Annotated in this window: 86 protein-coding genes and 3 pseudogenes (1 of these 89 running past the window's edge); 50 read left to right on the forward strand and 39 right to left on the reverse strand. The window is 67.9% G+C overall.

Annotated elements, in window-relative coordinates:
- The first annotated feature begins 31 nt into the window (after positions 1 to 31).
- The gene (locus G6O54_RS01880; protein WP_165219580.1) at positions 32 to 5944 is read left to right on the forward strand and encodes an FG-GAP repeat domain-containing protein; all 5913 of its coding nucleotides are present in this window, start codon (positions 32 to 34) and stop codon (positions 5942 to 5944) included.
- A gap of 4 nt (positions 5945 to 5948) precedes the next feature.
- Positions 5949 to 6554, forward strand: a complete 606-nt coding sequence (locus G6O54_RS01885) for an RNA polymerase sigma factor (protein ID WP_165219582.1) — start codon at positions 5949 to 5951, stop codon at positions 6552 to 6554.
- A 257-nt stretch (positions 6555 to 6811) separates the two neighbouring features.
- Here the strand turns inward: G6O54_RS01885 and G6O54_RS37695 are convergent, their stop codons facing one another.
- The 4 genes from G6O54_RS37695 to G6O54_RS01905 form a co-directional block, all read right to left on the reverse strand.
- The gene (locus G6O54_RS37695) at positions 6812 to 10204 is read right to left on the reverse strand and encodes a hypothetical protein (RefSeq protein ID WP_250846672.1); all 3393 of its coding nucleotides are present in this window, start codon (positions 10202 to 10204) and stop codon (positions 6812 to 6814) included.
- Between the two features lie 85 nt (positions 10205 to 10289).
- On the reverse strand, positions 10290 to 11855 hold the full coding sequence (locus G6O54_RS01895; RefSeq protein WP_165219584.1) for a B12-binding domain-containing radical SAM protein: 1566 nt from the start codon (positions 11853 to 11855) through the stop codon (positions 10290 to 10292).
- A 94-nt stretch (positions 11856 to 11949) separates the two neighbouring features.
- Positions 11950 to 12393: a hypothetical protein gene (locus G6O54_RS01900; protein ID WP_165219586.1), complete on the reverse strand. Its 444-nt coding sequence runs from the start codon at positions 12391 to 12393 to the stop codon at positions 11950 to 11952.
- Positions 12394 to 12412: 19 nt separating this feature from the next.
- Positions 12413 to 13447: a DUF1559 domain-containing protein gene (locus G6O54_RS01905; protein WP_165219588.1), complete on the reverse strand. Its 1035-nt coding sequence runs from the start codon at positions 13445 to 13447 to the stop codon at positions 12413 to 12415.
- Between the two features lie 212 nt (positions 13448 to 13659).
- Between G6O54_RS01905 and G6O54_RS01910 the strand changes: the two genes are divergently transcribed.
- The 3 genes from G6O54_RS01910 to G6O54_RS01920 all read left to right on the forward strand — a co-directional run bounded on the left by G6O54_RS01910 (position 13660) and on the right by G6O54_RS01920 (position 18230).
- Entirely contained in the window at positions 13660 to 14721 is a 1062-nt protein-coding gene (locus G6O54_RS01910) for an XRE family transcriptional regulator (RefSeq protein WP_165219590.1), read from the forward strand.
- A 193-nt stretch (positions 14722 to 14914) separates the two neighbouring features.
- Positions 14915 to 15859 (forward strand): sugar phosphate isomerase/epimerase family protein, encoded by a 945-nt coding sequence (locus tag G6O54_RS01915; RefSeq protein ID WP_439650239.1) that lies wholly within the window; start codon positions 14915 to 14917, stop codon positions 15857 to 15859.
- A gap of 451 nt (positions 15860 to 16310) precedes the next feature.
- Positions 16311 to 18230 (forward strand): purple acid phosphatase family protein, encoded by a 1920-nt coding sequence (locus G6O54_RS01920; RefSeq protein ID WP_165219592.1) that lies wholly within the window; start codon positions 16311 to 16313, stop codon positions 18228 to 18230.
- 120 nt (positions 18231 to 18350) lie between these two features.
- Here G6O54_RS01920 and G6O54_RS01925 read toward each other — a convergent pair whose 3' ends face one another.
- From G6O54_RS01925 to argB, 6 genes are all read right to left on the reverse strand, one after another.
- Complete coding sequence (locus G6O54_RS01925; protein ID WP_165219594.1) at positions 18351 to 19136, reverse strand: SDR family NAD(P)-dependent oxidoreductase; 786 nt, start codon at positions 19134 to 19136, stop codon at positions 18351 to 18353.
- 130 nt (positions 19137 to 19266) lie between these two features.
- Entirely contained in the window at positions 19267 to 20055 is a 789-nt protein-coding gene (locus tag G6O54_RS01930; RefSeq protein WP_250846673.1) for a 3-keto-disaccharide hydrolase, read from the reverse strand.
- Between the two features lie 246 nt (positions 20056 to 20301).
- Positions 20302 to 21015 (reverse strand): ribonuclease PH, encoded by a 714-nt coding sequence (gene rph / locus G6O54_RS01935; protein ID WP_165219596.1) that lies wholly within the window; start codon positions 21013 to 21015, stop codon positions 20302 to 20304.
- A 25-nt stretch (positions 21016 to 21040) separates the two neighbouring features.
- The gene (gene argF, locus G6O54_RS01940) at positions 21041 to 22111 is read right to left on the reverse strand and encodes an ornithine carbamoyltransferase (RefSeq protein WP_165219598.1); all 1071 of its coding nucleotides are present in this window, start codon (positions 22109 to 22111) and stop codon (positions 21041 to 21043) included.
- Positions 22108 to 23322, reverse strand: a complete 1215-nt coding sequence (locus G6O54_RS01945; protein WP_250846674.1) for an aspartate aminotransferase family protein — start codon at positions 23320 to 23322, stop codon at positions 22108 to 22110. The genes argF and G6O54_RS01945 overlap by 4 nt, the downstream gene beginning before the upstream one ends.
- Before the next feature lie 93 nt (positions 23323 to 23415).
- Entirely contained in the window at positions 23416 to 24360 is a 945-nt protein-coding gene (gene argB / locus G6O54_RS01950; RefSeq protein ID WP_165219600.1) for an acetylglutamate kinase, read from the reverse strand.
- 225 nt (positions 24361 to 24585) lie between these two features.
- On the opposite strand from argB, the gene G6O54_RS01955 reads away from it, so the two are divergent.
- On the forward strand, positions 24586 to 25176 hold the full coding sequence (locus G6O54_RS01955) for an HNH endonuclease (protein WP_205678647.1): 591 nt from the start codon (positions 24586 to 24588) through the stop codon (positions 25174 to 25176).
- Between the two features lie 31 nt (positions 25177 to 25207).
- On the opposite strand, the gene G6O54_RS01960 is transcribed toward G6O54_RS01955, so the two are convergent.
- The 9 genes and pseudogenes from G6O54_RS01960 to G6O54_RS38685 all read right to left on the reverse strand — a co-directional run.
- Positions 25208 to 26059, reverse strand: a complete 852-nt coding sequence (locus tag G6O54_RS01960) for a hypothetical protein (RefSeq protein ID WP_165219602.1) — start codon at positions 26057 to 26059, stop codon at positions 25208 to 25210.
- Between the two features lie 212 nt (positions 26060 to 26271).
- Positions 26272 to 26871, reverse strand: a complete 600-nt coding sequence (locus G6O54_RS01965) for a PEP-CTERM sorting domain-containing protein (RefSeq protein WP_165219604.1) — start codon at positions 26869 to 26871, stop codon at positions 26272 to 26274.
- Positions 26872 to 27265: 394 nt separating this feature from the next.
- Positions 27266 to 28282: a DUF1559 domain-containing protein gene (locus tag G6O54_RS01970; protein ID WP_165219777.1), complete on the reverse strand. Its 1017-nt coding sequence runs from the start codon at positions 28280 to 28282 to the stop codon at positions 27266 to 27268.
- 183 nt (positions 28283 to 28465) lie between these two features.
- Positions 28466 to 31834, reverse strand: coding sequence for a bifunctional serine/threonine-protein kinase/formylglycine-generating enzyme family protein (locus tag G6O54_RS01975; RefSeq protein WP_165219606.1), 3369 nt, complete (start codon positions 31832 to 31834; stop codon positions 28466 to 28468).
- A gap of 5 nt (positions 31835 to 31839) precedes the next feature.
- The gene (locus tag G6O54_RS01980) at positions 31840 to 32454 is read right to left on the reverse strand and encodes an RNA polymerase sigma factor (protein ID WP_165219608.1); all 615 of its coding nucleotides are present in this window, start codon (positions 32452 to 32454) and stop codon (positions 31840 to 31842) included.
- A gap of 695 nt (positions 32455 to 33149) precedes the next feature.
- The gene (gene tnpC / locus G6O54_RS01985; protein ID WP_165219610.1) at positions 33150 to 34559 is read right to left on the reverse strand and encodes an IS66 family transposase; all 1410 of its coding nucleotides are present in this window, start codon (positions 34557 to 34559) and stop codon (positions 33150 to 33152) included.
- Positions 34560 to 34629: 70 nt separating this feature from the next.
- Positions 34630 to 35328, reverse strand: a complete 699-nt coding sequence (locus tag G6O54_RS01990) for a choice-of-anchor R domain-containing protein (RefSeq protein WP_165219612.1) — start codon at positions 35326 to 35328, stop codon at positions 34630 to 34632.
- A 411-nt stretch (positions 35329 to 35739) separates the two neighbouring features.
- Positions 35740 to 36375, reverse strand: a complete 636-nt coding sequence (locus tag G6O54_RS37700) for a putative collagen-binding domain-containing protein (RefSeq protein ID WP_165219614.1) — start codon at positions 36373 to 36375, stop codon at positions 35740 to 35742.
- Between the two features lie 92 nt (positions 36376 to 36467).
- Positions 36468 to 37172, reverse strand: a pseudogene (locus tag G6O54_RS38685) (apiosidase-like domain-containing protein); the annotation flags it as partial.
- A gap of 204 nt (positions 37173 to 37376) precedes the next feature.
- Between G6O54_RS38685 and G6O54_RS02005 the strand changes: the two are divergent.
- The 8 genes from G6O54_RS02005 to G6O54_RS02040 all read left to right on the forward strand — a co-directional run bounded on the left by G6O54_RS02005 (position 37377) and on the right by G6O54_RS02040 (position 45542).
- A complete protein-coding gene (locus tag G6O54_RS02005; protein WP_165219616.1) occupies positions 37377 to 37967 on the forward strand; it encodes a hypothetical protein in 591 nt (196 codons plus the stop codon).
- A 710-nt stretch (positions 37968 to 38677) separates the two neighbouring features.
- On the forward strand, positions 38678 to 39715 hold the full coding sequence (gene aroF / locus G6O54_RS02010) for a 3-deoxy-7-phosphoheptulonate synthase (protein WP_165219618.1): 1038 nt from the start codon (positions 38678 to 38680) through the stop codon (positions 39713 to 39715).
- The gene (tpiA, locus tag G6O54_RS02015) at positions 39715 to 40497 is read left to right on the forward strand and encodes a triose-phosphate isomerase (RefSeq protein WP_165219620.1); all 783 of its coding nucleotides are present in this window, start codon (positions 39715 to 39717) and stop codon (positions 40495 to 40497) included. The genes aroF and tpiA overlap by 1 nt, the downstream gene beginning before the upstream one ends.
- Positions 40498 to 40706: 209 nt before the next feature.
- Complete coding sequence (gene secG / locus G6O54_RS37255) at positions 40707 to 41162, forward strand: preprotein translocase subunit SecG (protein ID WP_205678648.1); 456 nt, start codon at positions 40707 to 40709, stop codon at positions 41160 to 41162.
- 113 nt (positions 41163 to 41275) lie between these two features.
- Positions 41276 to 42172, forward strand: coding sequence for a YicC/YloC family endoribonuclease (locus G6O54_RS02025; protein WP_165219622.1), 897 nt, complete (start codon positions 41276 to 41278; stop codon positions 42170 to 42172).
- A 3-nt stretch (positions 42173 to 42175) separates the two neighbouring features.
- Positions 42176 to 42799 (forward strand): guanylate kinase, encoded by a 624-nt coding sequence (gmk, locus tag G6O54_RS02030; protein WP_250846675.1) that lies wholly within the window; start codon positions 42176 to 42178, stop codon positions 42797 to 42799.
- Positions 42796 to 43068 (forward strand): DNA-directed RNA polymerase subunit omega, encoded by a 273-nt coding sequence (locus G6O54_RS02035; protein ID WP_165219624.1) that lies wholly within the window; start codon positions 42796 to 42798, stop codon positions 43066 to 43068. Before gmk ends, G6O54_RS02035 begins: the two co-directional genes overlap by 4 nt.
- A gap of 161 nt (positions 43069 to 43229) precedes the next feature.
- Positions 43230 to 45542: an FtsK/SpoIIIE family DNA translocase gene (locus G6O54_RS02040; protein ID WP_165219626.1), complete on the forward strand. Its 2313-nt coding sequence runs from the start codon at positions 43230 to 43232 to the stop codon at positions 45540 to 45542.
- A 201-nt stretch (positions 45543 to 45743) separates the two neighbouring features.
- Here the strand turns inward: G6O54_RS02040 and G6O54_RS39090 are convergent.
- The 3 genes and pseudogenes from G6O54_RS39090 to G6O54_RS02055 all read right to left on the reverse strand — a co-directional run.
- Positions 45744 to 45971: pseudogene (locus G6O54_RS39090) on the reverse strand (hypothetical protein); the annotation flags it as partial.
- Between the two features lie 731 nt (positions 45972 to 46702).
- The gene (locus G6O54_RS02050; protein WP_250846677.1) at positions 46703 to 47197 is read right to left on the reverse strand and encodes a carboxypeptidase regulatory-like domain-containing protein; all 495 of its coding nucleotides are present in this window, start codon (positions 47195 to 47197) and stop codon (positions 46703 to 46705) included.
- A 74-nt stretch (positions 47198 to 47271) separates the two neighbouring features.
- Complete coding sequence (locus tag G6O54_RS02055) at positions 47272 to 48327, reverse strand: DUF1559 domain-containing protein (RefSeq protein WP_165219628.1); 1056 nt, start codon at positions 48325 to 48327, stop codon at positions 47272 to 47274.
- 465 nt (positions 48328 to 48792) lie between these two features.
- Between G6O54_RS02055 and G6O54_RS02060 the strand changes: the two genes are divergently transcribed.
- The 11 genes from G6O54_RS02060 to G6O54_RS02110 are packed head-to-tail and all read left to right on the forward strand — an operon-like array spanning position 48793 to position 58846.
- A complete protein-coding gene (locus tag G6O54_RS02060; protein ID WP_165219630.1) occupies positions 48793 to 50085 on the forward strand; it encodes an ROK family protein in 1293 nt (430 codons plus the stop codon).
- A complete protein-coding gene (locus G6O54_RS02065; RefSeq protein WP_165219632.1) occupies positions 50082 to 51197 on the forward strand; it encodes a mandelate racemase/muconate lactonizing enzyme family protein in 1116 nt (371 codons plus the stop codon). Before G6O54_RS02060 ends, G6O54_RS02065 begins: the two co-directional genes overlap by 4 nt.
- A complete protein-coding gene (locus G6O54_RS02070; RefSeq protein ID WP_165219634.1) occupies positions 51190 to 51915 on the forward strand; it encodes an amidohydrolase family protein in 726 nt (241 codons plus the stop codon). Before G6O54_RS02065 ends, G6O54_RS02070 begins: the two co-directional genes overlap by 8 nt.
- Complete coding sequence (locus G6O54_RS02075) at positions 51912 to 52670, forward strand: amidohydrolase family protein (protein WP_165219636.1); 759 nt, start codon at positions 51912 to 51914, stop codon at positions 52668 to 52670. The genes G6O54_RS02070 and G6O54_RS02075 overlap by 4 nt, the downstream gene beginning before the upstream one ends.
- Positions 52628 to 53161, forward strand: a complete 534-nt coding sequence (locus G6O54_RS02080) for a hypothetical protein (protein WP_165219638.1) — start codon at positions 52628 to 52630, stop codon at positions 53159 to 53161. Before G6O54_RS02075 ends, G6O54_RS02080 begins: the two co-directional genes overlap by 43 nt.
- The gene (locus G6O54_RS02085; protein ID WP_165219640.1) at positions 53158 to 53964 is read left to right on the forward strand and encodes a creatininase family protein; all 807 of its coding nucleotides are present in this window, start codon (positions 53158 to 53160) and stop codon (positions 53962 to 53964) included. The genes G6O54_RS02080 and G6O54_RS02085 overlap by 4 nt, the downstream gene beginning before the upstream one ends.
- Entirely contained in the window at positions 53961 to 54836 is an 876-nt protein-coding gene (locus G6O54_RS02090; protein ID WP_165219642.1) for an amidohydrolase family protein, read from the forward strand. The genes G6O54_RS02085 and G6O54_RS02090 overlap by 4 nt, the downstream gene beginning before the upstream one ends.
- Complete coding sequence (locus tag G6O54_RS02095) at positions 54833 to 56740, forward strand: sodium:solute symporter family transporter (RefSeq protein ID WP_250846678.1); 1908 nt, start codon at positions 54833 to 54835, stop codon at positions 56738 to 56740. The genes G6O54_RS02090 and G6O54_RS02095 overlap by 4 nt, the downstream gene beginning before the upstream one ends.
- The gene (locus G6O54_RS02100) at positions 56737 to 57747 is read left to right on the forward strand and encodes a Gfo/Idh/MocA family protein (RefSeq protein ID WP_165219644.1); all 1011 of its coding nucleotides are present in this window, start codon (positions 56737 to 56739) and stop codon (positions 57745 to 57747) included. The genes G6O54_RS02095 and G6O54_RS02100 overlap by 4 nt, the downstream gene beginning before the upstream one ends.
- Before the next feature lie 47 nt (positions 57748 to 57794).
- On the forward strand, positions 57795 to 58157 hold the full coding sequence (locus tag G6O54_RS02105) for a RidA family protein (RefSeq protein ID WP_205678649.1): 363 nt from the start codon (positions 57795 to 57797) through the stop codon (positions 58155 to 58157).
- A 2-nt stretch (positions 58158 to 58159) separates the two neighbouring features.
- Positions 58160 to 58846 (forward strand): RraA family protein, encoded by a 687-nt coding sequence (locus G6O54_RS02110; RefSeq protein WP_165219648.1) that lies wholly within the window; start codon positions 58160 to 58162, stop codon positions 58844 to 58846.
- Between the two features lie 82 nt (positions 58847 to 58928).
- Here G6O54_RS02110 and G6O54_RS02115 read toward each other — a convergent pair whose 3' ends face one another.
- Both G6O54_RS02115 and G6O54_RS02120 read right to left on the reverse strand, forming a co-directional pair.
- A complete protein-coding gene (locus G6O54_RS02115) occupies positions 58929 to 61319 on the reverse strand; it encodes a hypothetical protein (RefSeq protein WP_165219650.1) in 2391 nt (796 codons plus the stop codon).
- 137 nt (positions 61320 to 61456) lie between these two features.
- On the reverse strand, positions 61457 to 62086 hold the full coding sequence (locus tag G6O54_RS02120) for a histidine phosphatase family protein (protein WP_165219652.1): 630 nt from the start codon (positions 62084 to 62086) through the stop codon (positions 61457 to 61459).
- Positions 62087 to 62167: 81 nt separating this feature from the next.
- On the opposite strand from G6O54_RS02120, the gene G6O54_RS02125 reads away from it, so the two are divergent.
- Positions 62168 to 62839: an adenylate kinase family protein gene (locus tag G6O54_RS02125; protein WP_165219654.1), complete on the forward strand. Its 672-nt coding sequence runs from the start codon at positions 62168 to 62170 to the stop codon at positions 62837 to 62839.
- Between the two features lie 170 nt (positions 62840 to 63009).
- A complete protein-coding gene (locus G6O54_RS02130) occupies positions 63010 to 65253 on the forward strand; it encodes an OPT family oligopeptide transporter (RefSeq protein WP_165219656.1) in 2244 nt (747 codons plus the stop codon).
- A 32-nt stretch (positions 65254 to 65285) separates the two neighbouring features.
- On the opposite strand, the gene G6O54_RS02135 is transcribed toward G6O54_RS02130, so the two are convergent.
- Entirely contained in the window at positions 65286 to 66131 is an 846-nt protein-coding gene (locus G6O54_RS02135) for a HEAT repeat domain-containing protein (RefSeq protein ID WP_165219658.1), read from the reverse strand.
- 176 nt (positions 66132 to 66307) lie between these two features.
- Here G6O54_RS02135 and G6O54_RS02140 point away from each other — a divergent pair, with 176 nt between their 5' ends.
- From G6O54_RS02140 to G6O54_RS02160, 5 genes and pseudogenes are all read left to right on the forward strand, one after another.
- On the forward strand, positions 66308 to 67261 hold the full coding sequence (locus G6O54_RS02140) for a hypothetical protein (protein ID WP_250846679.1): 954 nt from the start codon (positions 66308 to 66310) through the stop codon (positions 67259 to 67261).
- Between the two features lie 75 nt (positions 67262 to 67336).
- Positions 67337 to 68539 (forward strand): AI-2E family transporter, encoded by a 1203-nt coding sequence (locus G6O54_RS02145; protein WP_165219660.1) that lies wholly within the window; start codon positions 67337 to 67339, stop codon positions 68537 to 68539.
- Between the two features lie 119 nt (positions 68540 to 68658).
- Positions 68659 to 68853 (forward strand): annotated as a pseudogene (locus G6O54_RS02150) (Rdx family protein); the annotation flags it as partial.
- Between the two features lie 37 nt (positions 68854 to 68890).
- Positions 68891 to 69949 carry a selenide, water dikinase SelD gene (selD, locus tag G6O54_RS02155; protein WP_205678650.1) on the forward strand — a complete coding sequence of 353 codons (1059 nt, stop codon included), beginning with the start codon at positions 68891 to 68893 and terminating at the stop codon, positions 69947 to 69949.
- A 25-nt stretch (positions 69950 to 69974) separates the two neighbouring features.
- Positions 69975 to 70592, forward strand: coding sequence for a tetratricopeptide repeat protein (locus tag G6O54_RS02160; protein WP_165219664.1), 618 nt, complete (start codon positions 69975 to 69977; stop codon positions 70590 to 70592).
- Between the two features lie 12 nt (positions 70593 to 70604).
- On the opposite strand, the gene pheA is transcribed toward G6O54_RS02160, so the two are convergent.
- Positions 70605 to 71777 (reverse strand): prephenate dehydratase, encoded by a 1173-nt coding sequence (pheA, locus tag G6O54_RS02165; RefSeq protein ID WP_165219666.1) that lies wholly within the window; start codon positions 71775 to 71777, stop codon positions 70605 to 70607.
- A gap of 241 nt (positions 71778 to 72018) precedes the next feature.
- Here pheA and G6O54_RS02170 point away from each other — a divergent pair, with 241 nt between their 5' ends.
- The gene (locus G6O54_RS02170; protein ID WP_165219668.1) at positions 72019 to 73776 is read left to right on the forward strand and encodes an HAD-IIB family hydrolase; all 1758 of its coding nucleotides are present in this window, start codon (positions 72019 to 72021) and stop codon (positions 73774 to 73776) included.
- Between the two features lie 9 nt (positions 73777 to 73785).
- On the opposite strand, the gene G6O54_RS02175 is transcribed toward G6O54_RS02170, so the two are convergent.
- Together G6O54_RS02175 and G6O54_RS02180 are read right to left on the reverse strand one after the other, a co-directional pair.
- Positions 73786 to 74652 (reverse strand): tetratricopeptide repeat protein, encoded by an 867-nt coding sequence (locus G6O54_RS02175; protein ID WP_165219670.1) that lies wholly within the window; start codon positions 74650 to 74652, stop codon positions 73786 to 73788.
- Positions 74653 to 74880: 228 nt separating this feature from the next.
- The gene (locus G6O54_RS02180) at positions 74881 to 75627 is read right to left on the reverse strand and encodes a hypothetical protein (RefSeq protein ID WP_165219672.1); all 747 of its coding nucleotides are present in this window, start codon (positions 75625 to 75627) and stop codon (positions 74881 to 74883) included.
- A gap of 48 nt (positions 75628 to 75675) precedes the next feature.
- Between G6O54_RS02180 and G6O54_RS02185 the strand changes: the two genes are divergently transcribed.
- The 3 genes from G6O54_RS02185 (at position 75676) to G6O54_RS02195 (ending at position 78204) form a co-directional block, all read left to right on the forward strand.
- Positions 75676 to 75819, forward strand: coding sequence for a hypothetical protein (locus G6O54_RS02185; protein ID WP_165219674.1), 144 nt, complete (start codon positions 75676 to 75678; stop codon positions 75817 to 75819).
- 17 nt (positions 75820 to 75836) lie between these two features.
- Positions 75837 to 77573 carry a gamma-glutamyltransferase gene (gene ggt, locus G6O54_RS02190; protein WP_165219676.1) on the forward strand — a complete coding sequence of 579 codons (1737 nt, stop codon included), beginning with the start codon at positions 75837 to 75839 and terminating at the stop codon, positions 77571 to 77573.
- Positions 77574 to 77838: 265 nt separating this feature from the next.
- Complete coding sequence (locus G6O54_RS02195) at positions 77839 to 78204, forward strand: HU family DNA-binding protein (protein WP_165219678.1); 366 nt, start codon at positions 77839 to 77841, stop codon at positions 78202 to 78204.
- A gap of 125 nt (positions 78205 to 78329) precedes the next feature.
- Here the strand turns inward: G6O54_RS02195 and G6O54_RS02200 are convergent, their stop codons facing one another.
- From G6O54_RS02200 to G6O54_RS02215, 4 genes are all read right to left on the reverse strand, one after another.
- On the reverse strand, positions 78330 to 81230 hold the full coding sequence (locus G6O54_RS02200) for a glycoside hydrolase family 5 protein (protein WP_165219680.1): 2901 nt from the start codon (positions 81228 to 81230) through the stop codon (positions 78330 to 78332).
- A 101-nt stretch (positions 81231 to 81331) separates the two neighbouring features.
- Positions 81332 to 82102: a protein-L-isoaspartate(D-aspartate) O-methyltransferase gene (locus G6O54_RS02205; protein WP_250846680.1), complete on the reverse strand. Its 771-nt coding sequence runs from the start codon at positions 82100 to 82102 to the stop codon at positions 81332 to 81334.
- A gap of 130 nt (positions 82103 to 82232) precedes the next feature.
- Positions 82233 to 82631 carry an ankyrin repeat domain-containing protein gene (locus G6O54_RS02210; protein ID WP_165219682.1) on the reverse strand — a complete coding sequence of 133 codons (399 nt, stop codon included), beginning with the start codon at positions 82629 to 82631 and terminating at the stop codon, positions 82233 to 82235.
- Between the two features lie 94 nt (positions 82632 to 82725).
- Entirely contained in the window at positions 82726 to 83598 is an 873-nt protein-coding gene (locus G6O54_RS02215) for a c-type cytochrome (protein WP_165219684.1), read from the reverse strand.
- 331 nt (positions 83599 to 83929) lie between these two features.
- Between G6O54_RS02215 and cysD the strand changes: the two genes are divergently transcribed.
- The 6 genes from cysD to G6O54_RS02245 all read left to right on the forward strand — a co-directional run bounded on the left by cysD (position 83930) and on the right by G6O54_RS02245 (position 94289).
- Entirely contained in the window at positions 83930 to 84844 is a 915-nt protein-coding gene (gene cysD, locus G6O54_RS02220) for a sulfate adenylyltransferase subunit CysD (RefSeq protein WP_165219686.1), read from the forward strand.
- Position 84845: 1 nt separating this feature from the next.
- Positions 84846 to 86780, forward strand: a complete 1935-nt coding sequence (cysN, locus tag G6O54_RS02225; protein ID WP_165219688.1) for a sulfate adenylyltransferase subunit CysN — start codon at positions 84846 to 84848, stop codon at positions 86778 to 86780.
- A gap of 179 nt (positions 86781 to 86959) precedes the next feature.
- Positions 86960 to 89452, forward strand: coding sequence for a PSD1 and planctomycete cytochrome C domain-containing protein (locus tag G6O54_RS02230; protein ID WP_205678651.1), 2493 nt, complete (start codon positions 86960 to 86962; stop codon positions 89450 to 89452).
- Positions 89442 to 90920: a DUF1501 domain-containing protein gene (locus G6O54_RS02235; RefSeq protein WP_165219692.1), complete on the forward strand. Its 1479-nt coding sequence runs from the start codon at positions 89442 to 89444 to the stop codon at positions 90918 to 90920. The genes G6O54_RS02230 and G6O54_RS02235 overlap by 11 nt, the downstream gene beginning before the upstream one ends.
- A 56-nt stretch (positions 90921 to 90976) precedes the next feature.
- The gene (locus tag G6O54_RS02240) at positions 90977 to 91498 is read left to right on the forward strand and encodes an ankyrin repeat domain-containing protein (protein ID WP_165219694.1); all 522 of its coding nucleotides are present in this window, start codon (positions 90977 to 90979) and stop codon (positions 91496 to 91498) included.
- 136 nt (positions 91499 to 91634) lie between these two features.
- Positions 91635 to 94289, forward strand: coding sequence for an Ig-like domain-containing protein (locus tag G6O54_RS02245; RefSeq protein ID WP_165219696.1), 2655 nt, complete (start codon positions 91635 to 91637; stop codon positions 94287 to 94289).
- A 550-nt stretch (positions 94290 to 94839) separates the two neighbouring features.
- On the opposite strand, the gene G6O54_RS02250 is transcribed toward G6O54_RS02245, so the two are convergent.
- Complete coding sequence (locus tag G6O54_RS02250; protein ID WP_165219698.1) at positions 94840 to 97518, reverse strand: bifunctional YncE family protein/alkaline phosphatase family protein; 2679 nt, start codon at positions 97516 to 97518, stop codon at positions 94840 to 94842.
- A gap of 184 nt (positions 97519 to 97702) precedes the next feature.
- Here G6O54_RS02250 and G6O54_RS02255 point away from each other — a divergent pair, with 184 nt between their 5' ends.
- Together G6O54_RS02255 and G6O54_RS02260 are read left to right on the forward strand one after the other, a co-directional pair.
- Positions 97703 to 100387: a PSD1 and planctomycete cytochrome C domain-containing protein gene (locus tag G6O54_RS02255; protein WP_165219700.1), complete on the forward strand. Its 2685-nt coding sequence runs from the start codon at positions 97703 to 97705 to the stop codon at positions 100385 to 100387.
- 14 nt (positions 100388 to 100401) lie between these two features.
- Complete coding sequence (locus tag G6O54_RS02260) at positions 100402 to 101823, forward strand: DUF1501 domain-containing protein (RefSeq protein WP_165219702.1); 1422 nt, start codon at positions 100402 to 100404, stop codon at positions 101821 to 101823.
- Between the two features lie 20 nt (positions 101824 to 101843).
- Here the strand turns inward: G6O54_RS02260 and G6O54_RS02265 are convergent, their stop codons facing one another.
- On the reverse strand, positions 101844 to 102215 hold the full coding sequence (locus G6O54_RS02265; RefSeq protein ID WP_165219704.1) for a hypothetical protein: 372 nt from the start codon (positions 102213 to 102215) through the stop codon (positions 101844 to 101846).
- Positions 102216 to 102352: 137 nt separating this feature from the next.
- On the reverse strand, positions 102353 to 104560 hold the full coding sequence (locus tag G6O54_RS02270) for a KUP/HAK/KT family potassium transporter (RefSeq protein ID WP_250846681.1): 2208 nt from the start codon (positions 104558 to 104560) through the stop codon (positions 102353 to 102355).
- A gap of 276 nt (positions 104561 to 104836) precedes the next feature.
- On the opposite strand from G6O54_RS02270, the gene G6O54_RS02275 reads away from it, so the two are divergent.
- The 6 genes from G6O54_RS02275 to G6O54_RS02300 all read left to right on the forward strand — a co-directional run bounded on the left by G6O54_RS02275 (position 104837) and on the right by G6O54_RS02300 (position 111113).
- Positions 104837 to 106030, forward strand: coding sequence for a DmpA family aminopeptidase (locus G6O54_RS02275; protein WP_165219706.1), 1194 nt, complete (start codon positions 104837 to 104839; stop codon positions 106028 to 106030).
- Between the two features lie 437 nt (positions 106031 to 106467).
- Positions 106468 to 106722 (forward strand): hypothetical protein, encoded by a 255-nt coding sequence (locus G6O54_RS02280; protein ID WP_165219708.1) that lies wholly within the window; start codon positions 106468 to 106470, stop codon positions 106720 to 106722.
- A 132-nt stretch (positions 106723 to 106854) separates the two neighbouring features.
- Positions 106855 to 107937, forward strand: a complete 1083-nt coding sequence (locus G6O54_RS02285; RefSeq protein WP_165219710.1) for a DUF1559 domain-containing protein — start codon at positions 106855 to 106857, stop codon at positions 107935 to 107937.
- Between the two features lie 184 nt (positions 107938 to 108121).
- Positions 108122 to 108853 (forward strand): hypothetical protein, encoded by a 732-nt coding sequence (locus G6O54_RS02290; protein ID WP_165219712.1) that lies wholly within the window; start codon positions 108122 to 108124, stop codon positions 108851 to 108853.
- Positions 108854 to 109068: 215 nt separating this feature from the next.
- Positions 109069 to 110391: a 6-phosphofructokinase gene (locus G6O54_RS02295; protein ID WP_165219714.1), complete on the forward strand. Its 1323-nt coding sequence runs from the start codon at positions 109069 to 109071 to the stop codon at positions 110389 to 110391.
- Between the two features lie 86 nt (positions 110392 to 110477).
- The gene (locus G6O54_RS02300; RefSeq protein WP_165219716.1) at positions 110478 to 111113 is read left to right on the forward strand and encodes a ceramidase domain-containing protein; all 636 of its coding nucleotides are present in this window, start codon (positions 110478 to 110480) and stop codon (positions 111111 to 111113) included.
- 138 nt (positions 111114 to 111251) lie between these two features.
- On the opposite strand, the gene G6O54_RS02305 is transcribed toward G6O54_RS02300, so the two are convergent.
- The 4 genes from G6O54_RS02305 to aroC all read right to left on the reverse strand — a co-directional run.
- Positions 111252 to 112592 (reverse strand): ABC transporter permease, encoded by a 1341-nt coding sequence (locus G6O54_RS02305; protein WP_165219718.1) that lies wholly within the window; start codon positions 112590 to 112592, stop codon positions 111252 to 111254.
- A complete protein-coding gene (locus tag G6O54_RS02310) occupies positions 112582 to 113541 on the reverse strand; it encodes an ABC transporter ATP-binding protein (protein ID WP_165219720.1) in 960 nt (319 codons plus the stop codon). Before G6O54_RS02310 ends, G6O54_RS02305 begins: the two co-directional genes overlap by 11 nt.
- Before the next feature lie 159 nt (positions 113542 to 113700).
- Positions 113701 to 114831: an alkaline phosphatase family protein gene (locus G6O54_RS02315; RefSeq protein WP_165219722.1), complete on the reverse strand. Its 1131-nt coding sequence runs from the start codon at positions 114829 to 114831 to the stop codon at positions 113701 to 113703.
- A gap of 108 nt (positions 114832 to 114939) precedes the next feature.
- A protein-coding gene (aroC, locus tag G6O54_RS02320) for a chorismate synthase (protein WP_165219724.1) crosses the window boundary here: on the reverse strand, positions 114940 to 115343 show its 3' portion. The gene runs 751 nt beyond the window's last position; the window shows 404 of its 1155 coding nt (coding positions 752-1155); the start codon falls outside the window, past its right edge — the gene reads right to left on this strand; it ends in the stop codon at positions 114940 to 114942.

The following is a 115343-nucleotide window of genomic DNA, read 5'->3' on the forward strand; positions in this document are numbered from 1 at the left end:
CGATGCATCCCGTCCTGACCTGGAGACACCCATGAGTTTCGTGGGGCCGCGGACGGCTCAATCACGGCGTGCTCGGCGCGAGAGAGTCGTCCTTCTTGCTGGACGCAGGCGCAGACGCACGCCTCTTCGACTCGAGTGGCTCGAGGATCGAATCGCCCTCTCGACGTTCGCCGTCACCAGCGCGGACGATGCCGGGCCGGGCACGCTTCGCCAGGCGATCATCGAGGCCAACGCACGCCCCGGCGAGGAGAACACGATTCGATTCGAGATCGGCACAGGGGGACCAATCACGATCAGGGCCGCCGCACCGCTTCCGGTCCTCGCCGGCCGTGTCATCCTGGACGGGACCACCCAGCCGGGGTATGAGTCGACACCCCTGGTCACGATTCAGGATGCGACCCCGGACGGTCCGGGCACGCTCGTCGTCGGCTCGGAGCTCACGGTCCGGGGCGTTGCGATCGAGGGCTATGGCGTCCCCGCGGATTCAGCCGGCGCCGTCCTATCGCTTCAGGCCGACTCGGGCCAGCCCTCGCCGGCCGTGGCCACGTACCGGATCCACGTGCCTGGCGGAAGGAACCTGGCCACGGCGATGGAGGGGACCGGAGGAGCGGCCTCCCTTTCACTGCTCGGCGCCGATGGATCGGTCCTGATGACTTCGTCGGGGGCCCTGGGGACGGGCTCGACCGCGTCGCTGACGACCTACGTCGAGCCGGGGACCTATCTGCTCCGGGCGAGCTGGGCGGCCGGTGCGCAGGACGTGACGGTTCGGGCGACGCTCACCGCGTCGCAGCCCCCGAATCAGACGGTGTCCGTCGGCTCGGCTCCAGGACAAATCCTCTCCGCGGATTTCAACGGGGACGGCAGGCCCGACCTCGCGACGGCAAATGGCGATGCGACCGTCTCGATCCTGATCGGCAACGGCGACGGGACGTTCCAGCCGGCGCGGGACGTCGCAGTCCCCGCGAGTGCGACCGGAATCGCGGCGGGTGACTTCGACGGCGATGGGACGATCGATCTGGCCGTCACGTACAGCGCCTGGTTGTTTTCGGGTGTGGAGATTCTCCTCAATCGAGGCGATACCACTTTCCAGGTGGAGGATATCCGCGAGTATCCTTTTGACCCGAAGGCGATCGTCGCCGCGGACCTGAACGGCGATGGCGTGCTCGACCTGGCGACGATCAGCGGGTGGTTCCTGCAGGTCCGGTTCGGGAGAGGAGACGGGACCTTCGCCGACCCTCTTATTCTTCCGGTGAGTGGCTCTCGACTCGCGGTTTCGGACATGAATGAGGACGGCATGACGGATCTGGTGGCGGACAGCAACAACACCATCACCGTGTTGATCAACCGGGGTGATGGCGCGTTCTCGCCGCCGTGGACCGTGCCGGGCCCCATCGATGTCTCGAGTTTCGTGGTCGGCGACTTCAACGCCGACGGCCATCAAGACGTGGGGATCGCCGGCCGAGCCGGGTACGTTCAGCTTATCCTGAGAGCGGGCGACGGGACCTTTCGCGCGCCGGTGGTCGTCCGGACCGAGAGCCTGGTCAATCCCGAGGATCCGATTGGGATGACGGCGGGCGACTTCGACGGCGATGGTCTCCTGGACCTCGCCTGCGCACTCACGGATTCGAGCTCCGTGGTGGTCTTTCCGGGGCGAGGCGACGGGACCTTCCGGGATGCCGTGAGCACGGCCGCCGGGACGGGCCGATCGCTCGTCGCGGAGGATTTCAACGGGGACGGTCGGCTCGACCTGAGCGTCGCGAACTCGGATTCGAATGACGTTTCGGTGCTTCTCGGAAATGGCGACGATGGCTTCCAGGGGCCAATGACCAGCTCCGCCGAGGCCACCGCGATGACGTCGGGAGACTTCACGGGGGACGGCCGGCTCGACCTGGCCGTGATATCCGGGAGCCGCGCCCGGATCTCCATCCTCGTGGGTCGGGGGGACGGGACGTTCCGGGAGGGAGCTTCGATGCCGGCTGGCCAGAGTCCGCACGCCCTGGTCGCCCGCGATTTCAACAACGACGGCCGGCTCGACCTGGCTGTGATGAGCGACTCGTTGGTGATCTTCCTGGGCAATGGCGACGGGACGTTCCGGGAGGCGGGCACTTATCCGGTGGGGTCATTCAGCGAGCTCACCGCCGCGGACTTCAACGGGGATGGCGTCCCGGACGTCGCCGTGGCGACATTTCTGTCCGGCGTCACGATCCTCCTCGGAAAAGGGGACGGCACGTTCCGCATGGATCGCGCGTACTCTTCCATGATGTCCGGCGGTTGGGTCACCACTGGCGACTTCAACGGCGACGGCATCACGGACCTGGTGACGGTCCATGGCGATAAGAACGTCCTCGACGGGGTCAATCCGGCTCCGTACTTCGCGCTGGTCCTCCTCGGGCAGGGGGATGGGACGTTCCGCCTGGCGACAATCCTGAGCCGACTCGACCCTGGGCCGATCGCGTCCGGCGACCTGAACGGGGACGGGCGATCGGACCTGCTGATCTCCGATTCGAAGTCGGGCGAGACGGCGGTCTGGCTCAGCGATGGAGACGGGACTTTCCACCTCGGCGGGCGGCTCCCCGGCATCCAAATCCAGGGCGGCGAGAACGTCCGGGATCTCGACGGGGACGGCAGGCTGGACGTCATCGGCCTCTCGAGCTCGGGCGACCGACTGAGCGTTCTCAAGGGGAAGGGAGACGGGACGTTTCTCGTGGCCGCCGAGACCGCGGTCCAGGATGCCGCCGAGATTGCGATGGGCGACTTCGACGGCGACGGCCGGCTCGACATCGCAGTCGGAGCGGACCTCGTCCGGCCGGTCACGGTCCTGCTCGGCGAGGATGCTGGAATTGCCTCCCGGCCGAGTCGAGACGTCGATCCTCCCGCCGCGAGTCCCCTGCAAGTGGACGTGGACGGGGACGGCTCCATGGACCTGCTCGTGGTGGACGGGGCGGGCGAGATCATCCTCCGCCGCGGGATTCCCGGTCAGCCCGGCGGCTTCCAGTCGCCGGTCCTCGCGAACGCGGGCTATCCCGCGCGGGATCTGGCCTGGATCCCCCGGACCAACCAGGGCCCCATCGTGGCGGCGGCGGACCTCCAGGACGATGCGATCTCGCTCTACGTGTGGCGCGACGGGAGTCTCGCGCGGGTCGCGTCGCTCCCGTCCGGGCGGGGGCCGATGCAGGTGCTCGCCGCGGATCTGGGCGGCCGGGGCCTCGAGGACCTGGTCGTCCGAAACGCAGCCGGCGGAACGATACTCGTCTACCAAAACATGGCAGCGCTCGTCGGCCCCGGCCTCAGCCCTTTCTTGCTCGTGGCCAGCTTGAACAGCGGTGCCGGAGCCTCCGACGTTCGCGCGGCGGACCTTGACGGTGACGGCCGGCTCGACCTCGTGGTCACGAACGGCTCATCGGGACTCGTCGTCTACCGGAACCTCGGCGAGGGCCGCTTCGAGGCTCCCAGGCCCTATCGCGCCGGAAACGGCCTCTCCGTGGTCGATGCCTCCGCCGCGGTCGGGGTTACGGGCGCGGACGCGACGGCTGGTCTCGCGACGATCCGGCTGGCTCCCGGCGGACCGGCCGGGCTGGTCACCGTGAATCCCGGCACCAACACCCTTGGGGTCCTCGCGAGCTTGGGGGACGGTCGACTCGCCAACCCCTTTGTTATCCAGACAGACAGCCCCGCCCTGGTCGTCCGGGCGGGGGATTTCAATGCCGACGGAGTCTCGGACCTTGCGGTGCTTTCCGACCTGGGAGTGAGCCTCTATCTGGGCGACGGTCGAGGGGGGTTCCTGGCTCCGGTCGCGTATGATGCCGGGCCTTCGGCCGATGGCCTGACCCTGGCGGATGCCACCGGCGACGGAGTGACCGATTTGCTCATCGGCAACGCCTACGGCGACGTCCTGATCCTCGAAGGACAGGCAAGTGGGGCGTTCCGACCGTACCGCAAGGCCGATCAGGCGGTCGCCCTGGCGGCGGCGGACCTGGACGGCGACGGCAAGCCCGATTTCGTCTACGCCGACCAGGAGCTCGACCGCGTTAGCATCCAGTATTCCGACTCCACGGTGTCCATCCTCGGTGACCGGTCCGCGGGCCTGCTCGCGCCGGGGGCCGTAAAGCTCGCGGACGTCACCGGGGATCGCATCTCCGACCTGATCGTGGCCAACAGCGGCAGCAACAACATCCTGGTCTATCCTGGGCTGGGCGGTGGGCAGTTCGGGCAGGCGCTCAATGGCGGGCACGGGTTCTTCGCCGGGACGAATCCCTCGGCGCTCGAGGTGAAGGATATCAACGGCGACGCGGTCAAGGACCTGGTCGTGGCCAATGCGGGCTCGAACGATGTGTCCATCCTGCTGGGGAGCGGGACGGGCTCGAGCTGGACGCTGACGGCGGGCCCGCGGATCAAGACGGACGCCGGTCCCGCGGCGGTTGCGGTGGGGGATCTGAACGGCGACGGGGTGGCGGACCTGGCGGTGGCGAATCGGCAGGCGAACAACGTACAGGTCTTCCCGGGCGTGGGCAACGGGTACTTCAACGACCAGAGCTCGGCCGTGAAGACGTACGCGGTTGGCCAGGCGCCGGGCGGGCTCTTCCTGGGGAATTTCGACGGGGCGGGGACGGGGCTTGCAACGCTGGACACCGGCTCGAACACGATCACCTTGATCGACGCATCCGGCTCGACGCGGACGGTGGGCACCGGCGGCCTTGGCCCGGCGATCGGCTTCGCGGGGGATTTCCTGGGTAACGGGTTCACCGGCCTGGTGGTGGCGAACCGGGTCGACGGTCGGATGGCGCTGCTGCTGGGGGGAGTGGGGGGCCTGAGCCTGTCGCAAACGCTGACCAGCGCGTTCGCGCCGTCGCCGACGGGGCTGAGCTTCGGCGGTGTCTCCGGAGGCGTGCTGAGCTTCTACGCGAGCTCAGCCGGCCGCGAGTCGGCGACGCAACTGGCATTCCAAGTGCGGGCGGTCGGGGGCAATGCGTCCGATCTCGATGGGCCCGACGGCGGGTCGGACACGAACACGAGAGTGGTGCTCGAGTCGGCAACGACCGGGATCTTCCAGCAGGTCTCCGAGCTCCTTGGTGTGAATGGCTCGACCTCGAGCCTGGTTGCCTCGCTCCTGACGGTGACAGCGCTCCCCGGTGAATTTTCTGCCCGTGAGACATCACGCGGGGTTTCGTTGCTGGCGAGTATCGGGCCCGCATCCGGCCCGGGATATCCGGGCCAGGGAACGCCCGACGGTGAGGCTCCGCTCACGGCGGAAGGCGACGGAGATGTCAGGCCCCCGGAAGAAGGAGGGACGTCGCAGGCAGACTCACAGGTCGTGCATCTCTGGCAACGGCTGGTGGCGGGCCTGGACAGAGCCTGGGCACGGACGCGGGCGGATCTGCTCTCGCGGGAGGGACTCTCCGAGGAGGAACTTACCATCGCCACAGATGGCGTGATGGACGACGAAATGCCATCATTCGAGGCCCTCTCGCCCCTCCCGGGATCGGGCCAGGTCCTGACCGCCGCCGAGGAGTACCCCATCGTCGCGGTGTCGACTGAAGCGAGGCAGACCGCGACCGATGCGGCGATCGAGGCGTTGTTCGTGCCGGTTCCATCCGAGGCCAGCATGGAGCCGCCCGGGGCGATTGGGATCGGGACGAGAATCGAGGCAATGGCAGCGGGGGGGCCGCGGCTCGCCTCGCCGATCGCCACGGCCGTCCTGCTTGGCGCGGTCGTCGAGGCCGGCCGGCGCGGATTCGGGAGGAGACGATCCCCGACGTTCGGGGGGCGCACGCGACCTGGAATCAGGGCCCTGTTCGGAACATCGATCCATGGCTTCCATGAATCAATTGCCCGTGATAGAGTCGATGCTTCCGCGGGCCCTGCCCGGGTCCGTGCCGGCGGGGGCCAGGCTCTCTGTCGGTCTCGGACAGACGATGGAGGGCGTCTCTCGCGACCCGGAGGATGAGCCGATGTCGGTGGAGGATCCGGCCCACGACACTTCGGCGACCCTGATGATGCGGCTGAGTCGCGATCCCGCCGACGGCCGTGCCTGGGAGGAGTTCGTCCATCGCTACCGGCCCATGATCCGCGACTGGTGCCTGAAGCGGGGGGCACGTCCGGATGTCGCCGAGGATGTCGCGCAGGAAGTCCTGGTCAAGCTCCTCGGCGCCTTCAAGGGGTTCCGTTATGATCCGGCCAGGAGCTTCCGCGCCTGGCTCCGGACCGTGACGCGGAACGCCTGGAGCGACTTCGCCCGTCACCACCGCCCCGAATCCGCGGCGGATGGCGACGGCTTCGGCAAGCTGCTCGACTCCATGGCCGCGGCCGAGGACCTCGGGAGCCGGCTGGAAGACGCCTTCGACCGCGAGCTGGTCGACCTGGCGATGAGCCGCGTGGAGCGGCGGGTCAAGCCGCTGAACTGGCGGGCCTTTCGCCTGACCGCGATCGACGGCCTCGCCGGGGCCGAGGCGGCGAAGGAGCTGGAGATGACGGTGGCGCGAGTCTTCATCGCCAAGCACCGGGTCCAGAAGATGCTCGAGGAAGAGGTCCGAATCCTCGGCGGCGAATCCACCTGAGCGGCTCGGGGCAGGTCATTTGCGAGCGTGCCATCCCGCCCCGTGGCAGGCTCGGCGTGGAACCTGGACTCGTGCCATGGACAACGCGAGTGAGGGGAGCTCCTCAGAGCTGTCTCGGCTCCTATCGTCGCTCGTCCGCCCTACCCCGTGAACATCGACCGGAGGACGGCTCGGGTCCGAGGGGTTCGCCGCTGCGGCATCGCACGACCCTCGGCCACGCGGGCAACGCACCATGGCAGAGTCTCAAGCGCGTATTCTCAGGTCGAAGGCAGCTCCGCATCGAACTCGATCCGCTGGCCGCGGACCAGGCGATCGGATTCGATGCTCAGGCTCGGTGCGCTGCCGCCGGCGGGGACGTGGAACGTCCGCGATTCCCCGGGTGGCAGCCCCTTGAGCGACTCCGGTGCGCGCACGCCGTTCACGGCCGGGAAGGCGTCGTGGTAGATCGGCGCGACGCCTGAATTCGTGATCGTCACCTCCGATCGCGCCGACGAGGCCTCGAAGCGGGTGACGCGGAAATGGTAGCCGCACGCCATGCTCGCCTCGCGGATGCGGTCGGGCTTCTGGTGCCTCGGCTGGGCATCGCCGATCATGAAGGTCAGGTGGAACCGCGCGGCCTCGTGTTCGAATGACTCTCCGTGCGGGCCGTTCGGCGCCAGGGCCTCGTTCTGGTCCTTCCGCTCGTAGAAGCTGAACTCGCCGCCGGTCGGGGCGACCTTCCAGCGGTCGCGATTGAGGGCGTTCCAGTTCGGCTCGTTGACCTTCGCATGCCGGGCGTGGTTGAACGAGTCGTCGAAGACGCCGAAGGGGAGGGCGAGGAGCGCCTTGTCCTTCGCGTAGGGGGCCCATTCGCCGGCGGCGTCCACCGAGATCATCCAGGGCGTCTGGACGAATCGCTTGCCCAGGTGATTGGCGAACTCGCGCTGGTATTCCAGCGACGGGAAGGTCCGGCCCATCACCATCGGGCCGTCGTAGAGATGGTACTCGGCCCAGAGGCCGAAGCCGACCTCCAGGAAGGCCAGCCGCGGGTCGCGGTCGTACTTCGCGGCGAATCGGTCGAAGAACTCGAGCGTGAACCGGCGGAGCTCGGGATGGGACCAGTCGGGGAACCCCGTCGGCTTCCCTTCGCTCTTCGCCGTCCGCCCGCGATAATCCGCGAGCGCCTGGATATACGGCGGCACGCCCGACGGCTTGCCCACGTAAGTGTCCCGCCAGCGGAGCACGGCCTGGTGTCCGCGGCCGGCGACCCCGTCCAGGAATCGCTCGACGGCGGACCAGTCGTATTCCCCCTTCTCGCGGACGACCTCGTCGTAGCCGAAGTAGCGGAACTCGAGCTGGATGGGGGACGTCCTGGCGGCCTCGTTCGTGGACCAGAGGACGATCCCCGTCATCGGCTGGACGTGCGTGACCTTCGACTTCAACGGGATCGGGCGGAGCTCATCGTCGGCCGAGCGGGCGACGGCCTCGCAGGCGACGACCTTCTCGACGAGGTCGAGCGGCGTGTAGTAGTACTGGTTCGAGGCCTCGAAGCCGATCCGGGAGTCGGCCAGGGTCAGGTCGTACAACTCCCGCGCCAGTCGGGCCTCGTCGCGGGCGATGGCCGCCATCCGATCACGGCGGCCGGCGTCCCGGGCGATCACGAACCGGGCCTGGTTGGCCGACGAGGCGAAGTGCAGGCCCGCGGCCCGGGCGATCCGCAGGTCCTCCGCCGCGTGGTCGCCGGGGATCGCCTCGAGGCTGGCCAGGCCCTCCTTCCAGCCTTCGGCCACCTTGCCGAACTGGTCCGCGAGGATCTCGCGCGGATACGCCCCGCGCCAGCCGTCCAGGTGGTCATACGGGAAGCCGACCATCGTGGACCGGTAACCGGTCGGCCGGGCAAACAGGAGGTTCGCCGGCCCGTACTGCTGCGGACCCTGGTAGAGGACGGCCCCGTCGTACGGGAATTCCAGGAAGGCCCGGCTGAAGGCGCGCCACGCGGCGCGGGCCCTGGCGACATGCTCCGGACCGTAGCGTTCGGCGGCCAGGGCGTCGAGCACGCCGTCGGGGTTGGCACTCGGATCGCTCGCGAATCGCTGGGCGGCCTTGAGGTTGAGCGACGGGTAGCCGCCGAGCGTCCAGCTCATCATGGCTCCGTCCACCTTCGCCCGGGATAGCCCCGCGAGGTCCTCGGCGACAAGGTCCAGGACCGGCAGCGACGGCACCGACGAGAGTTCCCAGGTGTTGTTGAGCTGGAGCTTGGCCATCGTCTTCAGGCCGCGCGATCGCGCGCGGGCCCAGTACGCGAGGGCCCGCGGGCCGGGGCCGGGGACCGAGAGCGAGTATTCGCCGACCTGCCCCTTGATCCCGCCGCGCTCGTACGGCTGGGACCACTCGCTGACCGACATGTGCATCACGCCGGCCGGCAGCCGGTCGATCGCGTCGGAGTCCGGCCAGCCCCAGTCCCAGGCGATGACCTTCGCGTCCGGATTGCCGGCGTGGACGCCCCGCTCGATCGCGGCGTTCACCTCGCCGGCAATCTCCGCGAAGCGACGATCCTTGCACCGCGGGCATTGCTTCTGCTGGAAATGGGAGCCGCAGCTCGTCAGGTTCTCCGACCCTGTGATCGTGAAGACGCCGCCCAGGCCGGGGACCTCGCGGAAGACGTGGGCGAGCGCGGCGGTCATCCAGCCCAGGACGCGGCCGTCGCTCGTGCAGAGGGCGCGGAAGCCGCGCTCCGCCGGGCCGGCCATCTCGGGACGATTCGCGAAGAACGATTCCGGCATCGCCCGCGGCTCATTCATGTAGAGGTACACGTCGAGCCCGAATCGCTTCGCCCGCGCGACGAGGCCCCGGAGGTTCGCGAGCCGGCGCTCCCAACCGTCCCCGAATTCCGGGAACGCCGCTCCGCCGGGCGCGAGCTGCCGCAGGACGACGTGGATCCAGATGCCGTTGACACCGTTGTCCGCCAGGGCCGCGAGGAGGCCGTCGGGATAGGACTCGGTCGCGCCGTCGGCGAGCGAGTCGCCGTAGACGGCGCAGTACGAGTAGACATACCGCGGGCCCTCGGCCGGGTTGCGGACGATCGTACCCCGGGGTCCGTTCGAGGGCTTCGTCAGCCTCTCCAGGAAGCCGAATCGCGGCTCGCCACCCTTGCCTGGCCCGGCACCGAAGCGGTCGCGGACGAGCCGGGCGATCTCCTCGGCCCGGGCCCTTGCCGCGGCGTCCGGTTCCGTATACCGGACCGGCTCGCACCGCGGCTTGAGGCTGCCGAGCTTCTCGAAGAGGAAGTCATCCTCGCGAAGCGAGAAGGAGAGTTCCTCGGCGGACATCCCCACGAGCGCCGTCAACTGCTCGTACGGCAGCAGGTGCCAGTTCCGCCTCAGGAGCGTGATGTAGAACCGGCGGACGGGGACCGGCGGGATTCCTGGATCGGCCGGCAGCCCCATCGAGGTCGCCAGTGCCGTGGCCTGCTGCTCACGACATCCGAGCACCTCGGCGAGCTTCGCCGCCGGCACGAGCCCCCAGTTTCGCCAGATCACGGCGTGGAGCCGCGTCGGGAAATGGTCGAACGGGATGGGGTCTGGAGCATTTCCGGCCGGGAGTTCCGCGGCGGTCGCTCCGCTCCACCCGAGGAGCAAGCCGAGCAGGTAGCCCCATCTCAATCGTGGCATGATCCGGCGCCTCTTCGGTCGTGGTCTGTCCTTCGTCGATGACGATCGGCGCATCTTGATCGATGGGAGGTCCGGCGGCAACCGTCTACGAGTAGGTGTTGATCACCGCCGTCCGCCCCTCCGACATGCTCCGCGCCATCTGGTGGGCGTGGTACTGGAGGGCGGCCTTGACGACGGCGAGCCAGAGGACACCCGCATCCGGCCTGGCGCGGACGAGGCGGCCGATCCGGCGGAGATACTCGCGGCGGAGGTCGCGGTCGCGGACGGTGCCGCAGAGGCGGGCCAGCATCACCAGGCCCAGGACGAGCAGCGGGCCCTTCGCCCGCAGCCGGCTCAGCGGGTGGCGCCGCCAGTGACGGTTGGCGCCGCGGCTGAAGTCCATCCGGCCGTCGATGTAGAGGGCCTCCATCCGATCGAAATAGGCGGACGGGTCGTTGAGCGAGTCGAGGACCCGGATGAAGCCCTCTCGGAGCTGCTCCCGGCCGAGCTGCAAGGGGACGATGTTGGTGCCGAACTCGGCCTCGTTCTCGAGGTCAAGCCGCCCCTCCGCGGCCATCCGGTCGTGGAGCGGCGTCTTCGGGATCGCCGACAGCATGCCCAGCATGACGTTGATGATCCGCGCCTCCGTGACCAGCTCGATCTGGAGGTCGAAGACCGTCTCGTCGTCGTGGTCGAAGCCGAGGATCATCCCCCCCATCACCTCCATCCCGGCGTCCTGGATCCGCCGGATCCGCTCGGCGAGCGTGCCGACCGGCCGCACGTTCTGGTACTTCTTGGTCTCGCGGAGGGACGACTCGTTCGGGCTCTCGATCCCGACGAAGACGTTGACGATGTTCGCCTCCACCATCAGGGCCATCAGGTCGGGTTCCTCGGCCAGGTCCAGCGAGGCCTCCGTGAACAGGGTCAGGGGATAGCCGCGCCTCTCCTGCCAGGCGACGATCGCCTCCAGCACCGGCCGGATCGCCCGCTTGTTGCCGATCAGGTTGTCGTCGACGATGAACACCCCGCGGACGCCCTGGGCCCGCAGCGCATCCAGCTCCGCGAGCACCTGCACCGACGTCTTCAGCCGGGGCTTGCGGCCGAAGGTGACGATGATGTCGCAGAACTCGCACTGGAAGGGGCAGCCGCGGGAGATCTGGATGTTCCCGAAGAGGTAGTGCTTCATCGACAGGAGGTCGAACCGCGGCGTCGGCACGGTCGTCATGTCGGTCCGCTCGGCCTGCTCGTAGCGGGCGCGGTGATTCCCCGCGGCCCATTCGCGGAGGAAGAGCGGCCAGGTTGCGTCGGCCTCGCCGACGAAGATCACGTCGGCCTTGCCCTCGAAGTCTTCCTCCTTGACGGTCGCCCAGGGGCCGCCCACCACGATGAACGCGCCCCGCCGCTTGAGTTCGGAGAGGAGGTGCTGCATCCGGGCTCGCTGGACGACCATGCCCGTCAGGCCGACGATGTCGGCGCGGGCGCAGCGATCCAGGTCGATGGGCTCGATCCCCTCGTCGAGGAGCGTGACCGAGTGCTCCGGGGGCGTCAGCGCCGCGAGCAGGGGGAGGCTCGCGACCGGCATGTTGGCCCGCTTGCCGAGGATCGGCAGGGCGTGCTCCAGGCCCCAGTAGGAGACCTCGAATCGCGGATTGATCAGGACGATCTCGGCCATGGACGGAAGGCCCTCCGGTTCCGACTGCACGGCGTGAGACGTGCCCGGAGATCGTACCCGGAGCGTCCCGTGAGTGCCAGGTCCCTGACTTGGATCAATCGATCTCGATCGTGACCGCGCCTCCGGCGGCCGGCACCGTGGCCGACAGGCCGGAGGAGTTCTCGTCGAGATACTTGGCGGCGATCGTCGGCGCGGCGGCGGCCTTCTTGCGGGCCGTTTTGGTGGTCGCCGGAGGCTCGGCCGCCAGCTTGACCTTGTAGTCGCCCGGCGCGGCGCCGTCGAGGCCCAGGGATTCCGGCCGGAACGTCCCGTCCGCCTGGATCTGGCCGGACGCCTCGATGCCGCCGCTCTCGGCTGGGATCAGGAAGACGAACCCGGCGGTGAGCGGCTTACCGTCCTTATGGACGACCTTGCCCGCCACCGGGACCGTGGGGCGGCTCCCTCCGCCGCAGCCGGTCAAGACGGGCAGGGCCGCCGCCGCGGCCGCGAGATACCAGGTCCGCGCGGTGCCGCGACGGAGACGCCTCGAGACGTTCATGAATCGGCCTCGCCGGCGATCAGAGGCTGTCGGCACTGATCACCTCGCCGCCGGACCGCGTCCCCAGGGCCATCCAGGTGGCCAGGTTCACGGAGTTCTTGACGAAGTGGACGCTGCCGTCACAGAAGAGAGAATTGACGCCGCCCGGGTGCAGGCTCCGCGCCGTGATGTTGAGCGAGAGCTGGCTCCAGAGCGGGTCCGATCGGACGCTGTGGGGCAGGCCGCCGCGGCAGTCGAAATTCGCGTCGTTGGGCACCCGTCGGTGGTTGTACATGCTGTGCCCTGGCGCCCCGTAGAACCACTTGCTGCCGCGCGTCACCTGGAAGCCCGGCGGGGTGCTCGTCAGGCACAGGGTCGCATACGAGGCGTCGTCCGTGATCGGCGGGCCGCTCGTCGCGTTGTTGCCGGTGATGACGAAGCCGTTGAGCAGGACCTTGCTCCCCAGGGCAGGATTGGAGCGGAGCGTCTCGCTCACGCAGATCGTCGACGAGAGGCCGTCGGTGATCGACTGCGGTCCGACGTTCGAGTTCTCGTAGAAGACCCCGTCCGGCATGCCCGTCAGCGGGGCGGCGGGCGCCTGGACGACGCTGCAGGTGGTCCCGACGCTCACCAGGAAATTGTGCATCCCATACCCGGCCTGGGCCTGGGTGAGGTCGCCGTCGGTCGGGCAGAGGAACGAGCTGATGAAGATCCCGCCCCCCGTCGTGTTGGCCGGGTCGGAGTCCGGGGCGAGGCTGAAGTTGAAGGCGTTGTAGACCTGGGCCTGCTCCATGTAGGGGATCACCTGGGCGTAAGTCCCCCAGCAGTTCCCCCGGCCCGCGATGTGGGTGTTGATCCGCCCAGGCGGGAACCGGCCGATCGTCGACATGTAGTTATGAAGTCCGATCCCGATCTGCTTCAGGTTGTTGACGCACTGGGCGCGCCGGGCGGCCTCGCGGGCCGACTGCACGGCCGGGAGGAGGAGCGCAATCAGGACGGCGATGATCGCGATGACCACCAGCAGCTCGATCAGGGTGAATCCCCGCTCGGATCGATCTCGACGGCGAAGTTCCATGGAGCTCTCCCATGCCCGGCCGTCGTCGCGGCCGCTGGCAGACCTGGCGCCTTCTCCTGGGGTCGGATCTTAACAGAACCTTGGTTCCCGATTCAATCCTGTCATCCAGTGACAGGATCGTGTCGATCGAGGGTCTTGCCGCCGGGGAGCGGGCGCTGCTACCGTAGCGGGCGCGGGGGCCCTGGTTCGTGTCCTGTTGCGGGCGGACGGCGATGCCGGTCGGACCTCACATCGAGAACTCGTTGCGGGCGATGCGGCTGGGCCGGGGCTGGTCGCAGGAGGACGTCGCGCGCCGGTCCGGGTTGTCCCGCGCGGGCGTCAGCGCGATCGAGACGGATCGGCTTGTCCCCTCGGCCGCGGCCGCCCTGGCGCTGGCGGGCGCCTTCGGCTGCCGCGTGGAGGATCTCTTCCGGCTGCCCACGCCCGGGCCGTCGGCGGTGGCCTGGGCCTGGGAACCGCGGCGACAGCCGTCCCGGTTCTGGTGTGCCCGGATGGGTGAGCGGTCGCTCGCGTTTCCGGTCGAGGCCACGGACATCGGGGTGATCTCGCATGACGGCGTCTGCCGGGGCGGCGGGTTCGATCACTCGGGGCGATTCGACCCGGACCGGACGCTCGTCATGGCCTGCTGCGACCCGGCCGTCGGCCTGCTGGCGACGGAGCTGATGGCCGTTTTCGGCATCCGCCTGATCGCCGTGCCCCGGTCCAGCAAGTTGGCTCTGGCGCGGCTCGGCGAGGGCCTGATCCACGTCGCGGGGATCCACCTGGCTCGCTCGGACGACGCCGACGGGAACGCGCGGGCCGTCCGCGAGCAGCTCGGCGCGGGCTATCGGCTCCTGCGGGTGACTGAATGGGACGAAGGGATCTCGGCCTCGCCGTCCCTGGGCCTCCGCTCGGTCCGCAAGGCCGTCGGCTCGAAGCTGCGATGGGTGGGACGGGAGGACGGCTCCGGCGCCCGGGCGTGTCTGGACGAGCTCCTGGGCAATCGCCGCTTGCCCACCCCCGTGGCATCCGATCATCGCGGCGTGGCCGCGGCCATCCGCAACGGCTGGGCCGACCTGGGCGTCTGTCTTCGCCTGGTGAGCGAGGAGGCCGGCCTGGACTTCCTCAGCGTCCGGACGGAATCCTACGACCTCTGCTACCCGGAGCGCCTCAAGGGCGATCCGCGCATCGAGGCGCTGGTCTCCGTCGTCCGCTCCCCCTCCTATCGCCGCTCCGTTGGCGAGCTGCCGGGTTACGACAGTTCGCGGACCGGGGAGATGCAGCAGGTTGTCTGAGGGCTGCGACTACCGGGGATGATCCTTTGCACCGCGGGCATTTCACCGCGCCCCTGACGACTCGAGGCTACCGGTCGAATCCGGTCGCGCGGACTTGCCGACGACCGTTCCTGGCGAATTGCTCGCTTGCCCTTTCATGGCCTTCGAAATAGCCTTGAGGACCTTGATCCCCATCCATTGAGGAGGCGTGATGATGTCGATGACCCGGCGTGGATTCCTGGAACTGGCGGCGATGGGGGGAATCGGGCCGACGGCGAGCATGGAGGCGGCCGCCGCGGCCGCGGACCACGCGGTCGGCCGGAAGCGAGGGAATTCGATCGGCGTGTCGACCTACTCGTTCTGGCAGTTTCGGGGCGAGCGGCTGGGGATGGCGGCGTGCCTGGAGAAGGCCGCGAGCATGGGCTTCGACGGCGTCGAGCTCCTCCACGTCCAGATGGAGGACGAATCGCCGGCCTTCGTGAACGGGCTCAAGAAGAAGGCGCATTCGCTGGGGCTGGCCCTGATGGGCTTCTCGACGCACCAGGGATTCGTCCATCCCGACGCCGATCTCCGGAGCACGAACGTCCAGAAGACGCTCTACCAGCTCGACCTCGCCTCCGACCTGGGCATCCCCACGATGCGGATCAACACCGGGCGCTGGGGGACGGTCAAGTCGTTCGACGACTTCATGGCGAAGAAGGGGATCGAGCCCCCGCTCGAGGGGCACACCGAGGACGAGGCCTTCGGCTGGGCGATCTCGTGCATCGAGAAGCTGCTTCCCCGCGCCGAGGCCCGCGGGGTGGTCCTCGGCCTGGAGAACCACTGGGGACTCGGCCGGACGGCCGCCGGCGTGCTGAGGATCGTCGAGCAGATCAGATCCCCGTGGCTCCAGATGACCGTCGATACGGGCAACTTCCTGGAAAACGGCCTCGAGCAGATCGAGAAAATGGCCTCGAGCGCCGTGCCGATCGCCCTCGTCCAGGCCAAGACCTACTACGGCGGCGGTCGCTGGTACGCCCTCGACCTCGACTACGCGAAGATCGCGGGGATCCTCAAGGCCCATCACTACAACGGCTGGATCTCCCTGGAATTCGAGGGCAACGAGGACGCCCAGACCGCCGTCCCCAAGAGCCTGGCGATGCTCCGCGAGCATTTCTGAAAGCCGCGGTGATCCCGCCGCGGATGAATCGGGATTTTAGCCACGGGTATACACCGATAAACACGGATAAGACAGACTTGAGAAGGACGATGCCGATGTCGACAATGTCGTTCGTCGCCAACCGACTGCTCCAGGGAAATTGAGATCGGTAGCACCTCAAATTCCCCCAATGGTCGAGCTTCCGCAAACTGCGGCGTCGATCTCCTTTGCTTCCCCCTCATCCCGTCAAAACCTGGCCAGGCTTTCGGAACCCAAGAGGCCGTGCTGGAACATCACGGAAACGCCCCGGCTTCGAGACAGAGTCTGGGCGTCGGCATACCGGCCCGCCGGGCCCGGGGCCCGGCCAGCTTTGTGGAATCCGGCATTACCAAACACCAGGTAATCGAGTATCTAGGGCTTTGAGTCGGTCAAGGATGACGGAAGCTCAGGGCTGCTGGTTATGAGTGTATGGATGCGCAGGTCGGGCCGGGTCTGCATCCTGCTCGCGGGATTGTTCGCCGGTTGCCGGGCGGATGTCCCGGTGGAGGAGTTGCCCGACGTCGCGCGCACCCTGCAAGGGATCGGCAAGCGGCTCAGCGCCGAGTTGTCCGAGTCGCGGCTCACGGAGATAGCCGCTCGCGAGGCCTCGATCGTGCCGATGCTCCGTCGTGACGAGCGGGATGTCCTGGGGCGGGGCTATCTCCGCTTCCGCGTGGATCGGCCCGTGGTCGTCTCGGTGGCGTCCCCGGCGGCCTCGGTCCCGTTCTGGGTGCATGATCGTGGATTCATGGCGACCTCGGACGCGCTCCGAATTGCCGGTGATCGCTGGGCTGTCTACCGAAAGGCGTTCCCGGCAGGCTGGATCGGGCTGGGGGTGAACGGGCTGGATCGGAGGGCCTCCGCCCACTACGTCGCGCTGATCCAGGACGCGAACGGCCCGGGATCGATGTCTCCCGAGGCGGTGGTGCTCGCGGGCGGGCCCGGGAACGACTGGAGGGTGGTCGAGGCTGCCCCCGGCGTCAGCTCGACCTCGGATCTCGTCCGGCCCGTGGAGACGATCTCGCCGGGCCTCGAGAAGGCCGTCCTCCTGCAACCGGCCCACGACCGTCGGCATTCGACCCTGCTGGCGACCGGCCGGGTCTGGAAGACGCACGTGCCGTCGTCCTCGGCCCCGGACCAGGTCACGATCGCCTATGGGGCCGATCCCGCGCATGAGCTGGTCTGGAGCTGGAGGACGGCCCCCGACGCGGCGCGGTCGGTCCTGCGGCTGGTCCCCGCGCGGTTCGAGTCGGCCGAGCCCGACGAGGACCGCGACCCGGACCTTTCGGAAGCCCGGGTCGTGGAAGGATCGTCGAGCCTCCTCGAATCGCCGAGTGTGCTCAATGATCCGGTTATCCGCCGCCACGTGGTCTCGGTCCCGGGGCTGGAGGAGGACACCGTCTACCTCTATTCGCTCGGCAACGGCTCGACGAAGGGATGGGGGCCATGGCGGGCCGCCAAGACCGCCAGGGCCCGCCCCGGGCGGCTCGAGTTCCTCTACATGGGGGATGCCCAGACGGGGCTGGAGGACTGGGGCAAGCGGCTCATGACCGCGCATCGCCGGCACCCGGGGATCGAGTTCGTCCTGCTGGCGGGAGACCTCGTGGACCGGGGCAACGAGCGGACGAACTGGGACCACTTCTTCCTCCGCTCCCGCGACCTGTTCGAACGCATCCCGGTCATGCCCTGCGCCGGGAATCACGAGTACCTGGACTGCGGCCCTCGCCTCTACCGGGCCAATTTCGCGCTGCCCCGCAACGGTCCGGCGGGGATGGATCCGGGCCTAGCGTACCATTTCGAGTCCGGGAGCGCCTTCGTCGCCGTCCTCGACAGCACGCTCGCCGTCTCCGACCGCGGCTCGGCCGAGCGCCAGTCGCGGTGGCTCGACGACGCCCTAGGGCGGACCCGGGCCGACTGGAAGATCGTCATGTTCCACCACCCGATCTATCCCTCCCACCCGTGGCGCGATTCGCCGTCGCTGCGCGAACACCTGGTCCCGATCCTCGATCGTCACCATGTCGACCTGGTCCTCCAGGGGCACGACCACGCCTACCTCAGGACCTACCCGATGCGCGCGAACCGTCGGGTCACCTCGGACGGGGAGGGGACCGTGTATGTCGTCTCGGTCGCCGGCGACAAGTTCGTCGACCAGCCGCCTCGCGACTACATCGAGGTCGGATTCACGGGGACCTCGACGTACCAGACGATCGAGATCGACGACGTGGATCATCGCCTGACTTACCGCTCGTGGACCGACGCGGGGGAGCAGGTCGACCGGATGGTGCTGTCCCACCCCCGCGGGGCTCTCAAGGCTCGTGACATCGCCCGCGGCGATCGGGCCATGCCGCGTTAGGGCGCCCAACGCTACGAGTGACCACGGGTCGTCTCGCTGGCACGGCGCACGGAGCGTGCTTGCCGCCATCCGGAACGCCGTCGGCGGGCAGGCTGCGCCGGTGATGTCGCCTCGCCGCCCTCAGATCGACATCGGCCGGATCTTCTGGGTGGCACCGCCGTGGTCCACGAGGACCGCATCCCCCGATTCGAAGGACGGGTCGCCAGAGAACATGGCGAGCACGACCGCGGCGACGTCCTCAGGCCGGGTGGCGAGGCCGCTCGGGTTCATGTTGGCCAGCCTGTTCTTCGCCTCCTCCTCGTGATGCGCCAGGCGATCCATCATGGGCGTGTCGGTGAGCCAGGGGCAGACGGCGAAGACCTTGATGTTCTCCCCGGCGTAGCCGGTGGCGACCGACTGGGTCATGCTGATCACGCCCGCCTGGGTCGCGCCGAGGAGGACGGCGTCGGGGAAGGGGAGGACCGTCCCCACGAACGAGGAGGTATTGACGATGATCCCTCCCCCCTGGCGGCAGAATATGGGGAGGACCTCTTTCATGCAAAGGAAGACCCCCTTCACGTTGACCGCCAGGACGTCGTCGATGATCTCCTCGTCGCTGGCCGAGATCGGGCCGAGGACGCCCTCGATGCCGGCGTTGTTGAAGAGGAGATCGAGCCCGCCGTAGATGTCGATGGCCTCCTCGAAGAGCGTGCCGATGGCGTTCTCGATCCTCACGTCCGTGCGGAGGAACTTCACGTCGTAACCCTGCTTCGCCAGGTCGGCGGCGGACGTCTTGCCGCGGATGTGGTCGCGGCCCGCCATCACGACCTTCGCTCCCCCGGCCGCCAGGCGGGTGGCCACGGCCTTGCCGATCCCGGTGGCACCACCGGTGATCACGGCGACCTTTCCAGCGAGGACATCGGCCATGGGAGGCTCCTGTGCTTCCGCACCATGTTCGCATGTCGAGTCGGGACGCGTCATCGCGAGGTGCCGCTGTCGGCACGAGCCGGGCCGCCGGGCGTTCGTCGCCCGCGGGGCCCGGCGCCGCCGGGCGGCCTCAATCCTTGTCGAGTTCCTTGATGAAGATGTTCTTGTATTGTAGCAGGCTCGGGGGACCTGACCATTCCCCGTTCCGCTTCCCGCCGTGGTGCTGGAGCGCCAGCCGGCCGCGGGCCGGCAGGTCCGGGATGGCGACCGTCGGCACCACGAGGACCCCATTGAGCACGGTCGTGACCGTGTTCCCCTTCACCCGGATCTCGAACCGATTCCACTCGCCGATGGGCCGGTCCGCCTGGTGCCGCGGCGTCACGGCGGCCCGCAGCGCCGGCGCGGTGCTCGGGTCGGTCCTGAGCCCGTACATCTCCCCGGAGCCGATCGGCCAGCACCAGATGTTGACCTGATGCCGGCCGGACCCGCGCAGGTAGACGCCCGAGTCCGCGTCCGGCAGCGCCAGCTTCATCTCCTTGCCGTGGATATCCTTCGCATGGGTGCCGTCGGGCAGGATGTAGGGGATGTTCTTGTTGATGTAAGGGGCCTCCTTGATCCGCCAGTCCAGCCGGAGCTCGAAGTCGACGAGCTCCCTGTCCAGCCAGAGGCTCTTCTCGCCGGATGCCTCGCTCTGCGCGTCGTAGTCGATCGCGCCGTCGACCACCTTCCAGTGCCCGTTGTCCCCTTCCGGCACCTTCCAGCCGGTCAGGTCGCGGCCGTTGAAGACCGACGCGAATCCCGGCGGCGGCGCCGCGTCTTCGGCCCGCGCGGCCGTCGTCGCCAGCAGGCCCACCAGGGCGAGGCCGGTCGCCCAGCCGCTTCGACACTTGGTTCGCCGATCGCATCCAGTCTGATCCACGGCCTCGCTCCTCTCGTCCCCGGTCCAGCATCTCGACCCCAACGGGCGTTAACGCCCATCGTAGCGCATCGATTCGGGCGCGGCAAGGAACGACCCGCACCGGGAGACATATCCCGCGGTGCTGATGGGAGTCGAACTTCGCGGGCGAGCGTCGGGCTCGCGGGAGCGTTCGCCGGGAATCCGGCCCCCGGGCTGACTTGCAGGTCGGTCAGGGAGCTTCGCCGGGCCCGGGCGTTCGGTGCGCATTTAGAAGGGCCAGTCCGCGCCCAGGGCCTCACGCTGGAGCTGGCCCAGGCGGTCGATGCCGGATTCGGCCAGGTCCAGGAGCGACTGCAATTCGGCCCGGGAGAAGACGCCCCCCTCGCCGGTCCCCTGGACCTCGACGAGTCCCCCCTGGCCCAGGCGGACGACGTTCATGTCCACCTCGGCGCGGGAGTCCTCCGGATAGTTCAGGTCGAGCATGGGGACGCCGTCGATGATCCCCGCGCTGACGGCGGCGATGCTGTCCTTGAGGATCTCGCGGGCGCGGTCGCCGAACTGGCGGCGGACGGCGTCGGCCACGGCGACGAAGGCGCCGGTGATGGCCGCGGTCCGCGTGCCGCCGTCGGCGTTGATCACGTCGGCGTCCACGTGGATGGTGAATGGGCCGAGTGCCCGGGTATCCACGATCGCGCGGAGGCTGCGGCCGATGAGCCGCTGGATCTCCGTCGCCCGGCCGTCGGCGCCGCGACGCTTCCGACCCGGCGTGCTGCCGGGCAACATCGCGTACTCGGCCGTCAGCCAGCCGACCCCCTTGCCTTCGAGGAACGGCGGGACCGATTCCGAGACCTGCGCCGTGACGAGCACCGCGGTCGCGCCCGCCCGGATGAGGGCGCTGCCGGTGCTGTTGGCGACGAAGCCCCGCTCGATGGTCACCGGCCGGAGGTCCGCCGCCGCGCGGCCGTCGACTCGCGTGGACATCAGAATCAACCTCGCTCTCGTGGGGTCACTTGCCGCGCTGCTCGAGGAGCCAGAGCAGGAGGGCCATCTGGAAGTGCATCCGGTTGGCCGCCTGGGGGATCACCCTGCTCCGCGGGTCGTCGAGGACCGCGGAGGTGACCTCCTCGCCGCGGTGCGCCGGCAGGCAATGGAGGAAGATCGCGTCGGGCTGGGCCTTCGCGAAGAGGGCCTCGTTCACCTGGTATGGAGCAAAGACCTCGCGACGCTCGTCGGCCTCCTGCTCCTGGCCCATGCTCGCCCAGACGTCGGAATAGACGACGTCCGCGCCCTTCACGGCCTTCGCGGGCTTGCGCTCGACGACCAGCGGATAGTCCGGGAACTTCGCCGCGAACCGCGCGACGAAGTCGGCGGGGAACTCGTAGCCCTTCGGCGCCGTGAGGACGAAGTCCGCCCCGAGGAGGGCGGAGGCCAGGGCGAGCGAGCGGGCGACGTTGTTGCCGTCGCCGACGAAGACGACCTTCTTGCCGGCCAGGTCGCCCCGCTCCTCCAGGATGGTGACCATGTCGGCCATCGCCTGGCAGGGGTGCGAGTAGTCCGACAGGGCGTTGATCACCGGGACCGAGGCGTGCCGCGCCAGCTCCTCGATGATCGACTGGGAGAAGGTACGGATCGCCAGGAAGTCGACGTACTGGCTGATGACCCGGGCGAAGTCCGCGACGCTCTCGCGGACGCCCAGGCCCACATCCTTGCCCCGGAGGAAGATCGACGAGCCGCCGAGCCTCGCCATGGCGGTCTCGAAGCTGACGCGGGTCCGGAGCGAGGGCTTTTCGAAGAGGAGCCCTAGCGTGCGGCCCTGCATCAGGGGCATCCGCGGGGGGCCGTGAGAGCCGGCCTTGAGCTTCACGGTCCGGTCGATCAGGCTCGCGGCCTCGTCCGGGTTGATGTCGAAGAGGGAGACGAAGTGGCGTGGCGGCCCCGCCGCTGCGGCCTCCCCGGCCGGTGCCCCGACATGCCGCGTGCCGGCCGCGAACCCATTCTTTCGCTTCGCATTCGCGCCCGATCCGGCCTTCGCCGCCGGGTCGGTCGGCCCGGGCGTCGCCTTGGCGTGCTGGCTCATCGGGCCACCTCCCGGAGGACATCCGCGAGGATGTCGCAGCCCTCATCGATCTGGTCGTCGGTCAGGTTGAGGGCCGGCAGGAGTCGGACGATGTGGCCGTGGGTGGCGTTGATCAGCAGCCCTCGCTCGAGGCACGTCGAGACGACCCCGGTCGCGTCGAACGTGAGGTCCAGGCCGATCATCACGCCCCGGACGCGGATCGCCCTGATCCGGTCCGGCAGCTCCGCGCGGAGCGACTCGAAGCGGGCTCGGAAGCGTCCGCCGATGGCGAGCCCACGCCCGAGGAGCCCCTCCTCCTCGATCGTCTCGATCGTGGCGAGCCCGGCCCGGCAGGCGATCGGATTTCCGCCGAAGGTGGACGCGTGCAGGCCGGGCTGGAGCACCTGCGCGATCTCCGGCTTCGCCATCATCACGCCCGCGGCGATCCCGCCGGCCAGGGCCTTGGCGCACGTGAGGATGTCGGGCTCGATGCCGAAGTGCTGGTAGGCGAACCAGCGGCCGGTGCGGCCCATGCCCGTCTGGACCTCGTCCAGGATCAGGAGCATGCCCTTCTCGTCGCAGAGCTTGCGCAGGCCGGGGAGGTAATTCTCGTCGGGGACGATCACCCCGCCCTCGCCCTGGATCGGCTCCACGAGGACCGCCGCGGTCTGGCCGTCGGCCGCCCTGGCGACGGCGCCCAGGTCGTCGTAGGGGACGTAGCTGAAGCCCGGCACGAGGGGCTGGAAGGGCTCCTGATACTTGGGCTGGGCCGTCGCGGTCAGGGCCGCGAAGGTCCGCCCGTGGAAGCCCCCCTCCGCCGTGATCAGCTTGAACCGGCCCTTCGAATGCCCCCAGACGCGGGCGAGCTTGATGGCCGCCTCGTTGGCCTCCGCGCCGCTGTTGCAGAAGAAGCTCTGTCCGCCGAAGGACCGCTCCGAGAGGGCCTTCGCGAAGGCACCCTGCGCCTCCATGTACCAGGTGTTCGGCACGTGGATGAGCTGGCCGACCTGATCGCGGACCGCCTCGACGACGCGTGGCGGACAGTGGCCCAGGAGGTTGCAGCCCCAGCCGGGGAAGAAGTCGAGATAGCGCCTCCCCTCGGCGTCCCAGACCCAGGATCCCTCGCCCCTGACCAGGCAGACCGGGTAGCGGCGGTAGTTGGGGATGACGTACCGCGAGAACTCCTCGATGGTCTCCGCGGAACCTTGCGGGGCGATATGGACGTCTGGCAACGCAGGAAACTCCGGCAGCGGAAGGTGCGGGAAGCGGGGGCGGGCCCGCGGATGGATCTCATCAGGTTTGGATCGGGCGGGGTCGTGGGGGCCTCACCGGACCAGGACGGGCTTGCGGCCCGCGGGCGTGCGCTTGTCGATCGTGTCGGCGTTCTCGTTCTCGATCTCGGTGCCGACCCCGCTGTCGGTGAAGATCTCCAGGAGGAGCGAGTGGCGGACTCGGCCGTCGATGATGTGGGTCTTGAGGACCCCGGCCTCCAGGGAGGTCAGGCAGGCTTCCACCTTGGGGATCATGCCCTTGTCGATGACCCCCTCGGCGATCAGCTCGCGGCACTCCGCCGGAGTCAGAGCCGAGATCAGGCTCGAAGGTTCGTTGCGATCGCGGAGAATCCCCGGCGTGTCGGTCAGGAAGACGAGCTTCTCGGCCTTCAGCGCCTGGGCCACGGCGGCGGCCGCCGTGTCGGCGTTCACGTTCAGGAGCTGCGTCTCGTCGTCCTCATCCTCCGCGAGCGACGGCAGGAGCGGGACGACGCCGGCCAGGCAGAGGTTCTCGATCGGCTCGATGTCTACCTCGGTGACCTCGCCGACGCGGCCGAGGTCCAGCTTCGTGCCGTCGGCCTCCTCGAGCATCAGCCTCCGCCCGTAGAGACATTGATGGGTCCTGTGGTGGAGGCCCGAGGCGCGGCCGCCGAACTTGCTGATGTGCCGCTCGATGTCGGTGTTGATGTCCTCGGCGAGCACCCGCGCGACGATCTCGAGCGTGGCGTCGTCGGTGTACCGCCGCCCTTTGACCCATCGCGGGACGATGCCGGCCTTCTCCATCGCCGCGGTGATCGCCTTGCCGCCGCCGTGGACGACCACGGGGCGCATGCCCACGGTCTGCATGAAGACGACGTCCACCAGGAGGGCGCGCAAGGACTCGGGATCTTCCATCACCGAGCCGCCGAGCTTGATGACCGTAAACCGGCCGTGAAACTTGCGGATGTATCCGAGCGCCGCGATCAGCACATCGGCCTTGCGAATCGCCTCCTCATGCACAGCGCGTCCCCCTCTGGCCCTCGCGGGCCCTCCGACCGATTCGCCAATCAGTAAACCATGATTGTCCCCCAGATCCGGCCACTTGTAAAGTCCGGACCGAGGGTCGAAATGGAGGCGCGGAGGCGTGCAGATCCTTGGCGTTCGGCCGGGCTTGATTCCGTCGCGGGCCTGGATTGGAATCGAAAGCCGCGGACGTTTACGACGAGCCGGCCGGCGGGGAAGCCGATGAAGATGTCGATCCTGGAACGCCTCCTGTTCGCCCAGGGAAACCGCTGTTTCTTCTGTGACCAGCCCTTGAACCGGTCGGAGGCGACCGTCGAGCACCTCGTGGCCAGCTCCAACGGGGGCAGCAATGCCGAGGGGAACTGCGTGGCGTGCTGCCAGTCGCTGAACTATCTGCTGGGCAGCCTGTCGCTCAAGGAGAAGCTGCGGGTGGTTCTCAACCAGCGCGGGCGGTTCCGCTGCCCGGCCCGCCGAGGATCCGAAGCCTTGCCCCCTGCGATCGAGAGCAAGAATGAAGACGAGGATGAGAATCAGAGCGAGACCTCGGCCGCGATCGACCACGGCGGCCCCGGCCCCGGCCGGGCCGAGAGTCTCTTCCAGGCCGCCGTCCTCAAGCTCGCCCCCCTGAAGACTCCGCCGCGGACGCTAACCACACTCCGCAACCACTTGAAGGCCCTGCTGCCGACGATGACGCCGGAGGAGCAAGATGCCCTGATCGAGGTGCTGAAAGCGTCGGGCAAGATCGTCGAGGCCGACCGGAAGATCGAATATCACCTGGAGGCGAGCGGAGGCGGCTCCGACGTCTCGCCTTGACGGCTGTGCCTACATCGCTCGACTCGGCCGTTCAGCTCCTCCGGCGTCGGCACCAGGCTCCGGCCGCAATCAAGAGCCCGCCGAGCGAGCCGCTCGTCAACGCCGCGGGCTCGGGGATGACGGAGGGGTTGCTTCCGGCGCTGGCGAGGTCGTTGATACGAAGCTCTCCCCCCGCGGCGGACGATACGGTGGACCTGTAAGTCAGGGCTCCGGTTGAAAGGTTGACGTCGTAAATGTCGCCGGTCGTGGTGTTCAGGCCGATCAGCGTGGACCCAGCGAAAGCCAGTTGAAGGTTAACCGGGAGCGAGGCGATCGTGGTGACCGCGAAGGTCGTCAGGTCGATGCCGAAAAGCTCCTGTCCATTGTCGGTCACTCCGGCGCCGTAGATCGTGCTGCCCGAGAAGGCGATGTCGCCGAGTGCATAAGGCTTTACATCCCCGCTCATGGCGAACGCGGTGTCGGTGACAATCGACGTGCCCGAGCTCTCGAAGCCAACCTGGTGGATGAAGGGGCTGTTATTGGCGATGTACCAGTACGCTCCATCACCATAGGTACCGAAGGCGACGTTCCCGACGAGCCCCCCCGCGGCGACCGGGATACCACCCTCGGACGCGAAGAGTGTGTCATTCGAGGTCAACCCAAAGGACGTATAATACAGGACCCCGTTGTCGCCTCGGGCCAGGCTGTTGCCGGAGTTGGCGCTGGAGCCGAGTGCGGCGGAGGACGTGCTCTCGACGAGGGTGGCGATCCCGGTATCGACGTCGATGGAGTAGATCCCGCCGCCGTACGCGACGGAGTTGATCCCGAGGACGGACTCCGCCTTGGCCGGCGCAGCCAGGGCGCCGCAAAGGGCAATCAATGCGATCAGGTGACGCTTCGACATGGAAGAACCTCGCTACGGTGAATGTCCCGAATCGAATAGAACATCGCGGGGCCGCGGCGGGAGGGAGGGAGATGGTCGCGGCATCATGAGGCATCCATGCCCCGCAGGGCTTGAAGCGAGCGCTCGTCCTCCCGACCGGCTCGGGGGAACATCGTGAGGGCGCTGGACCGCCGAGGCGAGACCACGCCCCCCCCATCGAACTCGCTCGCGATTCAACGGGGGCGCCGCCTCCTCCAGGCCAGGCCGAGTGCGGCCAGGGCCGACGCCGTGCCGCTGCCGACGAGGCTGGAGGGCTCGGGGACCGCGGCCGGGGAGAACTCGATATTGAAGGTCACCGACGCGGTGTCTTCCCCCCTGGGGATGTAGTAGTTACCGACGCCGATCGTGATCGAATCTGACGACACGGCGCTACGAGTAATCGCGATATGTCCAGACTCGTTCGCCTGCCTCTCCAGCCCGATGATCGAGGCACCCCCGGCGACCGGGAGGGACGTGAATGTAAACAGCCAGTTGTCATTCGGCGCGAGAATGGCAATACCGCCGAGTTGGCTCGATACGAAGGAGATGGTGAGCGTGGTCTCGGTGAAGTCGGCATAGACCGTCTGGCTCGCATTGACAGGGTCGGTTCCGCTGAATTCCGGGGCGTCGGGCGAGAGGATCGCGGTGGAGTTGTTGAAGGCCTGGCTCTTGGGCGGATAGGAGACCTTGAGATTCCCATTCAACGACATACCCGGAATTAGGCCCGCCCGAACGGGCGAGCCGCTGCCGAACGTGACCCAGAGGGCAAGGAGTGCAATTCCGTACCTGGTCATGAGCGTACCTCCAATCGTCGAGAAGCGTACGGTGATGGTCGAGGGGAGCGACCTGTCGTTGATGGAGGCCCAGGGGCGGAGAGGAGGATCGAGCAGAAACCTGTCCCGGGGATGATGGACGGGCAGAGAGGCGAGGTATGAGCCTCGTCTCGTCTTCCGCGTGCAGACAGACCTCTCGACCTCGTCACTCTCTGCTCGATGTCGTCGTACCGGCCGCGCTGGGTCCAGCAACTATTCAGGGCCGTGGGCGAGAACCTTACACGAGGCGAGAAAAAATCGGGCAATCGCCGCAAGGATCGACCTGATCCGCGACGGGGCGCGGTGCGAGGGAAGGATGTGCGGCTCAAGTTGAGGCCTGCGGTATCCGCGATCCCGAGCGCTCCGGGCCGGTCGCTCAGTAGGATTCGGCGGAGAGGATCTCGCCGCCGGATCGCGTCGCCAGGGCCTGGTAGACTCCGGGGCGAATGTCTGCGGGGAGCTGGAAGGGTTCGTCCTTGCCAGGATCCAGGCCGAGGGGGAGGCCCGTGGCCGGGTCATACGGCCAGGTGTCGATCGTCTCCCTGAGGAACCGGACCGAGCCGTCGGCGAAGGCGAAGTGGCAGCCCCCCGGGTGCCGGCTTGAGGCCCCCGCGATGTACGCGGAGTCTCTCACGTCGTACCGCCGGGCGTAGCCGTCGGCCGCCCTGGGACCCGGGTTCATCGGCCAGGCCGCGCAGAAGAGGGTGTCGCCGTAGTTGCCGGTCGTCCACCAGTGCCACCAGGATGCCCACGTGGGGTCGAGCAACCCGTGGTCGCGCTCTCCGATCAGGAACGTGTTCGAGAATCCGTCGGTGACCTGAGCGGGGCAGATCGAGCCGACCATCTGGAAGAGGCCGTTCATCCGCGTCTGGGGCACCGGGTCCTGCATACCCCAGAGCTGCCAGATCCCGGAGTTTCCGGCGTAGCTGCTGAGCGAGACGCGAGCCGTCATCCCCTCGGAAAGGAGCGTCGATTTGACGATGGAGGGATCGCTCGGGCACCAGAGGACCGAGAGCGAATGCGTCATCACCGTCCGATTCACGACGTCGCGAATGTTCACGTCGAAATTCAACGCCGAGAAGACCGGCGACTGCTCGAGCTGGGGGAGCATCGCGATGAACAGGCTGTGGTTCGTCCTGACCGAGGAGATCCCGACATCGAACTGGAGAGGCATCCCGATCGGCAGGGCGCCCCAGACGCCCGCGTATCCGTGAGTCGCGAGGGCGATCTGCTTCAGGTTGCTGGCGCACTGGATGCGACGGGCAGCCTCTCTCGCGCGCTGGACGGCCGGCAGCAACAGGGCCAGGAGCACCCCGAGGATCGCGATGACGGTCAGGAGCTCGATCAGCGTAAAGCCCGATCGCCGACGATCGTGACGGTCGCGATCGCTCATCGTGGCCTCGCGTTCCTACGGGCTTTCGAAGAGGCCATGGACACCTGTCTTCGAGAGAGGCGGCAAGACAGTTGTACCGGTGGTGATTGAAAAGATCCACAGCATTCCCGCGGGAATGTGGCCGTTCTTCGTTCCCACGATACGGGAGTCGATCCTCTCATCCACATCCTCGCGTCGTCGCGGCTATGGCAGAGTTCGGGCGACCCGGAAGCCCACCTGGAGGTCGCGGACGGAGGGGCGATAGGGGAAGCTGTGGGCGGACCGGAGCCCCTCGACGGCGTAGTGCAGCGAGCCGCCGCGGACCTCCAGCGGCAGGTTGTCCGTCACGGCCGCGTCGGCGAAGCGATCAGGAATAGGCTCGACGGCTCCGGTCGCCTCGGTCACGAACGGCGTGGTCGTCCATTCGACGGCATTCCCGAGCATGTCGAAGAGGCCGAAGTCATTCGGCTTCAGCCGGCCGATCGGCTGGAGCAGGCCGCCGGAGTTCTTCCGGTGCCAGACATAACCGTCCAGCCATCGCTCGTCGGCCCCGAACGGCCGGCTCGAGGCCGCCCCCGCGCGGCAGGCAAACTCCCATTCGGCATTCGTGGCCATCCGGTATCCCGTCCGCGCGAGGTTTGCCGCGCGGAGGGTCATGTCGGGCTGAGCAGGATCGGGATAAAACCACTCTTCCTTCGGGATGCCCTCGGCCCGGCTCAGCCAGTTGCAATACCGGGCGGCCTCATACCATTCGATGGCGGTCATCGGCCGGTCGTCCGAGGGGAGCGCAGCCCGGACCGCCGGGATATTCAGGATATCGGGCGTGCGCGGGTCCTCGCCCAGGAACCGGCGGTACTGGCCGACCGTGACCTCGTCGGCCGCGATGGCGAAGGTGCGATCGATCCGCCGGCGGAGCGGCGTCTCGTTCGGGAGCCTGCCGGGCTCGTCGGTCGGGGATCCCATCCGGAATTCGACCGGGCCGCGGAGGATGACGAACGTCGACCCGTGATGGTCCACGTACCAACGACGGTCCCTTGAGATCCTCTCGCCCGCCAGCTCCTGGTCGATGGCGTCGAGCTCCGGGGCCCGTCCCCGTCCCCGGCGCCGGCGGAGCAGCCAATCGACGGCGCCATGGATGCCGGGGTCCGGGTCGTTGCGATACCAATCGACCAGAGTGCCCGCGATGGCGTCGAGTCCCGCGGCGGCCGTGTCCTCGGACGGGCCTTCGCCGAGGCCGAGGATCAGGGCACGCCGGGCGAAGACGTTCGACTCGACGGGCAACCGCTCGCAGATCGCCCGCGGGGCCACTCCCAGCCCTCGCCAGGCGTGGATCCATTCCGCCCTCCCGCCATGGTTCGCGGGCTCGCCCAGAAACCGCCAGGCCCACCGAGGATGGCCCAGCCGGAGGAGCGAGATGACGACCTGGCAGGCCCGGTGGGACGGGACTTCTCCGGGATCGACGGGCCCCTCGACGTGCCGCTCCAGCGCCGCGATCGCCGCGTCCCGCTCCTCGGCTGGCAGCGAGCCGACTTGCGAGATGATGTCGTCGAACGGCCCCGGCTCGGCGTCCGGCAGGATCTCGGCGAGGTCGACGGCGCGGTCCGCGTTCGACGGCCGGTTCGCATAATCGAGCAGGATGCTGAAGGCGAGCGCCCGAGCCTCGACCCTGTCGCGATCGCCGAGGATCGTCCGAAGGGGCACCTTCAGTACGCCCGCAATCGGCTCGAAAGCCCTCCCCCACGCTCCGATCAGGAGGGGGTTCTGGCGAGTCAGCCCCTCCGCCACGCGAGGGGCGAGCGCCTGCCACCGCCCGTCCTCGGGGGAGAGGAGCGAGAGGACCGCCGCGGCCCGCAGAGGCTCGTCCGTCAGGTTCGGGTCCGCCTCCGAGACGAGCCCCCAGAGTTCGGGCAGCCATGACGGGCGATCCTCATCGCCTCCCAGGGTCTCCCGGATGATGATGAGTTGATCGGGGCCCGTCCGCGGGCTCAGGAGCCGGCGGCGGAGGAAGGCGCGGCGATCGGCATCGATAGGGCGGAGCGCGAGCGCGGCGTGCAGCCTGGCGTCGGAGCCCTCCGGCCGGTCGCGATACATCGCGAGCAAGGGCTGCTCCGCCCATCGGCGGTAGCGTTGCAACTGGCCCGCGATCTGGGGGACGTTCCGCGTGTCGGCCGTCTCGAGCGCCGCGACGAGGGCCCGTGCCGTGGAGGAATCGACACGGATCTGCCCCCAGACCAGGCTCGCGGCGAGGATCGCGAGGGGCATCGCGGATGTGGCCGAGGCGACAATCACACGGTGCCGTCGCGCCCAGCGAAGGGCACGATCGATCCGGGGATCGGGATAGGCCGAGACCGGCTCCCCGGCGAGCCACTTCTCCATGTCCGCGGCCAGGCCAGCGGGCGAGGGATACCGGTCGGCGGGCCGGAGCGACATCGCCTTCAGGCAGATCGCCTCGAGGCGAGGATCCATGTCGTACCGGACGGCCCGGGGGCGCGGGAAGTCGCCCCGGCTCGCCTTCTCGAGGACCTCGGCAGAGTCGCTCCCTCGCACCGGCGATCGGCCGGTCAGGATTGCGTAGAGGGTGGCGCCCAGGCTATACGTGTCGCTCGCCGGTCCGACCTCTCCGTGTCTGCCCCATGCCTGCTCCGGGCTCATGAAGGCGGGCGTGCCGATTCGGTCGTCCGCCCTGGTCAGCTCGGGCTCGGTCTGCGGGGCCATCTCGTCCGGTCGTGACTCCCCGTGCGGTCGCGGCGGGCCGGGGCGATCATCCGGGGACTTGGCGAGGCCCCAGTCAACCACCAGGGTCTCTCCGAACGGCCCCAGCATGATGTTGCCCGGCTTCACGTCCCGATGGACGACCCCGCGGCTGTGTGCGTATGCCAGCGTGTTGCAGGCGTCGATGAGCTTCCTCAGCAGCGAGCGGAAGGCCAGGTTCCGGGCCGCGGGGTCGTCCTCCCCGGCACCCTGATGGAAATCCCGGATCGCCTGCTCGAGACTCGTGCCTCGGATCAGGCGCATCGCGTAGTAGGGCCGGCCGCGCGCGTCCGTCCCCCGCCCGTAGACGGGCACGATCCCCGGATGCTCGAGCCCGCCCGTTATCTCCGCCTCCCGGAGGAATCGGGCCCTCAGGGCCGCCTGGTTGGCGGCCTCCTCCCGGATCTGCTTGAGGACGACCTCACGAGGGACCTCGCGGTCGCGCGCCAGGTAAAGCTCGCCGAGTCCGCCCCGGTTCTCCAGGCGGATGACCTCGTAGCGTTCTCCCGGACCAGAGGGCCGGGCCTCATCCTGCCGGGCTCCGTCTCGGGGCGGATTCGCCGCCGAAGTCGCCGCGATCGCCGGAGGTCGTTCTCCCAGCTCCGCGAGGAACGCGAGCTCTCCCCGGATCTCGTCGGTCTGCGAGGTGCGGAGTCGATCCAGCAGCGGATCGATCGGTTCGAGGTCCGCCAGGACGTGGTCGAGCCGCTCCCAACAAGCCGCGCAGCTCTCGACGTGTGCCTCGACCTCGGCCAGCTCCGTGTCAATGAGCTCGCCGTTCACCCAGGCGGCCAGGGATTGCGCGGAGGGGCATCGGTTCATGACGATCAATCGGGATCCAGGACGCGGATCTCGTCGCGCAGCATCTTCTGAACACGGCACTTGGCCACGAATACCGAGGACACGGTGAGGCCCAATTGCAGCGCCGCCTGGGAGCCGGAGACCCCATCGACGGCCAGGAGCCGGAACGCCTCGAACGTCTGCGCACCGACCCGTCTCGAGACGCGATCCATGGCCAGGGATAGCAGATGACGCTCGTGGGCTTCTTCCAGGCGATGGATCAGGTCATCCCGCGCCTCGATGGAATCCAGCGCAGCGATGGAGGTGAAGTGCTCGGCGACGGCGTGCGGAATGCCTCGCCCCCTGACGAGGTCACACCAGGCGTAGTACGTCGTGGTCTTGAGGTAAGCGCGGAAGCTCCGGGACGGGTCGTAACGGAACCGATCCATGCGTTCGAAGAGGCGAAGGAGCACATCCTGCGTGGCATCGCGCGCATCCGCCTCCTGCAAGCCCCATCGCCGGCTCCAGTTGTAGATCCTCGGCCCGTAGAGAGTGACGATGGCCTGCCAGGCCTCCGGATTGCCGGGATCTTCCCGAAGCCGATGGAGCAGAGATGCGGGGGTTTCGTCGGCTCGGGAGGGCTTCGTAACCTCTTCTTGCATCGATCGGATTCCGCAACGACCACCGTCTCTTCGTAGGGGACGCCGTCTTCCGGGGCTCGATGCGAGGGACGTCCCGAACGCTGAATCCAGGGCAAGATCAAGCGTCGGATCACCGAGGCCGGCTGTCGGCCGCTTGGTTGGAGAAGTCCTCGCACGTGAGTGCAGGTGCGGGAGTGCGACGACAGCCATCGTACTCCGTGACGGCGGCGTTTTCCAGCATCCAATTCCTGGATGGGTATCACATTCGTTGGTGGGACGGGCGTCCGGACTGGGCAGGAAGTCTCGCGCCGCTTCGCCGACAGTGTGGTCGCAGTCGTGGCTCCTTCGATGGAGGGTCATTTCGGGGTATGGGGACCTTCGTCAGGGACGGGATGAGCTTCGACGCCCTCCTGGACGGAACGGATGGATCTTGCCCGACACCCAGGCCGTACGTCCTCGCCCTCACCGGCACGCCGAGGCCGAGAGCAGACCGATGAAGAAAACGGCCAGCCCCGATCGACTCCGTCGCGTCGGGTTCTTTTGATGAAGCCCTTGCATCGCGGATGGACACCTCCAAGGATTCGCACCGCTCGGGACGCGCGGGCTCAAATCCACGGCATCTCAGCGGAGTGAAGGTGGAGTTTGGATCCCCGCCGCATTCCCGTCAACGGTGGAGGGATGAGGTTGAAGGTAATTGATTAGCGACCCGGGAGGGCTCAGGCGAGCCGGGGGGCGGCGGGATGGATGAGCTGGACGACGGCGTCGAGCAGCTCCGGCCCCGCGAGGGTCCGCGACAGGGTCGCCAGGACGCTCGTCCAGGCCTCGAAGGCGGCGGTGCCTCGCGCGGTCTTCGTGCAGTGCGACACCTTCCGCGCGATCACCGCCGGCCGCAGCGCCCGCTCGGCCCGGTTGTTCGTCGGCTCGATCGACGGGTCGTCCAGGAACCGCACCAGCGACCCCGCGTCGTTGCACCGGCCCAGGCCGTCGAGCAGCCGCTGATTGTCGCGGTCGGCCAGCCGCCGATCCCTCAGGTGCCAGGTGATGTCGAACTTCGTCCGCCGCACCCGCTCGGCGTATCCCTCGATCGGCGGCCCGGCCCGCCGCTCGTGCCACAGCCCAAGCGCCCGCCTCAGCAACGCCTTCAACTCCGACCCGAACCACCTCGTCCGGCCCGCCTTCGCCTCGGTCACCTCGGAGATCGACCGCAGCACGTGGGCCAGGCAGACCTGCCGCCTGATCGCGGAGAGCTCGGCCGCGTCGTAGGTCGTGCCGCGGTCGGTGATCATCGTGCCGGCGTAGTCGGCCGGGAGCCGCTCGCGGACCTCCTCGTTGCGGTGCCGCTCGCGGACCTGGTAGACCGTCGCGGTGTCGGTCACGAAGGCCATCAGCCACCGCGACGAGCCGCCCTGGCGCCAGCCGGTGTCGTCGGTGTGGCACCAGGCCGAGTGGCGGACCGAGTCGCAGAGCCCGGCGTACCTCGCCCCGATAGCCCCGGCGGCCTTCTTGAGGGCATCGAGGGTGATCGCCCCCTGCGTGAAGGCCGCCCCGGTCAGGGTCCGGAGCAGCTCCGGCAGCTTGCGGACCGGGACGCCCAGGCGATAGTGCGCGTGATGAGCGGCGGCCAGCAGCCGCGGTCCCAGCCGATGGGCCGTGGCCCCACGCTGATCGGAGGCCAGATCGGGATGCCGGCCGCGGGCCGTGGCCCCGCAGCCCTTGCAGCGATGGACGGCGACGCGGAAGAGCCGGACCCGAGGCCTGATGGCCTCGGGGAGGTCGGTGATCGAGGCCTCCTCGACATGATCGAAGGCCAGCTCGCCGCCGCAGGCCGGGCATGCCGGCCGCTCGACGGGGACATCGATGGGGGGCTCGGAGAGCTGCTCCGGCGTCGGTGCCTCGCGATGCTTGAACATCCCCTGCCCGGGCTTGCGGCCGGGGCGCTTCGGGTCCCTGGCGCGCACCCCTTTGGAGAAGGGCGCCGCCTGCCGCCTGCCCTGACGCGTCAGCTCCTCGACCTTGGCCTGCAGCGCCGCGATCGCGGCGGCCTGCTGCTCAAGCAGCGCGGCCTGCTTGAGGATCAGGGCCACCAGCTCGTCGCGTCCCAGCTTGGCGAGGTCGGATTCCGTCATGGCGGCAATCTAAGGAATTCGCGACCACGGAGGCAAGGGGTCGCTAATCAATTACGGTTGAAGCGATTGGTCAATTCAGGCCCTTGCGTCGTAGGAACACGCCACCCAGGCATCCTCCGCCGAGCACGACCAGGGCCAGCGACGACGGCTCGGGCACGGCGGTGCTGATCGGCTCGCCGTTGAGCTGGAACTGGAACGAACTGGGGAGAGGAGGGCTGATGTCCTTCCACGAAGCCCCGCCGTCGTCGCTCAGGAGCATCGCATTGTCCCCGGGGATCGACGCGCCGGGGAGGCCGCCTGGGTCCTCGCCGCCCGCCGTCTCGTTCCAGGAAAGTAAATGGCCATTAGCGGCATCGATCCAGCGAAGCACCAGCCAGTAGGAATGCCCTGGCGAGAGGACCGGAGACGCGCCCGCTGTGAACGTATTGTGGGAGAAGGTTGGGTAGTCATTGGGCACGGACGCGGTGCCGAGATCGGCCACAAGGCTGCCAGGTCCGCCGCCGGAATCGTCGTACAACTCCAGGCCGGCCAGGATGGGACCGGCGTCGGCAAGGGCCGACAAATTCAGCACCACGGACGTGAGTGTGTGGGATTGGAACGCGTCGTCCAGGTCGAATCGGGCGGCCAGGCGAATGTTATCGTTGTAAATCACATCGAAATTGATGGACTCCTGCCCGAGATTGCCGACGATCATTTCGCCGTGGGTGGCGGGGGCGATCGACAGGAGTACACTGCCCAGGGCTACAATCCACTTCGTCGCCACTCGCATCGATCGTCTCCTTCGGGTGGTGAGGCATCCCAGGAATCTCGCTATGGAGCTGGCTCAGAATCAGGCATTGGCTCTGGCTCCGAGCCGGTCGTCGCCCTGCAACCCGACCGCTCCGATTCCGGCCCAGGCCAGCGTCGATGGCCCGGCCACCGTGTACTGGGGGCGTCGCGGCTCCAAAAATAAGTCAGGCCGAAATCGCCTTTCCTTACACCGACCTGGTTTTTCCTTGACCGTCACCGAGGAGACCGTCCCCCATCGGGACGGCGGCTCTCGATACGCCTCGCCGCCACGCCGAGCTTCCGGGTGGCCGTGGGGGAACACCATGGGCCGCCGCGGCCTGGGAGCAAAGTCCGTCTGGCGCAACAGCTTGCCTCGCAAGGTCCGGATATCGTGCGCGGTCGAGTGGGCGAGTCAGATCCCCTCCACCACCAGAACCCAGTCACCGAAGCCGTCCTCGTGATCGCCGGGCGGGTAGGGGATCAAGCGGCTGGGATTCCTCGGCTCGGAATCTGAGATGACCGTGTAGCTCCCCTTCGTCGGATCGTACCAGCGGAGCCGGATCTTCTCCCCGCGGACGATCGTCGTGGTATCGACGGTCACTTCGCGGCGGGTCGGGAAATAGACGATCGCCGCGGAGGAGGAGCAGCCCGACGCGGCCCTGTCGTCGCCCGTGCCGAGGCCGGTCTTCAGGAACTTCCCGTCGTCGGGCTTCCAGGTGGTGTCGCGGACGAAGGCGTCGAAAAGCGTCCAGGCGTGGCGGGCACATTGCTGGGGAGGCTGGCCGAGGATATCGAGCCAGCCCGGGCCGCCGTCGAACAGCCCGGTGACGCCGAACGGCCACCACTTCTCGTGGCCGATGTTGATCCCGGCGCCGCCGCGGAGGAAGGTCGCGTAGTTCCGCTCACGGAGCTCCTGGTCCTGCTGGCCCTTGTAGTGGGGCGCGTTGACGTAAGGGGGCTCGATGTCCACGACCGGATAGGGCGTGGCGCCGGCCCGGTTGTAGACGGCGTCGAACTGATCGACCGAGTTGCTGCAGTACTGATACACCGTGTCGGCGTCCTGCCGGAACCAACGATAGCCCTTCTCGCCCTCCTGCGCAATGAACTGATCGAACGAGGTCGATCCGTTTTCGGTTCGGCCAGGACCAGCCGCCGTGGCGCCCCTTCCGCCTCCTTGAGGCCGCGGAAAAGGGCGTCGACCTCCCTCGCCGGGGCATCGGGGTAAGACCAGCGGAAATCGCCCATCACGTGCCAGATGATGTTGGGATAGTCGGCGTAGCGGGTCGCCACGGCCTTGCCGAACTCGCGGGCATTGTCCGGCCCGGCCCTGACCAGATCCGGCACGGTGCCGGTGTCTCCCCAGCTCAAGAAAAAGGAGAAGACCACGGTCATCTCGAGCCGGGTGGATTCGGCCATGATCCGGTCCATCGACGACCACGCCGGACCGAGCGGGGACGCCATTGGTGCGCCCTCAAAGAAGCGCTGTCCGGCCCGATTTCGATATCGATCGCCGAAGCTCTCGTTCATGTGGACGCCGAACGGCGAGACCATCACCGCGTTGAAGCCGAGTGCCTTCAGCCCCTCCAGTGCCTTCCTGATTTCGGCATCGGTACAGTTCTGGGCCATGGCCCAGGAGGACATGGCGCGGAGCAGGTAAACCTTTCCGTTCTGATCGAGGAACCGGCGACCCTCGGCGCCGACGCTTACCGGCCGGGCGAAGGTTGGAGCTCCCGCCACGGGAGGTTGCGCGGACGATCCCGACAGGGCCGCCATCAAGAGTGAGGTCATCCCCAGGATCAGACCTGCTCGGAGCGCGAACTGAGGTGCCAATGATGGACGCGTCATGGAGTCTCCCTTCGAAATCAGGGGGCGGCGGGCTCTCGCCGACGGATTCGCACCAACGACAACTCGCGGTCCGGGGAGAATCCAACGCGCCCCCCTCGATGATGTCGGTCCCGGCGGCACCCGGCAACAGCGACGGTTGACACTCCTTGTACGACATTTGTAATGTACGTCGGTTCGAGGTGCCTCGGAACGAGGGAGGCAGACGTGGGCAAATCGTCGCGAAAGCGCCGACGCGAGCAGCGCGGCGGCCTGGGGCGGGTGATGGTGATCGTGGCCCTGGCGGCGGTCGGGCTGGCGACGACGAGAGGGCTGGGCCCGATGTACCTGGGGGCGTTCGGGCCGCTCGTCGGGATCCTGCTCTGGTTCCTCTACACGGGTATGATCGAAGGGCGGCGGCTCGAGGGCTTCCACTACGCGACGGCGGTCGTCACCGTCCCGGCCTCCGGCTTCCTGGCGCGGCAGATCGCGCTGGGGGACTTCAGGCCGCTCGGCCCGGTCGCCTTCCGTTCGCAGGCCACGACTCTGGTCGCGCACCTGATCGGGGCCGCACTCAGCCTGATGCTGGGGCTCGCGGCGGGCCTTGCGGTCCGACGACTCGAGCAGGCCCGCGGCTGGGACCTTGCCACGTTCTTTCGAGGCGCCCTGGTCGGATCCTTCCTGGCGATCCCGATCCTGCTGGTCGTCTTCAATCAGGAATCCCTGGTGAACCTGGACACTCGCGACCGCCTGACCGCCCTGGCCGTACTCGGTGCCGGGTTTGCGATCGGGGGTATCGTCGAGGCCCTCCGGGCGTGACTGCTGCAGGGCAAGCGGAGACGTCGATTTCAAAGCCGGCCCCGAGATGCACACGCGGGGCAGCCGCGTAGCCTGCCGGGAGGATGGGATGCAATTGTTGAACGAGGACCGCCGGCCACATCCCGTGCAACTCGTCCCACGAGTGCTCCAGCTCGACCGGGGGCCGGGCGTGATCTCGGGTCGGCATGACCGAACTTCGAGAAAATTCCGAGAAGGATGAAACTCGGCGGCGAATTTTCGGGATTATATCTCTCAGAGGATCTCAGAGAGAGTGCGCGCGGCGAATGACTCTTGGGGAGAAACGAGCGAGGGATGATGCCTGCATCGGTCGGCGCGAGCCGATCGCCAGGATCGAGAGAAAGAGAGAGGAAGACGAGAACCCATTCTGCACGAAATCGACCATCAAAGCCAATCGCTTTTTTGAGTTTAAATCACAATGTGGCAAGCATTTATGTCAAGAAGGGTGGTTACGCCGGCGCGCGATCGAAGCCAATTTCGGCCCGGCGGACCGGCCGTCGATGGGGCGGCGTCTCGGGGCGGATAATCCGGATGGATGGGTTTTTGAGGTTGAAGACGCTTCACGATCGAAGCGAGATCGATTAGACTGGGAAGTTCTCACCAACCAGCCAGACCTCTGCCGTAGCTCCCCGCTCCGAGGCCGATCACAACGTGGTGCCCGGCGGCGAGCGAGGGGGACGACGAGAACCGCGATGATCATTGTGCTCAAGCCGCATCCGACGCCCGACGTGGTGCAGCATGTCCTGGAACGTATCGAGGCCCTCGGCCTGACGCCGCATCTGAGCCAGGGGGTGGCTCGGACGATCATCGGCGTGATCGGCGACGAGGAGAAGCTGCAGGTCCAGCCCCTGCAGGCGATCCCCGGCGTGGAGCAGGTCGTGCCGATCCTCAAGCCGTTCAAGCTCGCCAGCCGCGAGTTCCACGCGGAGGACACGGTCATCGAGGTGAAGGGCGTGCGGATCGGCGGCGGCCATCTCGCCATGATCGCCGGCCCGTGTGCGATCGAGAGCGAGGCGATCCTGATGGAGATCGCCGCCGGCGTCAAGGCGGCCGGGGCGAACATCCTCCGGGGCGGCGCGTTCAAGCCGAGGACCAGCCCATACAGCTTCCAGGGCCTGGGCGAGGAGGGGCTGCGGATCCTCCGCGCGGCCGGCGACACCTACGGGATGCCCGTGATCACCGAGGTCATGGACCCGCGCCAGGTGGACCTGGTCGAGCGGTACACCGATCTCTTCCAGGTCGGCGCGCGGAACATGCAGAACTTCGACCTCCTCAAGGAGGTGGGCCGGACCCGCACCCCCGTGCTCCTGAAGCGGGGGATGAGTGCGACCGTGAAGGACCTCCTGATGTCGGCCGAGTACATCCTCGCCGAGGGGAATCGCGAGGTGATCCTCTGCGAGCGCGGGATCCGGACCTTCGAGGATTCGACCCGCAACACGATGGACCTCTCGGCCGTGCCGGTCGCCCAGGGGCTCTCCCACCTGCCGATCATCGCGGATCCGAGCCACGCCACGGGCAAGCCGGACCTGATCCCGGCGATGGCCCGTGCGGCGGTCGCCGCCGGCAGCGACGGGGTCCACATCGAGGTCCATTCCTGCCCCGAGAAGGCCCTGTCGGACGGCCCCCAGGCGCTCCTGCCTGAGCAGTACGCCCGCCTGATGGAAGACCTTCGCCAGCTCGCCGAGCTGATGGGCAAGTCCATCGACGTCTGCGAAGGAGTATCGGTCTGATGCGCACGCTGTTGATCGCGGGAAACTGGAAGCTGAACCCGACCACCGCCGAGGCCGCCGTGGCCCTGGCGGAGGGGGTGAAGACGGGCCTCGGGACCGCGACCGATGTCCACGTGGCGGTCGCCCCGCCGTTCGTCTTCCTGAGCCAGGTGGACGGCGTGCTCGAGGGTTCGCCGATCGGCCTGTCCGCCCAGGACATGTACTGGGAGAACTCCGGGGCGTTCACCGGCGAGGTCTCCGGCTCCATGCTGGTGGACGTCGGCTGCACGCACGTGATCCTCGGCCACAGCGAGCGCCGGCACGGCATGGGCGAGACCTCGGACATCGTCAACAGGAAGGTCAAGGCCGCGCTCGAGGCCAAGCTGATCCCGATCGTCTGCATCGGCGAGACGAAGGAGGAGCGGCTGGGCGAGCGGACCGAGGCGGTGCTCCTGGAGCAGCTCTCGGGCTCGCTGGCCGGCCTGGCGCCGGAACAGATGGCGGGCATCGTCCTGGCCTACGAGCCCGTCTGGGCGATCGGCACCGGGCTGACCGCCACGCCGGAGCAGGCCCAGGCGGCGCACGCGTTCATCCGCGACTGGCTGACGAAGGTCTTCGGCGAGGCGACGGCGGCCCGGGTCGTTGTCCAGTACGGGGGGAGCGTGAAGGCGGACAACGCCCTCCAGTTGCTCGGCTGTCCGGACATCGACGGCGCGCTCGTTGGCGGCGCGAGCCTGAAGGCCAGCGACTTCCTGGCGATCATCAAGGCGGGGCAGGAAGTGACCGCCGGCGGCAAGGCGTGACGATTTGATCCGGGTATCGACCACGGCATCCCGGAGGCTCGTCGCGGCGGGCCCCCGGGGTTCCGCTTTTTATCCATCATCCCGCCGGGCGGACGTCACCCCAGTCTAGCCCGGCGAAGACCGATTCGACCCGGAGCGGACACCGGGCGAGCCCGGGGCCGTGGCTTGTCTCCGAAACCCCTGCAAGCGATAGCGAGAGGACTCAACACGTGGGCGTCCTGACGGCCATCTTCAACACGTTCATCATCGTCGCCTCGATCTTCCTGGTCTGCCTCATCCTGATCCAGCGGGGCAAGGGGGGCGGCCTCGCCGGCGCCTTCGGCGGCGTCGGCGGCTCCAGCGCCTTCGGCACCAAGGCCGGAGACACGTTCACAAGGATCACCGTGGTCACCGCGGCCATCTGGATCCTGATGGCGATGATCCTCGTCGTCCTCACGAACCGCAGGACCGCGGTGACGTTCGAGCCCGCGGCTGCTGCCGCGTCCCGAGACGCCGGATCGAAGGCCGGCGCCGGCAAGGCCGCGGACGCGACCGGGACCTCCGGCGCGGCCCCGGCCGAGGCCCCTGCGGCGGGCGGCCCTGCGGCGGCTATCCCCTCGGACGCGAACTTCCCGGCGACGCCCGGCGAGTCGAGCCCGCCGGCGGAGAAGCCCGCGCCCCGTTGAGCCGGTCGTCGGACCGAGCGATTCGAACTGACTCGAAGCGGATCGACGACCGTCGATGTGCCCGGCCCAGGTGGTCGGGCGGTCGCCGCATGACTCACCCGGCGAGGACCACCTTGTTGCTCAGCATGACGGGCTTCGGCGACGCGCGGCACCAGGACCAGGCGTGGTCCATCGAGGTGGAGGTGCGGACGGTCAACAATCGCCACCTCAAGCTCTCGACCCGGATCAGCGAGCCCTACTCGGCGCTCGAGGCGGACCTCGAGCACCTGGTCCGGCAGCGGATCCGTCGTGGTGCGGTCCAGCTCTCGCTCCGCGTGGACCGGCCGCGGCGGGCGGAGGATTACCGCCTCAACCTCGTCGCCCTGGCGAGCTACCGCGAGCAGCTTCGGGGGATCGCCGGAGTTGCCCAGGGGAAGGGAGCCCCCGGAGTCGAGGTCCCGCTGGGCGACCTCCTCGCCCTGCCGGGCGTGGTGGAAGAGAGCCGAGGGCCGGCCTGCGACCCCCAGCAAGACTGGCCGGCAATCGCCCGCGTGGTCGGCGAAGCCCTCGACAAGCTGGAAGGGGCCCGGGCGAGAGAAGGGGACGCGATGGCGGCCGAGCTCACCGCGATGGCACGCTCCGCCGAAGGGCTGCTCGGACGGATCGCCGACCGGGCCCCGCTGGTCGTCCAGGCCTATCAGGGACGGTTGACGGAGCGGATCGGCGGCCTGGTTCGCGACCACGGCGTGAGCATCGACGCCAGGGACCTGATCCGCGAGGTCGCGATCCTCGCCGATCGGAGCGACATCTCCGAGGAGATCGTCCGGCTCCGCGCCCACCTGGCACAGTTCCAGGAGATCCTCGGTGAGAGGGAGAGCGCGGGGCGGAAGCTCGAATTCGTGGTCCAGGAGATGGGCCGCGAGGCGAACACGATCGGCTCCAAGGCGAGCGACGTGGAGATCAGCCGTCACGTCTTCGAAATCAAGGGGATCCTGGAGCGGATCCGGGAGCTGATCCAGAACGTGGAATAGCGCGTGCGAGGCACGCGAGGGGTGATCGTGGGGGACGTGGTGGACTGGTCATCGCTGCCGGGCCGGCTGGTGGTTCTTTCCGGGGCCTCGGGCTCGGGGAAGAGCACGCTGGTCCGTCGCCTGCTGGGGCGGCCGGACCTGAGGCTGGCGGTCTCCGTTTCGGCCACGACCCGGGAGCCGAGGGCCGGCGAGGTGCACGGCCGCGACTACACGTTCCTGTCGCCCGAGGCGTTCGAGGCGGGGCGCGACGACCTGCTGGAATCCGCGGAGGTGCACGGCTTCTCCTACGGGACCCCCGCGGCGCCCGTCCGCCGGGCCCTGGGGGAGGGGACATGCGTCATCCTGGTGATTGACGTCCAGGGGGGCATGCAGGTCCGGGCGAAGGTCCCGAGCGCCCTGCTCGTCTTCGTCCAGGTCCCGAGCCTTGATGAGCTGGAACGCCGGCTGCGAGACCGGGGTACCGACGACGAGCCGACCATCCTCCGCCGGCTGGCCAATGCCCGGCGCGAGCTGGAACTGTCGGAATCGTATGATGTGCACGTTGTGAATGATGATCTGGATCGATGCGTTGACGAGCTGGCGGGCGTCCTGGTCCTGGCCGGTTGCGGAAGGGGGAATGAAGCATGATCGACGAACTGAAGGAAGAAGAGATCGTGAACAAGGTCGGGGGGCGGTTCAAGCTCTCGACCCTGATCCAGAAGCGGATGATCGCCCTCAATCAGGGCGCGCGGGCGCTGGTGGACGGCCGGGGCATGGACAAGATGAGCATGGTGATCCAGGAGATCATGCAGGACAAGATCTACCTGGACATGTCCGGCCGCCTGCAGACCAACGAGGCGACCGAGGACATGGACGTGGACGGCGGCACGGTGGATCTTACCCAGTCCTCAGAATGAGCAGGCCCGCCCGGGCGGGTGGGTGAACGGAGTCAGCCCGTCGCAAGGCGGCGGTCGGCTCCGGCCGATCAAAGAGCGGCGGCCGTCGCGGCCGGGCCTTCCGTAGAAGGGGGCCGCGGCGCGCCTCGGGTGCTGCTTGCGCCCGCGCCTCGGGAGGTGACATGCCCGTTCGACAGCGTCTGATCCGCTCGGCGCCGGACCTGGCCTTCCTGCTCCTGAATCTCTTCCTGGCCCTCAGCCTGGGGGGCTACGACCCCGCCGACGCGCCGGGCTCGGGGGCGGATCCGCCCAACGTCGCGCCCCATCTTTCCAACCCGTGTGGACCGGCCGGGGCGTGGCTGGCGCACGTCCTGTTCAGCGTGCTCGGATGGTCGTGCTGGCTCCTCCTGCTGGGGCTGGTCGCGCTCAACGTCCTGGTGATGACGAGGCGGAAGGTCGTCGACCGGGCGAGCCCGGCGCTGGGGTTCAGCCTCTTCCTACTGGTGGCCGCCGGGATGATCCACAAGTTCGCACCGGGCCTGCGGCCCAGTCCCCCGGTCGGGGCGGGCGGTTATGCGGGCGCGCTGGTGGCCACGTTCCTGTTCGCGCATTTCGGCCCTTACGGGATGCTCCTCCTGATGCTCGCCGCCGGGATCACTGGGGTGGCCCTCTGCCATGAGGTTATGTTTACCTGGCCGCTGCGCGAGGTCTCCGCCTGGGCTCGCGAGCGATTCGGCCGGCGTCGGCCGGCGCCGGCGGAGTACCTGCTCCCCGCGGCGGGCGGTGAGCGGGTGGTCCACTCGCTCCCCTCGGCGCCGCGGCCCGCGCTGGCGGCCGTGCCGGGGCTGGAGGCGCCGCGGCCCGCCGCGGTGGTCGCGGCCCGGACCGCGCCCGCCATGGCGGCGGCGGCGAGGTACGGGGCGCCTTCCATCCCGGTCCCTCTGGCGGATCCCTCGGCGGGGTATGTGGCGCCGCCGCTGGAGCTCCTCGAGCCGGCCTCGCCGGTCCAGGTTCACGACAACGAGTTGCACATCCAGCAGCGGGCGATGACGCTGGAGCGGACGCTGCTGGATTTCGGCTACATCTGCCGCGTGGTCCAGATCGACACCGGGCCGGTGATCACCCAGTTCGAGATCGAGATGGAGAAGGGCCTGCGGGTCTCTCGGGTCATGAGCCTCGCGGACGACCTGGCGATCGCCCTGGCCGTGCCGAGTGTCCGGATCGTGGCACCGATCCCCGGCAAGTCGACGGTCGGAATCGAGGTCCCCAACGAGCGCCGCGGCATGGTCCGGCTCCGCGAGGTGATCGAGGGGGTCCAGGAGAAGAGCCGTCAGGCCCGGATCCCCCTCTTCCTGGGCAAGGACGTGAAGGGCGTGCCGATGGCCTTCGACATGGCCGACATGCCCCACCTGCTGATCGCCGGCCGGACCGGTACGGGCAAGTCGGTCTGCCTCAACGCGATGATCATCTCGATCCTCATGACCCGCACGCCTGAAGAAGTGAAGATGATCCTCGTCGACCCCAAGATGGTCGAGCTCTCGCTCTTCAAGAAGATCCCCCACCTGATGCACCCCGTCGTCACGGACATGAAGAAGGCGGAATCGATCCTCGCCTGGGCCTGCGAGAAGATGGACGAGCGTTACACCTATCTCGCCCGCGCGGGGGTGAGGAACGTCCAGGCCTACAACAAGCTCGGGGCCGAGGAGATTTACGCCCGGCTGCGGCCGGAGGACGAGGCGGAGCAGAAGCGGATCCCGACGCACATGCCTTACGTCGTGATCGTGGCCGACGAGATGGCCGACCTGATGATGACCGCGGCCAAGGAAGTGGAGCAGCACATCGTCCGCCTGGCCCAGAAGGCGCGGGCGGCGGGCATCCACCTGATCCTGGCGACCCAGCGGCCGACGGTGGACGTGATCACCGGCCTGATCAAGGCGAACATGCCCGCCCGGATCGGCTTCCAGGTGACCAGCCGGAACGACTCGCGGGTGATCCTGGACGAGATCGGCGCGGAGCGGCTGCTCGGCAACGGCGACATGCTCTTCCTCGTCCCGGGGACCTCGCACATCGTCCGCTCGCAGGGGACGTACGTCTCGGACGCCGAGGTCGCGCGGATCTGCCAGTACCTGGAGCAATTCCCGCAGGAGTTCAGCCGCGAGCTGATCCAGCTCCAGGTCAGCGGCGGCCTCGGGGGTAAGGACAAGGGGGGCGGACTCAAGGAGCGGGACGAGATGTACGAGCCGGCCATCGAGATCGTCATCCGCGAGGGCCGCGGCTCGACGTCGTTGCTCCAGCGGGCGCTCGGCATCGGCTACGGCCGCGCCGCCCGGCTGATCGACTACATGGCGGAGGACGGCATCGTCGGCGAATACAAGAGCGGCTCCGCCCGCGAGGTCCTCTACTCGTGGGAAGACTGGGAGGCCCTCAAGAACGGCGGCGGCGGTCCCGGCTCCGGCGGGGAGGACGACGGCGGCGTCCCCGACGAAATCGATTGAAGTGCGTCTGCGGGTTCGTGATGTAGCGGCACGGGCGAGCACGGCCTTGCGGGCATTCTCGATCCAGCCCACGGACTTCGGGAATTCGGCGTAATCCTTGATCGGGGCCAGCAAGGGATCGTCGGGTCGAATTCCGGCGGAATGCAGGAGAGCGTAATCCTGGAGGCTCTCGGCAAAGACCTCCCAGCGGAGTGAATCGATCCGACCATCAGGACCGGGATAGACAACGAAGGCATCTTCCGCATGAAATCCCAGGTCGGAGTCTTCTCGAGGAACGCGTCGAGCGGGCCGCCTCGCCAGTCGCCAAGATCGGGGCCTCGAGGATGGGAAGCTCTCGGCTGATGAACTTGGAGTAGCAGATCCCGCGATCCCCGTAGACCAGCGCTCCGAGGACCTGAAGGCGCAACGAGGCCGGCGTGGGCTCGGCATAGGTCATGCGTGCGACGCTGAGCGTGTTGGTCCAGAAAGGGAGTCGGTGACGAAGTGCCGCGATGCGAACCTGGGCGAGATTCGCCCAGTAGACATAAGAGTAGCGACCGTCCTGGCCGAGCGGGTAATTGTCTTCGCACAGGATCGTGGGGTGGCATTGCTTCACGAAGTCGTCCAGGAATCCGTCGTATCCTTCTCCCATCCCGGGCGTGAGATTGATGTAGGGCCACTTTCCCGGCGCGAGCTTGCGGACTTCCGCCACGGCCTTGCCCAGCTCCGCGAATTGGTCCGGTCCGGGCTCGTCCTTGAGGTGATAGCCCATGACCGCGGGATGTCCGTTCACGCGTTTCACCAGTGCAGTCAGGGCGGCGATCGAGTCCGCGCTCCGGAAAGGTTGATCCCACCGGGCGGGGGTGATCGCCGGATCATGCACGATCGCCTCGAGTGACAGCCGTTGGCAGATGTCGAGCGCGGTCTCCGGCACGAAGGCGACGCAGTTGATGCCGCACTCAGGTATCGATCGAGGCGTCGGTTCGTCGTCGGCGTAGTCCCACCCCATGATCGGGAACGACGACGGCTTCAGGTCGTCGCCGACCGCCACACCCTCGACCAGGATCCGAATCACGACGGACAAGATGATCAGACTGGCTTTGACATCCGTGTGGTGTCCGCCTGCGACGGGGTCGCACTCTTGGAGGGTCTCGGGGATTGGACCGTCGGGAGCACTCAGGTCAAGGCTTCTTGAGGTCGAAGTCGAGGACCGTGGCCCTGTCGCCGACTTCGCGATCGAACGTCTGAGAGACGGAGACCGGGCGGGTCTTGCGGGCGACGCGCTTGACCGAGTCGGCGGTGAGGTCGGCCTGCTTCTTCATCGCCGCCAGGGCCGCGGACTCGGAGAACTCCCCGGGTGCGTCGGGTGCTGCCCCGTCGGTTCCGTCCTGGATCGTCTTGGCGACCAGGACCGAGTATTTCCCCTTCGCCACGCCGGCCCTGCCGCGGTACATGATCGTGTAAGTTCCTTCCCTCCCCGTCATGTCCGAGCCCGGGGTGTCCGGACGGTTGCCCTGGGGAGTGAAGATGACCTTTGCCCCATCGAGCGGCTTGCCGTCGAGGGTCACCGTCCCCGTGACGCGTGTCAAGGTATAGGATTCTGTCTCATCGCCGCTGCCACATCCCGCGACCAGGATGAACGACAGGGCGGCGCGTGTGAATCGCAGGACTCTCACGTCAATCCTCCGGATCAAGGTGGGCCGGCCGTGGCCGACCCAGTTGCCCTGGCTATCGGTCGGGTTGTGCCGGGTCAGAAGGAATCGGAGCTGATGATCTCGCCGCTCTTGATCGAGTGGATCGCCCACCAGGTCGCGCCGCTGATGGTGTTCTTGATGAACCGGACGCTGCCGTCGCCGAAGAGCATGTTCAGGCCTCCGGCATGCTTGCTGCCCATGGTGTAGGCATAGAGCAGCTTGTCGGGACACTTCCCGCCGCACTGGTACGTATTCGGCGGTGCGTTGGGGAGCATGGTCGTGTAGTCGCGCCACTCGGGGCCGAGGCCGACCTGGGCCGCGATCTGGCCCGCGACCGGCGGCAACGGGTAGGCCGCCCCTTCGGTGGACGTGAGCACGCCCGAGCCCCAGAAAGGGCCGAAGAGATTGAGCATGTGGATCTGGGGCGACTCGCCGATCATCACCGTGTTAGAAAGTCCATCCGTCACCTCGGGGATCCGCGTGCTGGTGTCGGCGAGGAACATCGAGCGGGTGCTCTGGACGAATCCGGGCAGGCTGCCCCCCCAGGCGTCGGGGTTGTAGTACTCCATCCAGAGGCCGACACAGAAGACGTAATTGCTACGTCGGGCATTGTTGACGTACCAGGAGTAGTCGCTGAGGTTCACGACCTCCGGTGGGATGTCCGAGGGACAGGCGAAGAGCGGCACGAGGGTCCCCACGACGGTGGTGTTCACGATCGCGTTGCCCATCAGCCTGGTATTGCCGCTGGAGATCGAATTGTTCGAGGGCTGGCTGTAGTTGTAGGCGTTGGCCAGCGCCGTCTGCTCGATGAACGGCAGTAGCATCGCGAAGCCGGTTGTGTTCAGGACCCCATTGATCTTGCCGTTGCTGCCGATCGCCGCCCCCGGCCAGATCTTCGACGGCGGATAGCCCGACATCGCGGACTCGTAGTTGGCCAGGCCCAGGCCGATCTGCTTGAGGTTGTTGACGCATTGGGCGCGGCGAGCCGCTTCGCGAGCCGATTGGACCGCGGGGAGCAGCAGGGCGATCAGCACGGCGATGATCGCGATCACCACCAGCAGCTCGATGAGCGTGAATCCGGACGGGTGTCGGAGACATGAACGACGTTTCATGACTCATCCTCGCGAAGAAAGGGGGCGATCGTACAAAGATGGTTGACCTGCGGAGATGCCGCGAGCGGTCCGCCAGGACGCGGCGGGGAGATCGTGTCCACCGGCGAAGGAGAGGTCGTCGCGTGGAGAGGACCCGAGTCGGGACGGCACCCGAGTTTATATTCCATTTTTGGAAGTAATGTCAATGGTCAAGTTGGAGAATCCTCGTTTCGGGCTGCCGCGGGAGGGCGACTTCGGGCCGACCGGGGGGTGGGCGGCCGCCTTTGAGGCCGTGGTCGAGGGGTTGACACGACGTGGCCGGCCTGTTAAATTTCAGCAATGGAAATAATTCGTCGAGTCCAACCTGCCGCCCAGGGGCTTGCCGCTTCGACCGCTAGGCCGGCCGGCACCGCGACGCTACATTCGCAGGGACGGACGGCCTCGGGGTGGGGCCGCCGTGTCGACACGAGTGCGGAGGTTGGTCCGATGGGGCGGAAGTCGGCGGAGGTGGATGCGGGGGGCATCTGGTTCCCTACCGGTCGGAGGGTGACGAAGCCTCTGTACAATCGGCAACTGGTGTGCGCCTCGCTCTATCGCGACGGGGCGTCCTCTCGGGTGGCTCTGCATCAGGCCACCGGCATTCCGCTCTCGCGACTGTCGGGCCTCTGCGGCGAGCTCATCCGCGAGGGCCTGGTGCGCGAGGGTGTCGTGGCCCCGGCGGAGGGGAACGGCCGGGGACGGCCTCAGACCTTGCTCGAGATTGATCTGCGCAGCCTGGCGGTCGCGAGCGTCCGCCACGACCAGCGGTCGATCGAGGCGGCCGTGGGCGACCTGGCGGGCGACGTCCGGTGGCGGCGGCGGTGGGACAATTCCTTCCGGGATCCGGACGACCGGCTTCGGCGACTGACCGCGGCGGCGCGACAGGCCGTGGCCGCGGCCGGCGCGGCGGGCCTCCGTGTGGCGGCGGTCGGCGCGGCCGACCCGGGGACGGTCGACGTCGCCGCCGGGCGCTCGGTGCGCGCCGTCGCCCTCCCGGGGTGGAACAACGTGCCCGTGGTCGAGGGGCTGGCACGGGCCACCGGGCTGCGCGTCTTCATCGACCGCGAAGACGGCTGGCAGGCCCTTGGTGAGGTCACCTTCGGCGCCGGCCGCGGTGTGCGGAACGCGGTCTTCGCGACGCTCCTGGAAGGGATCGGCGGCGGCATCGTGGAGAGCGGCCGGCTCCTGGCCGGGCGCGACGGCTCGGCGGGTGAGCTCGGGCACACGCGAGTCTCCGACGACGGGCCGCTCTGCGGCTGCGGCGGGAGGGGCTGCCTGGAAGCCCATCTGGCGCCCTCGAGGTTGACGGCGCTCTGGCGAGGCGAATCGCCCGGGGCCCCGCCTCGCGACGTCGATCGACGATTCACCGAGATGATCGTCGCCGCCCGGGGCGGCGACCCGAAGGCTCGCAGCGTCCTGGCCGAGGCGGCCGACCGGCTAGCCCGGGGCCTCGGCAATGTGGTCAGCCTGCTCAATCCGGAGCGGATCATCCTCGGCGGCCGGTTCGTCGAGGCCGGCGAGGCGATCCTCGACCCGCTCCGAGACAGGTTGCCGAGCTATGCCCTGCCGGAGCTGGTTCGCGGAGTTGACGTCCGGCTGGCCGAGTTGGGCGAGTCGTCCACGGCTCTCGGCATGGCGTCCTACGTCCGCGAGAAGCTCTTCGCCGTCCCATCCGCGGCGGATCGCCCGACGGGCGACGATGAAGAGCGCCCTGCCAGGCACGGGGGAACACCTCAATGAGTATCCGCATCCGATCCATCGAGGCCCGCATCGTCGATCATCCCGTCCGGTCCGACGGGGCGATCATCTCGTCGCTCGGCCGCCACGAGGCCTCGCACTATGCCACGGTCGTCGTGACCGATGTCGACGGCGCCAAGGGCTTCGGAGAGGCCACGACCGCGCCGATCTGGAGCGGCGAGACCGCCGAGACGGCCCGCTGGATCATCGAGAACCTCCTGGCGCCGAAGCTCGTCGGCCCGGCGTTCGAGGACCCGGCAGAGGCGCTCGCCCTCATGGACGCCGTCCTCAACGCCAACTCCTTCGCCAAGGCGGCGATCGACGTCGCGCTGTGGGACCTCTCGGCCCGCAAGCGAGGACTCTCCGTGGCGAGCCTGATCGCCGATCGCGAGCCTCGTCCCTGGATCCCCAGCCGCGTCAGCATCGGCGTCTATCCTCCCGAGGAGACCCTGCGCCTGGCCCGCGAGTTCCACGCCCGGGGAGTTCGGACGCTCAAGTTCAAGACCGGCGTGCCCGGCCTCGATGACGTCGCCCGGCTACGGGCCGTCCGCGACGAGCTGGGACCGGATCCGGTCTTCACCATCGATGCCAATGGCGCCTACCCGACGGCCGACGCCGCGGTCCGGGCGATCGAGGCCCTCCTCCCCTTCAACCTCGCCCTGGTCGAGCAGCCCACTCCCCGCGATCGCATCGGCATGCTTGCCGAGGTCCGCCGCCGAACCCCGGTGCCGATCCTCGTGGACGAGGCCGTCTTCACGCCCGGCCACCTGGAACAGGCCATCGATCAGGACGCCTTCGACGTGCTCTCGATTTATCCGGGCAAGAACGGGGGGTTCACCCACTCGCTGGCGATGAGCCGTCGCGCGCAGGAGGTCGGCAAGTGCTGCGCTATCGGGTCGAACCTGGAGACCGATCTGGGCCAGGCGGCGATGATCTGCCTGGCCTCCAGCCTGAGTGCGTTCCCGACCGAGACGCACGCCTGCGACCTGATGGCCGCCCTCTTCTACGACCGTTCGGCGACGTCTCCCCCCATCCGATGGCGCGACGGCGGCGTGGAAGCTCCGGTCGGGCTGGGCTTCGGCGTCGTCCCCGCGGAGGGTATCCGGGATGATTGATTCGCACGCGATGCTCGGAGAGGAGACGTACCTCCGGCTCGGGCCGGCCGAGCTGCTCCGACGGATGGACGCGGCCGGGGTCGACGTCGCGATCACCCGGCCGATGGGCGCGGGCCTGGTGGTGGACCACCGCGCGGGGAATGACCTGGTCCTGAAGGCCGGCCCTCGCATCCGCGGCCTGGCCACCGTCAATCCCTGGTGGGGCCCGGACGCGCTCGATGAGCTGGCCCGCTCTCGCGACCTGGGCGCCGTCGGCCTCTTCCTCGACCCCGCGCGGCAGGGCTTCTTCCCGGACGAGCCGGTGGCGAGGCCCGTGATCGAGCGGGCCGTGGAGTATGGCTGGCCGGTCATGATGCGGACAGGCACGTATGTTTATGCCGACATCCTGGCCCTGGCCGAGGTGGCCCGCTCGTTCCCGGAGGCGACCTTCATCGCCGGCTTCGGCGGCTTCGCCGACATGTGGTTCGAGATGCCGATGGCCGTCCGGAACGCGAGCAACCTCCTGATCGAGACCTCGATGATATGGGGGGCGGCCATCAAGCAGGTCGTCGAGACGCACGGGGCCGAGCGCGTGCTCTTCGGCGGGGCCGAGCCGAGGAATCGCTACGCGGTCGTCCTCAGGACGCTCGACCGGCTCGAGCTCGATCCGACCGTCCGTCGCGCAATCGTGCACGACAACGCAGCCCGCGTCTTCGGGATCGGGAGGGCAGCGCCGTGAGAATCCTCGACTTCCACACGCATCTCGACGACCGCTGGCTCCACAAGCCGATCCCGGACGTCTCCCGGATGATCGCCGCGATGGATCGGCTGGGCGTGGAGCGTGCGTGCGTCTACACGATGATGGGGTTCTACGGCGACTGCCCCCGTCACAATGACCTGCTGCTGGAGCGGAGCCGGCGCTATCCGGATCGGCTTATCCCGTTCGTCACCGTCGATCCGAAGGAAGGGCCGGCGGCCGTCAACGAGCTGGAGCGCTGCCTGCAGCAGCCCGAGTTCCGCGGGATCAAGTTCCATCCGTGGCTCCAGGCGTTCGCGTCGAGCATGCTCGAGGAGACGATGACGGCGATCCTGGAGGTGGCCGCAAGGACCTCGACTCCGGTGCTCTTCCACGACGGGACGCCGCCGTATTCGACGACCTATCAGGTCGCCGACCTCGCCCGCTGGGTGCCCGCGGCAACGGTCTTCCTGGGCCATGCCGGCCTGGCCGATTATGTCGACCCGGCGGCCCGATTGATCCGCGACATCCCCAATCTGTACGGCTGCTTCTGCGGATCGAGGCCCGGCGACCTCGTCCACCTGGTGGCGACCGCGGGGAGCGACAAGATCACGTTTGGGTCCGACTTCGACCCTGGCTGCTGGGAGATGCTGGCCGAGCGGCTCGACAATACGATCGAGGCCGGCCTCGCCCCCCAAGACCTGGAGGCCGTGCTATGGAGAAATGCGGAGCGAATCCTCCGACCGTCAAGGCCCTGAGCTCGAGACGCTTCAACCCCTTCGACGAGGCCCTCGAACCCGAGCGGGCGACGATCTGGGAGATGCTCGTCGCGCGCGACAACGAGGCGTTCGTGTCCGAGGACTGGAGCCTCGTGGCCGGAGATTTCTGGGACGAGCGATTCGAGGGCATCTCGGCCAACGGCTCGACGGATCCGGCCGCCTGGACGCTCACCTATCCGACCCTGGATGCTTACCGTCGGGACTGGCTGAGGATGGCGGGTGAGTTCCTCCGGACTCCGCTGGTCGACGGCGACCACCTGGGGCTGCTCTATGCGATGACCACGCTCGACCGGTTCGAGTTCCGCGGCGATCGCCTGCTGGTCTGGAAGCGATTCCGGGCCGAGTCTCCTCTAGAGGGAGGCGGCGAGCTCTCGATCAGCCTGCAGTCGATCTTCCGGCTCCATCGCGACGGCGACCGCTGGCGGATCGTCGGGTTCATTGGCTATCTGCCCCTGGAGGCCGGCACATGAGGTGGGCCGATCTGAGCTCCAGGCGGCTCGCCGAGGTTTCGCGCCAGACGCCCTGCATTCTTGCGCTCGGCGCGATCGAGCAGCACGGGCCTCATCTCCCGGTCGACACCGACCGGCTGATCGCCGATGCGCTGGCGAACCGTCTGGACGCCGCGTGCGATGGAGATCTCCTGATCCTTCCCGCGCCTCCGTTCGGTTGCAGCGACCACCACATGGGGTTCGCAGGGACCCTCTCGCTGGCGCACGAGACGTTCCTCGCGGTCGCGATGGAGGTGCTGGGATCGGCCACGCGGCATGGGTTCCGGCGGTTCCTGTTGCTGAACGCTCACGGGGAGAACCAGGCGATCGGCGGCGTGATCGCCGAGCGAGCGGGCCGGGATCTGGAGGGCATCGACGTGGTGCTGGCGACATGGTTCCGGCTCGCTGCCGACCGGCTGCGTCCGCTCGTGGAGGGGGGCCCCCCGGCGGTGGGGCATGCCTGCGAATTCGAGACCAGCCTCGTGCTGGCCCTCCGTCCCGATCTCGTCGACATGCCGGCGGCCGTGGATGACGGCGAGGAATCCGGCTCGCGGTATCTTCGCGGGGACATGCTCTCCGGCCCGCTCGCCTCGCGGCCCCGCCCGTTCGACCGCTTCACGAGTTCCGGCGTCTTCGGGAAGGCGACTCTCGCCACTCCGGCCAAAGGCCGCGCGATCCTGAAAATCGTCGTCGATTGCCTCCGGGAGCTCGTGGCCGATTGCTGGCCGGACGCTCCGGGCGTTGCAGGGGGCGAGGGTCAGCCATTGCCGGGAGGAACACCGTGATCATCGACGTCCATGCCCACTGCTGGCCGCGTGCCGATTGTTTCTCGCCGTCGTTCCAGGCCGATGCCCGGAGGATGCGACTCTCGCCGGTGAACCTGGTTACGGAATACGAGGCATATCGCGACGGGACGGGAGGTGAGGACTTCGTCGCCCTCGTCTTCGGCGGTAAGGCCAGGTTGACTGGGGTCTGGATCGACGACCAGGACGTCGCGGACTACGTCGCGAGAGACCCGGACCGGATGATCGGTTTCATGTCACTCGATCCGACCCAGCACGGCTGGGAAGCCGAGATGCGCGACGGATTCGAGCGCCTGGGCCTCAGGGGGATCAAACTCCTGCCCATGTACGCGGGCTTCTATCCTCAGGATGATCGGCTCGAGCCGCTCTGGAAGTACGCCGCCGCGCATCGCCTGCCCGTGCTCCTACACTCCGGCACCACGTTCGTCTCGGGCGCCCCGATCGACTGCACGCTCCCTCGTCACCTAGACGCCGTCGCGATCAGGCATCCGGACGTCAAGATCATCCTGGCCCATCTGGGGCACCCCTACGAGGGGGAGACGGTCGCCGTGATCCGCAAGCACCCCAACCTCTTCGCCGACATCAGCGCCCTGTTCTACCGCCCCTGGCAACTGTTCCATAGTCTGATGCTCGTGCATGAATACAACGTCTGGGAGAAAATCCTGTTCGGGACCGACTTCCCGGTGACGACGGTCGCCGAGACCGTGGCCGGCCTCCGGGGTCTGGGTCAGATCCGGATCGACCGGTTCCGACTCCCCGCCGAGGAGATCGAACGGATCATCCACCGCGATGCCCTGACGCTGCTGGGGCTGGCTCGCCCGGGCCCCGCGGCGAGGAAGGGGGGGCCGGCGTGACGGAGGCATCGACGTTCCCGATCGCCGCGATCTCCGGATTGACGTTGGGCATGGTGGACTGGCTCGTTGTCGCACTCTACTCGGCGGCGATGATCGGGCTGGGCTGGTTCTTCTCCAGGACCGCCACGAGGTCCACCGACGGCTTCTTGATCGGCGAGCGCAGCCTCCCCTGGTGGGTGATCGGCTTTGCCAACGTGGCGAGCTATTCCGACTCCGGCGGCGGCTGGGTCTGGCTCTTCTATGTCGGCGGATTCATGTACCTGAACCAGATCGCGTGGATCGCCTGGCCCATCTGGATGCCCCTGGTGGGGGTCTTCTGGGCGAAGATGTGGCGTCGGAGCGGCGTCGTCACTACGGGAGAGCTGATCGAGCTGCGCTATTCGGGCCGAGGGGCGGCGGCTTTCCGGGGCTTCTATGGCGTTTACGCGTGCCTCGCGTGGGCGACTGTCTTCCTGGGCTATGGTACGGCGATCCTGGCGCAACTGCTCGCCCCGCTCATAGGCTGGTCGCCGACGACCATCGTCGTCGTGTTCGGGACTGTGACGCTCTCCTACACGGTCCTGGGCGGGCTGCTCGGAGCGGCCTACATCGACCTTCTCCAGTTCGGCATCTTCTTCTGCGCGGCGCTGGTCCTCTGGTATCTCGGCGTGGAGGAGCAGGGGGGCTACGCACCGATGCTCGCCAGGGCGACGGCGAGCCGCGGCCTCGACTTCTGGCAGATCTACCCGCCATCGTCGGGGGCCAACACGTACGTTGACCCGGCGAGCCTGGCGATGCTCATGGTGCTGGGCCTCTTCCTGGCCGGGAGCCCCTGCGCCGGCGAGGGCTGGACCGCCCAGCGCTGCCTGGCGGCGAGGGACGAGCGGCATGCGGTGCTCGGACAGATGCTCAACTCGATCCTCAGCTTGGTCATCCGGATGATCCCGCTGTTGCCACTGGGAATCCTGGCGATCGCGACCTATCCCGCGGCCGACCCGGGCGCCCATGCGATGCTGAGATTCCCCGACGGCACGACCGCCCCTTCGACGGGCGTATGGTCTCACCTGGTGATTCGCCACGCCGGAAAGCTGCCGGGTTTCGGCGGCCTGATCATCGCGGCGGTGCTGGCGGGCTACATGGCGACGGTCGGCACCATGCTCCAGTGGGGCTCGTCGTTCGTCGTCAACGACCTCTATCGCCGCCATTTCAGGCCCACCGCCGCAAAGAATGAGCATATCCTGGTCGCGCGGCTGGTCATGGTCGCGATGATGGTCCTGGCGAGCTTCCTGGCCTTCTCGATCCGCGACATCGGCGCCTGGGTCTTCTACATCAACGCGGCGATGATCACGCCCGCCCTGCCACTGGCGTGGCTCCGTTGGTTCTGGTGGCGGCTGAACGTGTGGGGGGAGATTTTCGGGATTCTGTTGTCGGTGCCACTCTCGGCGTTCATCTGGTTCGGGCTGGGCTGGAGGGAGAGGCCCGTCTGGCAGCCGACGTTGCTGCTCCTGATGATGGGCTTCGTCGGCAGCACGCTCGTGTCGCTGGCGACGCCGGCCGAATCCCGCGAGACGCTCCGTCGGTTCTACCTGAGGATCCGGCCGCATGGGTTCTGGGGGCCCGTCCGCGATGGCCTGGAGGCCGATGGGCTGGCCGACTCCGGACGTCGCCGCCGAGAGCTGCGCTGGGACCTGCTCGCGGCCGGCTGCGGGATCGCGTTCTGCTTTACGATCACCTGGTCCTTCTTCACGGCCGTCATGCTGAGGTGGGCGGAGTTCGTCGGCTGGGCCGCCGCGGCGTCCGTCGCCGGATTCGCGTATTACACCTTCTGGATGCGTAGCCATGCCCTGGCGGTGGCGCCGGACGCGGACACGCGAAAGGCCACGGCCGACCCTGCGATCGTCGAACCCCGGGGGGCTCCCTCATGATCCGGATCGGTCTGATTGGCTGCGGGGCGGTCGCGGAGTCGGGGCATGTGCCTGCCCTGGTGCGTCGCCCGGACTTCAGGCCGGACGCGGTCTGCGACGTCCGTCCCGACCATGCGGCGCGACTGGCAGAGGTCGCGGGAGGTGTGCCGAGCTTCGCCGACTGGCGGGAGCTGCTCGACGGCCGGTCGCTCGACGCCGTCGTGCTGGCGCTCCCCCCGGAGGTGAGCCCATCCGTGGCCGTCGAGTGCCTCCGCCGTGGGCTGCCCGTCTTGGATGAGAAGCCTCTGGCATCGACGTTCGCCGATGGGTGCCGCGTGGCCGAGGCGGTCGCGAAATTCGGGGGCGTGTATCAGGTCGGATTCGTGCTCCGCTACGGCGACTGGGTCGGCGAGGTCGCTCGCCTGGCCCGCGCGATCGGGACGCCGTCGAGGACGCGCGTCGCGATCTTCGACGAGCGGCTCGATCGCGACGACATCGCCCACCTGGACCGGATCAAGGGATTCCTCGCGAGCAGCTCCGCGATGACCCACGAGGGGTCGCACGTCATCGACTACGCCTCGATCTGGAATCCCTCGCCATGGACGAGCGTCCGGGCCGATGTTGAGAAAACCGAGCCGGACTTCCCGGGCCCGAACCACTGGAACGTCGCCTTCAGCCTCGGGGACGGTTCGACGCTGGAGGTCGAGGTCGGTTGGTTGCTTTCCGAGTCGCCACCGTCCTCCCTCTCCCTCGAGGGCCCGCGCGGTCGGTTGGAGCTGAATGTGGCCTCCGGTGAAGGTTGGTGGGAGGTCGCGGGCGACCGCGGCATCCTATCGCTTCCGCCTCTGGCCCCGGAATGGGATCGTCAGTACGACACCTTCGCCGCGGCGATCGAGCGAGGGGGCGCCGAGGTCTCGACGATCGACGACGGCCTGCGGGCCCTGGAAGCCACCCTGGCCGCGGAGGCGGCCGCTCGCACCGGGCGGGACGTCCACCGCCCCTTCCCTGAACGGCTCGACCCTGTCTGAGATCCATCATGAAGCGTGATGACATCGAACCGATTCGAGGCCCCGGAGTGATTGCCAGCTCTCTGCCGTTCTCCACCGGGATTCGCGCGGGGGGCTTCGTGTTCGTCTCCGGGCTGGCCTCGGCTGACGAGAACGGCCGCCTGATCCCCGACACGTTCGAGAACGAGGCACGCCGCACATATGAGAACCTCGGCCGCGTCCTGGAGGCCGCGGGGCTCGACTACTCGCGGGTCGTCCAGGTGCGCTGTTACCTCTCCAGCAAGGACGACTGGGAGGCCCATAATCGGATCTACCGCGAGTTCTTCTCCGCACCGTTTCCCGCCCGGACGACCTTGATCGGGTGTCTGGGTGACCTGGTGAAATACGAAGTCGACGCGATCGCCTACGCGGGCGCGTCCGAGGAGGCCTGAACGTGCAAGACGTCCCCCCCTGTCCCGTCGACGAAGCCGGCCGGCTGGCCTGGATCCGCGAGCATCTGTACGTCCCGGCCGTCTGCGACATCCTCGACGATCTGGGCCGTCGAGATCGGGCCATGCACCAGCGACTTCGCCCGCTCGACCCCGACGATTGCCAGATCGTCGGCCGGGCGCGGACGTTCCGTTGGATGGAGGTCGACTACGTCCCCGAGAGCGACCCCTACGACCGCGAGATCGAGGTGATGGACTCGCTGGGGGTGGGCGACGTGGCCGTCCACTCCAGCGACCCGGGCTTCACCAACGCCCCCTGGGGCGAGCTGATGAGCACGCTGGCGAAGCGGAACGGGTCCGTCGGCTGCGTCTGCGACAGCATGGTTCGCGACTGCCGGAGAATCATGGCGATGCGATTCCCCGTCTTCGCAGCCGGCATCCGCCCGCTCGACAGCAAGGGCCGAGGCAAGGTCATGGCCTATGACGTGCCTATCCGTTGCGGTGGCGTGCTGGTCCGGCCTCGCGAGCTCGTCTTCGCCGACTACGACGGGATCGTCGTCATACCTCGGGAGCTCGAGGACGAGGTCCTGCGGCTGGCCGCCGACAAGGTTGGCAGGGAGAACGCCACCCGCCGCGAGCTCTTGAAGGGCCGAACGCTCCGCGACGTGTACGACGAGTTCGGCGTGCTCTGATCGATCGCGCCGCGAGCCCCTCGCAAGCCTCCGGAATCGACTCGCGGAGGCCATGCGAGGTCTCGGATGGCCCGGGCCCGAATCAGGGCTTGAGCTGCACCGGGTCTCCTGCCGGATGGGCAGTCCCATTGACGATCACCCGCTTCACGCCCGGGGAGGGTGGGACGTGGAGGACGACCTTCGCCGGCCTGTGCCGCCACCGGGGAGTGAAGGCGACCTCCAGGGCCTCGCCGTCGGGAGAGAGCCCGAAGGAGAGGTCGACGGGGCCGTACTCGGTGGGCATGTTCTCGAACCGTGTCCGACGCTCACGGGTCACCCAGGCCAGCGGCGTGAGCCGGAGCAAATGGACGGTGTCGGGCTCGAGCGCGTCATCCAGGACGGCGAGCCGCATCGCGTGGAACATCAGGGCTCCCGGCGAGGGGATGCTGGAGATGCCGTGGCGATGCTCGAAGCCGCTGAAGGTCTGCTGGGACATGCTCCCCGCCAGCAGCGCGTACATCCCTTCGAGGAAGCGGTCTCGGTCGCCGGCTTTCCAGGAGACCAGGATATTGAAGCTGTAGCACGGTTCACAACTGGAGATCTCGCGCGTCAGCACCGGCCGCTGGTGCATGTGCCCGCGGGGGTCGTAGAGCTTGACGAACGGGCCTTCGCGGAAGAAGGCGAGCAAGTCCTGCATGAGCGGGTCGTCGGGCTCCATCAGTCCCGCATAGGTGAGCACGAGCGGCCCGCCATCGAGGTAGAACGGATGCGAGAGCAGGTTCGGGCCGGAGACACCATACGGGACGACCACCCGCGACCGCCCGCCCGAGTCGGTCCAGGTCTTCGACTTCGCGGCGGCCTCGCGGAAGGCCCTCAGGAACGCGTCCTTTGCCCCGTCCGCCTCGCGGGCGTACTCCTCGGCCGCCGGATGGTGAATCCGTCGCAGGAATCGGACCGCCGTCTCCAGCCCCTTGTAGTTCCAGGCGACGTTCCACGCCGACTGACCGGATACCTCCGTGTCGGTGCCCACGGCAGGCGGCAGCACGCCCTTCACACCATCGTGATTCGTCTGGGCTCGCGCCTCCTTCAGGAAGGCGCAGGCCTTCAGCACCGGCTCGGTCCAGCGGGCAATGAACGCCTCGTCGTCCGTCAGCAAGGCGTGCAGGGCGACAGAGTGGAGGATTGATCCGTGATCGGTCAGCCAATCGACGGAGTTGAGCTGCTTGGGCGCGGCGAGGTATCCGGGATGCAGTTGATAGGATGCCCCCGGTGGCTTCGTCCTGCCCTGGTAGGTCCGGAAGATCTCCAGGTTCTCTGCCGTGAACTCGTGCCAGCCCAGCAGGTCGCTCAGCATGTGGATTCCCATGCAGACGGGCGTGGGCCAGAGCGTGTCGTAATTCCACGAACCGGTCAGCAAGGACCGATCGCCGTTCTCTGGGTTCATGTCGGAGACGACGCGGAACAGCTCGACCATCCGCCGCACGGCGCGATTGACCTGGGGTTCGGGCGTGTCGACGACCGCGGCCGTGGCCGGGCGTCGACTCCAGAAGGCATCGGACTGGGCGAGCGCGCCGTCGTAGCCGAGATCGGCCTCGGCGCGCGTCTCGGCCGGATCGCCGGGGATCATCGGCAGCAAGAGGTCCACGTGATTTCCCTTCACGGCCGGCTGCGTGACGTTGAGGAAGTAGTCGCGGCTGCCGGACGAGCGCTCCGACAGCATAGCCGAACCCGAGGTCGTCATCGCGACCAGCCGGATCAGGCCGTCGGGCTCCACCAGGCGGCAATGCGACAGGCTCCCCTTCGCGTACGCATCCCGCGTCAGGGCCCGCGGGTAGGTGGAACGCTCGGGATGGACGGTCAAGTTGTCCTGCTGCCACATGCTGCGATCGATCATGTTCGACGCGCCAAGATGGACCATCATGGTGGCCTGCGAAGCGGCCTCCAGGGGATCGACGTGCTCGATGACGAACCGGATCCAGAGGTAGATCGGTTCCTTTCCGGATCGGATGGGACCGCCGCCGGGCACGTGGGCAAACACGTCCTGACGGACGACGACCCCGGAGTTGCCCGTGAAGAACATCATCGGCCACCGAGTTTGAAGCACCGGGGCCGCGTGCGAGTCGTCCCAGGCCTGCATGCCCACGCCACCGTCGGGACGGCTGCTGAGTTGGTACGGATGATCGACGCGGGGCGGAAGGTTGCCGTCCGGCGCCGCCGTGATCGTGAGCTGGACCCCCTTGCCGGTGAAGGGATCGAGGTAGGTCTTGATCCGCCTGCCGTTGATCTCGCGCAGCGGATGCGGATCGGCTACGATCGTCCCGTTGTAGATCACGTCGAATCGCATGGGATGGTTCGGCAACCCGACCACCGTCCAGACGTTCCTCATGGGGGGGAGCCAGTGCTTCGCGGATTCGAAGCTCGGCTCGCCCCCCGCCGTCGCCTCGCGACCCGCCGCGGCCAGCAGCAGAGCCGCCGCCGCAAGGTTCCTGATCATGATGTTCCTCCGAGGTCGAGTTTCACAAGCGGCCTTACGACTCGACATCATGCTACGGCCTAAGGAACAGCATCGCCAGATTTTATTTTCAATTTCGGAATTTAATATCCGGGCGGTCCTGGGGCGGGGCGTATCGATCAGGCCACCGGCCGATCGGGCGACGGCGCGACGACCTCGTTGAGGCGGCGGGCCGTCCAGTGATTCCCGTCCCATCGGAGGTCGTTGATCGAGGCGAAGTCGATGGCGATCGAATCGAAGTCGGCCGGGGAGCGGTCGTGCAGGAGGCTCAGGAGCAGGACGCGGATCACGATCCCGTGGGCGATGACCGCGACGGCCTCGCCCTGGTGCCGGTCGCGGATCCGCTCGATGATCGGCACGACCCGCGTGGCGATGGCCGCGAAGGACTCGCCCCCCTCGTGGGTCGCGTCCAGGTCGCCGGCGATCCAGCGGGCCTTCGTCTCGGCGTAGACCTCCCAACCTTCCTCGCGGGCAAGGCCGGAGAGGGGGCCGATCTTCCGCTCGTGGAGCTCGGGGATGACGATCGGGTCGAGGCGGCAGGCCGCCGCGACGGGCGTGGCGGTGGCGACGGCCCGGGCCATGGCCGAGCCGTAGACGGCGCGGAGGTCCTGGCCCTTGAGGTGCTCCCCGAGCCTGCGGGCCTGGTCCCGTCCCCGGTCGCTGAGGCCGATGTCGGACTCGGCGCCGTGGAAGACCTGCGGGGCGGACGTCTCTGCGTGGCGGATCAGCAACAGTCGAGTTTCTTGCAAAGCCTTGCTCCGGGCGGGGGGGGTAGGGGACAATGATGACGTACCTTTCATGTCCCCTCTCCGAGTGTCGCAGGTGACCTCATGAACGGACTGTCCGAGAAGCCCGACTGCCGGGACGAAAAAGCGACGCAGTATCGTGCCTATCTCCTGTTCGGCATGCCCGGCAGCGGCAAGGGGACTCAGGGAGCGGTCCTGGGTCAGCTCCCCTTGCTGGTGCACATCTCCATGGGGGACATCTTCCGGAAGATCCCGAAGTACGGGCGGCTCGGTCGGGAGATCGAACAGTATACCTCACAGGGGAATATGGTCCCCGACGAGTTGACCGTGCGGATCTTCAAGCAGCATCTCCACATCCTGGAGCTGCAGGAGTTGCTCATCGAGGACCAGCACACGCTGATCCTGGACGGCCTGCCGCGATGCTACTCTCAGGCCGAGATGCTGGAGAGCGTGATCGACGTCGTCCAGATCTTCCACCTCAAGATCCAGGATACGAAGCTCGCGATGGAGCGTCTCAAGGCTCGCGCGCTGCGGGAGAATCGCCTCGACGACATGAGCGATGAGGTGATCAAGAGGCGGCTCAACACCTACTACGAGGACACCTACAAGACGCTCAGCTTCTATCCGCGGGAGCTGGTCTACGACATCGACGCGGGGCAGTGCATGATCGACGTCCTCCGGGACATCGTCAATCGCCTCTCCGAGGTGAAGACGCGGCCGATCCTCTCCTCCCGGTTGCAGGCGGTGACCTCCTGATCCGCCGGGCGTCGCGACGGCGGGGGCTTTGCGCGCGGCGGCGTGGGGATTAAGGTACTTCGACCGCCTCGCGGCCGTCCGGGACGGGCCTCTCCGCTCCGTCCCGGGCCGGCCGGCCCGCACGATTTCCATGGCCAGGCACCCGCCCCTCGATGGAGAGCTCCCGCAACATGGCCGCTTCGAACCTGCCAACCGCCGATGGCGATCCCAAGGATACGGCGTTCCGGCCCTATGTCCCGGCCGGCGCGGAGATCACCGAGCTGTCGCTCAAGGCCGTGGTCCTCGGCTCCCTGCTGGGGGTCGTCTTCGGTGCCTCCTCGCTCTACCTCTTCCTGAAGGTGGGGATGACCGTCTCGGCGTCGATCCCCGTCGCCGTGCTGGCGATCACCATCTTCCGCGGCCTCTCGCGGGCGTTCGGGACGCGGCCGACCACGATCCTCGAGAACAACATCGTCCAGACGGCCGGCTCCGCGGGCGAATCCATCGCGTTCGGCGTCGGCGCGGCGATGCCCGCCCTGATGCTCCTGGGCTATGAGCTCGAGTGGACCCGCGTGATGCTCGTCTCGGTGCTCGGCGGCCTGCTCGGCATCCTCATGATGATCCCGCTCCGCAAGGCGTTCATCGTCAACCAGCACAAGACCCTGCCCTATCCGGAGGGGACCGCCTGCGCCAAGGTCCTGATCGTCGGCGAGCACGGCGGGTCTCACGCGCGGACGGTCTTCCTCGGCTTCGGGGTCGGCTTCGTCTACCAGATCTTCATGAAGGGGCTGAAGCTCTGGTCGAGCGAGTGGGACAGGGCGATCACCGGGATCAAGGGCTACACCAAGGCGATCGTGGCGCTGGAGCCGGATCCCGTGCTCCTGGGCGTCGGCTACATCATCGGCCCGCGGATCGCCGCGGTCATGGTCGGCGGCGGGTTCCTCACGGCCCTGATGCTAACCCCCATGATTGCCTATTTCGGCGACGGCGTACCGGGCGTGCTTCTCCCCGGCCAGAAACCGATCCACGACCTGAGCGCCGGCCAGATCTCGGGCCAGTACGTGCGCTACATCGGGGCCGGCGCCGTGGCCGCGGGGGGCATCCTCAGCATGCTCAACGCCCTGCCCTTGATCGTCTCTTCGGTGATCGCCAGCTTCGGGTCGATCGGCGCGGGCCGGAAGGCGGGGGACGGCATCGACGGCGAGGCCGCCGCGCCGAGGACCGACAGGGACATCCCGATGCCGCTCGTCCTCCTCGGCTGCCTCGCCCTGGTGGCGGCGGTGGCCGCGTCGAACCTGATCCCCACAACCCTGTATGGTCGGATCCTCGGCGGCGCGATGATCGTCCTGTTCGGCTTCCTCTTCGTCACGGTGAGCTCCCGAATTACGGGCGTGATCGGCTCGTCGTCGAACCCGATCTCGGGAATGACCATCGCCACGCTCCTGTTGACCTGCCTCATCTTCGTCCTGCTCGGCTGGGTGGGGCCGGAATACCGCCTGGCCGCGCTCTCGATCGCGGGGGTGGTCTGCATCGCGTCCTCGAACGGCGGCACGACCTCGCAGGACCTGAAGACCGGTTATCTTGTCGGCGCGACCCCGTGGAAGCAGCAGGTCGCGATCCTCGCCGGGGCGCTCGTCTCGGCCGTCGTCATGGGGGGCATCCTGCTCTGGCTCAATGACGCCTACTCGACGGTCACCGACCGGGCGGCCGACCTGCCCTCGATCAAGGCGAAGGTGGCCGACCTGAAGGACTCGGAGGTCGGCCCCGACGGCCAGACGTACAAGATCTGGTGGGTTGTCAATCCGGAGCCGGGCGTCCTGCCGGGCAAGTATTTGGTTGATGAGTCCGGGCAGGCGAAGTACCTGAAGGACCCGGGCATCGGCGGCCGGCTCAACTATTCGACGACCGGCGCCGACCTGAAGAAATTCAACCCCCCGCAGCCTCGGCTCTTCGCGACGATCATCGACGGGATCATGAAGGGCGACCTCCCCTGGGGGCTCGTGATCCTGGGGGCGGTCCTCGCGATCGTGATGCAGCTCGCGGGGGTCTCCGCGCTGGCCTTCGCCGTGGGCGTCTACCTGCCGCTCTCCACCACGCTACCGATCTTCGTCGGCGGTCTGATCCGCCTGGTCGTGGATAAGGCCCGCAGGTTCAACGCCGAGGAATCCGACATGAGCCCCGGCACCATGATGTCCACGGGGCTCATCGCGGGGGGCTCGCTCGCCGGCATCATCATCGCCCTGCTGGTCGTCTTCGAGAAGCTGGGCGCGATGCTCGACATGTCCAGGAAGGTGGGCGAGGACGTCGAGTATTTGCTGCCGGCGATCGGGGCATTCGCCCTCATCGCCGCGACTCTCCTGGTCGTCGCCCTGACCGGCAAGCGGCCGGTCGTCGAGGACGCCAAGGACGCGGAGGCAATCGTGACGGAGATCTGATCCCGACGGACAACCGCCCGGGGGCGATCGTTTCACTCGCCGCCGGAGACGTCCAGGCCCAGCAAGGTCCCGGCAAGGTTGGGCCGGCCCATCAGCATCGGCGTGGGATATGGCCGCGATGGGCGGCCCGGGGCGTAGGCGTCAGGGCTCGCCAGTCGGCCGACGGGAGCCGGCCGAGGCCCCGGGAGGAGCATCGTCCCCGGCCCTTCCAGGACGGGCCCCTCCAGCATCGGTGCCGGGGCCGGATAGACCGGCCGGCCGCTCTCGCGACGAAACGGAGAGGGAAGTGGAGGCACGCTCGAAGAGCCCGCCGCGGGGGCCTCGTCGATGGCCGGCGGCAGGGCCTCGACGCCCGACTCGATCGGCGGGCCCGACTCCATGACGGGTCCGTCCGGCACGATGATCTCGCCGGTGATGCCAGGCGGCGCCATCGAGCCCTCGCCGCAGACGGAGCAGGTCTCGACGCAGGTCTTGCCCAGAGTCTTTAGCGCCTTCTTCGCCCAGTGACGAGTCAGCATGCTCTTATCGCACTTCGCCGCCCGGTCGACGGCCTCGTGGACGCTCGGCAGGCACGGCTTCATCTTCGCCAACGACTCCGCCGCCTCCTTTCGAACGAGCAGGCAGTCGTCGTGCAGGACGGCCGCGGCGAGGGCGTCGGCCGCCTCCGGATGGCTCTTCCAGTCATACTTCCGAAGCGCCCGGGCCGCCTTCTTCCGGCCGATCCACCCCGACGCTTGCAGCCGGTCGATTTGCCGCTGCACCTCCGGATTCTCCACGCCGCACGCCGAGCACTCCCGGCGGACCTTGTCGTGCCCGCAGGGGATGGAGCCAGATGACGTGACCAGGAAGACGACCGCGCCGACCACCGCTGTGATCATCTCTGTCCTCTCAGCAAGACACCGGCCAAGATGTCGATTCCGAGGCTTATAGTGACTCTGTCGCGCTCGCCGGGCGAGAACTCAAACTCGATCTAAAGCCCCTGTATTATCCAGCCGAAAGGCCAGCGATGCTCCCCCAAAATGGGCCCTGGGCGACTCTGATCGTGGGGGCCTTGTTGATCGTATCAGTCTTGCTGGTTGCGACCGGCTCGGCTGCGTCTCCTTGCTTCCTGTCGCTCGCGCTGGCGACGGGCGTTGCAACCTGGCATCGGGCGTGGCGAGCTTCGGCGGGGACGGCCCTGCGGGGGGCGCTCGTCTGGGGGGCGGTCGCGATCGGGCTGGCGCTGACGGTCCAGGTCGCGGCGATCGCGGAGGGGCCTCGGGGGGAAGGGCCGTGGACGGGGCGGCTTGCGTACCTCATGACCCTGGCCGTGCTCGCGGGCCTGGTCTCGGTCCTGGGGGCGAGGAACCCGGGTGGGGGGGCCTGGGCGATCCTGATGGTCCTCCTGGTGGTGGTCTTCCTGATCCCGTGGCTGGAAGGGGTCGGTCGGATTCGTCGCGGGCCGGGCGCGGCGGAGTTTCGGCTCCTCTCGCCGTGGACGATCTTCTACGGCCTCCTCGCGTGGGTTGGCGTGACGAACTACCTCCCGACGCGGTACGGTCCGGCGGCGGCGGCGCTGGGCCTGGGTTTGATGCTTGAGTACCTGGGACTGACCGACCCTGGCTGGTCGGCAGCGACGCGTCATCAGGTGTGGCTGGGCGTCACCTGGTTGGTGGCCCTTGCGTTGGGGCTCGCGGGATGGGCGGGCTCGAGGCGCCTCGTCGTGTGGGGCCGATTCGATCGGACCTGGCGATGGTTCCGCGATCGCTGGGGCGTCGTCTGGGCGCTCCGGGTCCAGGAGCGGTTCAACCGCTCGGCCGAGCTCGCCGCCTGGCCGGTCCGCCTGAACTGGTATGGACTGGATTCGATCGGAGAAGATGACGTCGACGGCTGGCCCCCGGCGATCCCCGAGGCCGCCGAGGCGACCCTCCGTACCCTGATCCGACGATTCGTGACGCCCGAGCGACTGGATGCCGCCGCGTACGACGGACATCCGGAGGCTTGCCACGACGACAGGCCGGCGGGATGATGAAGTGGCAGCGGACCACGTCTTCGGCATCCGACAACATGCCTCGCACCCGAACCTGCGAGAGGAGGGACAGCCTTGGAGCGACCGGGGAGATATGCCGCGTCCTCGCAGGTGGTGCTGGCCGTCCTGGCGATGATTGCGGCGCTCTACCTCATGCGAATCATCCTGATCCCCATCGCCCTGGCGCTGGTGCTCGCCTGCATGTTCTCGCCACTGGCTTCCTTCTGCCGGCGGTGGTTCCCCTTCGGTTCCTTCGGGGCCCTGACGCTCGTGCTCTTGCTGGTGGCGGGCGGTCTGTACGTCGCCAGCTTGACGGCGGAGAGCCTGATCCGGGGGACACAGACGATCCCCGCCGAGGTCGAGCGTCTGTCGGGACAGCTCAGCCGACGGATCAACGAGATCGTCCGGGCGCAGCCCTACCTCCGCGGGCTCCTTCCCGACCCGGGGACGATCGATCGGCTGGGCGACACCAACAGCGCGATCCTGATCGAGAAGATGAGCTACGGATTCTCCGACCTCTCGTTCTGGGCCGTGGAAGGGTTCATCGTGCTCGTGCTCGTGATCTTCATGCTGGTGGAAGGGCCGATGCTGACCCACAAGGTCATCCGGTTCGCCTCGCGGACCGTCGGCGAGGCCGAGGGCACCAGCCGGATGCTCGGCCAGGTCACTCGGAAGATCCGCGCCTATCTCGTGGCCAGGACGATCATCAACCTGGGGCTCGGGCTGGTCATCGCCGGGGGACTCTGGCTGATGAACATCCACTACGCCCTGGCGCTGGGGCTCTTCGCGGCGGCCACGAACTTCGTCCCTTACATCGGCCAGCTCCTGGGGGGCACCCTCCCGGCCGTGGTGGCGATGGGCCAGACGGGGTCGATCGGCGATGCCCTGATCGTGGCGGCGATGTACCTGGCGGCGGTCGGCGTGGAAGGATATGTCGTCACTCCAATGGTCCTCGGACGCTCGCTCGACCTCAACGGCACGACGGTCCTGATCGCCTGCCTCTTCTGGGGCTTCCTGTGGGGCCTGATCGGACTGATCCTGGCGATGCCCATCACGGTCAGCCTGAAGCTCTTCTTCCAGTCGGTCCCGGAACTGAACCGGTGGGCCGAGCTGATGAGCGTGGACTGGCAATCGCCCGATCCGGAAGAGAATTTCGCGCTGGAGCAGACGTTGACCGAGACCATGCACGGCACGCCCTCGTCCGCCGCGACGATGGCGCCCCGTCCCGTGCCGATGGGGAAGGGACATTCCGCCGGTCCCCCACAGACTCGCGGTTGACGGATCCCTTACAATGGTGGGAACAGCGAGGTGCGCATCTTGCCGCCTCGCATCCTCGATCTCGGGAGTCGATGATGGACGTGACCCTGGAATACTGCGCGCTTTGAAACTACGAGCCCCAGGCCGTCAGTCTAACGGCCAAGCTGTTGCCGCGGTACAAGCGGCAGATCGGCCGATACTCGCTGATCCCGTCCAAGGGCGGGTGCTTCGAACTGACCGTGGGCGGGAAACGCCTCTACTCGAAGCTGGAGACGGGCAAGTTCCCCGACGAGGACGCGATCGTCGCCGCGGTCGGCAAGGCCCTGGGTGATTGATCCGCCTCGCCCTCCTGGAAAGGCCAGGGCAGAGATCGTGAACCCCGGGACGCAGAAGCGGTTTATCGACTATGCCAACTGTGCCGGTTGTGCCGGCAAGATCCCCCCGCTGGGGATCGCGCAGTTGCTGAAAGGTCTGCCTGCGACGTTCAGGGACCCCAACGTCCTGGTCGCGACCGAGACCATGGACGATGCGGGCGTCTACCGCCTTTCGGACAACCTGGCGATGGTCCAGACCGTGGACTTCTTCCCGCCCGTGGTGGATGACCCGTTCGTCTTCGGCCAGATCGCGGCGGCCAATGCGCTCTCGGATGTCTATGCGATGAACGGCCGGCCGGTCACGGTGCTGAACATCGCCGGCTTCCCTGACGACGAGCTCCCGCTGGAGATCCTCGCACAGGTCCTCCGCGGCGCGGCCGATCGCGTGGCCCTTGCCGGGGCGACGACCCTGGGCGGTCACACGCTCCGGGACAAGGAGGTGAAGTTCGGGCTGAGCGTCACCGGCCTGATCGATCCGGCCGACCTGCTCACCAACGCCGGAGCCCGGCCCGGCGACGTGCTCGTCCTGACCAAGCCGCTCGGGACCGGCTTCATCACCACGGCCGCCAAGCGAGAGTCCTGCCCGGCGGGCGTCCTGGAGCGAGCCGTCGCCTCGATGATCGAGCTCAACGCCGTCGGCCGCGATGCCCTCCGCGAGGCGGGCGGCGCCCACGCACTCACCGACGTGACGGGTTACGGCCTCGCCGGCCATGCCTCCGAGATGGCCGACGGATCCGGGGTGACGATCGAGCTCGATGCGGGCACCCTGCCGGCGATCGAGGGGGTTGCGGAGCTCGCGATCCCGAAGTTCCACACCCGGGCGAGCCGGACGAACCGGGAGTTCCTCCGCGATAAGATGGAGGTCGCCGCCGAGGCGGATCCGCTGGGGGTCGAGCTCGTCTACGATCCGCAGACGTCCGGCGGCCTCTTGATCGCCGTCGATCAGCGATCGGTCGATCGACTCGTCGAGGCGCTTCGCCGTCGCGAAACTCAGGCCGCCGCGGTCGTCGGCAGGGTCGTCGAACGTAGCGGGACGACCTCGGTCCGGCTCCGCTGAGTCGGCCGTCCGGAAATTGACGTCGATGAAGACCATGACGGGAATTCGGGAACTTCCCCGCCGGGCCGCTCTGGCCTTGCGACTCGCCGCGATGGCGGGACTGTGCGGCCTTGCCTTAATTGCCTGCTGGGCCATGTCCCGTTCGGGGGCATTCTGCTCGTCTCCCGCGACAGAGAGGCCGCGCCTCGAAACCTGCGAGCGCGCCCGGCAGCTCCTGGGGGATCGGAGGACGGACGAGGCGATTCAACTCCTCGAGGAATCCCTCCAACGCGGCGAGGACGCCGGCCTGCTCGAGCTGCTGGGCCTCGCGATCGAGCGTGAGGGGGACCTCGATGGTGCCGAACGGGCCTGGAGGCGTGCCCTGGCGGCTGAACCCGACCACCCCGAGACGCTGCTCGACCTGGGGCGGCTCTACCTCGGTCAACACCGGCTTGACGAGGCCGCGGAGATCCTCGAGCACGCGGTCCGCCGCTCGCCCACCTCGATCGATTCCGTCTACAGCCTGGCCCGCGCCTATCGGCTCCGGGGCGATCTGTCGAAGGCGGTTCCGCTGGAAGCCCGCGCGGCCGAGCTGCGGCTGAAGGAGCCCCCTCGGGGAGGGATGGGGGAGATGCCTCGGGCGGATCCGGCCGCGAATCGATAACGATCGAACGGCTCACGACTCGACGCACTCGCTCCGCGGGTACGAGCCCAGGATATCGAGCCGGTCGCACTTCTTGCGGATGGCCTCCAGGGCCTTCTGGACGGGGAGGTCGTTGACGTGCCCCTCAATGTCCAGGAAGAAGAGGTAGGCGGGATTCGTATCTTTGGGGGCGCCCGGGACGGGGAAGGATTCGATCCAGGTCAGATTCACGCCGAACTTCTCGAAGGGAGCCAGGATCCGGTTGAGCGAGCCGACTTGATTGTGGAGCCGGAGCATCAGGGTCGTCTTGTCCTTGCCGGTCGGCTGCTCGGCGACCTCCGCGATGACGGCGAACCGCGTCACGTTATGGACCTGATCCTCGATGTTCTCCGCCAGGACGTTCAGCCGGTAGGCCGAGGCGGCGGCCCGGCTGGCGACCGCCGCGGCGAACTCCTCGCGCTGGGCCAGCTCGGCCGCCGCGGCGGTGGACACGACCTCCACCTTGGCCGACTGGGGCAGGTTCTTCCCCAGCCAGTTGCGGCATTGCGACAGCGCCTGGGACTTGCTGTACACCCGTCGGACCTGGCTCCACTCGCAGCGCCCCAGCAGATAATGGTGGATACGCAGGCGAACCTCTGCCCGGATCTTGAGGTTGGGCAGCTTGATGAACATGTCCAGCGTGTCGGCGATCCGTCCGTCGGTCGAGTTCTCCAGCGGGACGATCCCGAACTGGACGTGCCTCCGGTTCACTTCCTCGAAGACCGCGGCGATCGAGCCCACCGGAACATGGTCCACGGCTTCGCCAAACTTGGCGACGGCCGCAAGATAGCTATAGCTGTACTTGGGGCCAAGGCAGGCCACCCGGAGGTTCCGTTGGAGCGACCTCGATCCGCTCATCAATTCGCGGAAGATCAGTCGCAGAGTCTCGTTGGGGAGGGGGCCGTGACTCGCCGAGACGGCCCGGGCGATCACTTCATCCTCGCGGGCGGCGGACCAGACCTCGAGCCCCTGTTTATGCTTGAGCTGGCCAATCTGGGTCGCGATCTCGGCCCGCCGATTGAGCAGCGTGACGATGTCCAGGTCGAGCTGATCGATTTCCCCTCGCAAACTGCTCAGCGTCGGTGCCCGCTTGGCGTCGGGGGCCTCGCTCGGGACGGCCTTCCCTGTTGAGGGCGTTCGATTGCTGGGGGCGGACTTGCGGGCCATCGGTCCACTCGGCGGGTCTCGGGACGTAGGCCATCCCGGGTAGGTTGAGACGCAAGGTTTGGAGCCATAAGTCATTAAAGGAAAAGCGGGGCCCTGTCAAGGGGCTCGCCCTGAACAAACTTAGGCCGAGTCCAGACGCATGGTGTCTGAGGCGTTCGAGAGACAGGATCAGGGCATCGAAATTGCAAAAGGCTGCGGAGGGCGATTTGCCCGAGTCCATCAGATAGTCCCGAGCGGTGTCATGCGATATCTGGCCCTGGCCACGGATTATGATGGGACGCTCGCCCATGACGGGCGCGTCGACGAACCGACTCTGAAGGCACTCCGTCGTCTCAAGGAGTCGGGCCGTAAGCTCATCCTCGTGACCGGGCGGGATCTCGACGAGCTGATCGACGTTTTCCCGGAGCTCGAGGTCTTCGACCGTGTCGTCGCCGAGAATGGGGCCCTGCTGTACTCGCCGAACGACCGATCGGAGAAGATTCTCGCGGAGCCCCCGCCCGCGGAGTTTCTGGCGCGGTTGAAGACGAAGGGGGTCGGGCCGATCGCGGTGGGTCGGGTGATCGTCGCGACCTGGGTGCCCCATCAGGGGGCCGTTTTGGAAGCGGTCCGGGAGATGGGTCTCGAGCTCCAGGTCATCTTCAACAAGGGGGCGGTGATGATCCTCCCCTCCGGCGTGAACAAGGCCACGGGCCTGGACGTGGCGCTCCGGGAGCTCTTGCTCTCCCCGCACAACGTCGTCGGGATCGGTGATGCCGAGAACGATCATGCGTTCCTCGGTTCAAGCGAATGTGCCGTGGCGGTCTCGAATGCGCTCGAGACGCTCAAGGAACGGGCCGACTGGACGACGACCGGTGACCACGGCAAGGGCGTGGTCGAGCTGATCGAGGCCCTCGAGGCGAACGACCTGCTCGAGCTGGAGCCGAGGCTGACTCGCCATCACATCCTCCTGGGGACGGACGACGACGGGGACGAGGTGAAGGTTGCCCCCTACGGCCGTCGCGTGATGGTGGCGGGCACGTCCGGGGGCGGCAAGTCGACGCTCACGACCGGGCTGCTCGAGCGGCTGGCCGAAGCCCAATACCAGTTCGTCATCATCGACCCGGAAGGGGATTACACCGAGTTCGAACATACGGTGGCGATCGGCGACCCGAAGAATGCCCCCTCGGCCGACGCGGTCGTCGATCTCCTGGACAAGCCCGAGGCCCAGAACGCGTCGGTCAACCTGCTGGGGATCCCGCTCGCGGATCGGCCGGCCTTCTCCGACGGGCTGATTCCTCGGCTCCAGGAGTTGCTGGCGAGGACCGGCAGGCCTCACTGGATCGTGGTCGATGAGGCCCATCACCTGATGCCCAGGGCCTGGACGCTCGCCCCGAGCGTCCTGCCCCAGCCGCTGGGAAGTTCCCTCTTCATCACCGTCCACCCCGACAGCGTCTCCCCGGCGGTCCTCGAGTCCATCGACCTGCTCCTGGCCGTGGGCAAGGATCCCGACCAGACGATTCGCAAGTTCTGCTCAGCGTCCGGACGTCCCTTGCCGGCCGGCCTGGAACCCACCGTGCTCGAACGCGGGGAGACGCTCGCCTGGTTCGTCCACGAGGCCCGCTCGCCATTCCGCGTCAAGACGGTGGCCGGCAAGAGCGAGCTCCGCCGACACAGCCGGAAGTATGCCGAGGGGAACCTCGGGCCGGAACGGAGCTTCTATTTTCGAGGCCCCGACGCCGCGCTCAACCTCCGCGCACAGAACCTCTACCTCTTCCTCCAGCTCGCCGACGGCGTCGACGACGCGACCTGGCTCTACCACTTCCAGCAGGGAGACTACGCCCGATGGTTCCGCGACCAGGTCAAGAGCGATGAGCTCGCCGAGGAGGCGGAACGGATTGCCGCGGAGCCGGGCCTCTCCGCGGCCGAGTCCCGCGCGAGAATTCGCGCCGCCATCGAAGAGCGATACACGTTGCCCGCCGAGCCTTCGGGGTCGATCACCGATCCGTCCAAGTTCGGTTGAGCGATGACTTCAGCGATTGGTCGCGGTAGCCTCCGCCCGCTTGCGATAGTAGGCCAGCCAGTCTCGGCCCGTCTCGGTCGTGAGGTCGACGAAGGCGGCATCGATCTCGGATCGATCCGGAGTCCCTGCTTTCTCTCGCTCGAGGCCGCGCTCCACCAGGGTTTCCGTCCGCCCCTTCCAGTCATGGGTGGCGAGTCCGCGGGAGAGTGCGGCGAAGTACCAGACCCGGGCGTCATCCGGAGAGGTCCGCGTTAGCTCCTCGAAGTACTTGCCAGCCTCGGCGTACTTACCAGATCGAAAGAGGGCCGCACCGGCGTCGAGCGTCGGATGGCCGGAGCCCGAACCGGAGGCGCGGGCGAGCTCGCCGTCGTGCGTTGCCGGCGGGCTCGAAGGCTTGGTCGCGGACTTGGCCTCGGACTGGAGGGCCATGAGCTGCGCGCGGAGGCCTTCCACGTCCGCCGTCAGGCTCGCGACCTTTTTCGCCTGCTCGTCGATCCGCGGCGGCACGGCGCCCGCGTGTTCTTCGAGGGCCTGGAGTTTGACGGGCAGGCTCTCAAGAGTGGCGACCCGTTCATTGAGGGCCCCGAGGTCCGGTGCGGGGGTCCGCGGGAGCTTCGCCATGCGATCCCGCAATTCGTCGACCTGCGAAGCGACTTCCTTGACCCGGTCATCAAGCCCGGGACGCGAAGCATCCGCCGCGGAGGCGCTTCCCCCGGCGGACCGAGACGCCGGCTTGGTCGTGGATCGGTCCAGCAGCCGTTCATACCCCCAGGCTCCGAGTCCTCCCATCACCAGGGCGAGTGCCCCCGAAGCCATGACGGTGGTCATGCCCGAGAGGGCCGGAGCATCGTCTCGAGACGTCCGGATGATGGGCATGGGGGGACGGCCGTCTGTCGCCCCCGGCCGATGATGGGCCTCGGCGGCGGATGCCGAGGTTTCGGAGGAGTTGGGAGCGGTCCCGGCCGATGAGCGGGCCCGCGTGACGTTCCCGCCTCCCGACCCGACGACCGGGGGTGTAGCCGAATCGCCCGGGTTTACAAACACAGGATCTTCTCGAGATGACATGGCGTTTCTCCTTGTTAATGCGGGGAGGACCGGGGGCTCTCACGGCCCGGGAGAGACCTTCTTCGTGGTGCGTTCTTTCTCCTTGCCGGGGGAGACATCGGGGCCGCCCACCGGCCGCAGGACGCGAATCCGGGTGGCGTGATGCCGCTGGTCCTCGAGGCGGGAATCGACCTCGACCCAGAGCCCGGGCTTGAGTTCCATGGGCTCGAGGGCCCTGGCTTTCGGCCCGCGGACCTCCTCTGCCCCCTTGCTGGTGGCGTCGTCTCGGTGTGGCCGTCGATCGGCGTCCGGACGGTCTGCCGCCTCCTCGAGGGCGGCCGCCCCGTCCGCGGTCGGGGCGCCGTCGCTGATCGAGTCGGTCGAGGATCGATATCGGACGGTGATCTCGGTCTGACGGTCGACTTCGAATGCGGTCACCAGCGGTTTGCTCTGGGGATGGCCCTCCGCGGCGACCGAGGCCTTGCCCTTCTCCGCGGCCTTCGCCACCCCGGTCCGTGCGGCCTTTTGCGTCCCGGTTGCCTGGTCGCGGACGAAGTCACGCCAGACGACGTCGGTATTGACCGTCAAGCGCCAGGCCCCGCCCCGCGAGGGGGGAGTCTCGCCGACCGGCTCTGCTCGGAGGATCACCCCGGAGACCATGCCCCGGCCCGACGCGGGGGCGCGAGGGGACTCGACCCGAGGCTCGTTCCGCTCCTGTCCCTTCAGCTCGGGTGGGGAATAGACGGCGACGACGAGGCCGCCCATCAGCGCCGCATGGACGGCACGACTGCCTGGTTGTATCCGCATGTGGAATCCCTCTCGAATGCAGCCGAGTGGCCTTGGAGTGGGCGCGAGATGACGATCCGCCAGGTTATCGTCGATGGGATCTGCAACTGCGGTGCCGTCTTGCGGGACGAGGCCCGGGGCGCATGGGGTTACGTGGGTTGGCTCCTGGCCTGTAGAGTGGTGCATGTCGGGGAGCTGAGGCGGACTTACTGAGCGAGCGGAGCGTGGCGATGGGGCGAGTGCGAGGGATCTGGTGGCTGGCGGCTCTGACCATCTCCACGGGCAATCCGGGCGCTCTCGCGGCGGCCGACGGGATCTACTCGCGGCAGGCGGTGGTCTCGCAGGAGTCGCATGCGTCGGAGGCCGGTGTGGAAGCCCTCCGCCACGGCGGAAACGCGGTGGACGCGGCGATCGCGACGGCCTTTGCGCTGGCCGTGACGCTGCCAGAGGCGGGCAATCTGGGGGGAGGCGGCTTCATCGTCGCCTTCCTTGCGGATCGCCACGAGGTGGTGACCGTGGATTTCCGCGAGAAGGCGCCGCTCTCGTCCTCGCCCACCATGTACCTGGACGCCTCCGGCAACCTGCTCCCCCAGCACCGGCTGGGGGCGAGGGCCGCGGGGGTTCCGGGGACCGTCCGCGGGCTTGCGTTGGCCCATGCGAAATGGGCCAAGCTCCCCTGGGCGGAACTCGTCCGTCCGGCGGCCCGCCTGGCTCGCGAGGGCTTCTCGATCTCCGCGGAGCTCGCTGGGGCCTTGAACTCGCAGCTCGCCCCGCGGAAGGCCGAGTCGGGTCCTGGTCGCGGCGCATATGGTCGGCTGGCCGACATTCCCTCGTCGGTCGCCGTCTTCTCCAGGCCGGACGGCAGGCCCTGGCAGGAGGGAGACCGATTGATCCAGCCGGACCTCGGCGCGACCCTGGAACGGATCGCCGAGCACGGACCGGACGACTTTTACAGGGGGAAGACCGCCGAGCTGATCGTGGCTTACATGGAGGCCAATCGCGGAGAGATCCGTGCGCAGGATCTGGCCGCCTACGAGGCGAAAATCCGGCCGCCGGTCCATACAACCTTCCGGGGCCGCGACGTTTACGGCATGGGGCCGCCCTCTTCCGGCGGCATCGTCCTCTGCCAGATGCTCAATATCCTCGAGCGGTTCGACCTGAAGGCCGACGGCCGCGACTCGGTCCGGACGGTCCACCGCGTGACCGAGGCTCAACGGCGTGCCTTCTTCGCCAGGGCGACCCGACTGGCCGACCCCGATTTCGTCGATGTTCCGGCCGCGGAGCTGACCTCGAAGCCGACCGCCGAGGCGCTCGCACGGACGATCGGCGACCGGGCCACGCCGAGCGCCTCGCTGGCGCCGTTTCCGATCCTCCCCGCCGAACCCGAGCATACGACGCATCTGTCGACGATCGACGCGGCCGGCAACGCGGTGGCGCTGACATACACCCTGGAGGATAGTTATGGCGCCAAGGCCGTCGTCGCCGGTGCGGGCTTCCTGCTGAACAACGAGATGGGCGACTTCAACCTGATCCCCGACCGGACCGATGCCTCGGGGCGGATCGGCACGGAGCCGAACCGGATCGCGCCGGGGAGGAGGATGCTCAGCTCCATGACGCCGACGCTCGTGCTGGACGGGGGCAAGGTCCGGGCCGTCACGGGCTCTCCGGGCGGGCGGACCATCCCCAATACGACGCTCTGGGTGGTGCTCAACCTGCTCGAGTTCGGGATGAGCCCGCGGGCTGCCGTGGACGCCGGCCGGACGCACCACCAGTGGTTCCCGGACGTCGTCCTGTTCGAGAGGGACAAATGGCCGCGGGCGACGCTCGACGGCCTGGCGACGCTCGGGCATGCCCGCCTCGGGATCCGGGCCATCGGCACGGCGAACACGATCGTGGTCGGCGAGAAGTCTGCCATCCACGGCGTGCCGGACCTCCGCCGCACGACCTCGGCGGCCCGCGGAGATTGAGCGCTCACCCCGGAACTGGCCGACTTGGGCCATCTCTTCGAGCCATCGAAAACCGCCCGAAATACGGGCCGGGACGACCTCGAAGGGCGGAAATCCTGGGAAAAACCGGGGAAATCGGGGGCTGACCGCGAATTTCTCTGGATATTTCCAGGGTGATCGTCGAAAACCAAGCCCAGGAACCTCGGTGATCACCCTCAATGGAGAGGGCCGCCGGATGGTTCACAACAGGTAAAGCAGCGACCTCTTTCAGGAGGGAGAACCGTCCATGGCCAAGAAAGCCGCACCCAAGGCCGCCGAGCCCAAGGCAGCCGCCCCGAGCAAGACCGCCAGCAAGCCCGCGACCAAGACCGAGTTCTACTCCGCCCTCGCGGAGAAGACCGGCCTGACCAAGAAGCAGGTCGCCACGGTCTTCGAGGCCCTCGTCGAGTTCCACAACAAGGAGCTCGGCAAGAAGGGCCCCGGGATCGTCCAGATCCCCGGCCTCTTCAAGGTGAAGGTCGTCCACAAGCCGGCGACCCCCGCCCGCCCGGGCTTCAACCCCCAGACCAAGCAGCCGATCACCATCAAGGCCAAGCCGGCCCGCAAGGTGATCAAGGTCATGCCCCTCAAGGCGCTCAAGGACATGATCTGAGCGGCCGCGAAGCCGCTCAGCCAAGGGTCGCCCACCGGACCCCAAACCGACCCGCGACCTCCGCCCGGCCTCGCCGGGGTCCGATGTCGCGGGTCGTTCGTTTTCGCCCTCGACCTTGCCGGTCGTCACTCGGCCGTCATCTCCCAGTGGAACGCGGGGGTCTTGCCGTCGATGACGAGAGTCGCCCCGGCGCCCTCGGGCAGGGGCTCCACCTTGGCCGGGCCGATCCGCTCTCCGTTGTTGTTCAGCGCATAGGCCTTGATCGTCCCCTTCCGCCGCCAGGAGACCCGCGCATTCACCGGCTCCTGCAGGAACGGGGGCCGACCCGGGTCGGCCACGTCACGCTGGAAGCGATCGGTCCAGGAGAAACCGGTCGGCTCGACACGGGCGATCGCCGTGACGAGCAGCCGGGGGGCCGTGGCGATCGGTTTCTCCCCAACGGCCGTGGCCACCACGACCGCGAAGGGGTTGTCCTCGATCATGTCCATGTCGCCGAGCGACGTCAGGTTCCCGCCTTGCCAGCCGGCAATCCCCTGGGTATGCGGCGTATCGACGGCCAGCCGCCCCCGCGCCGGCTCCCAGCCCGGGACCGTGCCCGGCCGCGACTTCCGACGTGCCGCCGCCTCGTGCTCCCCTTCGCCCGGGCGGGCCGGCTCGCGGAGCATGAGCGAGGCCATGTGGGGCCAGAGCGCGTAGACGTGCGGGCTTGCGTTGGCCACCTCGGGAAGCTGGTAGATGTCCTCGCCCCCGGAGGTCCCCGCGGGGCCGTTTCCCCACTCGATCGGGAAGATGAAGATGCCTCGCCGGACCAGGGCGTCCCAGTCCTCGAACATGGCCGTCTGCACCGCCAGGAGCTGATCGGCGGCCTCGTGCGGGAAGGCCCAGGCTCCCTGCGAGAGCGGACACCACTGGCCCACGACGTAGGGAACGCCGGCGTGCCGCTTCCTGCGGGCCCCCGCGTTGAGCGCCCCGTCGGCGCTCCAGAGCTGCGACCGGGTCTCCGGGGCCACGAACGTCGACGGCGACCAGAAGAGGCGGTCGTCCACCAGGTCGAGCGGCGGAGAAGCCAGCCCGGCGGAGAACTCCGCGTCCCGCCGCCAATGCGAGGTTCCGGCGATCGGGACCCTGACTTTTTCCGCCCGCAGGGCGTCCACCATCTTCTTGAAGTAGGACGCCTCCTGCGCCTGCCAGAACCGTCGGCCCGACCCGCCGGGATTCCTCGACGCGAGCGATCGAAGCGCCGCGGCATACTCCCCGGGGAGGGCCACGTTCGGTCGCTCCTGGAGGTCGAAGAGCGAGATCTCGCCGAGCAGCGTGACCCAGGCCAGCGCGGGATCGTCCTTGAGCGTCAGGCCCGTCTCGCCGTTCTTGCGGCCCAGCAGGTTGCGGGCCGTCCGCAGTGAGAGCTTCATCAGCACCGGGTCGAAGAGCGCGGCGGGGCCGCCCCCGGGCGGCAGGAGGCCGGTTAGGGGGACGCCGTCGTCGTCCCGGAAGATCCGCCGCGACTGGAGCTCGAGCGCCACGTGGATGCCACGCGCCTTGAGCGCGGCGATCAGGTGATCGAGCCTCGCCATCGCGGCCTGATCGAACCTGCTCGTGTCGTCGCGGGTGTCGTCGAACAGGCTCCGATCCGGGCCGATCGCGGCGTCCAGGTCGCCCAGCCTGACGAGGTTGATCCCGGACCGCGCCAGCCGATCCGCCAGCTCGTCCGCCCGATTCGGCTCCAGGAATGCGGCCGGGGACAGGAGGCTGACCCCGTGGAATCGGGCGCGGCCCCCCTTTTCGAAGGCGAGCTTCCCATCCTTCACCGTGACGAACCCCTTGCTACCGGCCGGTGCCTGGACCAGGAACGAGACGTCCAGCGGCGAGCCGGCGACGATCGTCGTGGAGGTCGGCACCTTCAGCCAGTCGGCCGTGTCGTCGGTCACGTGGAAAGGGGACCACTCGCCCGCGCCGGCCGCGGGGGCGGCCTCCACCGTGACGTCGTCGATCGCGACCCGGCCGAGCACGTCCGTCTTTTCGAACTGGAGGACCGCCCGCCGCGCGCCGGGCGGCACCCGGACCTCCGCGACGTCTCGACGCCAGTCGAAGCTCCCCGACCAGGTCATCAGCGTGGCGTCGGTCCCCGGGATCGGTCTCCCCGTGTCGTCCAGGAAGAACATCTCCGCCCCCGCGCCGCCGCTGCCGCGCAGGCCCTTGGCCTGGACGTAAGTGCTCACCGCGAGCGCCCCGAATCCCTCGACGGGCAGCGCCAGCCCGGTGAGGATCCGCGGCAGGCCGGAATCCGATCGGCCCAGTTCCAGTGCCGTGCCACTGCGGTGCCCCGGGAAGATCCGGGCCGCATCGTTGTTGACGATCCAGTAGGCCGGCGCCGGGTCCCCGAGTTCGAAATCGCCGTTCAGGACGAGGTTCGTGGAAGTCTCGGGCTCGTCGTTCCTGGGGATCAGGTCGATCGTCAGGCCATCGAAATCGAGCGATCCGCGAGCCCCCATTAGGCCGATGGACATGATCGCGTCGTGCGTCCCGGGGGGCACGGGAATCCGCTTCGAAACCCGGGTCCACTGCGAGCCGACGGTATGGGTCCAGGGGCCCATCGTCCCCCGAGAGAGCTGCCGCAACTGGTCGCCCAGGAAGTCGATCATGAGCGCCGGCTCCTGGCCCGATCGCTCCCCTTGCTGGACGTTGTTCAGCCGCAGCCAGACCCCGATGACGACGGCTTCGGTCGCCTTCCCGTCCACCCCGAAGGCCCGCGAGATCCCCGACGGTCGCCCCCGCCTGGGGCTGTCGAATCGGATGAAGTGCGGCCCGACCTGGCCCCCCTTCGCCTCCCAAACGGCATCCCTCGCGCTGTACCAACCGTCGGGGACGCCGTCGCCGTCGGAATCCCTCTCGAGGTCGTCGAGGGGCGGCGGGCCGGGGCGTTCGATCTCCGGGTCCTGGGCTCGCGCACGCGGGTGAAAGGGAGACCCGCCGAGGGCGATCATCACAGCGACCGCGAGGGTGAAGGGCCACCCGGTGATTCGCACGTTTCGATTCCGAGTCGTCCGCTCTTCCATGTCTTCGGTTGCCCTGTCGTCATCGTCGTGAGGGGTCGCGCCGCCCATCCGCCGGGCCTCCTCGGTTCGGTTCAGTTCCTGTCGCTCGCGGGCTTCGGATCGGCCTTCTCCTTGAGCGCCTTGCCGGTCATCGGCACGAAGAGCGTGGGCTTCTTGACCTCGTCGATCAGCTTGCCGTCCTTCTTGGTGATCAGGTGGACGGACTGATGGAACCGATCGCCCAGGGGGATGGCCATCTTGCCCCCCTCCTTGAGCTGGTCGATGAGCGGCTGCGGGATCTTCTGCGGGGCGCACGTGACGATGATCGCGTCGAACGGCGCGGCGTCGGGCCAGCCCTCGTAACCGTCGCCGGGCTTGGTGTGAATGTTCGTGTAGCCGAGCTCCTTGTGGACGGCCGAGGCCCGTTGGTAGAGGGGCTCGTGGATCTCGATCGAGTAGACCTCCTTCACGAGTCGCGAGAGGATGGCCGACTGGTAGCCCGAGCCCGTTCCGACCTCGTAGACCTTGTCGGTCGGCTTGGGGTCGAGGAGCTGAGTCATGAACGCGACGTCATACGGCGGGGTGATCGTCTGCCCCTCGCCGATCGGGATCGATTCGTCGTCATAGGCCTGCCGCCGCGTGTTCTCCGGCAGGAATTTATGCCGGGGCACGGTCCGGAACGCCTCGAGCACCCGCGGGTTCCTGATGTCCCGCTCCTTGAGATGCCGTTCCACCATCCGGTTCCGCGCCGCGGCCGTCGGATCGTTGGCGGGCTGCTCGTCCTTCGTCTCCTGGGCCCAGGCCCCGGAGACGGATGTCAGCACCAGCAGTATTCCCAGCGAGATCGCCATCCCCGTGCGCATCGTCGTCCTCCTGCGGAGTCTCCGGGCTCGATCCGGGCCGAATCGGTGCGGACCCGTGCCGTCGGCCCCTCATCATAACGCCCTTCCTGGTAATCGCTCCAGGCGCCGGGGCCGAACCGGCGGACTTCCGTCATCGCCTCTGGTCGCGTCCCGCGAGGATCGCCTCGATCTCCGCGCGGATCCTCGGACTACGGCAGCGTTTCAGGTAATCGCGGCCGGTCTTGCCGTAGCCGTCCATCTCGTCGAAGTTGCCTCCACGCTCGGCCAGGAGCTTGACGACGTCCCATCGTCGCGGTCGGGCCGCCGAGGTCACCGGGGAGAAGCCGTCGATGTCGACATGGTTCAAGTCGGCACCGGCATCCAGCAGGATCGTGACGATCTCTAGATGTCCCTCCCGTCCGGCTACCTGCAGCGCGGTCTCCCCGGCCCGCCCGTTGGCGATGAAGTTTACCGGTGCCCCCGCCGCCAGCAGCCTCCGCACGCCCTCCGCGTCGCCGTCCCGGGCTCTCCTCTCGAGGTCGTCCCACATCGCATTGGCTCCCTACTCGAACTGGAGTCGTCCCACCAGCAAGCAAGACTGCTCGCCCGAGCATCATGTACGACGAACTGGCCGAGGGGAGGCTTCAGTGATTTGAAGCTGGTTCCCGAACCTCATCCAGGACCCGCGAGTTGTACTGCCCCATGCGCTCCGCCGTCGGCAGGTGCTCCTTCAAGACGAATCGCGGGCGGGGCTGGGCGATGAGGTAGGCGGCGAGGTCGCGGGCCTCGTCCACATCGAGCGAGGGGTCGTCGAGGGGCATGGCGACCTTGAGCCAGGAGGTCAGGCCGTCGAGTGAGGCGAGGCCGGCGCCGGCGTTGAAGGACTGCGGGCCCCAGACGGGGGGGTTCTTCTTGCGGCCCGCACCGTTCGCGCCGTGGCAATCGGCGCAGTGCTCGACGTAGAGGGCCTTGCCCCGCGCCGCGTCGGCCTTCGCCGGGTCGACCTTGAGCGGCGGGACGTGGTCGGGACCGAGCGGCTTTTCCGGGTTCATGGCGATCGGCTGGCCCTGCGAGAGCCAGGTGATGTACGCCGCGACGGCCACCGAGACCTCGCTGCCCAGCGGGGGCCGGACGCCGTTGCAGCTACGCATGAAGCAGTTGAGGATCCGGTCCTCCAGCGTGATGACCCGTTTCTCCCTGGGCGAATACGCCGGATAGGCCGACGCCGTCCCGAGGAATGATCCCGCCTTCGGCTTTCGTCCGCCCTCGAGATGACATGCCCCGCAGGCCAGGGCATTCCCGCTGTAGGCCTTCGAAAGCGGATGGTTCGGCGTGTCCTTGACGATCGCTTCGCCGAGCCGGACCACGTCGCCGAGCGGGCCCGGCGGATAGGGCCGCGGGGCGTGCGGGCCGTCGTCGGGGCGAGCTGTCCGTGTGCTCACGAGGGAGATGGCCAGAATCAGGCCAGCGGCGACTGCGAACAGGCTGGATCGCGACCGCGATTCGGGCGGCGTCATCGAGTCCTCTCTTCTCTGATTGGTCGATTCCAACCCGGGCGGTTCGGGCCTCGGGGGAGCAATGCGCCGGGAGCATTCTAACCCGTACGTCGCCTGATGCCGCCTTCCTGCCCACTGGTCGAACGCGTTAAGATACGACATCGGCGGTTACCCTCACCTGCATGACCGCAATGACCTCGGCCGGCCCACGGCTCGGCGAGCGCCTTTCCGGGAGGACGAGGCTCCGGCCGAGCCGGGACGAGCCGTTGTCGGCGACCGGCGAGAGGCCACGGATCGCAGGGATGTTAGGGTCCTTCCGTATCAACAGGACGAGGGGCAGACAGGAGCGCGAATGGTCGGCAGCAGTTACAACCTGACCCATCTGAAGGTCCTGGAGGCGGAGAGCATCCACATCATCCGCGAGGTGGCCGCGGAGTTCGAGCGGCCGGTGATGCTCTACTCGATCGGCAAGGACTCGGCCGTGATGCTGCGGCTGGCGCAGAAGGCGTTCTATCCGGGCCGGCTGCCGTTCCCGCTCCTGCACGTGGACACGACCTGGAAGTTCCGGGCGATGATCGAGTTCCGCGACCGGTACGCGAAGGAGCAGGGGCTCGACCTGAAAGTCTGGATCAATCCCGAGGGCAAAGCCCAGGGGATCAACCCGTTCGACCATGGCTCGAAGAAACACACGGACATCATGAAGACGGCGGCGCTGAAGCAGGCGCTGAACCACTACCAGTTCGATGCGGCCTTCGGCGGCGCCCGCCGCGATGAGGAGAAGAGCCGGGCCAAGGAACGGGTCTACAGCTTCCGCGACCGGCTCCACCAGTGGGATCCCAAGAATCAGCGGCCGGAGCTCTGGAACCTCTACAACGGCAAGGTCAACAAGGGAGAGAGCATCCGCGCCTTCCCGCTCTCCAACTGGACCGAGCTCGACGTCTGGCAGTACGTCCATCTCGAGAACATCCCGATCGTGCCGCTCTACTTCTCGGACGTTCGCCCGGTCGTGGAACGCGACGGCACCCTGATCATGGTGGACGATGACCGGATGCGGCTGCGGCCCGGCGAGGAGCCGATGATGAAGCGGGTTCGATTCCGGACGCTCGGCTGCTATCCGCTGACGGGGGCCATCGAGAGCTCCGCGACGACGCTGCCGGAGATCATCGAGGAGATGCTGCTGGCTCGGAACTCCGAGCGGCAGGGCCGGGTCATCGATCACGACGAGTCCGGCTCGATGGAGCAGAAGAAGCGCGAGGGCTATTTCTGAAATGCAGACCGTCGATCTCAGCAAGGAGGACATCCACTCCTACCTCGCCCGCCACCAGAAGAAGGAACTCCTCCGCTTCCTCACCTGTGGGAGCGTGGACGACGGCAAGAGCACGCTCATCGGTCGGCTCCTGCACGACACCAAGACGATCTACGAGGACCAGCTCGCCGCCGTCAAACGCGACAGCGAGAAGGTCGGGACCACCGGCGCCGGGGAGGTGGACCTGGCCCTGCTGACCGACGGCCTGAAGGCCGAGCGCGAGCAGGGGATCACCATCGACGTCGCCTACCGTTACTTCTCGACCGACCGCCGCAAGTTCATCATCGCCGACACGCCCGGCCACGAGCAGTACACGCGGAACATGGCCACCGGGGCCTCGACGTGCCAGCTCGCGATCATCCTGATCGACGCCCGCCACGGCGTGATGACCCAGACCCGGCGACACTCGTACATCGTCTCCTTGCTCGGCATCCGGCACGTCGTCGTGGCCATCAACAAGATGGACCTCGTCGACCACTCGCGGGATGTCTTCGAGCGGATCAAGGACGAGTACACGGGCTTCGTCGCCAAGCTCGACCTCCGCGACGTCATCTTCATCCCGATGTCGGCCCTGAAGGGGGAGAACGTCGTCTCCCGGAGCGAGGCGATGCCCTGGTATTCGGGCCCGCCGCTTCTGGACCACCTGGAAACGGTCCACATCGCCAGCGACCGCAATCTGACCGACCTGCGGTTCCCGGTCCAGTACGTCATCCGCCCCAACCTGGACTTCCGCGGCTTCGCCGGGACGGTCGCCTCGGGCATCCTGAACCGGGGCGACGAGATCATGGTCCTCCCCTCCGGCAAGCGGAGCCGGGTGAAGTCGATCGTGACCCAGGACGGCGAACTCGAGAGCGCCTTCGCGCCCCAGGCCGTGACCGTGACTCTGGCCGACGAGGTGGACGTCAGCCGCGGCGACATGCTGGTGCGTCCGGACAGCCCGCCGCACGTCAGCAGCGAGCTCGAGGCCATGGTCGTCTGGATGGCCGAGCAGCCCCTGGTTCCGGGCCGGACCTATTCGCTCAAGCAGACCACGCGGCAGGTCTCCGCGGAGGTCGCCGCGTTCCGCCACGGCGTCGACGTCAACACCCTGGAGAATCGGGCCATCACGCGGCTGGGGCTGAACGAGGTTGGGCACGTGCAGCTCAGCCTGACGCAGGCCCTCGCCTACGATCCGTACCGGATCAACGCCGCGACCGGCGCGTTCATCCTGATCGACCGCCTGACGAACAACACCGTGGGCGCCGGCATGATCCTGGAGCCCGGCATCGGCCGGGCGCCGGGCGACGCCTGGGCCTCGGAGCCGGCGGTTCGCCTCAAGTTCCGCGAGAGCCTGGTCGCGCCGGTCGAGCGGGAACAGCGGTTCGGTCAGGTGCCGATCACGGTCCTGCTCGTCGGCCTGACCGGCAGCGGCAAGAGCCGGATCGCCTACGGGCTCGAGCGGAGGCTCTGGGACGAGGGCCGGGCCGTGACCGTGCTGTACGGCCAGAACATGCGGCAGGGCCTGAACCGCGACCTCGGGTTCACGGCCGACGACCGTTCGGAGAACCTCCGCCGATCCGCCGAGGTGGCGAAGCTGATGAACGACGCGGGCATCACCACCATCGCCGCGTTCGTCGCACCCCACGAGGCCATCCGCGAGAAGGCCAAGGACCTGATCGGCCGCGACCGCGTGCTCGAGGTCTACTGCACGGCCCCCATGGACGTACTCCGGTCCCGCGACCAGAGCGGCGCCTACCGTCTGGCCGATGAGGGCAAGATCGCCCAAATGCCGGGCGTCACCGCGGCCTTCGAGGAGCCGAAGGCACCGGACCTCGTCCTCCAGACCGACCAGATCCGCATGGACGAGTGCGTCGATCGCATCGTCGAGCTCATGAGGGCGAAGGGATTCCTGAGCTAACGTGAGTCCCCGCGCGGGGAACCTCCGCCCGCTCCTGGACCGGGCATCGCCTTGACTCGACGCCAATGTTTAACAATCATTGAGCGTTGAGAGCCGGGGCTTGATGGATCGTCGCGTCCGAGGACGAGCGTGTGAGGATCTTCATGCGAATGCGGGTTTGGACGTTGGTGATCCTTGCGATGACCCGAGGGCTAGCCGCCGCGGGGGAGGACGGGCCGCCGACCTTCGAGCACGATGTCCGGCCGATCCTCAAGGCGTATTGCCTGGACTGCCACGGCGGTGGTGAGGCGCTCAAGGGGAAGCTCGACCTGCGTCTGAGGCGGTTCGCCGTGCGGGGCGGTAAAAGCGGGCCGGCGGTCGTCCCCGGCAAGCCCGGGGAGAGCGAGTTGCTGACTCGCGTCCGAGGCGAGGAGATGCCGCCGGGCGAGAAGAAGGTGCCGGCGGACCGGATCGCCGTGCTGGAAAAGTGGATCGCCGCAGGTGCGCCGACCATCCGGGACGAGCCCCAGGACCTCCCCGCGGGGATCGACATCACCCCGGAAGAGCGGGCGTTCTGGGCCTTCCAGCCGATCCGCCGCCCGGAGCCGCCTAGGGCCGGACCGAAGGACCGGGTACGGACGCCGATCGACGCGTTCATCCTGGCCCGGCTTCGGGAGCATGGGCTCGGCTTCGCTCCCGAGGCGGATCGACGCACCCTCATCCGCCGCGTTCATGCCGACCTGACCGGCCTGCCCCCCTCGCCGGAAGAAGTCGAGGCGTTCGTCGCGGATCCTGCATCCGACGCCTACGAGAAGCTCGTCGACCGGCTCCTGGACAGCCCCCATTACGGCGAGCGCTGGGCGCGGCACTGGCTCGACCCGGCAGGCTACGCCGATTCCGAGGGGGACGGGGCGCAGGACACGGCCCGGCCGTATGCATACCGATATCGAGACTATGTCATCCGGGCCCTCAACGCCGACAAGCCCTTCGATCGGTTCCTCGTCGAACAGCTTGCCGGCGATGAACTCGTCCCCCGTCCCTGGACAAACCTGAAGCCCGATCAGGTCGACCTGCTGGCGGCGACCGGCTTTCTCCGGACCGCGCCCGATGGCACGGCCGCGGGCGGCGGAGATGTCTTGGTCTCGAATCAGGTCGTCGCGGACACGATCAAGATCGTCAGTTCGACGGTCCTCGGCCTGACCGTCGCGTGCGCGCAGTGCCACGACCATCGGTATGATCCGATCCCTCAATCGGACTACTACCGCTTTCGCGCCGTCTTCGAGCCGGCCCTGGACCCGGAGCACTGGCGGCAGCCCGGACAGCGGCTGATCTCGCTCTACTCTGACGCCGACCGCTCACGAGCCGCGGCCATCGAGGCCCAGGCCCAGGCTCTTCAACGGGACGTCGACGCCAAGACGGCCCGGTTCCTGGCGTTGGCCACGCAGAAGGAGCTCGAGAAATACCCGAAGGACGTCCGTGACAGGCTTCGCGCGGCCCTCGATTCACCCGCCGACAAACGGACCTCCGAGCAGAAGGCCCTTCTGGACGCCAATCCGAGCGCGGTCCTTAGCCCCGGCGTGCTCTACCAGTACGACCAGAAGGCGGCCGACGAGCTGAAGAAGGACGCCGAGCGGGTTGCGGCCAAGCGTGCGGAGAAGCCGCCGGAGCACTTCGTCAGCGTGCTTGACGAGGTGCCGGGCGTCGCGCCCCAGACGCACCTCTTCCATCGGGGCGATCCCCGCCAGCCGAAGTTGCCGGTCGGACCCGGAGACCTGACCATCGCCGCGCCCGACGGCCAGCGATTCGAGGCCTCGGCGGATGACCCTGCGCTGCCGACCACAGGCCGGCGTCTCGCGTTCGCCCGCTACCTGGTGAACGGGAAACACCCGCTCGTCGGTCGGGTGCTCATGAACCGGATCTGGCTCCATCATTTCGGCCGCGGCCTCGTCGAGACCCCGGGCGACTTCGGGGCACTCGGGACCCGGCCGACGCATCCCGAGCTGCTCGACTGGCTCGCCGATGAGGTCGCCCGCGGCGGCTGGGGGCTGAAGCGGATGCACCGGCTGATCGCGACCTCGACCACCTATCGGCAGTCGTCGCGACGTGAGCCCTCCGCGGGCTCCTCGGATGGAGAGAACAGCCTCTATGGCCGCTACTCCGTGCACCGGCTGGACGCCGAGACCCTTCGGGACAAGATGCTCGCCGTCGCCGGGCGACTCGACCTGACGCCATTCGGTCCGCCGGTCTCGGTGGCGGAGGACTCCGTCGGCCAGGTACTCCCGGAAGGTGATTCGCCGCGGCGGAGCATCTACCTCCAGGTCCGGCGATCGAAGCCCGTGTCGATGCTCGCCGCGTTCGATGCGCCGTCGACGGGCGTCAACTGCGACCGCCGCCAGCCGAGCACCTCGGCGCTCCAGGCCCTCATGCTCATGAACAGCGACTTCACCCTGGATCAGGCGAAAGCGATGGCCAATCGCCTGCGGGCTGCGAACCCGGCCGGACCCGATCGCCCACGCCGGACGATCGCCGGCGCGTGGGCCCTGGCCTACCAGCGGCCGGTCAGCCCGGACGAGCTCAACGCCGCCCTGGCATTCGTCGCCGCACCTCGCCGGGGCGAGGATCCCGAGCTCGCCGCGCTGACGGATCTTTGCCAGCAGCTCCTCTCTTCCAACGAGTTCCTCTATGTCGACTGACCCACTCGCGCCCACGCGCACCCGGCGGGAGTTCCTGGCGAGTTACTCGTTCGGCGTCGGGGCGTTCGCGCTGGCGCACCTGCTCCGTCAGGACGGGCTTCTGGCGGCCGAGCCCGCCAAGCCCGCCGAGAACCTGCCGCTCGATCTCCGGCCCCGGAGCCCGATGATTGCCCCGAAGGCGACGGCGATGATCTCGCTGTTCATGCATGGTGGGCCGTCGCACGTCGACCTGTTCGACCCCAAGCCCGAGCTCTCGAAGAATCACGGCAAGGACTACGGCGGCGAGGTCACGTTCAGCTTCGTGAACCGCGCCAGTAAGAAGCTCTTCGGCAGCCCCTGGAAGTTCGCCAAGCACGGCCAGTCCGGGACGGCGGTCTCGGAGCTGCTCCCGGAGACGGCGAAGGTCGTGGACGACCTCTGCGTGATCCGGTCGATGCATACGGGGCACAACGGCCACGAGGTTTCGATCCGCTTCTTCCACGGCGGCTTGCCGGCGATCACCGGCCGGCCCACGCTTGGGAGCTGGGTCGTCTACGCGCTCGGCAGCGAGTCCCAGGACCTGCCGGCCTATATGGTACTGTCCGATCCCGAAGGACCGCCCGTGGACGGGACCCATAACTGGTCGAGCGGCTTCATGTCGCCGCTCTATCAGGGGACCGTCCTCCGGCCCAAGGAGCCGCGAATCCTGAACCTCGATCCGCCGGCGCACCTCCGCGGCGAGGCGCAGGCCCGAAACCTCTCATTTCTGGACTCTCTGAACCGCCGCCACGCCGCGATGCACCCCGGCGAGGCCGAGCTGGAATCGCGAATTCGGACGTACGAGCTCGCCGCGGCCATGCAGACGGCCGCCAGCGAGGCGCTCGACATCTCGGGCGAGCCCGATTACATCAAGCGGTTGTACGGGCTGGACCAGGACGCCACCCGGGAATACGGCACGCGCTGCCTGCTTGCCAGGCGACTCATCGAGCGCGGAGTCCGCTTCGTCCAGCTCTTCCTCGGCGGCCAGCCGTGGGATAACCACGGGACCATCAAGCAATCGCTCCCCGCCATCTGCCGGCGGACGGACCGTCCCGCCGCCGCGCTCGTCGCGGACCTGAAGCAGCGCGGGCTCCTCGAGACAACTCTCGTCCACTGGGGCGGCGAGATCGGACGCCTGCCGGTCAGTGAGGGCAACCTCGATGACAGCGCCGGCCGCGACCACAACGGCCAGGGCTTCTCCATCTGGATGGCCGGAGGCGGCATCCGTGGCGGCATGACTTACGGATCCACGGATGAGGTCGGCCATCGCGCCGTTGAGAATGTCGTCACGCCGAACGACTTCCAGGCGACGGTCCTGAACCTGCTGGGCCTGGATCACGCGCGGCTTTTCTATCACGCCAACGGCAGGGCTCAGAGTCTGACAGACGGACGGCCGGCGCGGGTGGTCGGCGAGGTTCTCCGGTCGCCGGTGCCCGTCGCACGGGCGTGAGTCTGGTCGCGGACCCGTCAGATTCCACGGGCATGACTCGGCAGCAAGGCACCTCCATGGCGTTCCTCCCCGCGCCTCGCCGATGGCGAACCCTCCGCATCCGCACGCTGCTCGTGCTGGTCGCAGTCATTGCCGTCGGCATTGCGGCTCCCCTCGAGCTCGCCCGTCGCGAGCGATGGCTTGAGTGGGTCTCCGGGGAACTCCTGCATGCGGCCGAGGCGGGCGATGTTCCACGGATCCGGAGCCTGCTCGACGAGGGGGCTCCGATCGAGTGTGAGCTGCGCAACCGCGACCCCTTCACACCTCTCATGCTGGCGTCGTGGCGGGGCAAGGCAGAGGCCGTGCGACTCCTGCTCGAACGCGGCGCCGACCCGGATCACGAGAACGTGGAACGCGAACGCGCGATTACCATGGCCGCGATCGAGAACCACTGGGATATCTTCCGGATGCTCGTCGAGTACGGCGCCGATCTGACGGCATGCGACGCAACGGGCAGGACGGGACTCGACTACGCAAGGCTGGGCGCACCGCCCGAACTCCTGCAGTGGCTGGAAGCGCGGATGCTTCATCCCCGATGAGGGCGGCGCGACGAGTCCGGACGGAAGGCGTCGAAATGCACTCGCCCGTGCGGGCAATCCAGTTGCATAATATTGCTCTGTGCACGCAGGCCCCGGACGTCCGATAGCCGACGTGATCCTCGAAGCGAGATGGAAAATGCCGTTGGTACGAAGCCGCCTCGCCCGACGCCGTCCAGGGAGCCTGCGTCGTCGAGTCCCCTCGCTCGAGGCCGTCGAGCCCCGTCAACTGCTGGATGCCGGTTTCCGATGGGCGGCCGGCATGGGGCTCGACCCGACGGGCGGCCCGAATGCTCGTGTCGCGGCCTCGATCTTCGACTCGCAGGGGAACCTGTACGCCATCGGGACGTATTCCAGCACGATCCGGTTGGGGACCGGCCCCGGTACGCCCACGCTGACGAACACGGCCGGCCGGACCAATTCATTCGTCGCAAAGTATGCGCCCGGAGGCGGCCTCAGTTGGGCGCGCGGTTTCGGGCCGGGGAATGCGTTCTTGAGCTCGCTGGCGGTCGACGCGGCCGGCGCGGTCTATCTCGCCGGGACGGTGACTCCGGACCAGCAGGAGAGCACCATCGACCTGGATCCGGGTCCGGGGACCGTGCCCGTCTCGTCGGACGCGTCTTTGGTGCTGATGAAGCTCGACACCAATGGCATGTATCAGTGGTCGAACGTGCTCTCCGGATCGATCTTCAACACGATGGGGGGGATCGCGCTCGATGGGGCGGGGCACATCTACATCGCCGGCGGGTTCGCGGGCCCCATGGATTTCGATCCTGGGCCGGGGGTGACCGAGCTATCGAGCGTCTCGGTCTGGAGCGATGGTTTTGTCGCCCGGTACGACGCCGCGGACGGGAGTCTCGGCTGGGCCCGAGCGCTCGTTCAGGTTGACGGTGCGATCGGCATGGCGAATTCGGCGACAGCCCTGGCCTGGGACGCCGCCCACGCGCAGCTCGTGGTCGGGGGCGGCTTCAGCGGCACGGTCGACTTCGACCCCGGGCCGGGCCTGGCGACTCGGACGACCCGCCAGGCGGGCTCGTACTCGGACCCGTACCTCGTGCGGCTCGGCGCGGATGGATCCTTCGCGAGGGTCGAGGTGCTGCTCCGGACGGATTCCTTCAGCGGGTCGCACAGCCGGGTCGACGAACTGGCCGTGGATGCCTTCGGGGCGGTGTCAATCACGGCGACCCTTCAGGGCCCGCTCGATCTCGACCCCGGAGCCGGGGTGAGCGTGCTGGCCCCGCCGGCGGGGGGGCGGAACCAGTTCGTGGCGCACTATCGCGCCGACGGGTCGCTGGCCTGGTCTCGCGAGATCGACGATCAGGTGTACTCCTCGGCGCCGGTGGTGGCCATGCCCGGGGGCGGGGTGCTCCTCGGCGTGGGCTATCGGTTCGCGGGGGCACCCTATCCGCTCTTCCCCGACGACGCCTCGTCGGTACCGCCGCTCGCGAGGTTCGCGGATCGGAGGTTCGCGAGAGGGGCCGTGGTCGTGCGGCTGGGGGCGGCGGGGGAACTGATCGGGATGCGGCAGGTGGACGGGGACCCGACGGCAGGAGGCACATATGACACCTTGACACTGTACAACGAGCTCGTGCTGCCGACGGCCCTGAGTCTCGCGCCCGACGGCGACATCGCCCTTGCGGGGACCTTCCTGCGCGAGGCACTGTTCGGATCGATGCGGGTCCAGCAGGCGCCGGTATGGACGTCCTGGTCGGGCTTCGTGACCCGGCTCGAGCCGCTCGGCGCCGCCCCCGGCGCACCGGCCGCCCCGGTCCTGGACGCGGCCAGCGATACGGGATTTAGCGCCAGCGATGGTGTGACGAACGACACGACGCCCTCCTTCCGGGTCGGAGGGGCGGCGCCCGGCCAGTTCGTCGAGCTCTTCTATCGGCTCCCGTTCGGCGGCCTCTGGCCGGTCGGCCGCGGATCGTCCAGCGGCCTGATCGAAGCGGAGAACTTGAACTACGATTCGCCACAGGTGGTGGCGCGGATCGTCGATCCGGTCAACGGGCCGGGTCCATTCTCCTCGGCGACGAGCGTGACGATCGACACGAAATTGCCCAACGTGGTCCTCCCCTTTGGCCTGTCGACCGATGTCTATCCCGGAGAGGCGGCCGCGCGGCGGTTGGCCGCGGGTAGTGTGCTTGCAAGTAGCGCGGAGGAGGGCACGGTCGTCGAGTTGATCGATGAATCGGGACGCGTGCTCGCGACCGATATCACGAAGCGCGGACCATTCGGCATCGTCGCCTATTCGCTGACGATCCCCGCCGATCTGCGCGGGATGATGCGACTTGGCCTCCGGGGTCGCGACCCCGCTGGTAACGTAGTCACGCTGCCGAGCCCATTCCGGCTGGTGGAGATCACCGCCCCCAACGCCAGCGGCGGCGGAGGAGGCGTGATCCCCGTTACCCCGGCGGGTCCTCGCGTGCTTTCCGCCGTCTGGACCAAGGTCAAGGTTGGTCGGAAGAAGGTCCAGGCGCTCGTGGTGGCCTTCGACGGCGATCTCGCTGCGGCCAGCGCCGAGCAGAAGTCCCTGTACTCGATGAGCGACGCCGGGCGCGACCGCCGCTTCAATACACGCGACGACAAATCGCTGAGCTTCAAGTCCGCCGCCTATGACCAGGGTCGCCGCGCCGTGACCCTCGTGCCCCGGGCCGTGCCCACGAAGAAACAGATGATACGGTTCACCATCTCGGACCGGCTGGCCAGCACCCTCGGCCGCCGGCTCGATGGCAACGGCGACGGCCTCGAGGGCGATTCGTACTTCGCCTACTTCGGTCCGGCGGCGAAAGGGTAGCACGGAGATCGATCGGTTTGCCCACGGAGGGACTGGGCACGATCCGGCTCTATCAGGCGACGGGACGAACACGAGAGAGCGCGGGCCTGCTCGGGGGAGGCCATCACGCCCGATCGTGATCGCGGCCGAAGTGCCAATCGTGGGCGCACCACAGGCATTGCCGCGCCCGGGGCGTGCGGACCACTCGGCCGCATCGTGGGCATCGGTTGACGACCAGTGTGCCGGCCCCGAACTCGTCGAATATCCGGGTCCTGACTCCTTCCAGGAAGGCGTTAAGACCGGACGATAGGGCGGAACGCACAGCGTCGTCCGCGCTGGTCCACGCCTTGGCGGAACGCTGATCGAGTGACCGAAAAGAACTCACCTTCGCCTTTTCGCGAATCGCCCCTATCGACTCGCAGCGCTTTTCGAACTCGGTCATGTGCCAGTGCCAGTACGAGTCGATGTACCATCGGACGGCCTGTTCATCGTCGTAGTCATCCAATTTGCCGGGGCGCCATGTCACGGGGAATCTCCGCGGCTGAATCCAGAGGGGCGGAATGCCGGCAGTTCAATCGTCATCGTCCTCCACCAGCGTCACGGCCCATTCGGGGTAGGGGACCGCCGTCCCCATCTGCGACCGCCAGAGGATGCGGTTGAGGACGTCCTCCGGGGCCTTGTCGACTTCCCGGAAATTCAAGGTGGCGGAGACGACGGCGTCATTGCGGAGGGCTTCATCCCGGATGGCGTGCGGCTTCGGGTTCATCTGGTCGAGCGGGACCTTGTTGGGCACGGACTGGAACGGCGTCAGGTCGGGTTTGTCCGTGAAGCAGTCGAACATGGGCGTGGCGCTGGCGTCGAACTGGTTCATCGGCGGCAGGCCGAGGATCTGCTCGATCGTCCGGATCAGGCTCGTCGTGTTGTACTGGGTGCCCACCACCGACTTTCGCTTCGCATACGGGCTGACGCAGTACGCGGTCGTCCGATAGCCGCTGACGTGGTCCCAGCCGGCCTGGGGGTCGTCCTCGATGCCGAAGATCGCCATCTTGGCCCAGAACCGAGAGTGGCTCAGGGCCTCGACGATCCGGCCGAACGCCAGGTCATTGTCGGCCATGCAGGCGGCAGGAGTGGGGCTCCCGAAGCTCGTGCCGCTCGTGTGATCGTTCGGCAAGCAGATGATTACAAGATTCGGATACTCATCTTTTTTCTCGAATTCCTGCAGCTCGCGGAGGACGAAGTCGGCGCGGTACTGGTCGGGCACGGCCATCTCCCAGCCGACATACGCCGAGGGAGAGAACGGGCGAAGGGTCTCGACCGAGGGCTCGCACTCGAAGATCACGTCGTTCGTCTCGCCCTTCCAGGCCCGGTAGCAGGACAGGAAATCGGGGCTGCCCTTCCGCTTCGGGTCACGCCAGCGGACCTTCGGAGCCATGAACTCGCCGTAATTGCGGATGGTCTTCTTGCGGGCTAGGGCGTTGTCCCAGAGGAAGCCTGCGGGGGAATAGGCCAGGGCGTCCGCCTCGTCCTCGCCCATGCCGTCGGGATAGCTCCGCGGGAAGCCCGCGAAGGACTTCTCCATGTAGTCGGTGCTGAACGCGGTGGTGCTCCACTCGTGGCCGTCGGCGCTCAGGATCCCGGCGCAGTAGGTGTTGTCCAGGAGGACGAACTCATCCACAATCTTGTATTGGTTCGGCGTGACGTCCGGCCCGAAGATGCAGAGGCCCGCACGCCCCCGGCCGCGTGGGAACTTGCCGAGGACCTGGTCGTAGGTCCGGTTCTCCTTGATCACGTAGACGACGTGTTCGATCAGGCTGGGCTCGCCGATCCGCTCCGGGATCGCCCGCGGCGGCTGGCCCTTGCGCGCCGGCAACGCGGCCTGGGCGATGCTACCCCGTCGCATGTTCCGCGCGACCCGCTCGGAGAGCTTCGGCAGGTCGTCTGCCGACGGCAATGGCATCAGAGAAACCGACCCGTGGTAATGGTGGGAGTTGAAGCCCTTCGTCCCGTCCTTCTGCGACCTCGGCGCGATCGGCAGCCCCTTGATATTGGCCACGCAGAGAGCCTTCCGGCGCGGGTCGAGGACCACGGCACCGGGGAACCAGCCGGCCGGGATGAGTCCCTCGAGCTTCGTGTCCCCCTTGTCCTCGGGGTCGAAGTGGATGACGGCGATTGCGTTCTGGGTGCCGTTGGCGACGTAGAGTCGCCGCCCGGTCTCGTCGAAAGCCAGAGCATTCGGCGAGGCGCCGAAGAGGTCGGAGGGCTTCTCCTTCGCACAGACCGTCTCGATGACCGCTTCCTTCTCGACGTCGATGACGCTCAGGTTGTCGCTGCCGGCGTTGGCGCAGACGACGAACCGGCGCTTCGGCGTTGCGGCCAGGCCGGAAGCGTGCAGGCCCGTGATCAGTTCCTTCGAGACGCGATTGCCGGCCAGGTCGATGACGCTCACCGACCCCTCGCTGGCGATGTACCGGACCGGATCGACCCGGACGACGGACCCTCGGCCGGCCGGCCCGGTCAGGTCGCCTTTCTCGGGGCGACGGCCGCCCCAGTTGCTGACGAACGCCTTCCCCTTGGCCAGGATGACGTCGTAGGGGGCTACGCCCACGTCCCAAGTCCGGACGACCTTGCCGTCGGCGGTATTCAGCTCCAGGAGCTTGTTGGACAGATTGCCGCAGACGTAGAGGCGCGCGTCGTCATCCGAAAGGGCCAGGCCGCTGGGGATCTCCTCCTTGCGCCGGGGCGCCTTCGCCTCCGGCAGGCGGAAGACGTGCGAGGGCTCGACCGTGCCGTCGGCGGCGACGGCGAAGACCTTGATCGATCCGTCCACGTTGCTCAGGTAGACGCGCCTGCCGTCGTGAGAGTAGATCAGGCCGGTGTAGCTGACCTGCCCCTGTTTGTCCGGATGGAGGATGTTCGGCGAGACGACCTTCGGGGGTTCCTGCTGGGTCTCCGGCGGGAGTGCGATCCGCTGCACGACCTTCGCCCCGTCGATGTCGATCGCGAGGACCTCGCTCGTCTTGCCGGAGACGAGCAGACGCTTCCCGTCCGGCGAGAGCGCCAGCGCCTGGGGACGTAGCCCGGCGAGCTCGACTTGCCGACCGTAGGGCGTGAGGACCTGGTTGACGGGCGTGGTGATGACGTCGTCCCGCCAACGTCCGACCTGGTCGGCGGTTGTCTCGATTGGGGGTTCCTGTCCGAGGGCCGCGGACACCATCGCCAACCCGCAGAACCAGCTCAAGCCACGGATCATCACGTCCTCCAGGAACACGTCAGGGCATCAAGGAGACCCAGGGGCAGAGTATGAGCCGCTCGCCGAGTACGGTCAATCCGCCACAAGTTCGCCCCTGTGCGGCCGGGGTATATTGTGTGACAATTGGCCAACCTTCGGGGTATGCTTTCCTCGGGCATCGCCGAGCGGGAGAGGAGGACCGGAAGTGAAGCGAGCACTCTTCGGATGGATTGGCGTGGCCTGGCTGATCGCGACCTCGCCGGTCGTCCGCGGAGGGACTCCGGCCGGGGATGAGGCCCAGGCGGAGTTCTTCGAATCGAAGGTCCGGCCAATCCTGGTCGCGCGTTGCCTCGAGTGTCACGGGGAGAAGAAGCAAAAAGGGGGGCTGCGGCTGGACTCGCCGCAGGCGATGCGGACCGGCGGCGATACGGGGCCGGCCGTGGTCGCGGACGACCCGATGCACAGCCCGCTGATCGAGGTCATCCGGCATGAAGGGGCGGTCAAGATGCCGCCGAAGGGGAAGCTCGAGGCGGCCGAGATCCTCGCCCTCACGGAATGGGTGAAGCGAGGTGCACCCTGGCCCGCGACGGATCTGCCGGTGCGGACTCAGGCCTCGTCTTCCGGCCAGGCAGTTAGCGAGGCGGACCGGGACTTCTGGGCCTTCCGGCCGGTCCGCAACGTGGCCTTGCCGGCCGTGAAGGCGACGAACTGGCCGAGATCGACGATCGACGCCTTCATCCTCGCCAGGCTGGAGGAGAAGGGGCTCCGGCCGTCGCCGCAGGCGGACAAACGGACACTCCTGCGGCGAGTTACCTTCGACCTGATCGGCCTGCCTCCGACTCCCGAGGAGGTCGAGGCCTTCGTCCGTGATGAGTCGCCGGAGGCGTTCGCCCGGGTCGTCGATCGCCTGCTGGCCTCTCCACACTACGGCGAGCGCTGGGGCCGACACTGGCTGGATGTCGCCCGATATGGCGAGGACCAGGCTCACTCGTTCAAGCCCCGCCTCTATCCCAACGGATTCCGCTACCGCGACTGGGTGGCGAACGCCTTCAATCAGGATATGCCCTACGACCGATTCATCCTCGAGCAGGTGGCCGGCGACGTCCTGGACGAGCCCGGCCGGATCGGCCGGCTGGCGGCCCTGGGCTTCTTCGCCCTGGGGCCGGTCTACTACGGCGATCCGAAGAAGCTCGACCAGGTGGACGACCGCATCGACACCATGACTCGCGGGCTCCTGGGGCTGACCGTCGCCTGTGCCCGTTGCCACGACCACAAGTACGACCCGATCCCGACGTCGGACTACTACGCCCTGGCGGGCGTCTTCCTCAGCACCGAGTACGAGGAAGTCCCCGCGGCACCTCGCGAGCAGGTCCAGGCCTACGACGCCGCGCAGGCCGCCATTGAGGCGAAGTCGCGGGCGATCGAGTTTCTCCTCCAGCACCAGTCGGCGCGGATCCGCGCGGCAGAAACCGTGCGCTACGTGGTTGCAGCCCTCCAACTGCGGGCGAGTCGCCCGGGCGACGGCCGTGCGGCGGCGCGGCAGGTGGCGAAGCGGGAGGGCCTGGACCCGGGCCGCCTCGAGCGCTGGGTCGGCCTGCTCGATCGCTCGAAGGACCAGGCCCGCGTGGCGGATCTGATCCGGGCCGCGAACCCGGGAGCGGGGAAGGCCGACGCCGAATCGCGGCGGTCGGTCCTCCCTGCCGCGACGGCCTTCCATTCGCACTTGCAGGCCGTCCTCGGCCGGCGGGAAGCGGGCACGGCGATCGACGCCATGGACGCGGCCTTGCTGGTCGCCCTGTTCGGGGAGAAGGGGCCGCTTGCCGTGGACCTGGACCGGATCGAGAAGGAGCTGCCGCCGGACTCCGCAGCGAAGCTCGCGAGGCTCCGCGCGGAGCACGATCGGCTCAGGAAGGATGCCCCGCCCATCTATCCGGTCGTCCATACGCTGAAGGACTCCGAGAAGCCTGTCGACACGAACGTCCTGGTGCGCGGTAACCCGGCGACCCCGGGGCCGAAGGTGCCGCGACACTTCCTCAGCATCCTCGGCGGCAACTCCGCGCCGTTCGCCTCGGGCAGCGGCCGCCTGGAGCTGGCGCGGGCGATCGCGAGCCCGTCCAATCCGCTGACGGCCCGCGTGATGGTGAACCGGATCTGGCAGCACCACTTCGGCCGCGGCCTCGTCCGCACGACGAGCAACTTCGGCAACCTGGGAGAGCGACCCTCGCATCCCGAGCTGCTGGACCACCTGGCCCATACCTTCATGGCCGGGGGATGGTCGATGAAGGCTCTCCATCGCGAGATCCTCCTCTCGGCCGTCTACCAGCAGGACTCCCGGGTCGACGCCAGGGGCGACGAGGTTGATCCGGAGAACACGCTGCTCTGGAGGATGAATCGCCGGAGGCTCGAGGTCGAGGCCTGGCGCGACGCCGTGCTGGCCGTCTCCGGGCGTCTGGATCCGGCCGTCGGCGGGCCGTCCAGGTCCCTCGACGACCTCGGAAATCGGCGGCGGACGTACTACGCCGCGGTAAGCCGCCACGACCTGGCGACGATCCTCCGGCTCTTCGACTTCCCCGACCCGAACATCACCGGGGCGGAGCGGACGCGCACGACCGTGCCGCTCCAGGGCCTCGTCATCCTCAACGACGAGTTCCTGGTGGATGGCGCCCGGGCGCTGGCCGGCCGGATACGGGATTCCGCACGGGATGACGACGAGCGGATCCGGGGGGCGTACGAGCTCCTCTACGGCCGACCGGCCACGGAGCGCGAGCGCCGGATCGGCCGGGCGTATCTCTCGGCCGCGGACCGCGACTGGGCCGCAAATGACCTTGGCCGCCTGGAGCGGTATTCACAGGCGCTGCTCGGGACCAATGAGTTTGTTTTCATTGACTGATGGAGGGAGTGTCCATGGCTGGTCCGAAACGTTCGCCCGTGACGCGTCGGCAGGCCATCGCCCGGATCGGCGGGGGATTCGGGGCGCTCGGGCTCGCCGGGGCATTCGCGCACGCCGGATGGCTTGGCGGGACGGCGCAAGCGGACGAGGCCGTGGTCCCGACGAACCCGCTGGCGGCGAGGCCGCCCCACTTCCCGCCCCGTGCCACGCGCGTGATCTTCCTGTTCATGAACGGCGGCCCCTCGCACATCGACACCTTCGACCCCAAGCCGAAGCTCCGGCAGTACGCGGGCAAGGACGCGCCCGCCTCCATGGCCAACCCGAATCGGAAGAAGAAGGGGGCCATCATGCCGTCCCCCTTCGTGTTCGCGAAGCACGGGCAGAGCGGCATCGAGGTCTCCGAACTCTTCCCGGAGGTCGCGACCTGCGTGGACGACCTCTGCGTGATCCGCTCCCTCTATACCGACAACCCGAACCATGAGCCGTCGCTGCTCATGATGAACTCCGGGAACATGCAGCCGATCCGCCCGAGCCTCGGCTCGTGGCTGACGTTCGGGCTGGGGTCGGAGAATCAGAACCTGCCGGGATTCGTCGTCCTCTGCCCGGGAAAGCCCGTGGTCGGCCCGCAGCTCTGGAGCAACAGCTTCCTGCCGGGTGTATTCCAGGGGACTCACATCAACAACAAGAGCATCGACCCCGAGCGGATCATCCGTGATATCCGGAATCGCCACCTCTCGCCGGCCGCGCAGCGCGAGCAGGTGGACCTCCTCCAGCAGCTCAACCGGGTCCACCTGGAGGCCCGGGGCCGCGACGAGCCGCTGGAGGCGCGGATCGCATCGTTGGAGCTGGCCTACCGGATGCAGTTCGAGGCCCGCGAGGCCTTCGACGTCCGCAGCGAGTCGCCCGCCACCCGCGCCCTCTACGGCGATGGACAGTTCGCCGACGCCTGCCTGATCGCCCGCCGCCTGGCCGAGCGGGGTGTCCGCGTGACCCAGGTGTACTACGGCAACGACCAGCCCTGGGACGATCATACCGACATCCTGAACCATCGCGATCACGCCCGGAAGAGCGACCGCGCCGTCGCGGGGCTGCTGAAGGACCTGAAGGCCCGCGGCCTGCTGGACGAGACCCTGGTCATCTGGGGCGGCGAGTTCGGCCGCACGCCCACGAGCGAGGGGGCCAAGGGCCGCGACCATCACAGCACGGGGTTCTCCATGTGGTTGGCCGGCGGGGGCGTCCGCGGCGGCATGGTCCACGGCGAGACCGACGAGCTCGGCTTCAACGCCGTGACCAATCGCATGCACGTCCACGACCTGCACGCGACGATCCTCCACCTGATGGGGCTGGACCACGAGAAGCTCACGTTCCGCTTCAGCGGCCGCGACTTCCGCCTGACGGACGTCCACGGCAGCGTCGCCACGGAGATCCTCGCCTGATCGCGTGCGCGTGAACCAACCTACCGGGTGCTCGTTTCGCTGCGATCGTCCAGGAAGATCTCCTGCGCGATCACGTCGATCCCGGTCGTGTCGATGCCGAATCGATCGAAGTGTGCCCCCTGAGGCTCGCGGTCTCGCGAACGTCCATCGCGACAGGTCGGCCGTCCAGGGTCACGGTGAGGCCGGCCGGCGAGCGGTTGCGTACTCCAGGCTCCAGGCGTGGGGTGATGGCGTCCAGCCGGATCTCTCCCCCCGGTGTCGGCGGATTTCATGACGTCGAGGAAGCCGAAGCGATTGAACGACGCCCCGTCGGCCTCTTCGCGCCGGGCCAGCCGGCAGACGGCGAGGTGGTCGATCCTCCCCGCGGCCACCTTCACCTGAGGGGTCGTCACGGAGCGACCTGCGATGGACCTTGCCCCGGTCGGCGGATCGGCTCGGCTCCGCCCGCCCGGTCTTCGGATCCCGCGGCTCGCTGAAGCCGCGCGGGTCGTCGCCGCGCGGGGGACTGCACCTCGAGGCGATCGCACGATCAGGGGGTGACGACCCTGGAAGGGGGTTCGGCGTCGATGATCTCGAGCTCCGGCAGGGCCACCATCACGTTTTCTTGTTCGAAGACGACCGGGATGACTTCCTTGGAGACTCCCGCGTCGTAGTCGAGTCCCAGGAACTTGTGGGCCGGAGTGGAGAGCCTGAGGATGAGTCGGAAGTAATGGACGCGGAGGCGATCGAGGAACCCGAGGTCGTCGCCGATGATGATCTCCTCCTCGCCGACCTCGATGATCCAGCGGTCCGAGGGGATGTCGATTCGCCCCCTGAGCTGCAGCTCGCGGAGCGCCCCGCGGATGTCGGGCTGCTCGAGGTAGCCGTAGGTCGCGGAGACCGAGACGATGTTCCGGCCGAGCTCCACCACTTCGAACCGGGGCTGATGCTTCTCCATCTCGGCCACCGTCAACTGCCGGACGTGGAAGAGCGTGATGTGCGCCGGCAGGACGCCGAACTTCTTGAGGAAGATCCGCATGGAGACCGGGAGGTACTCGTCGACGTCCGGCACCGGTCGGGAGCAGAGGAACACGAACGCGCGATCGGTCTCCACGAGCCGTCGCCGGCCCTGGACCAGGAGCTTCGCCAGGGGGAGGTTCTCGTTGATGGCGAGCTGAATCTCGTCCACCTTCTCGCGGAGCGCCACCAGCCAGCTCACCTTCTTCCCCCCCTGGACGCCAAAGGCGTAGAAGGCCCGCGCGAGCTCTGCGCGGCCCCATTGCCAGGTGAGCATGACCGAGAGCAGGACCGTCGCGATGGCTACGGGGTAGTATCCGCCGTGGGTGAACTTCGAGAGATTGCTGGCGAACAGGAGCAGGTCCACCACCAGGATCGGCGTGCAGACGGCCGCGACCTTGCCGAGGTTCCAGCCCCAGCGATAGTGCGCCACGTAGCCGAAGGCGAGGGTGGTGATGCCCATGGTCCCGGTCACCGCGATCCCATATGCCGCGGCGAGGTTGCCGGCGGTCCGGAACGAGACGGTGATCGCCACGCAGCCGAGGAACATCGCCCAGTTCACGGCCGGGATGTAGACCTGCCCCTCCGCCTCGCGGCTCGTGAAGCGGACCGCGAACCGCGGGCAGAATCCCATCGCGATCGCTTGCTTGACGATCGAGAACATGCCCGTGATGAGCGCCTGGGAGGCGATGAAGGCGGCGATCGCGGAGATGACCATGTCCGCGGCCGTGATGACGCCGTCGATCGTGGCATCCCCGGTCGAGGGCGTGAGCGCATAGAAGGTGTTGGCCCGGGGCGGCACCCCCTTCTCCAGTACGTAACCGACCTGGCCGGCATAGTTGAGCACCAGGCAGGGGAGCACCAGGGCGAACCACGAATACATCACCGGGATTCGTCCGGAATCCTTCGGATCCAGGCTCATCCCCTCGACGATCTGGCCCTCGCCGTGCCTGGCGAAGTGGCCGATGTCGGCGTACTTCGCCTCACCCCCGGTGATGGCGAGCACCACCACGCCGAAGATCACGAAGACCCCGGCCCCGGGTAGCTCCCGCAGCAGGGCGAGCGCGTAGCGCGGGTCGAGCGCCAGGAAGACGTCCGGATGTCGGAGCACCCAGGGCACGCCCTTGGCGGCGATCCAGGGGAACCAGACAACCATCATGAACCAGCCGAAGAGGCCCCCGACCTTGCTGGTCCCTCGCCACTGGGGCTTGAAGAGGATGAAGAGGCTGACGATCGTCGCGGCCACGGCCAGCGGCTCGCCGAGCGGCTCATAGGCGCCCAGCATGCTGATCGGCGGCGTGATCACGCCGTCGGCCGCCAGCAGGCCCGCCGCGGCGACCACCAGGTAGCCGATCAGGGTGATGCCGAAGACCTTGACGGTGGAGCCCTTGAGCAACCCCCAGAGGGCGAACGTCCCTCCCTCGCCGTGGTTATCGGCGCGCATGACGATCAGGTCGTACTTGATCGTCAGGAAGATGAGCGCCCAGAAGACCAGGCTGAGGCCGCCGAGGGCCTCGGTCCTGGTCACGAGCACACCTCCGTTCTCGAGCAGCGCCGCGAGCTCCTCGCCGTGTGCGTGGTGCTTGAGCGAGACCGTCTCGCGGATGATCTCCATGAAGGTGTACAGGACGGATGTGCCGATGTCGCCGTACACCGTCCCGGTCGCCTCGCGCATCCGGGTGAAGAGGCCCGCCCCGGGTTCGTCGTGGCCGTGGCGGCCGGCGCCCCTAGCAGATACCACGGACCGAGCTCCGAATGGTCGACTTCATGGGATTCCCGCGTCGAGGCAAGGGCGTGGCGAGATAAGGGGGGCCGAACGAGTGCGACGTCCTGGGTCATCCGCTCCCAAGAGTCTCCATTCCTGGGGTCAAGGGACATGATGTCAGTTTGCTGCGGGCCGGGCAAGGGGCCAAGCGACGAGGAGCTTGAGCAACCGTCCTCCGGCGGGCACCATGGTCCGAGTATCCAGACCGGGAACGCGGCAAATGAGGTCGATACGAAAGGGGAGGGAGGGAATATGATCCGACGACGGGCCTGGGTCTTGCTTCCGGCGCTGGCGATACTCACGACGCACGGGATGGGAGCCCCCCCGGACCGGAGGAGGGCACGCGACGTCGGCGTCGCTCCCGGCGTCTTCGCGCCGGGAGCCCGGAACTCGATCACCGACGTCGCCGGAGTAAAAGTCGGCCACGTGACCAGGTCCGAAGGGGACCGCGTGCGGACGGGGGTCACGGCGATCGTGCCGCACGGTGGGAACGTCTTCCAGCAGAAGGTGCCCGGGGCCGTCTTCGTCGGCAACGCCTTCGGCAAGCTTGCGGGATCGACGCAGGTGGAGGAGCTCGGGACCATCGAGACGCCCGTGGTGCTCACGAACACGCTCGCCGTCGGCACCGCGGTCGAGGCCGTCGTGGAGCATGTGCTCTCGCTCCCGGGGAACGAATCGGCGCGGTCCGTCAACGCGGTCGTGGGCGAGACGAATGATGGTGGGCTCAATGACATCCGCGGCAGGCACGTGACGCGTCACGACGTGATCCGGGCGATCACCGCGGCGGCCGAGGGCCCGGTCGCCGAGGGCTGCGTGGGGGCCGGCACGGGCTGCGAGGCATTCGGGTGGAAAGGGGGGATCGGCACGTCCTCGCGGGTTGTGCCCTCCGGCGAACGGCGGTATACGGTGGGCGTGCTCGTGCAGGCGAACTACGGCGGCGTGCTCACGATCGCCGGGGCTCCGGTGGGGATCGAGCTCGGGAAACATGCGTTCCGCGAGGCCCGGGCCGATCGCCGCCGCGAGAGGGAACCGCGCGAGGCGGGACCGGCGGACGGCTCTTGCATGATCGTCGTGGCCACGGATGCCCCGCTTGCTTCGAGGGACCTGAAACGGCTGGCGGCACGGGGCGTCTTCGCCCTGGCGCGGACGGGCTCGTCGTTCTCGAACGGCAGCGGGGATTTCGCCATCGCCTTCTCCACCGATCCGTCCGCTCGCGTTAGCCACGGCGAACGGGCCGTTCGAGAGCGAGCTGTCCTGACAACGGACGCCCTCGATGGCCTCTTTCAGGGGGTCCTGGAGGCGACCGAAGAGGCCGTGGACAATGCCCTCTTCATGGCCCAGACAACCACCGGCAGGGACGGCCGGCGCGTCGATGCCTTGCCAATCGAGGAGGTGGTGAGGATCCTCGAGAAACACGGCCTGATCCTCCGGGATGCGAGGCCATGAACCTCGGGAATCGTCGATGTGATCTCCGCGCTCGCGGATCGAGACGCCCATTGAAGACCGTAACAATTCGTTTGAGAGGATGTTGATTCTAGACTCTCTACTTGAATCACGAGGGATATGGGTTATGATCAGCGGATTGGAATCGGGAGCGTCCACCACCTCTCCCTCGTGGACGCCTTGATCGCACCCGATATCCACCCTCTCAGCGACTCGACCCGCACCCTCTCGAAGCAAACACAACTAACTCTATGCATGCTGAATGACAGCCGATCAACCGGCTCGTCATGTCGGTCTCTCCCGCTTTCGTCGTTCCTTCTACCAAACTCACTCGACAAGCCTGCCGCCGCAAAGACATCACACGGGATGAACCGGGGTGTCGTGCGCCGATCGCGGTTGCGAGCCGGCGGGTGATCCATTGAGGGCAGGAGAAAATCTCCATGATCCGTGCGGAATTGAAGCGTGTCCGGCGATGGCAGCCGGGCGTTCTGGTCGTCGTCGTCTTCCTCGGGGTGGCGGGGTGTGAATCGAGCGACGTCGGGACGATCTCGGTCGCCAAGTCATCCGCGAAGAAGGGCGGAGGCGAGCCGGAAGGGGGCACGCCTGTCCCTGCGAAGGGGGCGAAGAAGGATGTCGACGAGGCGGCCACACCGACGCGAGCCGCCCTGCCCAAGGCGGCCCAACGAAAAGGTTGATCCGGCCGAGCCGGTCCGCCCTGGTCATCTGGGCGGAAGATTCGCCACGATTCAATTTGGATTGATTGCGTGAGTGCGCTTCTTCGTTTTCACATCATCCATCGGAGGACATCCCGAACCATGAGTCTCGCCATGCGTCCGTTCCGATCCCGGGGTTTCACCTTGATCGAGCTGCTGGTGGTGATCGCCATCATCGCCGTGCTCATCGCGCTCTTGCTCCCGGCGGTCCAGTCCGCCCGAGAGGCCGCTCGCCGCGCCCAATGCACCAATAACCTGAAGCAGATCGGACTGGCGCTGGCGAATTACGAGGCGTCCATCGGCTCGCTCCCCATGGGTGACTCGAACGACTGGTACGGCGAGTGGGGCCAGCACTGGGTGGGCCACGGTGTCTTCCTGTCGATCTCGCAGGCCTTCGAGCAGGGTTCCATCTTCAATTCGGTGAACTTCTCCACCCCGTTCTTCCGCGACGAGCAGATGACGGCCTTCGCACACGGCGTCAGTTCGCTCTGGTGCCCGAGCGACGGGACCATCACCGACAAGTTCGACATCCCGGACGGCAACTACGTCTCGGGCGCCCATCCCTACTGGGTGGCATATTCCAGCTATACCTCGAACAGCGGGACGTGGTTCCACGGCTCCCGGAACTATCCCGACTACAGCTATGCGTCCGGCCCGAACCCGACGCGGATGGGCCAGATGAACGGACTCTTCTGGAATTGCAGCAAGGTCAAGCTCGCGAGCGTCACCGATGGCACCAGCAATACCATCGCCTTCGGAGAGCACGCGCACGGGCTCCTCAAGGACGAGTACAACGACAACTATGACCTGAGTTACGAGCGACGCTACTGGCACTGGTGGTGCGACGGTGGCTTCGGCGACACGATGTTCACGACGATGTTCCCCATGAACCCGCAGAAGAAGCTTCAGGACGGCACCTGGGCAGACGCCGCCAACGGCGGCGTGTCGGCGTACATCAGCTCCGCATCGAGCTTCCACCCGGGCGGCTGCAATTTCGCATTCCTCGATGGATCGGTCCGCTTCCTCAAGGACTCGATCGACTCGTGGCCGTTGAATCCCTCCACGGGGCAGCCCAACGGCGTCAGCCTGGATACCAGCACCTATCTCTACTCGGTGGTGCCGGGCACAAGGCTTGGTGTGTACCAGGCGCTCTCCACGCGGTCCGGTGGAGAGGTCATCAGCTCTGACTCGTTCTGAGCGGAGGTCTGCGGTGAGGGCGACGTGTACGGGGCCGCGATCGAGGCGGCCCCGGCCGTCACCATGCCTCGCGTCCGGACCGTGATCGTGACGAGGGTTGACGCGGTCGGCGGAAACGGCGAAGTTTGGCGGTGGTCGGGCCGCGGTTGCGGCCTGCGCGGGGAACCGTCAAGCGGGGATGCGCATGTCCGCCGATTCGATCGAGCCCTCGATGGGAGGAGAATCGCCGGTTCCCGAGCCGGCGGATCGTCGCGATCCGATCCCGGCTCGCGGCGATCTCGATGTGGTGGGCCTGCTCATGGCGGTGGCGACCGTGGCGTTGGTCGTCGCCGCCGCTTGGATGCGTTTCGGCCCCACGCCCGCGGACCGGATCGAGGTCGGCGCCCCGCTGCCCCCCCTGCGTTTGCTGGACCTGCAGACGGAGGAGTCGAAGCTCCTGCTCGGCCAGAGGGATCGGGTCCTCTGGGTCGTCTTCTGGTCCGCCGGGTCGGCCTCCGGGCCGAAGCTCCTGGGCGAGCTTGAACGCGCCTGGCGGAGGCTCCGGGCACATCGGGGATTCACGCTCGCGGCGGCGGCCGTGGAGGCGGATCGGCCCGACCTGGTGCGCCAGGTCGCGGCCGCGTCGCGGGCGAGCCTGCCGATCTACCTCGCGGGCCCGGAGACCCGACGGAGGTTCTCGGCCGGCGGGGCCGACCCGCCGATCCACATGCTCGTCGATTCGGACGGGCGGATCGCCATGCTTTCGAAAGGATCGGACAGGGATACCATCGAGCACATGGCCGCGATGGTCGAAGGATGGCTGCGGGGGCTCGACCCCCTGGGGAACACGCGCTTCGCGGATTCCTCTCGCGGAGCGAGCCGGGGCGCGAGCTCGACGGGATGCGGCGGTCCCGGGCGCGAGATCAGGCCCTTGTGACGTCCGGGGCGTCCGGGTAGGTTGGAAAGGGGAGACGACGCTGGTTCCGAAAGGCTCGGAGAGGACACGGCCGGGCCGACCCGCGGCAAGATCCGCGCCTGCCATCATCTCAGATTCCCAGGCCTCGCGGGCCCCGGATCGCGACGCGGAATGTCGCGTCCCCTTCCTGGATTCGACCTGTTGATGCCGTGCCACTTGTAGGGAGTTCTTGCTAAATGTCCGCCTCAGCCTCGACCGCCCCGGCCACCTCGCCCGCCACGGCACGGCCCATTCGCCGCGTCGCGATCCTCTTCGCGGGCGGCCCCGCCCCGGCCGCCAACGCGGTCATCTCGACGGCCGCCGCGGCCTTCCATCGCGACGGCATCGAAGTCCTCGGGATCATGAACGGCTATTCCCATCTCGTCGAATTCGGCCCGGACAATGCGATGCAGGAGGGCCGCGATTACGTGGTCCTCGACCAGGCACGGCTCCGCCGGACCCGCAACACCCGCGGGATCATGATCGGTACGGCGCGGACCAATCCCGGAAAGGACGTGGCGCACCCCAGCCACCTCGGCGATGCCAAGCGCACCGCGCCGATGAAGACGGTCTACGAGGCGCTCCGGTCGCTGGGGGTGGACGCCCTGGTCTCGATCGGCGGCGACGACACGCTCAAGACCGCGAACAAGTTCAAGATGTTCCAGGACTTCCTCCCCGAGGGGTCGAAGCGGATCGCGGTGGTCCACGTCCCCAAGACGATCGACAACGACTATCGAGGCATCGACTTCACCTTCGGTTACTTCACGGCCGTGGAGACCCTGGCCGGAGAGATCCGCAACCTGCTGGCCGACGCCGAGGCCACCCGCGGCTACTTCATCGCCGAATGCATGGGCCGATCCGCGGGCTGGCTGGCCTACGGGGCCGCCATCGCCGGCGAGGCGTCCCTGGTCCTCAGCGTCGAGGACGTGGAAGAGAAGCTGAGCGCCGAGGAGACGGTCACCGATCCCAAGACCGGCGTGACCAGCACGCGCAAGATCATGGATATCGCCAAGGTCGTCGATATCATCACGAAGTTGATGCTCGCCCGCGAGGCGGCCGGCAAGCAGTTCGGTGTCGTCGTGCTGGCCGAGGGCCTGGCCCAGTATCTGCCCGCGAGCTACCTGGAAGGGGCCAAGTTCGACGAGCACGGCCACCTCTCGCTCGCCTCCACCAACCTGGCGAAGACCATGGTGAAGGCCATCGAGGCCGAGTACAAGAAGCGGACCGGCAAGAGCAAGCGGATCACCGGCTTGCAGCTCGGCTATGAGGCCCGCTGCGCCCAGCCGCACGCCTTCGACGTGATCCTCGGCAGCCAGCTCGGCGTCGGCGCTTATCGGGCCCTGGTGGAGAACGGCCTGGACGGCGTCATGGTCTCCTGCTCCGGCCAGCTCAATCTCTACTACGTCCCCTTCGAGACCCTCGTCGATCCCGAGACCCTGGTGACCGTCGTCCGATTCATCCAGGGGGGCTCCGACTTCCATCGCCTTGCCCGGTTCCTGGAGAATTATCCGCACGACTGATCTCCGAGCCGTTCGGCGACCGGGCAGGCCATGCCACGTCCCGTCGCCGGGCGGAGCCGGCCCCTCCGGGTCGGCAGGGCCGTCGCATGCTCGATTTCTACTGCGAACGCTGCGGTCCGGGCCTGTGGGCGGAGCCGCTGAACGCGACATCGAACGTCGCCTTCCTCGTCGCGGCACTGGCGGCGTGGCGGCTCGCCCGGCGGCTTCGCAGCATGACGCCCGGCGTCCTGGTGCTGATCGGGCTGGCGACTGCCGTCGGCATCGGCAGTGCCCTCTTTCACACCTTCGCGACACCCTGGGCCAACGTCGCGGACCTGGCGCCGATCCTGGCGTTTCAGCTCGCGTTCCTCTGGTTGTATCTTCGCCGAGGCGTCGGGCTCCACGCCGGGATGTCGGCGGCCCTCATCGCGGTCTACGCCGCGATCTGCGTCGGGATGCTGGCCGTGCCGCCGTATTTCAACGGCTCGATCCTGTACGCGCCAACGCTCCTCGCCCTGGCCGGACTGGCGTGTTATCACTTGCGGACCGGACAGACCGGGAGATGGACGCTCGCCGCCGCGGTCGGTGTTTTCTGCGGATCGCTCACGTTCCGCTCGATCGACAAGTGGATCTGCCCGAGCTTCCCCTACGGGACGCACTTCGTCTGGCACCTGCTCAACGGCGTCCTGTTGTACCTGGCGATGCGGACGATCATCCTGAAAGTCCATGCGGAGGCGTCGTGAATGAATGACCGATGGATTTCAAACGGGCCCAGGAAGGGCCCGAGTGGGAGAAATCCCCGGTGATCGCGCCGAGGCCCCCGATGCGGCGGAGGATAAGAGAATTCCACCAATTCGGGGATGGCCCTGCTCGATCCGTTCTTACTTCGTCATCACCCACCGCGCCAGCTCGGCGAAGCTCGGCGCCTTGCCCTGCATGAGCAGGCCGGTCCGGAAGATCTTGCCGGCGGCCCAGACGATGACGAGGGTGGTCAGCGCGGTGAGCACCACGGCCGTCGCGACCTGCCAGGCGGGGGGCGTGGGCTTGAGGGCCAGCCGCATCAGCATGAGGAAGGGGCTGGCGGGAGGGAAAAGCGACATCCCCACCGAGAGCGGGCTCGCCGGATTCCGGAGCACGGCGGTCCAGACGAACATCGGCAGCATCGAGAGCAGCATCACGGGCATCATCAGGGACTGGGCGTCCTTGAGCTCGCTGCACGCCGAGCCGACCGCGATGTACATCGATCCGTACAGCAGGACGGCCAGGAACAGGAAGAACACCAGCGCCGCCATCAGGCCCGGCGAGAGGACGTCGCCATATCCATGGTACACGGCGACGGCCATGCCGCCGCCGAGGTAGAGGCAGGCCAGCAAGAGCGCGATCCCGGCGTTGCCCAGCAGCTTGCCCATCATCAACTCGAACGGGCTGACCGAGCCCAGCATCACTTCGCTGATCCGGCTCATCTTCTCCTCGATGACGCTGTTGAGCAACTGCGGTGCGCTCGTCATGATCACGAAGAACATCGCGAAGAGGAGGACCGCCGGCACCACCGCGGTGCGCACCATGTCCACCTTGCCGGCCTGTTTCACTCCGGGCTCGCCGCCTCCCGGCCCGAAGGCCGTCCCGCGCTCGACGAGCTCGAGGTTCTCGACCTCGATCGGCTGGCTGAGCCGCTCGGCCACGGCCTGGTCGATTCCCGCGGAGCGGAAACGGCGGGCGCGAACCTCCGCGTTCACCACGAAATTCAGCCAGTTTCGGAGCATGTCGTCGTTGGGGTTGTCCGAGTGGTACTCGATCGCCCGCTTCGCCGCGGGGTCGGCTCCGGGCTCGACGACCGTCGCCGGGATCTCCACGAAGGCGTCCAGCTCGCCGCGGCGGATGCGGTCGGAGAGCTCCAGTCCGGCCGTCGGGGAGGATGCATCCGTCGGCGCGGGCTCCATGGCCAGCGGAGGGCGCGCGTGCTTGCCGCGGGCCTCCGGCAGGGCGTCGTTGTGGGCCTTCGCCGCTTTCTCGATGACCGGCAGCAGGACGCCCGTGTGATCGAGGACGACGAATCGCCGGGGCTTCGTGTCCACCCGCTCCGCCACGAAGATCTGGAGCAGGATCGAGGCCCCCATGATGATGGGCAGCATCAGCAGGCCGATGAGGAACGACTTCGTCCGGATCGCCGAGCCGAACTCGGTCGTGGCCACCACCCAGATCTTCCTCAGATCAGCTTTCATGGATCGCGGCCTCCACCGTGGGAACATGGGCCTCCGTCGCAAACTCGCCCCCGGCCTCGTCCGGGTCGGCGATCCGGACGAAGATGTCGTGCAGCGAGGGGCGGGCGATCTCGAACTGCCGGATTCGCGTCCGACCCATGAGTGCCGCGAGCAGATCCTGCGAATCGCCCGAGTAGCGGACTTCCTGGGAATTGCCGTTGTCGTTGACCTCCGAGACGCCCCGGATTCCGTCCAGGGCCTCCGCCCCGGCGTCCGTCCGCACCCGGATCGTGTCGTACCCGTAGCGGGACTGGATCTGGTCGAGCGTGCCGTCGAGGACCTTCTTGCCGCGGAATATCATGAAGATCCGATCGCAGAGCCGCTCGGCGACGGACATGTCGTGGGTGGAGAAGACCACCGTGGTCCCGGCCCGCCGCAGGTCGAGGACCGCGTCCTTGAGCACCTCTGCGTTCACGGGATCGAGCCCGGAAAACGGTTCGTCCAGGATCAGCAGCTCGGGACGCTGGAGGACCGTCGCGATGAACTGAACCTTCTGCGCCATCCCCTTGGAGAGGGCGTCCACCTTCTTGTCGAGCCATGACGAGAGGCCCATCCGCTCCAGCCACTCTCCAATCGCGAGGTCGAGCTCCGGCTGCCTCGCCCCCTTGAGCGCGCCGAAGTAGCGGAGCAGCCGCCGTACGCTCATTCGCTTGTAGAGCCCGCGCTCCTCCGGCAGGTAGCTCACGCGGTCGTGGGCCGCCCGCGTGTCGCGATTGCCGAGGACCTCGATCTCCCCCTGATCCGGGAGGAGGATGTGCATGATCATCCGCAAGGTCGTGGACTTGCCCGACCCGTTCGGCCCGATGAAGCCGTAGAGCGAGCCGCGGGGGACCTCCAGGTCCAGGCCGTTCACGGCGACCACCCCGCCGAAGCGCTTGGTCACCCCCCGGATCGATATCGCCGCTGACATGAAGGATCTGCCTCTCGGTGAACCCCGGCTCGCTGGCGGCCCGGATGGCCGGCAGGTATGGCGGTCCGTACGATGGAGGAGCATTCGACGGGGGCGACGTTTTATTGGAATCCGCCGAATGGTCAACCTCACTCCTCAAGCTTCGGCGCGAGCGTGACTTCAGCGCGATGCGCCGTTCTGTGCGACGGCGACGCCAACGCCCGGAAGTGGCTGGGCCGACCTCGGGCTGGCGGCGAGGAAGTCCTCGCCCAGCAGGGCGGCGATGGTGGAGGCGATCTGGGACTGGGTGACGGCGACGTTCGTTCGTATGCCAAGGGCGGGGGTCGTCGGGCCCATGACGGCGATCCAGATGTTCTCCGCCCCGTCGACCTTCTCGCCGTGGCTCGTCCAGTCATCGGAGTTGCTGCCGCGGCCGTGGTCGCAGGTCACGATCATCGCGGTCTTGCCCGCGTATTCGGGCATCGCCTGGAGGCTCTCCCAGAGCGAGCGGAGGAAGTCGTCGGACTCGTGCGCGGCCTGGAGGTACAGGTCATAGCGGCGATGATGGGCCCATTCGTCGGTCTCGCCCAGGCCGATGAACAGGACGCGAGGACGGGATTTCTCCACGTAGACGTGGGTGGACTCCATCGTGATGAAGTCGAAGGCATTGCCTCCCCAGTAGTGGGGGAGCCTGCGCACCATCAGGTTGAGCTGCCTCTGCCGCTCGGTCTGCGGCTCGCCCTCCAGGGGCGTCCAGCCGGCCTGGACGAAGAGCTTGTTCTGGCTCGACCGGAAGATGGAAGGGAAGACGTCCCAGGTGCAGACCGCCGCGACCTTGCCGCGGTAGGCAGGAAGCTCGTCGAGGAACTCCAGGACCGTCTTGTTGGGATTCGGCACCTTGTCGTTGGAGTCGACGCGTGGGTCGCCGAATCCGCAGAATATCTCGCTGTAGCCCGGATAGGAGAACTTCATGCCGTTCGTCACGGCCGCCGTGGCGCCCTTGGACCGGTCGCCGAAGACCTGCCCCTTGCCTACGATCGTCCTCCAGAGGAACGGCATCAACGTCTCGCGGCGGGCCTCCGGCGTGTCCCGCCAGTAGAGCTTCGTCGTCGCCTGGACGTCCTCCACGCCACCCGCCTTGGCGTCGATGAGGGCCCTTTCGGCGCCGCCGAAGAGCTCCTGGTGGCGGAAGCCGTCGAGGGTGACGATGATCACGTTCTCGACCCTCCGCGGAGCGTCCTGGGCGCGGGCCGTGCCCAGGGGCAAGCTCGAGGCGAGGCAGAACGCGGCGAGGAATGTTCGTCCGAGCATGGTTGACTCCGATGGCGAGAAATCCGCGACCCATGTTATCGCGGGCCCGCGACGGTCGCGAGTAGGCGGCGTGAAATGTGGTCGGAGCCGAAGGAGGCGGGAACCGAGTCAGACGTTGTCGGCCCACTTCGCCAGGTGTTCGCGATTGAGCTCGTGCATCGCGGCCATGGCGGCCCGGATGGCGTCCAGGCTGGTGCCGACGTACTTCTCGACGATCGCGGCGGCGATCTCGAAGGCGACGACGGCCTCGACGATCACGCTGGCGGCGGGCACGGCGCAGACGTCGGAGCGTTCATAGGCCGCGGGGGACTCGGCCTTCGTGGTCATGTTGATGGAAGGGCCGCGCGCGGCCAGCGTGCTGATGGGCTTCTTCCCCGCGCGGACGACGATGGGCTCGCCGTTGGACGTTCCCCCCTCGATCCCGCCGGCGTTGTTGCTCGGGCGGCGGAAGCCGAAGCGACGGTCGGATGCGGCGTGATCGGGATCGTAGCGGATCGGGTCCATGACCTTCG

It is taken from the genome of Aquisphaera insulae (assembly GCF_011064615.1).
GTDB classification, from domain to species: Bacteria; Planctomycetota; Planctomycetia; order Isosphaerales; family Isosphaeraceae; genus Aquisphaera; species Aquisphaera insulae.

Coding starts and splice junctions, on each gene's coding strand:
- G6O54_RS01880 (WP_165219580.1), top strand. CDS start 32: ATGAGTTTCGTGGGGCCGCGGACGGCTCAATCACGGCGTGCTCGGCGC.
- G6O54_RS01885 (WP_165219582.1), top strand. CDS start 5,949: ATGTCGGTGGAGGATCCGGCCCACGACACTTCGGCGACCCTGATGATG.
- G6O54_RS37695 (WP_250846672.1), bottom strand. CDS start 10,204: ATGCCACGATTGAGATGGGGCTACCTGCTCGGCTTGCTCCTCGGGTGG.
- G6O54_RS01895 (WP_165219584.1), bottom strand. CDS start 11,855: ATGGCCGAGATCGTCCTGATCAATCCGCGATTCGAGGTCTCCTACTGG.
- G6O54_RS01900 (WP_165219586.1), bottom strand. CDS start 12,393: ATGAACGTCTCGAGGCGTCTCCGTCGCGGCACCGCGCGGACCTGGTAT.
- G6O54_RS01905 (WP_165219588.1), bottom strand. CDS start 13,447: ATGGAACTTCGCCGTCGAGATCGATCCGAGCGGGGATTCACCCTGATC.
- G6O54_RS01910 (WP_165219590.1), top strand. CDS start 13,660: ATGCCGGTCGGACCTCACATCGAGAACTCGTTGCGGGCGATGCGGCTG.
- G6O54_RS01915 (WP_439650239.1), top strand. CDS start 14,915: ATGTCGATGACCCGGCGTGGATTCCTGGAACTGGCGGCGATGGGGGGA.
- G6O54_RS01920 (WP_165219592.1), top strand. CDS start 16,311: ATGCGCAGGTCGGGCCGGGTCTGCATCCTGCTCGCGGGATTGTTCGCC.
- G6O54_RS01925 (WP_165219594.1), bottom strand. CDS start 19,136: ATGGCCGATGTCCTCGCTGGAAAGGTCGCCGTGATCACCGGTGGTGCC.
- rph (WP_165219596.1), bottom strand. CDS start 21,015: ATGTCCACGCGAGTCGACGGCCGCGCGGCGGCGGACCTCCGGCCGGTG.
- argF (WP_165219598.1), bottom strand. CDS start 22,111: ATGAGCCAGCACGCCAAGGCGACGCCCGGGCCGACCGACCCGGCGGCG.
- G6O54_RS01955 (WP_205678647.1), top strand. CDS start 24,586: ATGAAGATGTCGATCCTGGAACGCCTCCTGTTCGCCCAGGGAAACCGC.
- G6O54_RS01960 (WP_165219602.1), bottom strand. CDS start 26,059: ATGTCGAAGCGTCACCTGATCGCATTGATTGCCCTTTGCGGCGCCCTG.
- G6O54_RS01965 (WP_165219604.1), bottom strand. CDS start 26,871: ATGACCAGGTACGGAATTGCACTCCTTGCCCTCTGGGTCACGTTCGGC.
- G6O54_RS01970 (WP_165219777.1), bottom strand. CDS start 28,282: ATGAGCGATCGCGACCGTCACGATCGTCGGCGATCGGGCTTTACGCTG.
- G6O54_RS01975 (WP_165219606.1), bottom strand. CDS start 31,834: ATGAACCGATGCCCCTCCGCGCAATCCCTGGCCGCCTGGGTGAACGGC.
- G6O54_RS01980 (WP_165219608.1), bottom strand. CDS start 32,454: ATGCAAGAAGAGGTTACGAAGCCCTCCCGAGCCGACGAAACCCCCGCA.
- tnpC (WP_165219610.1), bottom strand. CDS start 34,559: ATGACGGAATCCGACCTCGCCAAGCTGGGACGCGACGAGCTGGTGGCC.
- G6O54_RS01990 (WP_165219612.1), bottom strand. CDS start 35,328: ATGCGAGTGGCGACGAAGTGGATTGTAGCCCTGGGCAGTGTACTCCTG.
- aroF (WP_165219618.1), top strand. CDS start 38,678: ATGATCATTGTGCTCAAGCCGCATCCGACGCCCGACGTGGTGCAGCAT.
- tpiA (WP_165219620.1), top strand. CDS start 39,715: ATGCGCACGCTGTTGATCGCGGGAAACTGGAAGCTGAACCCGACCACC.
- G6O54_RS02035 (WP_165219624.1), top strand. CDS start 42,796: ATGATCGACGAACTGAAGGAAGAAGAGATCGTGAACAAGGTCGGGGGG.
- G6O54_RS02040 (WP_165219626.1), top strand. CDS start 43,230: ATGCCCGTTCGACAGCGTCTGATCCGCTCGGCGCCGGACCTGGCCTTC.
- G6O54_RS02055 (WP_165219628.1), bottom strand. CDS start 48,327: ATGAAACGTCGTTCATGTCTCCGACACCCGTCCGGATTCACGCTCATC.
- G6O54_RS02060 (WP_165219630.1), top strand. CDS start 48,793: ATGGGGCGGAAGTCGGCGGAGGTGGATGCGGGGGGCATCTGGTTCCCT.
- G6O54_RS02065 (WP_165219632.1), top strand. CDS start 50,082: ATGAGTATCCGCATCCGATCCATCGAGGCCCGCATCGTCGATCATCCC.
- G6O54_RS02070 (WP_165219634.1), top strand. CDS start 51,190: ATGATTGATTCGCACGCGATGCTCGGAGAGGAGACGTACCTCCGGCTC.
- G6O54_RS02080 (WP_165219638.1), top strand. CDS start 52,628: ATGGAGAAATGCGGAGCGAATCCTCCGACCGTCAAGGCCCTGAGCTCG.
- G6O54_RS02085 (WP_165219640.1), top strand. CDS start 53,158: ATGAGGTGGGCCGATCTGAGCTCCAGGCGGCTCGCCGAGGTTTCGCGC.
- G6O54_RS02100 (WP_165219644.1), top strand. CDS start 56,737: ATGATCCGGATCGGTCTGATTGGCTGCGGGGCGGTCGCGGAGTCGGGG.
- G6O54_RS02115 (WP_165219650.1), bottom strand. CDS start 61,319: ATGATCAGGAACCTTGCGGCGGCGGCTCTGCTGCTGGCCGCGGCGGGT.
- G6O54_RS02125 (WP_165219654.1), top strand. CDS start 62,168: ATGAACGGACTGTCCGAGAAGCCCGACTGCCGGGACGAAAAAGCGACG.
- G6O54_RS02130 (WP_165219656.1), top strand. CDS start 63,010: ATGGCCGCTTCGAACCTGCCAACCGCCGATGGCGATCCCAAGGATACG.
- G6O54_RS02135 (WP_165219658.1), bottom strand. CDS start 66,131: ATGATCACAGCGGTGGTCGGCGCGGTCGTCTTCCTGGTCACGTCATCT.
- G6O54_RS02160 (WP_165219664.1), top strand. CDS start 69,975: ATGAAGACCATGACGGGAATTCGGGAACTTCCCCGCCGGGCCGCTCTG.
- pheA (WP_165219666.1), bottom strand. CDS start 71,777: ATGGCCCGCAAGTCCGCCCCCAGCAATCGAACGCCCTCAACAGGGAAG.
- G6O54_RS02170 (WP_165219668.1), top strand. CDS start 72,019: ATGCGATATCTGGCCCTGGCCACGGATTATGATGGGACGCTCGCCCAT.
- G6O54_RS02175 (WP_165219670.1), bottom strand. CDS start 74,652: ATGCCCATCATCCGGACGTCTCGAGACGATGCTCCGGCCCTCTCGGGC.
- G6O54_RS02180 (WP_165219672.1), bottom strand. CDS start 75,627: ATGCGGATACAACCAGGCAGTCGTGCCGTCCATGCGGCGCTGATGGGC.
- G6O54_RS02185 (WP_165219674.1), top strand. CDS start 75,676: ATGACGATCCGCCAGGTTATCGTCGATGGGATCTGCAACTGCGGTGCC.
- ggt (WP_165219676.1), top strand. CDS start 75,837: ATGGGGCGAGTGCGAGGGATCTGGTGGCTGGCGGCTCTGACCATCTCC.
- G6O54_RS02195 (WP_165219678.1), top strand. CDS start 77,839: ATGGCCAAGAAAGCCGCACCCAAGGCCGCCGAGCCCAAGGCAGCCGCC.
- G6O54_RS02205 (WP_250846680.1), bottom strand. CDS start 82,102: ATGCGCACGGGGATGGCGATCTCGCTGGGAATACTGCTGGTGCTGACA.
- G6O54_RS02210 (WP_165219682.1), bottom strand. CDS start 82,631: ATGTGGGACGACCTCGAGAGGAGAGCCCGGGACGGCGACGCGGAGGGC.
- G6O54_RS02215 (WP_165219684.1), bottom strand. CDS start 83,598: ATGACGCCGCCCGAATCGCGGTCGCGATCCAGCCTGTTCGCAGTCGCC.
- cysD (WP_165219686.1), top strand. CDS start 83,930: ATGGTCGGCAGCAGTTACAACCTGACCCATCTGAAGGTCCTGGAGGCG.
- cysN (WP_165219688.1), top strand. CDS start 84,846: ATGCAGACCGTCGATCTCAGCAAGGAGGACATCCACTCCTACCTCGCC.
- G6O54_RS02230 (WP_205678651.1), top strand. CDS start 86,960: ATGACCCGAGGGCTAGCCGCCGCGGGGGAGGACGGGCCGCCGACCTTC.
- G6O54_RS02235 (WP_165219692.1), top strand. CDS start 89,442: ATGTCGACTGACCCACTCGCGCCCACGCGCACCCGGCGGGAGTTCCTG.
- G6O54_RS02240 (WP_165219694.1), top strand. CDS start 90,977: ATGGCGTTCCTCCCCGCGCCTCGCCGATGGCGAACCCTCCGCATCCGC.
- G6O54_RS02245 (WP_165219696.1), top strand. CDS start 91,635: ATGCCGTTGGTACGAAGCCGCCTCGCCCGACGCCGTCCAGGGAGCCTG.
- G6O54_RS02250 (WP_165219698.1), bottom strand. CDS start 97,518: ATGATCCGTGGCTTGAGCTGGTTCTGCGGGTTGGCGATGGTGTCCGCG.
- G6O54_RS02260 (WP_165219702.1), top strand. CDS start 100,402: ATGGCTGGTCCGAAACGTTCGCCCGTGACGCGTCGGCAGGCCATCGCC.
- G6O54_RS02275 (WP_165219706.1), top strand. CDS start 104,837: ATGATCCGACGACGGGCCTGGGTCTTGCTTCCGGCGCTGGCGATACTC.
- G6O54_RS02280 (WP_165219708.1), top strand. CDS start 106,468: ATGATCCGTGCGGAATTGAAGCGTGTCCGGCGATGGCAGCCGGGCGTT.
- G6O54_RS02285 (WP_165219710.1), top strand. CDS start 106,855: ATGCGTCCGTTCCGATCCCGGGGTTTCACCTTGATCGAGCTGCTGGTG.
- G6O54_RS02290 (WP_165219712.1), top strand. CDS start 108,122: ATGTCCGCCGATTCGATCGAGCCCTCGATGGGAGGAGAATCGCCGGTT.
- G6O54_RS02295 (WP_165219714.1), top strand. CDS start 109,069: ATGTCCGCCTCAGCCTCGACCGCCCCGGCCACCTCGCCCGCCACGGCA.
- G6O54_RS02300 (WP_165219716.1), top strand. CDS start 110,478: ATGCTCGATTTCTACTGCGAACGCTGCGGTCCGGGCCTGTGGGCGGAG.
- G6O54_RS02305 (WP_165219718.1), bottom strand. CDS start 112,592: ATGAAAGCTGATCTGAGGAAGATCTGGGTGGTGGCCACGACCGAGTTC.
- G6O54_RS02310 (WP_165219720.1), bottom strand. CDS start 113,541: ATGTCAGCGGCGATATCGATCCGGGGGGTGACCAAGCGCTTCGGCGGG.
- G6O54_RS02315 (WP_165219722.1), bottom strand. CDS start 114,831: ATGCTCGGACGAACATTCCTCGCCGCGTTCTGCCTCGCCTCGAGCTTG.